Here is a 113521-nt window from a genome sequence, read left to right on the forward strand (position 1 = left end):
ATCGAACCAAGGACACGGGGATTTTCAATCCCCTGCTCTACCGACTGAGCTATCCGGGCAACGGGGCGCATTAAACCGTAAAGGGGCGCGGTCGTCAACGGCTTTACACGAAAAAAGTGATAAAAGCGCGCTGACTGCCTGCTTTTCAGGCAAAATGCATAAAATCAGTACCCGTCAGGTGAGCGCGCCACCCTGACGGCACTGTGCAAAACGCAGAATATCTTCCGCCAACCGCTGAGCGGTATCTACATCAGCCTGACTGCGGTTGACCAGCATTCGGCTGAGACAGCCTTCCAGCACCAGTTCCATCTGCCTTGCAACCATCGCCGGATCGTCAATTTCCAGCGTGGTCAGTAGCTCATGGGTAAAATCATGTGCCGCGCGTTTTTGTTGATTAGCCAGTTGGTGAATAGGATGGGTTGGGTCGGGATAAAACGTACAGGCGGCAATGAACAAGCAACCAGGATAACGGTTATTACTGACACATTCCGAAAGCGCGCTGTAGCGTGCCAGTAGCTTTTGTTCAGCAGAAAGCGTCTCATCAAGAAGAAGCTGGCGTCGCCAGATATCTACCTGCTGACTCAGATAACGTAGCGCGTCATATAAAATGGCTTCTTTATCTGGCCAGAAACGCTGTAATGTGTCGAGTGGGCGATTTACGCGCTCCGCCACCATTTCCAGCGTAGTATCGGCTATCCCTTGCGTCTCCAGTAATTTCAGGGCTTCTCCCAGAATATCTTCACGTTGCACGGTATTCTCCTCCGTCTTTGCTTTTGCAAGTGTCGCTCACGGTTGGCGATCGTGCAAATGCGCGCTAAAGGTGGCGGCGTCCATAAAGCCGGTGACTCGCGATTGCGGCTGTTCCTGGCCTTGGGCATTAAAGAACAGAATGGTGGGCAGCCCGAGGACTTGCAGATGCTTTAACAGCGCGACATCCTGCGCATTATTAGCGGTGACGTTAGCCTGCAAGAGCACCGTGTCGCCGAGCGCCTGCTGGACCCGCGGATCGCTGAAGGTATACTTTTCAAACTCTTTACAGGCCACGCACCAATCGGCGTAGAAATCCAGCATAACGGGTTTGCCTTTGGCCTGCGCCAGCGCCTGATTGAGTTCGTCCACGGTAGAAATAGCCGTGAAATTGAGGTGCGCTGGAGCTTGCGCGGATGGCGATCCGAACGCCCAATCCTGTAGAGGCCGCACGCTAATGAGCGCTGCCGCCAGCAGGATAATCTGTACGATACGCATCCACGCTCGTCTGGCCTGAAGGCTGGTGATAAAGGCCCAACCAAAGAAAGCGACGCCCAGCAGCGACCACAGACGTAAACCCCAAGCCTCGCCAATAATCCGCTCCAGTAAAAAGACCGGTAACGCGAGGATCACGAAACCAAAAGCGGTTTTAACATGCGCCATCCACGGGCCGCTTTTCGGTAGCAGACGGTTGCCAAACACGGTGACCAGCATTAGCGGCAGACCCATACCTAATGCATACAAATACAGCGTACCGCCGCCCAGCCACATGTTGCCGCTCTGAGCGATATAAAGCAGGATCGCGCTTAATGGCGCTGTGGTACAGGGCGAGCAAATTAATCCGGCAATCGCCCCCATAACAAAAACACCGCCGGGCGAGCCGCCTTGCTGACGATTACTCATTAATGTCAGCCGGGTTTGCAGTGAGGAGGGGAGCTGTAGTGTGAACAGGCCAAACATCGACAACGCAAGCAGGGTGAACACGATGGCAAGGCCGATTAACACATAAGGGTGCTGCAGCGCCGCCTGAAACTGTAATCCCGCCGCGGCGACGACCAGACCCAGTGCGGTATAGGTCAGCGCCATCCCTTGTACATAGATAAAGGCCAGCAGCAGTGCGCGCCCCGTCGACAAACGTTGCCTTCCCCCCAGGACAATACCGGAAATCAGCGGATACATGGGTAAAACGCAGGGCGTAAAGGCGATGCCTATGCCGATCAGCAGTGCCCAGAGCGCGGAAAAAGGTAGCTGGGCGGCGGGTTTTGACGTCTCACTCGTCTGGGTGACAGCAGGCGTCGGCGTGGCGTCTATTGCCGCGGCGACTTCACTTAGCGGCACCGTTTTCGTTTCCGGCGGATAACAGAATCCCGCATCGGCGCACCCCTGGTACGTTATCGTTAATGTCGCGCCAGCCGCCGCCTGGTTAACCGTTACCGGAACGTTTAGCCGCTTACGGTAGATTTCGCTTTTTCCGTAGAACTCATCTTCATGCCAGACGCCTGCCGGGAGTTGGACTGCGGCGATATCCGCTTTCGTCGGCGTGATACTGATTTGTTTACGGTAAAGGTAGTAACCCTCTTTTACCTGCCAGGAGAGGGTAAGATCGTGTTGATTTTGCTGAAAATCAAAAACAAACGCCCGGTCGGCAGGGACGAACTGCGAGCGACCCGGCGCGTCGAATAATCCGGCGAAGGCGGATGTGCTGCACAGCAGCAGGATCAGCGTAAAGATGCGTTGAGCCATGAGAGGTAATCAGTATCTCCGTGAGTAACAGGTAAAACCAGAAGTTCAGGCGTTTGATACGGGTGATGAGACTTCAGGCAGTCGATAAGCGCTTGCTGATGTGAAACGGTGGTTTTTAAGATCATTTGAACTTCATACTCCTGCTCCAGTTTGCCTTCCCAGTAGTACAGCGATGTCGCGCCGGGGAGGAGGGTGGCGCAGGCGGCCAGTTTTTCCGCCAGCACTTTGGCGGCCAGATCCTGGGCGGTAGCTTCATCCGGGGCGGTACAAAGCACCACAACGGCCTCGGGGATGGAAATATCCTGACTCTTAACATCAAGCATAAACACCTCGAAAGAACAAAAAGACCCGCAAGTGAACGGTCACTATACAACGGACGAGGGCAGGATGTTAGTCAAAGGGCGGGAGAATGCGGGGCGTGATACGCCCCGCGGGTGAAACACTTACAGCATAAAGCTGCCCAGCAGGAAGCCGAAGCAGACAGCCAGAACGACGCCCAGGGTGCCTGGGATGAAGAACGGGTGGTTAAAGACGAATTTACCGATACGGGTTGTACCGGTGTCATCCATCTGTACCGCCGCAACCAGAGTCGGGTAGGTCGGCAAAATGAACAGGCCGGAAACGGCGGCGAAGGAAGCGACTGCCGTCAGCGGAGAGACGTTCAGCGCCAGCGCCATCGGCATCAGCGCTTTCGCCGTTGCCGCCTGAGAGTAGAGCAGCGCGGAAGCAAAGAAGAAGATGACGGCCAGCAGCCACGGATGCCCCTGGATGACGCTACCCGCAGTGTCTTTGATCCAGTCGATGTTAGCGGATACGAAGGTATCGCCCAGCCACGCCACGCCCAGGATACAGATACAGGCGCTCATCCCTGCTTTAAAGGTACTGGAGTTGAGGATGGCGTCAGTTTCCACTTTACACAGGATGGTGGTCAGCGTTGCGACGCTCAACATGATGATCAAAATAGCGTTGGTGGTGTTCATCAGCGGTTTCTCAACCAGGCCGAGGCTCGGACTGTTGACAATCGCATAAACAACCACGCAGATAACGCCCAGCAGGAACAGCCAGACGGAATTTTTTGCCATCGGTTTGATTTCAATCTGCTTTTCACCACGCAGTTCAATCAGCCCTTCTTCCAGACGCTTGCGGTAAATCGGGTCGTCCGACAATTTGGAGTTGAACAGCATCGTGACCAGGAAGGACATCACCAGCACCGCCAGCAGCGTAGAGGGGATAACCACGGACAGCAGGTGAATGTAGCTAATGCCATGACCTTCCATAACAGAAGACATATACACCACGGCCGCAGAAATCGGCGAGGCGGTAATCGCAATCTGCGCGGATACCACGGCGGTCGAGAGCGGACGGCAAGGTTTGATTCCCTGCTCCTTCGCGACTTCAGCAATAACCGGCAGCGTTGCCAGGGAAATGTTCCCGGTACCAGCAAAAATAGTCAGGAAATAGGTCACAATCGGTGCGAGGATAGTGATGTATTTCGGGTTCTTACGCAGCAGTTTTTCCGTCTGGTTTACCAAATAATCCAGACCGCCCGCGACCTGCATAGCAGAGATCGCGGCGATAACCGCCATGATGATGGAAATGACATCGAATGGAATTGTCCCTGGCTTCACGCCGATGGCGGCAAGTACCAGAACACCCAGCCCACCTGCGAATCCAATACCGATGCCCCCAAGTCTGGCGCCCAAAAAGATTGCCAGCAAAACAATGATAAGTTCGACAACTATCATATTAGCCTTCCTTGTTGTTTAACAAGTTGATATTAAATTGTTGTTATTTGGTAACTTCTTGTAAGAAAAAAGGCACGTCATCGTGACGTGCCTCTTTGGTTCTACCCTGTACGATTACTGTTCGCTTTCATCAGTATAACGTTTAGCTTTATAAGCCGGGTGCATCAAGTTCTGTACGGAGAAAATATCGTCCAGCTCGGCTTCCGTTAACAGGCCGCGCTCCAGCACAACTTCACGTACGCTCTTACCGGTTTCAGCACAGATTTTACCGACGATGTCGCCGTTGTGGTGGCCGATGAACGGGTTGAGGTAAGTGACGATACCGATGGAGTTATAAACGTACCCTTCGCACACTTCTTTATTCGCGGTAATGCCGTTAACGCATTTTTCCAGCAGGTTGTAGCACGCGTTGCTCAGAATGTGGATGGATTCGAACATCGCCTGACCGATAACCGGCTCCATAACGTTCAACTGCAACTGACCGGCTTCCGCCGCCATCGTAACGGTGGTGTCGTTACCGATGACTTTAAAGCATACCTGGTTTACGACTTCCGGTACTACCGGGTTCACTTTGGCTGGCATGATGGAAGAGCCCGCCTGCAGTTCCGGCAGGTTGATCTCGTTCAGGCCGGCACGAGGACCAGAAGAGAGCAAGCGCAGGTCGTTACAGATTTTGGACATCTTCACTGCCAGACGTTTCAGCGCGCTGTGAACCATAACATACGCGCCACAGTCAGATGTCGCCTCAATCAGATCTTCAGCCGGAACACAGGCGAAACCAGTGACTTCAGCCAGTTTTTTCACCGCCAGCGGAGAGTATTCTTTCGGCGTGTTCAGACCGGTGCCGATTGCCGTTGCGCCAAGGTTGACTTCCAGCAGCAGCTCAGCAGTACGCTCGATGCTTTTCACTTCTTCTTTCAGCAGGATGCTGAACGCACGGAATTCTTGACCAAGCGTCATCGGTACGGCGTCCTGCAACTGGGTACGACCCATTTTCAGGATGTCCTGGAATTCAACCGCTTTACGTTCGAAACCTTCACGCAACTGGTTGATGGCATCGATCAGTTTGACGATAGAGGCGTAAACCGCTACACGGAAGCCTGTCGGATAGGCGTCGTTAGTGGATTGACATTTATTCACGTGGTCGTTCGGGTTCAGGTACTGATATTCACCTTTCTGATGACCCATCAGTTCCAGCCCGATGTTGGCCAGCACTTCGTTGGTATTCATGTTGACGGAAGTGCCCGCGCCGCCCTGGTAGACATCTACCGGGAACTGGTCCATGCACTTACCGTTGTTAAGGACTTCATCACATGCGGCAATGATGGCATTCGCCACACTCTTAGGAATGGTTTGCAGCTCTTTGTTGGCCAGCGCCGCCGCTTTTTTTACCATAACCATGCCACGCACAAATTCAGGGATGTCGCTGATTTTGTTATTGCTAATGTAGAAGTTTTCAATCGCTCTCAGAGTGTGAACACCATAGTAGGCTTCAGCTGGAACTTCCCTGGTACCCAACAGATCTTCTTCGATACGAATGTTGTTTGACATGTGAACCTTCTTTTTCAAGCTGCCAATGATTTTTACTTTAAAACACACAGGATATATGTGATTTCGAATGTTTTCTGACCGACGATTATCCCCTCCATCGGCCTGATAAACGAGATCATATGCTGCTTCAGAATTCCTACCGTAATCTGGATCACTTAAAGTGTGGGAATTTACCCCTTATTTATTATTTTGTGAAATAGGTCACCGCTTTAGTATTACTACCTAAAATAGGTGTACAAACCACTTGAAATTTTGCTACGCACCACCATATCGAATCGATGCGAATCGCAACCCCATTCAAATGGTCGTCGCAGACGGCCATGACTTACAGGAGAGTCCTTTGCGCTGGATACCCTTTTTAGCTGTCTTTCTCTATGTTTACATTGAGATTTCTATCTTTATCCAGGTCGCCCATGTGCTTGGTGTCCTGATGACGCTAATCCTGGTGATTTTTACGTCTGTTATCGGTATGTCGCTGGTACGTAACCAGGGTTTTAAAAACTTTTTGCTGATGCAACAAAAAATGGCGGCCGGTGAGAGCCCGGCGGCAGAAATGATTAAGAGTGTATCGCTGATCATCGCTGGCTTACTGCTCCTGTTGCCGGGGTTTTTCACCGATTTTCTCGGCCTTCTCCTTTTGTTACCGCCGGTGCAAAAACATTTGACGCTGAAGTTGCTGCCGCATTTACGTTTTTCCCGGATGCCGGGCGGCGGGTTTAGCGCGGGTACTGGCGGTGGCGAAACATTTGACGGCGAGTATCAGCGTAAAGATGACGATCGCGATCGTATTGAACATAAAGACGATCGTCGGGATTAAAGGTAGAGATGTTGGTCGGATAAGTCGCGTGAGGCGCTATCCGGCCAGCGGATTCGTCTTACGCCATGCGTTTTCGCTTCGGTAAAAACAGCCATAATGCAGCCAGCATGATAATGGCATATAAGCTTTTCCACCCCAGCATTGCCAGCAATAACAGGCACAGTAGACAACCCGTCACCGCCAGTGCATAGCAACGCCCTTTCAACAGTCGACAGCCCGCCAGCATACAAAGCAGATAGAGCATAATAAAAATCCCATTAGCATAGACGATCAGCGCATTGAGGTTAATCTTCAGGGCGTAGACAACCAGGGAACTCACGCAACAACAGACCAGAATAACGTTTAACGCGTGCAAGGGAAGGCGCCCGGGAGAGAGTTGAGCCAGATAGTGATCGGGCTGATATTGCATTTGCGTCCATACCAGACGCGCAAAACTCTGAGCATACACATTCAGGCTGGCAAAGCAGGTGAGATAACCAATAATGCAGGCTACCCACAACGCCTGGATACCGAAGAGATGAACAATAATAAGCGGTAGCGAGGCTGTTGCCGCTATCTTGTCGCTATAGACGCCAAAATGCAGCACCACGGCGGTACAGGTCCAATAAATGGCGCCGGCCAGCATCAGGCCAATGATCAATGCGCGCGGAAAATCACGTTCAGGATTTTTAAATTCAGACGACAAATGCGTAAAAGCCTCAATTCCCACAAATCCCCAGAACATGATCGCCAGGGCGGTACACAGCCGGGAAAAGGTGATTTCGTTTGCGGCTGGGAAGGTGATATCTGCAGGTTTAATCGCGCCTTTCCACAGAATGGCGGCAATAAGCGCGATAATTAATCCAGCGATAATGGCTTGCAGGTTGGCGCTGGAGCTGGCGCCGCGCGATCCCATAAACCATAGTAAACCTAGAGTACCCAGCTCCCCAAATAAGAGCTGTTCGCTTTGCCAGCCAAACAGCGCCTGGCCGAAACCCACCGCAATATGCAAGGCTGCGGGAAAACTAACAGGAATGACTGATAAAAACAGCCAACTGATCACTCGTTGCAGACGCGGGCCAAATGCCATCCCGACAAAATGCGCTACGCCGCCAGCGTGTGGAAAATGACGCCCCAGCACAGCAAAGACAATCGCAATAGGGAAAATCAAAATAATGAGCAGCGGCCATGCCCAAAGGCTGATGTCGCCTGCTGCCAGCGCAGCCAGCTCCGGAAGCGCAAAAACGCCAGTCCCTAATAATGATGTGGTTAACAAGATAACGCCCTGAACCAACCCAAGCTCTTTTTTTAGTTCATTCATCAGCTCATTATCCGGCGGCATTGTAACGTCAGGTGACGACAGGCATTTTTAAGCGTATCACACACGCCTTTTCTTATAGCAGGATGTTCTAAACCTTGGGTAAACGTGAGATAAGTAGCGTTTTTACCGCTTTTTTCGCTCAGAAGAATTTTTTTTCATCTCCCCCCTTGAAGGGGCAAAACCCCATCCCCATCTCTCTGGTCACCAGCCGGGAAACCGTTTACGGGCCGGCGTCACCCATAACTGATAATGACTTTCTCAAAGGAGAGCTATCAATGAGTATTCGTCCGTTACATGATCGTGTGATCGTCAAACGTAAAGAAGTTGAGTCCAAATCTGCTGGCGGCATCGTACTGACCGGTTCCGCAGCGGGTAAATCAACTCGTGGCGAAATCATCGCTGTCGGTAAGGGTCGCATCCTGGACAACGGTACTGTACAGCCGCTGGACGTGAAAGTTGGCGACATCGTTATTTTTAACGATGGCTACGGTGTGAAATCTGAAAAGATCGACAATGAAGAAGTGTTGATCATGTCTGAAAGCGACATTCTGGCAATTGTTGAAGCGTAATCCGCGAACGACACTGAACATACGAATTTAAGGGAAAGAGAAAATGGCAGCTAAAGACGTAAAATTCGGTAACGACGCTCGTGTGAAAATGCTGCGCGGCGTAAACGTACTGGCAGATGCAGTGAAAGTAACCCTCGGTCCGAAAGGCCGTAACGTGGTTCTGGATAAATCTTTCGGTGCGCCGACTATCACTAAAGATGGTGTTTCCGTAGCGCGTGAAATCGAACTGGAAGACAAGTTTGAAAACATGGGCGCGCAGATGGTGAAAGAAGTTGCCTCTAAAGCGAACGATGCTGCAGGCGACGGCACCACCACCGCGACCGTACTGGCGCAGTCCATCATTACCGAAGGCCTGAAAGCCGTTGCTGCGGGCATGAACCCGATGGACCTGAAACGTGGTATCGACAAAGCGGTTGCTGCGGCGGTTGAAGAGCTGAAGGCGCTGTCCGTACCGTGCTCCGACTCTAAAGCGATTGCTCAGGTAGGTACTATCTCCGCTAACTCCGACGAAACCGTGGGTAAACTGATCGCGGAAGCGATGGATAAAGTCGGTAAAGAAGGCGTTATCACCGTTGAAGACGGTACTGGTCTGCAGGACGAACTGGACGTGGTTGAAGGTATGCAGTTTGACCGCGGCTACCTGTCTCCTTACTTCATCAACAAGCCGGAAACTGGCGCAGTAGAACTGGAAAGCCCGTTCATCCTGCTGGCTGATAAGAAAATCTCCAACATCCGCGAAATGCTGCCGGTTCTGGAAGCCGTTGCAAAAGCAGGCAAACCGCTGCTGATCATCGCTGAAGATGTTGAAGGCGAAGCGCTGGCAACTCTGGTTGTTAACACCATGCGTGGCATCGTGAAAGTGGCTGCGGTTAAAGCACCTGGCTTCGGCGATCGTCGTAAGGCGATGCTGCAGGATATCGCTACCCTGACCGGCGGTACCGTAATCTCTGAAGAGATCGGTATGGAGCTGGAAAAAGCAACCCTGGAAGACCTGGGTCAGGCGAAACGTGTTGTGATCAACAAAGACACCACCACCATCATCGATGGCGTGGGTGAAGAAGCTGCCATCCAGGGCCGTGTTGCTCAGATCCGTCAGCAGATTGAAGAAGCGACCTCCGACTACGATCGTGAAAAACTGCAGGAGCGCGTAGCGAAACTGGCAGGCGGCGTTGCGGTTATCAAAGTTGGCGCTGCGACCGAAGTTGAAATGAAAGAGAAGAAAGCCCGCGTTGAAGATGCCCTGCACGCGACCCGTGCTGCGGTAGAAGAAGGCGTGGTTGCTGGTGGTGGCGTTGCGCTGATCCGCGTTGCTTCTAAAATTGCTGACCTGAAAGGCCAGAACGAAGACCAGAACGTGGGTATCAAAGTTGCGCTGCGCGCAATGGAAGCTCCGCTGCGTCAGATCGTGCTGAACTGCGGCGAAGAGCCGTCTGTTGTCGCTAACACCGTTAAAGGTGGCGACGGTAACTACGGTTACAACGCAGCAACTGAAGAATACGGCAACATGATCGATATGGGTATCCTGGACCCAACCAAAGTTACCCGTTCTGCGCTGCAGTACGCGGCTTCTGTGGCTGGTCTGATGATCACTACCGAGTGCATGGTGACCGACCTGCCGAAAAGCGATGCTCCTGATTTAGGCGCTGCTGGCGGCATGGGTGGTATGGGTGGTATGGGCGGCATGATGTAATTGCCCACCCCCTGCATCCTTCAGGCTGCAGATGCGTTGGCTAACCCCAGTCACTTACTTGAGTAAGTGACTGGGGATTAACAAACTGGCCGCCTTCCTGCAACCAGAATGATTTGGGTGCTTATCTCCCAGAATTGAGAAACCCTCGGGCAGAAATGACCGGGGGTTTTTCTTTTGGTCATCTTTTTAGTATAAGATTCAGATACGGACAAAACGTCCAGCTCATTGATTATGGGGAATAACATGCACGTGAAATATTTAGCAGGGATCGTTGGCGCCGCGCTGCTGATGGCGGGTTGTAGCTCCAGCAACGAACTCACCGCTGCCGGCCAAAATGTACGCTTTGTCGAAGATAAGCCAGGCGCGGAGTGCCAGCTTATTGGTACGGCAACTGGTAAACAGAGTAACTGGTTTTCAGGCCAGCACGGCGAAGAGGGTGGCTCAATGCGTGGCGCAGCGAACGATCTGCGTAATCAGGCGGCCGCGATGGGTGGAAACGTGCTGTATGGCGTAAGTAGTCCGTCACAGGGCATGTTGTCCAGTTTTGTCCCGACGGCCAGCGAGATGAACGGCCAGGTTTATAAATGTCCGAACTGATATGTCTGAATCGTAACGCCCTCTGAAAGATTCAGAGGGCGATATGGTTAGCGTTTTTCCTGCGATGATGCCATGCGTAGATTATGCAACGCGCGCATGCATTGATCTTGCGTCAGACGCGCTGCTTTACCGGTTCCAAGCGTTCTGACAAAAACCTTACACGGTTTTCCTTCCAGCTTTTTAAGACGCGGGCTGAAATTCAGCAAGCGGCGTGATATCGCTTCAGCTTCTTTAGAGCCTGACTGACTACGGGTCTTAATGATGGTGCCGCAATCATGCGATTGTCCTGCCTCATCTGTATAACGATAAACGAGCGCTAAATAATGGTTATACAGATTATGTTTCCAGTCAGGCTGGTTATAGGTATCGAATTCGATATTACCGTTTTCCAGGCAGTCAGCATCGTATAATGGTAAAAAGTCCAGCATTGAAGAAATACGCAATGCGAGCTCACGCATTTCGGCATTATTAATGGCGTGAATAATAGCCATCACCAGAACTTCAACCTGCCACTCACCGACCTGTAAATCAAGATGGCTACCATTGTGCAGCTTTAACGTAAAGGTTAATACTTTTTCTGTATTATCGCTCAACGCTAAAGATTCAACACGCTGATTAACATCGGCATTTTCCAGCTCTTCACGGAGTATTGCCGGAATATTCTCATGCATTTTAAGCACATGACTGCTTTTGGCTTTCTGGCGTTTTTCCTGCTCTTGTTCCGGAAGCGAGTGTTGTAAATAAAGCCGGTGTTCAAGGCCGATCAACAAGTCTCGCAGCGCGAGCACAGGAAAGAAAAGCAGTGTTTCTTTATTTCTCAGTGACTTCACCTTAAGCGCCAGCGCGATAAACTTATCATTGTGACGAATAACGCCGGTATTTAGTCCCTTAATCGTTAAGGCCATGTCAATTCTCCACAAATATAAAATAATTAAATGTTTTACTGCAATGTATTTGATATATAAATTGTTTATGCCGTCCTATAAAAAGGAGAACCAGTATAATTCGAAAATGCAGTACACGCTAAGCGAGTCCTGAAACGGACTTTATTGAAAAGAGAGGACCGGAAAGGTGTATTTAACGAAGGTTAGTTTATCCTCGCCAGAGGGTGAGGAGAATCGCGGGGGAATCTCCTCGTAATATTGCGCGCTAATATTTTTCGTCGTCCCTGACGCGCCCGCGAGGATTAGCACTGCCGAAGCTGTAAATCCAGCGGTGTTTTGCTCGGTTCGCCGCCGATTTCACGCGCCAGTCTTGGCACCATATAGCCGGATACCAGCGTGAGCAGTTCGCGCATGATTTGCCGGGCTTCGTCATCGGTGACCATAAAATGCGCGGCGCCCTGCACTTTATCCAGCACATGCAGGTAATAGGGCATCACGCCGGCGTCAAATAGCGCGTTGCTCAGATTCGCCAGCGTTCGCGCGTTATCATTCACGCCACGCAGCAGGACGCTCTGGTTGAGAAGCGTGACGCCCACGTGGCGCAGTTTCTTCATCGCCAGGCAGAACGCCTCGTCCACTTCATTAGCGTGGTTGATATGGTTCACCAACAAAATTTGCAGACGTGACTGGTCAAAGCGGGCGACCAGTTCGTCAGTAATGCGTGCCGGGATGACGATAGGCAACCGACTGTGGATGCGTAGCCGCTTGACGTGCTTAATGGCTTCCAGTTGCGTGAGCAGCCAGTCCAGCTCATGATCTTTCGCCATCAGCGGATCGCCGCCGGAAAAGATGATCTCATCCAGTTCCGGGTGTGCGGCGATATACTCCAGCGCGACTGTCCAGTTGCGCTTATTGCCTTGATTCTCTGCATACGGGAAGTGACGACGGAAACAGTAGCGGCAATTTACCGCACATCCGCCTTTTACCAGCAATAGCGCCCGGTTTTGGTATTTATGCAATAATCCTGGCACCACGCTGTGTTGCTCTTCCAGCGGGTCGGTGGAGAAACCGGGGGCGACAATAAATTCATCCCGGGACGTCAGCACTTGACGTAAAAGAGGATCGTCAGGGTTGCCCTTCTCCATGCGCGCAATAAAAGCGCGCGGCACGCGGAGGGCAAACAAGCGTCTGGCGTCCTGTCCTGCCCGGAGGTTTTCATCAGCTTCAATCTGTAAAAGATGCAGCAGTTCGTCGGGATTGGTCACAACATCGGCAAGTTGCGCTAACCAATCTTCTCGCAATGGGGTATTTAGGGTTACAATATGCGCCATTTTGTGGCTTAGCTACCAGTTAACAATTTCAGAGGGCCTTATGGCGACTTACTATAGCAACGATTTTCGTTCCGGTCTTAAAATCATGTTGGATGGCGAACCTTATGCGGTTGAATCCAGTGAATTCGTGAAACCGGGTAAAGGCCAGGCGTTTGCCCGCGTTAAGCTGCGCCGTCTGCTGACCGGCACGCGCGTTGAGAAAACCTTCAAATCGACCGATTCCGCAGAAGGCGCGGATGTAGTCGATATGAACCTGACTTACCTGTACAACGACGGTGAGTTCTGGCATTTCATGAACAACGAAACCTTCGAACAGCTGTCTGCAGATGCCAAGGCTATCGGCGACAACGCAAAATGGCTGTTGGATCAGGCGGAATGCATCGTAACCCTGTGGAACGGTCAGCCTATCTCTGTCACTCCGCCGAACTTTGTTGAACTGGAAATTGTTGATACCGACCCAGGTCTGAAGGGCGATACCGCAGGTACTGGCGGCAAACCAGCCACGCTGTCTACTGGCGCAGTGGTTAAAGTTCCGCTGTTCGTGCAGATTGGCGAAGTGATCAAAGTCGATACCCGTTCCGGCGAATACGTATCCCGCGTAAAATAATTTACGTTATCGGGAAAAATGGTGCAGCGTATGCTGCGCCATCCTATTTTTCGCGCCTCAATGATGAAACGCTTTATCGGCCTTGTCGCGCTGGTTCTTCTTACCAGCACATTATTAACGGCATGTAATACCGCCCGCGGCTTCGGCGAAGATATTCAGCATCTTGGCCACGCCATCTCCCGCGCAGCCAGCTAATCGCTTCTCGTCTTCCTAAAATTAGTCGATCGCCCGTCATTTTCTGGGATGTTGTCTATTATTAAGTTGCTATACACAAACAACATTGGCTAGAAAAGGAAGACATTATGGTTAAAAAGACAATTGCAGCGATCTTTTCTGTTTTGGTACTTTCCACTGTATTAACTGCTTGTAATACCACGCGCGGCGTGGGCGAGGACATCTCGGACGGTGGTAGTGCGATCTCTGGCGCTGCAACCAGAGCTCAGCAGTAATCATCAACGGTACGGCATGGCGTCGTACCGTTAATCGATTTTCTCCGGAAGCATAAGAAAGGGAGAATACCGGTTATCCATATGAAGTTTCATACGGATATTACGTTTATAGGTGTAAACCGTTTTCCCGTGAATGCCAAGCGCATACGCAATCTCTTTATTGCTGGTGCCTTCCGTCCACATCGCGAGCACTTTTTCCTCCTGCGGAGAGAGCAATGGCGTGGCGCTTTCCGGCGCTTCCTGCAGTGGATGAGTATATAGCGCTCCTTTAATTCGTTGTGCAAGCTCATGTAAAGGCGTGTGTTTAGATAACACCGCATGACTGGCATATTGCGGTCTGTACGGCAAATTCCCCGACTGTAATAATACCAACGGCGTCATCCTGCAGGCGGCAAAAAATGCATTGATAGGCTGCTCGGGTAAGGCATCGTTGAGAAAACCATATAAATCAGCGATAACCAGATGGGGCTTCCATTGCAGAATATGTTCTTTCGCCAGTATAAGGTTATTCATCCCGGATACCAGCAGTGAAGAACTGAGCACATCAGTGTGATTAAGCCAGGCCTCCATGCCCGTACGGGTAAAGTGGCATCGGTCTATCACTAAAATTTTCAACATAGTTTTTTGCACCCGGAAGTAGATAAAGCACTTTCTTTCCCAGAAGGCGTTCCATCATAGAGAACTCCTGTGGGCGCTAAATGCGAAAACTACGCGGCTTAAAAGGGCCAATTCCCGCCTTTAGACGGAAAAAAATAAAAAGGTTGAAATTCATTTTCTCTCAGGCAAGAATGGCTTTTCATCCGTATACGTTACAGGACGACCTGTAAACGCTATTCTCACCGGGGACGGCCCCATTAATTATCTGGAGCCTGCTATGTCCTGGATCATTCTATTAATCGCTGGTTTACTTGAAGTGGTATGGGCTGTCGGCCTGAAGTATACCCACGGTTTTTCTCGTCTGACCCCCAGTATTATCACCATTACGGCCATGGTTATCAGTATGGCGTTACTTTCCTGGGCAATGAAAACGCTGCCCGTTGGAACGGCGTACGCCATCTGGACCGGCATCGGCGCCGTCGGGGCGGCAATCACCGGTATCCTTCTGTTGGGCGAGTCTGCCTCACCGGCGCGTTTGCTCAGTCTTGGCTTGATCGTCGCGGGTATCATTGGGCTAAAACTCAGTGCGCATTAATTCGTTGCTGATATCGCTACGAACCTGATTGTTTTACCCAAATTAATTTATTGACGTCAAACCCCTCCCGGGTCGCGACGGCCAGCATTTGTTGTTTTATTTCCTCAGAAAGCGTTGGCGTGCGAGAGAGTATCCACAGATAGTCGCGATCCGGGCCGCACACCAGCGCATGACGGTATTCCCGGTCAAGCGCAATCACGTTATAGCCGCCGTAGAACGGGCCGAAAAAAGAGACCTTGAGCGCGGCGCGGTTTGGACTACCGGTAAAATACGCTTTGCCTTCTGTTTTTTGCCACATTCCCCGATCCGGGTTATAGCCTTTATTGATGACATTAATCCCGCCATCGTCACGCAGACTATAGGTGGCCGTGACTTGTTCCAGTCCACGTTCAAATCGATGATCGAGGCGTGCGATCTCATACCAGGTGCCGAGGTAACGTTTGGCATCAAAGTTATTTACCACGGTAACGCCTTTAGGCGGGGTAGGTGAACTACAGGCGACAACCAGAAATGCCGCAGTAACCGCAGCAACGACGGGCAGCAAGCGCATAGCGTTTTTCCTTCCAGTGTTTTTTCTAAGTGTAGAACCTGGCGGGAAAATGAGAGGCAGGAAAAGAAAAAACGCCCTCTTATCGGGTAGATAAGAGGGCGTCGTGGCAACTTAGAGAGTGATAACGCCAATCGCCGTCACAACGGTCAGGATTGCCGCCAGACCGTAGAAGACCCATTTGCCCGCGGGCACGTGGATTTTCAGGTCATGCATCGCGTGGTGCATACGGTGTAGGCCACACCATAGCGGCAGCACGATCATCAGGAACAGAAAAACACGACCAATAAAGCTTTGGGCGAACGCCAGTACGCGCTCAAAACTCAGGGCATCGCCCGGAAATAGCCCCAGCGGCAGCATGATGCCAACCAGTAGCACGATCACCGGCGCGATGATCGCGCCCCACATACCGCCTGCGCCAAACAGTCCCCAGAATACGGGTTCATCAGAACGTTTTGGGTTTGGATTAATCATCCGGGACTCCTTACCAGAACAGGGCAACATACAGAATGACTACGGTGACTACCGCAGTGACCACCCAAAGCCCTTTGATGATTGGCTCTGGCCCCATTTTTTCGTCTTTTACAATGATATTGGCCGCCTTCGGCGCCAGTTCAAACCAGGTTTTGGTGTGCAGCAGCGCGGCCGCCAGGGTGATCAGGTTTAAGATCACTACCACCGGGTTTTGTAAAAAGCCGACGAATCCCATCCAGGATTCCGCGCCGTGTTTGAGCGCAAACAGACCGAAAATCAGTTCAATACTGAACCAGACTGCCGGCACCGCTGTGCCTTCGCGCAGCATATAAAAGCGATAAAACGGCAGTTTTTTCCACCAGGTGGACGTCATCGGCCGCACATAGGGTTTGCGTTTAGTCGTCATGTTGCACTCCTTAGCGTGGTTTCAGGGTGGCGATAAGAAAGTCTTTCGAGCTTTCCACTTTACCCTGCTGAATGGCCGCAGCCGGATCGACATGTTTTGGACAGACTTCGGAGCAGTAGCCCACGAAAGTACAGGTCCATACGCCGTTCGGACTGTTCAACTGCGCCATACGCTCCTTCTTACCGTGATCGCGGCTATCTTCGTTATAGCGATGCGCCAGCGTAATCGCAGCCGGTCCGATAAATTCAGGATTCAGACCGAACTGCGGGCACGCGGCGTAGCACAGACCACAGTTGATGCAACCGGAGAACTGGTGATACTTCGCCATTTGCGCCGGGGTCTGGACATTCGGCCCCTGATCTGGCGTGCGAGAGTTGCCAATAATGTACGGTTTGATCGCTTCCAGGCTTTCGATAAAGTGCGTCATATCGACAACCAGATCGCGCTCAATCGGGAAGTTCGCCAGCGCTTCCACCTTCATACCGTTGGTGTAATCGCGCAGGAAGGTTTTACACGCCAGTTTAGGGACGTTGTTGACCATCATGCCGCAGGAGCCGCAGATCGCCATACGGCAGGACCAGCGGTAGCTCAGGTCTGGCGACAGGTTATCTTTGATGTAGCCCAACGCGTCCAGTAGCGATGTTGTTTCATCATAAGGAACTTCATAGAAAGCACTGTGCGGCGCGGTATCGGTTTCCGGGTTATAGCGCACCACCTCAACTTTCAGGTTTTTCATCTCAGCCATTCGCCTTCTCCTTCTTATCGGCTGCTTCCGCTTCACCGCCGTAAACACGTTTGGCTGGCGGCAGGGTGGTGATTTTCACGTCGCTGTATTCCAGACGGGTCGTGCCATCAGCATCGCGGAAGGCGAGGGTGTGCTTGAGGAAGTTCACATCGTCGCGCTCGGTACAGCCTTCATCCAGACGCTGATGCGCGCCGCGGGACTCTTTACGCGCCAGCGCAGAGTGCGCCATACATTCCGCCACGTTCAGACCATGACCCAGTTCGATGGTATACAGCAGGTCAGTGTTGAACACGCTGGAAGTATCGGAGATACGTACGCGCTTGAAACGTTCCTGAAGCTCGGCCAGTTTATCAACGGTTTTCTGCATCAGTTCCGGGGTACGGTAAATACCGCAACCTTCTTCCATAGACAGACCCATCTCATCGCGGATCTTCGACCAGTTTTCGTTGCCTTCCTGGTTCACCAGATTTTTCAGACGCTGTTCAATATCGGCAACCTGGGCGTCGAGCGCGGCGCTATTTGCGGCGCCTGCCGTAGCAGCGCGTTCCATTGCTTGTTCGCCAGCCAGACGACCAAACACCACCAGTTCCGCCAGTGAGTTGGAACCGAGGCGGTTCGCGCCATGCAGGCCAACAGAGGAGCATTCGCCAACGGCAAACAGCCCTTTGACACGGCTTTCACAGTTCTGGTCGGTTTCAATGCCGCCCATGGTGTAGTGCGCGGTCGGACGTACTGGAATCGGTTCTTTAACCGGATCGACGCCGACATAGGCTTTCGCCAGTTCGCAAATGAACGGCAGACGTTCATGCAGTTTCTTCTCGCCGAGATGACGCAGGTCGAGGTGAACCACATCGCCGCGCGGCGTGGAGATGGTGTTGCCTTTACGCCATTCGTGCCAGAAAGCCTGGGATACTTTGTCGCGTGGCCCCAGTTCCATATATTTGTTTTTCGGCTCGCCCAGCGGCGTTTCGGGGCCCATGCCGTAGTCTTGTAGGTAACGGTAGCCATTTTTATTGACCAGAATACCGCCTTCGCCGCGGCAACCTTCGGTCATCAGGATACCGGAACCTGGCAGGCCGGTCGGGTGATACTGAACGAATTCCATATCACGCAGCGGAACGCCGTGGCTCAGCGCCATGCCCATCCCGTCGCCGGTGACGATGCCGCCGTTGGTGTTATAGCGGTATACGCGGCCTGCGCCGCCTGTCGCCATGACCACGGCGTTGGCGCGGATTTGCACCAGCGTGCCTTCCATCATGTTCATTGCCACCAGGCCGCGCGCATGGTTGTCATCAACCAGAATATCCAGCACAAAATGTTCGTCAAAGCGCTGGATTTGTGGGAACTGCAGGGAAGTCTGGAACAGGGTATGCAGCATATGGAAGCCGGTTTTATCCGCGGCGAACCAGGTACGCTCGATTTTCATACCACCGAAGCGACGCACGTTAACGCTACCGTCCGGACGGCGGCTCCACGGGCAGCCCCATTGCTCCAGCTGCGTCATCTCAGTGGGACAATGGTGGACAAAGTAATCCACGACATCCTGCTCACACAGCCAGTCTCCGCCTGCTACCGTATCGTGAAAATGGTAGTCAAAGCTGTCATGATCCTGGGCGACAGCGGCTGAACCCCCTTCGGCAGCGACGGTGTGGCTGCGCATCGGGTACACTTTTGAGATCAGTGCGATTTTAGCATTGGGATTCGCCTGTGCGGCAGCAATTGCAGCACGTAATCCCGCGCCACCGGCGCCTATAATGGCAAGATCGGCTTGAAAGGTTTGCACGACATTCCTCCAGATTATTGTAATTTCACCCTCGCGCAGCCAGATAAAGCCTCTGGGTTCTGCGAAGTATGAATGCGTTTCCACTGCTCCTTTATGGGTACAACAGTATAGTCTCAGGGATGTGAGGGAAATTTGACGTGTTCGATTTTTTTAGCGTATCAGAGGGATGAATTATCATTGATTTTGATTAATTTAATTACTAAACCATCTGAAATCACTTTTTTTACCCTCCAGAAGGCGCCCGATACGCCTGCGCAAAATTTGTTTCGCCCGCGCGTTGCGAGTAGACTTCGTGACCTTGTCTTAAACTGGAGAAAGAATCATGAGCGAAACGGCAACCTGGCAGCCGAGCGCGTCCATCCCCAATTTATTAAAACGTGCGGCGATTATGGCGGAAATCCGTCGTTTCTTTGCCGATCGTGGAGTGCTTGAGGTTGAGACGCCCTGCATGAGTCAGGCGACGGTCACAGACATTCATCTGTTCCCGTTCGAAACGCGTTTCGTCGGACCTGGCCATTCCCAGGGGATCAACCTCTATTTAATGACCAGTCCGGAATACCATATGAAACGCCTGCTGGCGGCAGGGTGCGGTCCGGTTTTCCAGCTATGCCGCAGTTTCCGTAATGAAGAGATGGGACGACATCATAATCCGGAATTCACCATGCTGGAGTGGTATCGCCCGCATTACGATATGTACCGCCTGATGAATGAAGTGGATGATTTGCTTCAGCAAGTGCTGGATTGTCAACCTGCGGAAAGTCTCTCCTATCAACAGGCGTTTCTGCGCCATCTGGAGATTGACCCGTTATCAGCAGATAAAACGCAGCTGCGTGAGGTGGCGGCAAAGCTTGATTTAAGCAATATCGCCGATACGGAAGAAGACCGTGATACGTTGCTGCAACTGCTGTTCACGATGGGGGTTGAGCCGCATATAGGTAAAGAAAAGCCGACCTTTATTTATCACTTTCCGGCAAGTCAGGCATCGCTGGCACAAATCAGTACCGAGGATCATCGCGTCGCCGAGCGCTTTGAGGTGTACTACAAAGGTATTGAGCTGGCGAATGGTTTCCACGAACTGACGGACGCACGTGAGCAACAACAGCGCTTTGAACAGGACAATCGTAAGCGCGCCGCGCGCGGTCTGCCGCAGCAGCCGATTGACCAAAATCTGCTGGATGCGCTGGCCGCCGGTCTACCGGATTGTTCCGGCGTGGCGCTGGGTGTTGATCGTCTGGTGATGCTGGCGCTGGGAGCAGAAAGCCTGGCGGACGTGATTGCTTTTACGGTCGATCGGGCGTAAATCTGAAATTCACTCTTTCGCGAGATAAAATGGCGCAATAAGCGCCATTTTGTAGCATATTTTTTCAATTATCCTCTGTTTGCCACAACATAAGGCTGGAACTTTGATGCCATTTAGGTATCAATCCTGTGTTGATTTTTTTATCGCTGACCTTCGTAAAAAAGAAGGCGGCGTCAATCGGTGAGCGGCGTCTGGCAAACGCGCTCGAGCGTAAGGGATGGTTGAATGACCCACACGATAAAAAAGATGAGCCTTATTGGGCTTATCCTGATGATTTTTACTTCTGTTTTTGGTTTTGCGAATAGCCCGTCGGCGTTTTATTTAATGGGGTATAGCGCAATCCCGTGGTATATATTTTCTGCCTTGCTGTTTTTTATTCCATTCGCCTTAATGATGGCTGAAATGGGTTCCGCTTATCGCAAAGAAGAGGGCGGGATCTATTCGTGGATGAATAATAGCGTGGGGCCACGTTACGCGTTTATCGGCACGTTTATGTGGTTTTCATCGTATGTCATATGGATGGTAAGTACGGCGGCAAAAATTTGGGTACCGTTTTCTACTTTTGTTTTTGGCGCCGATATGACGCAGCACTGGCGTATTGCAGGGCTTGAGCCTACGCAGGTTGTCGGGCTGCTCGCCGTCGGCTGGATGATTCTGGTGACGTGTGTCGCCGCCAGAGGGATCAATAAAATTGCGCGAATTACGGCGGTCGGAGGTATTGCCGTAATGTGTCTTAATTTAGTTTTATTGTTAGTGAGTGTCGCTATTTTGTTATTAAATGGTGGGCATTTTGCACAAGAGATTAATTTTACCTCGTCACCGAATCCGGGTTATCACTCCGGCCTGGCAATGTTGTCATTTGTGGTATTTGCTATTTTTGCTTACGGCGGTATTGAGGCTGTCGGCGGACTGGTGGATAAAACCGAGAAACCGGAAAAGAATTTTGCGAAAGGTATTGTCTTCGCGGCCATTGTGATTTCAATTGGTTATTCTTTGGCGATCTTTTTATGGGGCGTCAGCACTAACTGGCAACAGATATTAAGTAATAGCGCCGTTAACTTAGGGAATATCACCTACATTCTGATGTCGAGTTTAGGCACGACATTAGGTAACGCGTTAAACCTTTCTCCGGAAGCTGCGATGACGGTGGGCGTCTGGTTTGCGCGTATCACCGGCCTTTCTATGTTTCTGGCTTATACCGGCGCGTTTTTTACGTTGAGCTATTCACCGCTGAAAGCCATTATTCAGGGGACGCCAAAAGCGTTGTGGCCCGCGCCGATGACGACACTGAACGCTAACGGTATGCCGGCGACCGCTATGTGGCTACAGTGCGTGCTGGTGAGTCTGTTTATTTTGCTGGTCTCTTTTGGCGGTGACACCGCATCGGCGTTTTATAACAAACTCACGCTGATGGCGAACGTCTCAATGACCTTGCCATACCTGTTCCTTGCGCTGGCATTTCCCTTCTTTAAAGCGCGTCAGGATCTGGAGCGGCCATTTGTTCTCTTTAAAACCAAAGCCTCTACCCTGGTCGCGACGGGTGTTGTGGTGCTGGTGGTGACGTTTGCCAACGTCTTTACCATCATCCAGCCGGTGATTGAAGCTGGGGACTGGGACAGCGCCTTGTGGATGATCGGCGGCCCGATCTTCTTCTCGCTGCTGGCGATGGCGATTTATCAGAATTACAGCAGCCGCATGAGCGCTGATCCGGAGTGGGCGGCGGAGTAAAGGCCGTATGCCGGATAAGACCCCACGGGTCGCATCCGGCGTTTATTGCCCGATGGAGAACGTTATGAATGATAGTTCGAGAGACCCGATTATCACGGAAGATGAGGTTAGGGCACTCAATTTTACTCCGGAAGATATCCTTGAAATAGAAAAGGTTATTCTTTCTTCCGTTCATGTTGCACGTCGAAAGGTTGCGATGGTAGTAGGAATGACTATTGGCACGTTAAGGGATCGCGATGAGGATAAGTGGAAACATGTGTCGGATATTTATTGCGCGTATGTTATAAGATGCCTCGTATTTCGCGGAGAACTGGTGGGTTACGGCGATTTATTCCGAATGCGCTATAGCGAAATTAACCTGCCTGCTGCCGATCTGGACGCATAATAAGTCCGAAAATGTCTGTGAGCTGCGATGAAATGCCCGATGGCGCAAGCTTATCGGGCCTACAGATTAATTGCCGGCCCGTAGGCCGGATAAGACCCGACGGGTCGCATCCGGCATTTCTTGCCTGGATCATGCGCTACAAACTCCCCGCCGGGCGGCTGGTTTTACCCGCTGACGTTAACGTTCTCCCCGTTTGTTTACCTCCGAGACTCTCCAGACGCATCTGGAACGGCGGGAACGGCATATCAATACCGTGCTCGCGGAAGCCCGCCAGAATCAATTGGTGGATTTCATGGCGTAATGGCATACGGTGTCCCATTTCCGCGGCATAGATACGCAGTTCGAAAATTTGAATACCCTGCTGGAGATCCACCAGAAAGATTTCAGGCGGCGGGTTGTCCAGCACCAAAGAACAGCGCTGCGCCGCCGTCAGCAGAATTTGCGTCACCTCTTCGCTATTGGCATCTGCTGGCGCCGGGATGGTTAACACCACGCGCGTAACGGAGTCAGACAGCGACCAGTTGATAAACTGTTCGGTGATAAAGGCTTTATTCGGCACGATAATCTCTTTACGATCCCAGTCGCTGATGGTGGTGGCGCGGGTATTGATTTTGGTCACGCTGCCAGTGAGATCTCGAATGGTCACCGTATCGCCGATACGAATCGGCTTTTCAAACAAAATAATCAGGCCGGAGATAAAGTTAGCGAAAATTTCTTGCAGGCCAAAACCAAGCCCAACGCCGAGCGCGGCCACCAGCCATTGTAGCTTCGACCACTCAATGCCGATCATTGAGAAACCGACCAGCCCGCCAATCAGCATTAACAGATATTTGGTGATGGTCGTGATGGCGTAACCGGTACCAGGCGTTAAATCGAGATGCTGTAATAACGCCAGTTCCAGCAGCGCGGGCAGATTACGCACCAACTGCGTGGTGATGATAAAGACCAGAATCGCAATGAGCACCGCCCCGAGGGTAATCGGCTCCAGGCTTTCCACGCCTTGCACCGTAGAGGTGACATCCCACAGCGAAATATTCTCCAGGAAGCCGAATGCCGAGTGGATTTCCGACCACAGTACAATTACCGATAGCAGGGCGATAAGCATCAGAATTGAGCGGACCAGACGCAGCGACTGAGCGCTAATAGCGTCAAGATCGATTTCACTTTCATCGATGTCGACCGCGCCTTCCAGGCTGGAGGAGTGCGCCGGTTCTTCTTCGCCGCGCGCGCGCTGCGCCAGCATTTCCGCCCGACGATGTTTGGCGCGGTCAAAAGCCAGTCGGCGTCGTTGGATCAGCATCCAGCGGCGAATGACGTGATAGATGACCAGCAATAGGAACCAGATGGCGACCGAGGTTTCCAGTCTCGCCAGTAGCGCCTGCGCCGTGGCCAGATAACCCACCGCCGCCGCCAGAATCGCGATAAGCGGCGCGCCCATCAGCATATTCCACAGCAGGCTGTTGACCATGTTGTCGCCGTTGCCTTCTTTATCAAGATAGAGCGGGATGCCCGCTTTTTTCAGACTCAGCGTGACCAGCGCCAGCGCGCCGCATATCAGGATGAAGCAAAGGCGGCCCAACGAGCCGGAAAACTCCCGATCGTTAAGATTATCAAACATGATCACTGCCATAATGAGCGGCACGATCAGCCCAATGCTCATCAGGTAGTAGCGCATCGCTTTCGCTACCCGGTTTCGCGGCCAGCCGAAATGCGCCACAAACAGGCCATTAGGGCGGGCAAAAGCGGCGCAAATCATGACTACCCACAACAGCGGTACTGTCGCCGTCACGCCATCGCCGATGGCGACGGCCAGCGGATACGGCCAGGCTTCCTGCAGACCATAGCCGAGCGTCGCCCACAAGACCGGCAGCGGCGAGGCGACCAAAATCGACCAGAACACCGTTCGCAGCGTCAGCGAGAAGTGATCCTGGGTGACTTTCCCGACGCGCGAGGCCGAGCGCTCAAGGAACCGGTTGAAGTGTTGGCGCGAATAGAGGCTAAACCCGACCAGCGCCAGCGCGCCGAATAACGGCAGTAGCGTCTCTTTGCTGGTCAGCATCATGATGCTGGCTTTACCTAACTGATTAAACGTATCTAATGAGATAAGCCGGCGTAAATCCTGAACCAAATCAACAGGCCAGGAGAGCGATAGCGGGCTAACGTCAGCGGTCCAGAACAGATAACGGTGGGTCGCTTCATTAACCTCTTTAAGCGCATCCTCCAGTTGGCTGTTGGAGACTTTCAGTTTGGTCAGCTCCAGGATCAGCGTATCGCCGCCCTGTAACAACGAGTTGAGCAGCTCGCGCTGAGTGCGAAGCTGGGCGTCAAGAATCTGGTTTTGCTCGGCGGTCAGCGGCTGTCCATTGGCCTGACGTATTTGCCGTAGCTGCGGCTGCTTATTGAGTAACTCTTCATAGCGCATACGGTGAACGCGTAGCTGCGCCATTTCCGTATCAAGCTGCTGCGGTTTAGGCATCTCTGGCAGACGGGCGACCTGCGCGCGCAGCGCTTCGCCAAGCATGTTGGACACGCCAAGCCATTGCGACTGCTCCCGCAGCGTATTGAGCGCCTGGCGCACCTGTAACGTTTGGCTGGTGGCCTGTCGCTGCTGCGAGGCGACCAGATCCATCCGCTGCGCTTGTTGATTAAGCGCCTGTGACAGCTCGCGGTTGACTTTAAATTGTTCGACGATGCCTTCCGGCAAACCGGCGCTGTTTTCCGCCAGCAGCTCAGTGCTTTCCAGCGCGCGTTCCGCTTCACGTTGGCGCAGGCTATTGAGCTGATTGCGCAGCGCCTGAAGATACGCATCCAATTGCTGACTCTGTTTTTCCGCCAGCTCGGAACGCAGACGAGCCAGTTCCTGCCGGTTATTGGCGGACAGTTGCGCCAACTCCAGTTCGTCGACTAACGCTTTTAGTTTGGCGGACTCCGCCTGCATACTGAGACTTTGCGCCTGGCTAAGCGCGGCACTTCCGCCTGCGGCGCCGAGCCGTCGCTCAATCTCATTAAGCTGGCGGCGGGCGTCGTTTTGCTGTTGGGGAAGCTGGCTGAGCGAGTCGGCGATCTCCCTGACGCGCTCCTGCTCCTGTTGCGCCTCGCGGGTTTTATCCAGTAGCTGGCTGCTAACCTGCAAGATCTCCTGATTTAACGCTTCGGTGGACATCTCTGGCGGTACGCTGCGAGGTTCATCGCGCAGATTATTCAACTGGGCGCGCAAGGTGGCGGATAGCTTAGGGAAATTATCAATAACGTGTTGATATTGTTTCGCGCGCTCAAGCGAGCCTTTTCGCTCTTCAAGCGCGTTTAACGCAGTCTGGAGCGCCTCAACGGCTTCCGGCTGAGCGGGCTTCGCCGCTTTTGCCTGCTCCAGTTCCTGCGTGATTTGTTTGGCGTCGGGGGCCGTTGCGGCGAACGCCCCCGTGCTGAGGCACCAGGCCATCAGAAAAGCGATAATCAGGCGCACGTCAGCATTCTCTCTTGATTAGGTGTCGTCTTTTTTATTGTCAACCAGCGGGCTGGCGTCGTGTTCGGCTTTAATTTCTTCTGCCGGCAGCGGAGCAGGTTCTACCTCCGGCGCGACGAATGTTTCGGTCGACGTCGCCAGCGGTTGGCCAATTTTGGTAACGGACAGGCTTGCCAGCGACTCGATCAGATTCACTTTCCCCGGCGCAAATAAGTTGATGACCGTGGAACCCAGTTTAAAGCGCCCCATCTCCTGGCCTTTCAACAAGGCGACAGACCCTTCATGTTCGCCTTCTGGCCAGGTCCAGCGCTTGATGATGCCTTCGCGCGGCGGGGTAATGGTCCCCGCCCAGACAGTTTCGATACTGCCGACAATAGTTGCGCCGACCAGAATCTGCGCCATAGGGCCGAACTCGGTATCAAACAGACAGATAACGCGCTCGTTGCGGGCAAACAGGTTGGGGACGTTTTGCGCGGTCAGATGGTTAACGGAGAACAGATCGCCCGGTACGTAGATCATTTCACGCAGGATGCCGTTGCATGGCATATGCACGCGATGGTAGTCGCGAGGGGAGAGGTAAGTGGTCACAAACGTGCCGTTGCGGAACTTATCCGCCATCAGGTAGTTACCCGCCAGCAACGCCTCAAGGCTGTAATTATGGCCTTTGGCCTGCAAAATTTTATCTTCTTCGATACGACCCAACTGGCTTATCACGCCGTCGGCAGGCATCACCAGGATGTTAGGATCGGTATTGAGCGGACGCACGTCATCACGCAGCGGACGAACAAAGAAATCATTGAACGTACGATAGCTGGCGGTATCCGGTTTTTGCGCCTCAGTCATATCGACTTTGTAATACTTTACGAAGAGATCGATAACCAGTTTTGTCAGCCATCCTGCTCGTTTGCTTGCGCCCCAGCCCGCCAGGCGAGTGAGCCATAGTTTCGGCAGAATGTATTGTAGCGAAAGTTTAAATGAGTTTAACAAGGTAGCCTCCAGGCCATTGTTGTTCCTGAACCGGCAGTTATACCGGTATCCTGAAAAAAGTGGACGATTCTAACGACGCCTAGCGTATCTGTCAGTCGTCCGTATCAGAAAAGTTTTTACGCGTTTTTACCTGCGCCATACTTTCAAGAATTCGGTGATAATTTTCGAAACGGGTTTCCGCAATAGCGCCGTTCTCTACCGCTTCGCGAATGGCGCAGCCTGGATCGGCGTCATGCTTGCAGTCCCGGTATTTGCAATGTCCCAAATAGTCATGAAATTCGACAAAGCCCTGGGTGATTTGTTCCGGCTCCAGATGCCATAAGCCGAACTCGCGCACGCCGGGAGAATCAATGACATCGCCGCCATGCGGGAAATGATACAGACGAGCAGCGGTAGTGGTATGTTGACCCAGACCGGAGACATTCGACACATCGTTCGTCAGAATCTCGTTCTGTAAGCCGAGCAGAGCATTTAGCAGGCTGGATTTTCCGACGCCGGACTGCCCGGCAAAAATACTGATGCGACCGGTTAACGCCTCTTCCAGCGGTTTCAGACCATCCTGCGTATGGCTGGAGACCATCAGCACGCGATAGCCGATATTGCGGTAGATATCCATCTGCTCATTAACGAAGTCCATACCTTCGTCGTCCAGCAGATCAATTTTATTGAGTACGATAAGCGGCTCAACCTGTAGGGTTTCACAGCCGACCAGGTAGCGATCGATGATATTCAGCGACAGCTCCGGCAAAATCGCGGAGACGATAACGATTTGGTCAATGTTGGCGGCAATAGGCTTCACGCCGTCGTAGAAGTCCGGGCGCGTCAATACCGAGGTGCGCTCATGCACCGCTTCAACGATGCCTTTTACGTTGACGCCCTCTGCGGCGGCTTTGCCCGGACGCCAGACGACGCGATCGCCCGTCACCAGCGAACGGATAGTGCGGCGGATATTGCAACGGTGAACCTCGCCGTCAGCAGACTCCACATCGGCATGCATACCAAAACGGCTAATGACGATACCTTCTGCAGGCTCGCCAAACAGGTTGTCATCGTAGTCGGCTTTCTCCGCGGACGTTTTTAAACGACGCTGGTGATTGGCGTTCACACGGCGCTGCTGGCCTTTGGAGAGTTTATTTTTGCTCAATCGTACTGGCTCCTGGTCGCCCATAGTGGGCAAAACATCTATGATACACGCAATTGTAGATGAATATAGTCACAGTGAATGTGACCTCTGAAGGGTGGAAAATAGCATGAGTGCCGATGAAAACAACCTGATTTGGATCGATCTGGAGATGACAGGTCTGGACCCCGAGCGCGATCGCATTATTGAGATAGCCACACTGGTGACGGATGCCAGCCTGAACATTCTGGCGGAAGGGCCGACGATTGCGGTACATCAATCCGATGCGCAACTGGCGTTAATGGATGACTGGAACGTGCGCACCCATACCGGCAGCGGCCTGGTAGATCGCGTTAAGGCAAGTACGATGGGCGAACGAGACGCTGAACTGGCGACGATTGAATTTCTGAAAACGTGGGTGCCTGCGGGTAAGTCGCCGATTTGCGGTAACAGCATCGGTCAGGATCGTCGTTTTCTGTTTAAATATATGCCGGAACTGGAGGCTTACTTCCACTATCGCTATCTGGATGTCAGTACGCTCAAGGAACTGGCGCGCCGCTGGAAGCCGGAGATTCTGGCCGGCTTTACCAAGCAGGGCACGCACCAGGCGATGGATGATATTCGCGAGTCGGTGGCGGAGCTGGCTTACTACCGCGAGCATTTCATTAAGCTGTGAGGCGTAACATGCCGGATGGCAACGCCAGAGCGTCTCATCCGGCAGCTCTCCCGCCACTGAATTACTGCGTAAACCATTTCTCCTGCATTTGTGCATATTCCGGCGATGCTTTCACCTTGTCGAGCGCGGCATTAATATCTTGCAATAGCGCGTCGTTGCCTTTGCGTACCGCAATGCCTAACCCTTTTCCGTAGTAGTCAGGATCGCTGGCGCGTTCATCCATGATGGCGTAATCCGGATTGTTTTTTAGCCACTTACCAATCGCGGCGACATCGCCAAACACGCCCTCAAGACGGTTGTTTTTCAGATCGGTAAAGGCGTTTAGATAGCTGTCATAGGCGACAGGCGTGATGGCTTGTTGTTTATCCTGCAAATAGCGCTGATGCGTTGTACCGTTTTCCAGACCGACTTTTTTGCCTTTCAGATCGGCAAAAGTGTGATAAGCCCCTTTACGCGTGACGACTACCGCCGATAAACCTTCGTAATAGGGTTGGCTAAAGGAGACCTGCTGTTCACGTTTGGGCGTCATATCCATACCGGCGATCACCGCATCAAACTTTTTGAAGCGTAGGCCGGGGATCAGACTATCAAAGCTCTGGTTAGTGAATGAGCACTCCGCTTGCATCTCTTTGCAGACCGCGTTGGCGACATCAATATCGAAACCAACAATTTTATTATCGGCATCGACAAACTCATAGGGCGCATAGGTGGCGGAGGTGCCAAAATGTAATGTTCTGGCGGAAACGGAAGCGGCGTGAACGGAGAGGCTGGCTAACAGCATGACAATAAGTTTTTTTTTCATCTTGATCCCTGATATCAATTGGATGTTGTGGTCACCGTGCTATTCTTTTTTTGGCGCAGGGTGCTATTCTGATTCTGTGCCTTTAGGCGTGGCGTGAAAAGTTTTTTGTTGCATAGCGCACGCTTTGCTCGTTTTTTGTCTTGTTTGGTGATTTAATCAGCATTCAAACAAAAATCGCGAAAAAATGCGTTCAGGGGCTTGCAGCTAAATGGATTTCTCGTATAATGCGCCTCCCGTAACGACGCAGAAATGCGAATTACGACAGCAACAAATTTGCGGGAATAGCTCAGTTGGTAGAGCACGACCTTGCCAAGGTCGGGGTCGCGAGTTCGAGTCTCGTTTCCCGCTCCAATTCTTATCTACAGTAAAATTATCCACAACGAATATCGCGTTGGGGCACGTTTTGTTCCGCTTTCGTCAGATCCTTGTAAACAGACTTATCCACAGGGCGGCCCATTACTCCTGGAATGCAAAAAATTATACCTGACGCGTAGAATTTCTATAATTTACTGAAAAATATAGAAAAAATAAGATTTCAAAACGTTAGCGTTATTGACTGTTCCTTTTTTCCCTCTTGAATCGCAATGTGTTTTTATTTTTATACACAGCCTGTGAATAATTCAGGCATCGCGCACCAGCCCTTTTTCAATCACCCTGACCAGGCGCTGTTTTTTCGGTAGCTGCACTTCAATGATGCAGGCGTTGCGCTTTTCAATTTGTTGCGCAATCGCCCATTCGATATGCTCATCGAGAAGTGGATGCTCACCCTTGCGGCTTTCCAGCGCCGTAATGACGGCATTACTCCACGGCGCATTCCCCAGCGCGACGGCAACATTTCGCAGCCAGCGTAAATGACCAATGCGCCGAATCGCAGAACCTTCAGTGACTTTCAGAAACTGCGCTTCGCTCCAGCTAAACAACTCAAGCAAATCTGGATTATGCAGCGCCTTGCGTGGGCTAAAATCTGCTTCGTCGGTCAACTGAGAGTAACGATTCCACGGACAGATAAGCTGGCAGTCATCGCAGCCGTAAATACGGTTGCCTATCAGTCGGCGAAATGCTTCCGGAATAGCGCCTTCCAGCTCAATGGTGAGATAAGAAATACAGCGCCGCGCGTCCACCGTATACGGTTCGACAATCGCCCCGGTCGGGCAAATGGTCATACAGGCGACGCATTTGCCGCAACCTTCTTCGACCGGCTGGTCGACCGGCAGCGGTAAATCAATCAGCAGTTCCCCCAGGAAAAAGAATGAGCCTGCCTCCCGATTAAGGATAAGTGAGTGCTTACCCGTCCAGCCAAGTCCGGCTTTTTCCGCTAATGGGCGTTCAAGAATAGGCGCAGAGTCGACAAACGGTCTAAAATTCAGCGAACCGCAGTACTGCTGGATCTGCTCGCCCAGTTTTTTAAGGCGGCTGCGTAACAGCTTGTGATAATCACGCCCCAGCGCATATCGGCTAACGTAGCCCAGCGTGGGATCCTTCAACGTACTGGCAAACGCGGCGTTGGCGGGCAGATAGTTCATGCGCACGCTGATGACACGTAGCGTACCGGGTAAGAGTTCATGAGGCCGGGCGCGCATCATACCGTGGCGCGCCATCCATGCCATCTCGCCGTGGTATTGTTTGTCCAGCCACGCCTGCAGCGCAGGTTCGGATGCGCGCAGGTCGGTATCAGTAATACCGACCTGCTGAAAGCCCAGCTCCAGCCCCCACTGCTTAATATTTTGCGCTAACTGATTGAGATCGAGGGGCTTTGACATGATGGACCATAACATGAAGAAAAACCCTGTAAGTATACCACACTCCATTTGGCCCGCCGATGACATCAAACGGCTGGAACGCGATGCGGCGGATGCCTTCGGACTCACACTCTATGAATTGATGCTGCGCGCTGGCGACGCGGCGTTTCGGGTAGCCCGTGACAGTTACCCTGACGCCCGACACTGGCTGGTGTTGTGTGGTCATGGCAACAACGGCGGCGATGGTTACGTCGTGGCGCGACTAGCGCAAGCGGCGGGCATTAGCGTAACGTTGCTGGCGCAGGAGAGCGATAAACCGTTGCCTGAAGAAGCGGCGCAGGCGCGCGATGCCTGGCTGAATGCTGGCGGCATTATCCATGCTGCCGATATTATCTGGCCGGAAGCGACGGATCTAATTATCGACGCGCTGCTTGGCACCGGTATAGCCCAGGCGCCGCGCGACCCGGTAGCCGGTCTGATTGAACAGGCGAACGCTCATCCTGCGCCGGTTGTCGCCGTCGATATCCCGTCAGGTCTGCTGGCGCAAACGGGCGCCACGCCTGGCGCGGTGATAAGCGCCGCGCATACGGTCACGTTTATCGCCCTGAAACCAGGCCTGCTGACCGGCAAAGCGCGTGACGTTACCGGCATATTGCATTATGACGCGTTGGGACTGGAAGGCTGGCTGGCGAGCCAGACGCCGCCGCTCCGGCGTTTTGACGCGACGCAGTTGGGGCAATGGCTAACGCCGCGTCGACCGACCTCGCATAAGGGCGATCATGGTCGTCTGGCGATTATTGGCGGCGACCAGGGAACAGCGGGCGCAATTCGGATGGCTGGCGAGGCGGCGCTGCGTACGGGGGCTGGGTTGGTCAGAGTTCTGACTCGCGGTGAAAACATCGCGCCGTTGCTGACGGCCCGCCCGGAACTGATGGTACATGAACTCACGCCTCAGTCGCTGGAAGAGAGCCTGACCTGGGCTGACGTTGTAGTGATCGGCCCGGGGCTTGGGCAGCAGGAATGGGGCAAAAAAGCCTTACAGAAAGTAGAAAACGTCCGTAAACCTATGCTGTGGGATGCGGATGCGTTGAACCTACTGGCAATCAATCCTGATAAACGTCACAATCGCGTGATTACGCCGCATCCGGGAGAGGCGGCCCGCCTGTTAGGATGTTCTGTGGCAGAAATTGAAAGTGATCGCTTACTTTCAGCACAGCGTCTGGTAAAACGGTATGGAGGCGTGGTCGTGTTAAAAGGCGCAGGAACGATTATCGCCGCTGAACACCACCCTCTGGCTATCATTGACGCTGGTAATGCGGGGATGGCGAGCGGCGGGATGGGCGATGTCCTGTCCGGCATCATCGGCGCATTGCTCGGACAGAAGTTTACCCCGTATGATGCGGCATGTGTGGGATGTGTGGCTCACGGCGCGGCGGCGGACTTACTGGCAGCGCGTTATGGCGCTCGCGGCATGTTGGCGACCGATCTTTTTACTACGCTGCGGCGTATTGTTAACCCTGATGTGATTGACGTAAACCATGATGAATCGAGTAATTCCGCTACCTGACGAACAGGCGACGCTAGACCTGGGGCAACGGGTAGCCAACGCCTGCGATGGCGCGACCGTTATTTATCTGTATGGCGATTTAGGTGCCGGTAAAACGACGTTTAGCCGGGGATTTTTACAGGCGTTAGGCCATAACGGTAATGTAAAAAGCCCCACCTATACGCTGGTAGAGCCTTATGCGCTTGATAACATGATGGTATATCACTTCGACTTATACCGTCTTGCGGACCCGGAGGAGCTGGAGTTTATGGGCATTCGCGATTATTTCGCCAACGACGCCATTTGTCTGGTGGAGTGGCCGCAACAAGGTAAAGGCGTTCTCCCCGACCCGGACGTCGAAATCCATATTGATTACCAGGCGCAGGGGCGTGAGGCTCGCGTAAGCGCGGTATCCTCATCGGGTCATTCGTTACTGGCGCGTTTAGCCGATTAGCTATAAAGGTGGCGGGATGATTTATCGCATCAAAAATGCCGTAATAGCAGCCTTAATCCTGCTGTGCGCGCAGGCGGGCGCCGCCAGTCTCTCTGATATTCAGGTGTCCAACGGCGAGCAGCAGGCGCGCATTACGCTGAGTTTTATCGGCGAGCCGGAATATGCTTACTCACAGGACGGTAAACGTACCGTGGCGCTGGATATCAGGCAGACCGGCGTGATTCAGGGGCTGCCGCTTCAGTTTAGCGGTAACAATCTGGTGAAAACGATCCGTGCCGGAACGCCGAAAGATGCGCAATCTTTACGGTTGCTTGTCGATCTGACGGAAAATGGTAAAACCGAGGCTGTGAAGCGGCAAAACGGCGGCAACTATACGGTCATTTTCACCATTAATGCCGATGTTCCGCCGCCGCCACCGCCTGTCGTCGCGAAACGGGTTGAAAGCGCGCCCCGCCCGACGGAGCCGGCCCGTAATCCGTTTAAATCTTCTGATGATCGCCTGACCGGCGTAACCAGCAGCAATACCGTTACGCGGCCTGCGGCGCGCGCGTCGGCAGGCGCTGGCGATAAAGTGGTGATTGCTATTGATGCCGGACATGGAGGCCAGGACCCCGGTGCGATAGGCCCGGGCGGTACGCGCGAGAAAAATGTCACCATCGCCATCGCGCGTAAGTTACGCACATTGCTGAATAACGATCCGATGTTTAAAGGCGTGCTGACGCGTGACGGCGACTATTTTATTTCGGTGATGGGGCGGTCTGACGTGGCGCGTAAGCAAAACGCCAACTTCCTTGTCTCTATTCATGCGGATGCCGCGCCAAATCGCGACGCCACCGGCGCCTCCGTCTGGGTATTGTCCAATCGTCGCGCGAACAGCGAAATGGCAAACTGGCTTGAGCAGCATGAGAAGCAATCCGAACTGTTAGGCGGCGCTGGCGATGTGCTGGCGAACAGTCAGTCAGACCCTTACCTGAGCCAGGCGGTACTGGATTTGCAATTCGGTCATTCGCAGCGGGTAGGGTATGATGTGGCGACGAACGTGCTAAGCCAACTCGATGGCGTGGGGTCGCTGCATAAACGTCGCCCGGAACACGCGAGCCTGGGCGTGTTGCGTTCGCCGGATATCCCGTCCATTTTGGTGGAGACGGGCTTTATCAGTAATCACGGCGAAGAGCGATTGCTGGCGAGCGACCGCTATCAGCAGCAGATTGCTGACGCTATATACCGGGGGTTGCGTAAGTACTTTGCAGCGCATCCGATCCAGTCTGCGCCGCAGGGCGGCCCAGGCCAGACGGCCAGTACCAACCAGCCTGGCGCCATAACCGCCGCGAATTAAGGAGATTTCATGCCGATTCAGGTTCTGCCGCCGCAGCTTGCGAACCAAATCGCCGCTGGCGAAGTGGTGGAACGCCCTGCGTCGGTTGTTAAAGAGCTGGTAGAGAATAGTCTGGATGCAGGCGCCACCCGCGTTGATATCGACATCGAGCGTGGCGGCGCGAAGCTTATTCGTATTCGCGACAATGGCTGCGGCATTAAAAAAGAGGAGCTGGCGCTGGCGCTGGCCCGTCATGCCACCAGTAAAATCGCCTCGCTTGACGATCTGGAAGCGATTATCAGTCTGGGATTTCGCGGCGAAGCGCTGGCCAGTATCAGTTCGGTCTCGCGTTTGACGCTAACGTCGCGCACGGCGGAGCAGGCGGAAGCCTGGCAGGCGTACGCGGAAGGGCGCGACATGGACGTGACGGTAAAACCCGCCGCGCACCCGGTCGGCACCACCCTGGAAGTTCTGGATCTCTTTTATAATACGCCCGCCCGGCGCAAATTCATGCGTACCGAAAAAACGGAATTTAATCACATCGATGAGATCATCCGTCGTATTGCATTGGCCCGTTTTGACGTCACGCTTAACCTGTCGCACAACGGCAAATTGGTACGGCAGTATCGCGCTGTCGCAAAGGACGGGCAAAAAGAGCGCCGGTTAGGCGCCATCTGCGGCACGCCGTTTCTCGAACAGGCACTGGCGATCGAGTGGCAGCATGGCGATCTGACCCTGCGCGGCTGGGTCGCCGATCCGAATCACACCACCACGGCGTTAACGGAGATCCAGTACTGCTATGTGAATGGCCGCATGATGCGCGACCGCTTGATCAACCATGCCATTCGCCAGGCCTGTGAAGATAAACTGGGCGCGGACCAACAGCCTGCGTTTGTATTGTATCTGGAGATTGACCCGCATCAGGTGGATGTCAATGTTCATCCCGCCAAGCACGAAGTGCGTTTTCATCAATCCCGGCTGGTGCACGACTTCATCTATCAAGGGGTGCTGAGCGTTCTGCAACAGCAGACGGAAACGACGCTGCCGCTGGAGGAGATTGCGCCAGCGCCGCGGCATGTCCCGGAAAACCGTATCGCCGCCGGGCGCAACCATTTTGCTGTACCCGCCGAGCCAACTGCGGCGCGCGAGCCCGCGACACCGCGTTATTCCGGCGGCGCATCGGGCGGCAACGGCGGGCGTCAGTCCGCAGGTGGTTGGCCGCACGCGCAGCCAGGTTATCAGAAGCAGCAGGGCGAGGTTTATCGCGCGCTTTTACAGACGCCGACGACGAGCCCCGCGCCGGAGCCGGTTGCGCCTGCGCTTGACGGACATAGCCAGAGTTTTGGTCGCGTACTGACAATAGTCGGCGGTGACTGCGCGTTGCTGGAACACGCGGGGACTATCCAGCTCTTGTCGCTGCCGGTTGCGGAGCGTTGGCTGCGTCAGGCGCAGCTTACACCGGGTCAAAGTCCGGTTTGCGCGCAGCCGTTGCTGATTCCGCTGCGTTTAAAAGTGAGCGCCGATGAAAAAGCCGCGCTGCAAAAAGCCCAATCTTTGTTGGGAGAATTGGGTATTGAATTTCAGTCAGATGCGCAGCATGTGACCATTCGGGCGGTGCCTTTACCCTTACGACAACAAAATTTACAAATCTTGATTCCTGAACTGATAGGCTACCTGGCGCAACAGACCACATTTGCAACGGCCAATATTGCACAATGGATAGCGCGTAATGTGCAGAGTGAACATCCGCAGTGGTCGATGGCGCAGGCCATATCGCTGCTGGCGGATGTTGAGCGGCTATGTCCGCAGCTGATAAAAGCGCCGCCGGGTGGCCTGTTACAACCTGTTGATTTACATTCGGCGATGAACGCCCTGAAGCATGAATGATGTAAGCAAGGCGAGCCTGCCTAAGGCGATATTTTTGATGGGGCCGACGGCCTCCGGCAAAACGGCGCTGGCGATAGAACTGCGTAAAGTTTTGCCAGTAGAGTTGATAAGCGTTGATTCCGCCCTCATTTATCGGGGAATGGATATTGGCACGGCTAAGCCGAATGCCGATGAGCTGAAAGCGGCGCCGCATCGACTGTTGGATATACGCGACCCGTCGCAGGCGTATTCGGCGGCGGATTTTCGCCGCGACGCGTTAGCGCAAATGGCGGAGATCACCGCTGCGGGGCGTATCCCGCTGTTAGTGGGCGGTACCATGCTGTATTTTAAGGCATTGCTGGAAGGGTTATCGCCGCTGCCTTCAGCAGATCCGGAAGTCAGATCCCGGATAGAGCAGCAAGCAGCGGAGCTTGGATGGGAGGCGTTGCATCAGCAACTTCAGGAGATAGATCCGGTTGCCGCCGCGCGAATTCATCCAAATGATCCGCAAAGACTTTCCCGGGCACTGGAAGTTTTTTTCATTTCGGGTAAAACTTTAACGGAGCTAACGCAAACGTCAGGAGACGCGCTACCGTACCAGGTGCATCAGTTCGCTATCGCCCCGGCGAGCCGTGAACTGCTCCATCAGCGCATTGAACTGCGTTTTCATCAGATGTTGGCTTCAGGTTTTGAAGCAGAAGTCCGGGCGCTTTTTGCCCGAGGAGATTTGCATACGGACTTGCCTTCCATCCGTTGTGTGGGATACCGCCAGATGTGGTCATACATTGAGGGCGAAATCTCATATGATGAAATGGTTTATAGAGGTGTTTGCGCCACGAGACAGTTGGCGAAGCGCCAGATGACCTGGTTGCGCGGTTGGGAAGGGGTGCGCTGGCTTGACAGTGAGAATCCCGATCGGGCGCGAAAAGAAGTATTACAGGTTGTTGGTGCTATCGCAGACTGAATGTGTACAATTGAGACGTATCGTGCGCAATTTTTCAGAATCGAAAGGTTCAAAGTACAAATAAGCATATAAGGAAAAGAGAATGGCTAAGGGGCAATCTTTACAAGATCCGTTCCTGAACGCATTGCGTCGGGAACGTGTTCCAGTTTCTATTTATTTGGTGAATGGTATTAAGCTGCAAGGTCAAATCGAGTCCTTTGATCAGTTCGTGATCCTGTTGAAGAACACGGTCAGCCAGATGGTTTATAAGCACGCGATTTCTACTGTTGTCCCGTCTCGCCCGGTTTCCCATCACAGCAACAATGCCGGTGGCGGTGCCAGCAATAACTACCATCACGGTAGCAACGCGCAGGGTTCTACTGCGCAACAGGACAGCGAAGAGACTGAATAAGTTCACGCGCTGTTTATCCATGTCGGGGGCGTCGGATAATCGCCCCCGCTGGTTATTAAGAGGGTTTACGCTTGTTTGACCGTTATGATGCCGGTGAGCAGGCGGTACTGGTACACATCTATTTTTCGCAAGACAAAGATATGGAAGACCTCCAGGAGTTTGAATCTCTGGTCTCTTCCGCCGGTGTCGAAGCAATGCAGGTGATTACCGGTAGCCGTAAAGCACCGCACCCGAAGTACTTTGTAGGTGAAGGTAAGGCAGTTGAAATTGCGGAAGCCGTGAAAGCGACTGGCGCAGCGGTCGTATTGTTTGATCATGCATTGAGTCCAGCCCAGGAGCGAAACCTGGAGCGTTTGTGCGAGTGCCGGGTTATCGATCGCACCGGTCTTATCTTAGATATTTTTGCCCAACGTGCGCGTACCCATGAAGGTAAGTTGCAGGTTGAGCTGGCGCAGCTACGCCATCTGGCTACGCGTCTGGTGCGTGGCTGGACCCACCTTGAACGTCAGAAAGGCGGGATTGGTTTGCGCGGTCCGGGTGAAACCCAGCTCGAAACCGACCGTCGTTTACTGCGTAATCGCATTGTGCAGATTCAGTCGCGCCTGGAGAAAGTTGAGAAGCAACGTGAGCAGGGGCGGCAGTCGCGCATCAAGGCCGACGTTCCGACGGTATCGCTGGTGGGCTATACCAACGCCGGAAAATCCACCCTTTTTAATCAGATCACTGAAGCGCGGGTCTATGCGGCAGATCAGCTATTTGCGACGCTGGACCCCACGTTACGTCGTATTGATGTAGCGGATGTCGGTGAAACCGTTCTGGCGGATACGGTAGGCTTTATCCGCCATTTACCGCACGATCTGGTGGCTGCCTTTAAAGCTACCCTGCAGGAGACGCGTCAGGCGACGCTGCTGCTGCATGTGGTTGATGCGGCGGATGTTCGTGTGCAGGAAAACATCGAGGCGGTAAACACCGTTCTTGAAGAGATTGACGCTCACGAAATCCCCACCTTAATGGTGATGAACAAAATCGATATGCTGGACGACTTTGAACCGCGTATCGACAGAGATGAAGAGAATAAACCCATCCGTGTTTGGCTTTCAGCGCAAAGCGGCGTGGGAATACCACAGCTTTTTCAGGCTTTGACGGAGCGTCTTTCCGGCGAGGTGGCGCAGCATACGCTGCGTTTGCCGCCGCAGGAAGGGCGTCTGAGAAGCCGGTTTTATCAGCTTCAGGCAATAGAAAAAGAGTGGATGGAGGAAGACGGTAGCGTCAGTCTGCAGGTACGAATGCCGATTGTCGACTGGCGTCGCCTCTGTAAACAAGAACCGGCGTTGATCGAATACGTGATCTAGACGCGAAGTCATTCAGGTCGTATTGAGGCGGTAGCTGAGAGAATCTCAGGAGCTCACAACTAAGTGACCTGGGGTAAAAAAGCCGCCACTCAAGACGCAGCCTGAAAGATGATGTCTGTAACGGCGGTTCGTCTGAAGCATGGAGTAATTTCGCCTTATCCTCTGAGGTCGAAAGACAACGGGGATCACCGCATAACAAATATGGAGCACAAACATGGCGTGGAATCAGCCCGGTAATAACGGACAGGACCGCGACCCGTGGGGAAGCAGCAAACCTGGCAGCAACTCTGGGGGAAATGGAAACAAAGGTGGCCGCGATCAGGGACCTCCCGATCTGGATGATATCTTCCGTAAGCTGAGTAAAAAACTCGGTGGTTTTGGGGGCGGTAAAGGCACCGGTTCCGGCGGCGGTAGCTCATCGCAAGGCCCGCGTCCGCAACTGGGAGGCCGTATTGTCGCCATCGCCGCGGCGGCAGTAGTCATTATCTGGGCGGCCAGCGGTTTTTATACCATTAAAGAAGCCGAGCGTGGCGTTGTGACGCGTTTTGGTAAATTCAGCCATCTGGTAGAGCCAGGTCTGAACTGGAAGCCGACATTTATTGACGACGTCACGCCGGTGAACGTCGAAGCGGTGCGCGAACTGGCGGCGTCAGGCGTGATGCTGACGTCTGATGAAAACGTCGTGCGCGTTGAAATGAACGTGCAATACCGCGTCACCGATCCGCAGAAATATCTGTTTAGCGTGACCAGCCCGGACGATAGCCTGCGTCAGGCCACCGACAGCGCGCTGCGTGGCGTCATTGGCAAATACACGATGGATCGCATCCTGACCGAAGGCCGTACCGTTATTCGTAGCGATACCCAACGCGAGCTGGAAGAGACTATCAAACCGTACAACATGGGGATTACCCTGCTGGACGTGAACTTCCAGGCTGCGCGTCCGCCGGAAGAGGTGAAAGCCGCCTTTGACGACGCGATTGCCGCACGTGAAAACGAGCAGCAGTACATTCGTGAAGCGGAAGCGTATACCAACGAAGTTCAGCCGCGCGCCAACGGTCAGGCGCAGCGTATTCTGGAAGAGGCACGCGCCTATAAAACCCAGACTATCCTGGAAGCACAGGGTGAAGTCGCCCGGTTTGCGAAGATTTTGCCGGAATATAAAGCCGCGCCGCAGATTACGCGCGAGCGTCTGTATATTGAAACGATGGAAAAAGTGCTGAGCCATACCCGTAAAGTACTGGTTAACGACAAGAGCGGTAATTTAATGGTGCTGCCGTTAGATCAGATGCTGAAAGGCGGGAATGCGCCGGCGGCAAAGAGCGACAATAGCGCCAGCAACCTGCTGCGCCTGCCGCCGTCCACAAAGTCTAACGCCAGCGGAGCAAGCAACACGTCGTCCTCAAATCAGGGCGATATTATGGACCAACGCCGCGCGAATGCGCAGCGTAACGACTACCAGCGTCAGGGGGAATAACGATGCGTAAGTCAGTTATTGCGATTATCATCATCGTGCTGGTAGTGCTCTACATGTCCGTCTTTGTGGTCAAAGAGGGCGAGCGCGGCATTACGCTGCGTTTTGGTAAAGTTCTGCGTGACGATGAGAACAAACCGCTGGTTTACGCGCCGGGTCTGCACTTTAAGATCCCGTTTATTGAATCAGTGAAAATGCTTGATGCGCGTATCCAGACGATGGATAACCAGGCCGATCGCTTTGTGACTAAAGAGAAGAAAGACCTGATTGTCGACTCCTACATCAAATGGCGTATCAGCGACTTTAGCCGTTACTATCTGGCGACCGGCGGCGGCGATATTTCGCAAGCCGAAGTGCTGTTAAAACGTAAATTCTCGGACCGTTTGCGTTCTGAGATTGGTCGCCTGGACGTAAAAGACATCGTGACCGATTCTCGTGGTCGTCTGACTCTGGAAGTGCGCGACGCGCTGAACTCCGGTTCAGCCGGTACCGATGATGAAGTAGCGACCCCGGCGGCGGATGACGCGATTGCCGAAGCGGCGGAACGCGTCACGGCGGAAACCAAAGGTAAAGTACCGGTCATCAACCCGAACAGTATGGCGGCGTTGGGTATCGAAGTGGTCGATGTGCGTATTAAGCAGATCAACCTGCCGACCGAGGTTTCTGAGGCGATTTACAACCGTATGCGCGCCGAGCGTGAAGCGGTCGCGCGTCGTCATCGTTCACAAGGTCAGGAAGAAGCGGAAAAACTGCGTGCGGCTGCTGACTATGAGGTGACGAAAACTCTGGCGGAAGCCGAGCGTCAGGGGCGTATCATGCGTGGTGAAGGTGATGCTGAAGCCGCGAAGCTGTTTGCCGACGCGTTCAGCCAGGACCCTGATTTCTACGCGTTCATTCGTAGTCTGCGCGCTTACGAGAAGAGCTTCGAAGGTAATCAGGACGTGATGGTACTGAGCCCGGACAGCGATTTCTTCCGCTACATGAAGACACCGAGTTCGACGACACGCTAAAATAGCGTCAGCGGTTTTAGACCAGCAAAACCACCGCATCCAAAGGATGCCGGTGGTTTTCTTTTATAAGGGCGATAAATGAATTCAACAATCTGGTTGGCGCTTGCTCTGGTATTAGTCCTCGAAGGGCTGGGACCGATGCTGTATCCCGGCGCATGGAAAAAAATGGTTTCGGCACTGGCGCAACTGCCGGAAAATGTTTTACGTCGTTTTGGCGGCGGACTTGTGGTTGCGGGAGTTGTGGTCTACTACATGTTGAGGAAAACGATTGGCTGAGCAAAAAGTGGTCGGATTTGCCGCAGATTGAGTGCAAAAAGTGCTGTATATCTGAAAAAGCGATGGTAGAATCCATTTTTAAGCAAACGGTGATTTTGAAAAATGGGTAACAACGTCGTCGTACTGGGCACCCAATGGGGTGACGAAGGTAAAGGAAAGATCGTCGATCTTCTGACTGAACGGGCTAAATATGTTGTACGCTACCAGGGCGGTCACAACGCAGGCCATACTCTCGTAATCAACGGTGAAAAAACCGTTCTCCATCTTATTCCATCAGGTATTCTTCGCGAGAATGTAACCAGCATCATCGGTAACGGTGTTGTGCTGTCTCCGAGCGCGCTGATGAAAGAGATGAAAGAACTGGAAGACCGTGGCATCCCCGTTCGTGAGCGTCTGCTGCTGTCTGAAGCCTGTCCGCTGATCCTTGATTATCACGTTGCGCTGGATAACGCGCGTGAGAAAGCGCGTGGCGCGAAAGCGATCGGCACCACCGGTCGTGGAATCGGGCCTGCTTATGAAGATAAAGTGGCACGTCGCGGTCTGCGTGTTGGTGACCTTTTCGACAAAGAAACCTTCGCTGAAAAACTGAAAGAAGTGATGGAATATCACAACTTCCAGTTGGTTAACTACTACAAAGTTGAAGCGGTTGATTACCAGAAAGTTCTGGATGATACGATGGCTGTTGCCGACATCCTGACTTCTATGGTTGTTGACGTTTCGGACCTGCTCGACCAGGCGCGTCAGCGTGGCGATTTCGTCATGTTTGAAGGTGCGCAGGGTACTCTGCTGGATATCGACCACGGTACTTATCCGTACGTAACTTCTTCTAACACCACTGCAGGTGGCGTGGCGACCGGTTCCGGCCTGGGCCCGCGTTATGTTGATTACGTTCTGGGTATCCTCAAAGCTTACTCCACTCGTGTAGGTGCAGGTCCGTTCCCGACTGAGCTGTTTGATGAAACCGGCGAGTTCCTCTGCAAGCAGGGTAACGAATACGGCGCTACTACCGGCCGTCGTCGTCGTACCGGCTGGCTGGACACCGTTGCCGTTCGTCGTGCGGTACAGCTGAACTCCCTGTCTGGCTTCTGCCTGACCAAACTGGACGTGCTGGATGGCCTGAAAGAGGTGAAACTCTGCGTGGCTTACCGTATGCCGGATGGTCGCGAAGTGACTACCACTCCGCTGGCAGCTGACGACTGGAAAGGTGTAGAGCCGATTTACGAAACCATGCCGGGCTGGTCTGAATCCACCTTCGCCGTGAAAGATCGTAGCGGTCTGCCGCAGGCGGCACTGAACTACATCAAGCGTATTGAAGAACTGACCGGCGTGCCGATTGATATTATTTCTACCGGCCCCGATCGTACTGAGACGATGATTCTGCGCGACCCGTTCGACGCGTAATTGATGGATGATGCCCGGTAACGCTACGCTTACCGGGTCTATGATGAGTACGCATTTGTTGGCCGGATAAGATGCTTTGCATCACCCTTCGGTTCAAATGCGTCATTGTTCCCCGCTTTTTTCCTTCCTGAACCGAAATAAATTAGCAGCCTGACAGGTGGCTGGTTTATCATCAATACAGATAAGTTATATCCCGTTTTCCCTTTTCCTGAGGTTGATGTGCAGTTAACGAGTTTCACCGATTACGGCTTACGTGCGCTAATCTATATGGCGTCGTTACCAGATGGACGAATGACCAGCATTTCTGAGGTGACAGAAGTCTACGGCGTGTCCCGTAATCATATGGTCAAAATTATCAATCAGCTTAGCCGGGCGGGCTTTGTCACCGCCGTTCGGGGAAAAAATGGCGGTATCCGCCTGGGTAAACCGGCTAATACTATTTGTATTGGCGATGTGGTGCGTGAGCTGGAACCCTTATCACTGGTCAACTGTAGCAGCGAGTTTTGCCACATCACCCCTGCCTGTCGTCTGAAACAGGCGCTTTCTAAGGCCGTGCAGAGTTTTCTCAAGGAGCTGGATAACTACACGCTTGCCGATTTGGTTGAAGAGAATCAACCGCTTTATAAATTATTACTGGTGGAGTGAAGTAAACTTCATTAGAGATGACAATGGAGGAACCTCAATGTCACAAGATCCTTTCCAGGAACGCGAAGCAGAAAAATACGCGAATCCTATCCCGAGCCGGGAATTTATCCTCGAACATTTAACGAAACGTGAAAAACCGGCCAGTCGCGAAGAACTGGCCGTAGAACTGAATATTGAAGGCGAAGAGCAGCTTGAAGCCTTGCGTCGCCGTCTGCGCGCGATGGAACGCGACGGACAACTGGTCTTTACCCGCCGCCAGTGCTATGCGCTGCCGGAACGCCTCGACCTGCTGAAAGGCACCGTGATCGGTCATCGTGACGGTTACGGTTTCTTACGTGTCGAAGGCCGCAAAGACGATTTGTATCTTTCCAGCGAGCAGATGAAAACCTGTATTCATGGCGATCAGGTGCTGGCGCAGCCGCTGGGCGCCGATCGTAAAGGTCGCCGCGAAGCGCGTATCGTCCGTGTACTGGTACCGAAAACCAGTCAGATAGTCGGGCGTTATTTCACCGATGCGGGCGTCGGCTTTGTAGTGCCGGACGACAGCCGTCTCAGCTTCGACATTCTTATCCCGCCAGAAGACGTCATGGGCGCGCGGATGGGGTTCGTGGTCGTGGTTGAACTGACCCAACGTCCAACTCGCCGTACTAAAGCGGTAGGGAAAATCGTCGAAGTGCTGGGCGACAATATGGGCACCGGTATGGCGGTTGATATGGCGCTGCGTACCCATGAAATACCCTACATCTGGCCGCAGGCGGTAGAGCAGCAGGTCGCCGGGCTGAAAGAAGAGGTGCCGGAAGAGGCGAAAGTCGGTCGTGTCGATCTGCGCGATTTGCCGCTGGTCACGATTGATGGCGAAGATGCCCGTGACTTTGACGACGCGGTTTACTGTGAGAAAAAACGCGGCGGCGGCTGGCGTTTGTGGGTCGCTATTGCTGACGTGAGCTATTATGTACGGCCGCCAACGCCGTTGGATCGCGAGGCGCGCAATCGCGGCACGTCGGTTTACTTCCCGTCACAGGTTGTCCCAATGTTGCCGGAGGTGCTCTCCAACGGCCTGTGTTCGCTAAACCCGCAGGTTGACAGGCTGTGTATGGTCTGTGAAATGACCATCTCGGCGAAAGGTCGGCTGACCGGCTACAAATTCTATGAAGCGGTGATGAGCTCCCATGCGCGTCTGACCTATACCAAAGTCTGGCATATGCTGCAGGGCGATCAGGATCTGCGTGAACAATATGCGCCGCTGGTGAAGCATATTGAAGAGCTGCACAACCTCTACAAAGTGCTGGATAAAGCGCGTGAAGAGCGCGGGGGGATCTCGTTTGAGAGCGAAGAGGCGAAGTTTATCTTTAACGCCGAACGTCGCATTGAGCGTATCGAACAGACCCAGCGTAATGACGCGCATAAGCTTATCGAAGAGTGCATGATCATGGCGAATATCTCGGCGGCGCGCTTTGTCGAAAAAGCTAAAGAGCCGGCGCTATTCCGTATTCATGATAAACCCACCACCGAAGCGATCACCTCATTCCGCTCCGTACTGGCGGAGCTGGGGTTGGAGCTGCCGGGCGGAAATAAACCGGAGCCGCGCGATTATGCCGAACTGCTTGAATCGATTGCCGACCGGCCGGACGCCGAAATGCTGCAAACTATGCTGCTGCGTTCAATGAAGCAGGCGATTTACGATCCGGAAAACCGCGGGCACTTTGGCCTGGCGTTGCAGTCTTATGCACACTTTACCTCGCCGATTCGCCGCTATCCGGATCTTTCTTTGCACCGCGCCATTAAGTACCTGCTGGCGAAAGAGCAAGGGAACAAGGGCAACACCACAGAAACGGGCGGTTATCACTACTCGATGGAAGAGATGTTGCAGCTCGGCCAACACTGTTCGATGGCGGAACGCCGCGCTGATGAAGCGACGCGTGATGTCTCCGACTGGCTGAAATGTGACTTTATGCTGGATCAGGTAGGCAACGTCTTTAAGGGCGTGATTGCCAGTGTCACCGGTTTCGGCTTCTTTGTCCGTCTTGATGAACTGTTTATCGATGGGCTGGTACACGTTTCCTCACTGGATAACGATTACTATCGTTTCGATCAGGTAGGGCAACGCCTGATTGGCGAGTCCGGCGGCCAGACATATCGCCTGGGCGACCGGGTCGAGGTACGCGTCGAAGCGGTGAATATGGACGAACGGAAAATTGACTTTAGCCTGATCTCCAGCGAGCGCGCACCGCGTAACGTCGGCAAAACGGCGCGTGAAAAAGCGAAAAAAGGTGAAAGTAAAAACGCCGGTAAACGTCGTCAGGTAGGTAAAAAAGTTAACTTCGAGCCTGATAGCGCCTTCCGCGGCGAGAAAAAAGCGAAGCCGAAAGCAGCGAAAAAAGACGCGAGAAAAGCAAAAAAGCCATCGGCTAAAACGCAGAAAATAGCCGCAGCGACCAAAGCGAAGCGTGCGGCGAAGAAAAAAGCGGCAGAGTGAGCAATACCCTCTTCAAACAGAAGAGGGTGAATTATCTGTAGGCCGGGCAAGCGTAGCGCCCCCGGCAAAACGTAAACAATGAGTACATTAATGAGCGAAATGATTTACGGCATCCACGCAGTGCAGGCCCTGCTGGAGCGCGCCCCTGAACGTTTTCAGGAAGTCTTTATTTTAAAAGGCCGTGAAGATAAACGTCTGTTGCCGCTGATTCACGCCCTTGAGTCCCAGGGCGTGGTTATCCAGCTGGCAAACCGCCAATATCTCGACGAGAAAAGCGACGGTGCCGTGCATCAGGGCATTATCGCTCGCGTGAAACCAGGCCGGCAGTATCAGGAAAACGATCTGCCGGATCTGATCGCATTACACGATCGCCCCTTTTTGTTGATCCTCGATGGCGTCACCGATCCGCATAATCTTGGCGCCTGTCTGCGCAGCGCCGATGCCGCTGGCGTACATGCGGTAATCGTGCCGAAAGACCGCTCCGCGCAACTTAACGCGACGGCGAAGAAAGTCGCCTGCGGCGCAGCGGAAAGCGTGCCGTTGATCCGCGTCACCAACCTGGCGCGCACGATGCGCATGTTGCAGGAAGAGAATATCTGGATTGTCGGGACGGCGGGCGAGGCTGACCATACGCTGTATCAGAGCAAAATGCCTGGCCGCATGGCGCTGGTCATGGGCGCAGAAGGTGAAGGTATGCGTCGTCTGACCCGTGAGCACTGCGATGAGCTGATCAGCATTCCTATGGCTGGTAGCGTGTCGTCGCTGAATGTCTCTGTGGCGACCGGGATTTGTCTGTTTGAAGCCGTTCGCCAGCGCACCTGACGCTAATAGTATTTTTTAAGAAAAAACCATCCATAATCGGATGGTTTTTTTTTATCTTTGGCTGGTAATATAAAAAGCAAAACCCACCCTGTAATTTCTTTTATTTATAAAAAAGAGATAGAGATAATAATATGGCATGGACTCCACGGACGCTGGCGGATGCGTTAAACAACATCGCCGAATTAGATATTGATATAGAAAATAATGAATCTTCATTAATAATAAAAATGAATGATTATGGCGATTTACCACTGGCGGTTTTATTTACCTCGCAACAAATAGTTATCGAAACTTATATTTGTCCGGTAAATACGATTAGAGATACCGCGGAATTTAATCTTTTCTTACTGAGAAATCAGAAGGTTTTACCGCTGTCTTCGGTCGGTATTACCCAGGTAAAACAGGAGGAATATTATGTCGCTTTTGGCGCGTTGTCGTTAAATTCGTCGCTTGCCGACGTGACGCTGGAAATCACCACGCTTGTAGAAAATGCGTTGGATATCGCTGAAATAACACAAGTCTATTCACAGGAATAATACAGGCGGCTTACATGGGAATTTTAAAAAGTTTGTTCACGTTAGGTAAATCATTCGTTGCTCAGGCAGAAGAAGCCATTGATGAAGCACAGGGTGTACGTATGCTGGAGCAGCATATTCGCGACGCAAAAGCCGAGCTGGATAAAGCGGGTAAATCCAGAGTGGATTTATTGGCGCGGGTGAAGTTAAGCCATGACAAGCTGAATGATTTACGTGAGCGTAAAGCCAGCCTTGAAACACGGGCGTTGGCGGCAATGAGTAAGAATGTCGACGCCGCTTTACTCAACGAAGTGGCGGAAGAAATAGCCCGTCTGGAAAATGCCATTCTTGCCGAAGAACAGGTGCTGACTAATCTGGAAGCCTCTCGCGATGCGGTGGAGAAGGCCGTAACGGCGACAGGCCAGCGGATTGCGCAGTTTGAGCAGCAACTTGAAGTGGTTAAGGCGACAGAAGCCATGCAGCGCGCGCAGCAGGCGGTGACGACGTCGACCGTCGGAGCCGCGTCGAATGTGTCTACGGCGGCGGAGTCGCTTAAACGTTTACAAACGCGTCAGGCTGAACGCCAGGCCCGGCTGGATGCCGCCGCGCAGCTGGAAAAAGTCGCCGATGGACGCGACCTGGACGAAAAACTGGCGCAGGCCGGTATTGGCGCAACCAACAAAAGCTGCGCCCAGGATGTGCTGGCGCGCTTGCAGCGTCAACAAGGCGAGTAATGCTCTTTACATGGATGGTCAAAACCTGCCAGCGGCATTTGTCCAGACTGACCTGGCCTGTTTATCGGGCAGTATCTGCTTTGTTATCGGTAGCGCGAAAGCGCGCTACCGTGCTGAGCTCGTCGCTTTCATACGAGACGGCACATGAATGCGCGATCTCAAATGGCATTATGCCTAACGACAATCGCATTCTGGCTGAAGAGGTCGCATGGCAAGAGATAGAGGTTCCCCTATGATGCAATTTTTTCAGCGTTTGCTCGGTAAAACAAGCGCGCCAGCGCCGATTCGCGGACCATTAGGATTACATCTTAACGCCGGTTTCACGCTGGATACGCTGGCATTTCGGCTACTGGAGTCGTCGTTGCTGGTGGAGCTACCGGGTGAAAAATACACTGTCGCGGCAGTTAGTCGCATAGATTTAGGCGGCGGCAGTCAGATTTTTCGCTACTACACCTCTGGCGATGAGTTTTTGCAAATTAACACCACTGGCGGCACAGATGTTGACGACATTGATGACATCAAACTTTTTGTATATGAGGAAAGTTTCGGTATTAACGAGGAACGTCACTGGCGTTCAGCCATTGCGCCAGCGGCAATAGGGCCGATGACGCTCAACTGGCAAGAACGGCGCTGGCAGCGCTTTTTTAACCATGAAGAGCCGGGCAATATTGAACCTGTCTATATGCTGGAAAAGGTTGAAAATCAGCAGTCAGAGAAATGGGACGTTCACAATTTTACGATGGGCTTCCAGCGCCAGGTGATGGACGACGCCTGGGAGTATCTTCTATTGAACGGGGAAGAATCATTTAACGAGCGCGGTGAGCCTGAATGGGTGTTTTCACGCGCCCTCGGCGTGGATATCCCGCTCACCTCACTGACGGTTATTGGTTAAGCACATACAGGGAAATTATGCATATACTGGACGCATTACTGGCTTTCTGCGCCTATTTTTTTATTGGCGCGGCAATGGTCATCGCATTTCTTTTTATTTACTCAAAGATAACACCGCATAATGAATGGCAGTTGATAAAAAATAACAATACTGCGGCATCGCTGGCCTTTAGCGGTACGTTGCTGGGCTATGTCATCCCCTTATCCAGCGCGGCGATAAACTCGGTCAGCATCCCGGACTATTTTGCCTGGGGCGGCATTGCGCTGGTGATTCAGCTGCTGATTTATGGCTGCGTAAGGTTATACATGCCTACGCTGAGCGAAAAAATTATTCATCACAACGTGGCGGCGGGGCTATTTATGGGAACCGCAGCGCTGGCTGGCGGTATTTTTAACGCTGCCTGTATGACATGGTAACGGAAGATCATGGCAAAAAAACGAAAATCCAGAAGCACATCCGGCGTAGGCCATTCGGCAATAAGACGGATAGCCGAACCGGTTAATCCCTTTGAGCGGCAACGAAATCGCTACACGCCAAAATGCCTGACGCTGGCGATTATGGGCGGAGCGGCCTTTTTTCTCCTGAAAGGGTGCGGTGATGGCGGCAATACTGACAACGACGGCGATGGGACGTTTTACGCCACGGTGAACGACTGTATTGACGATGGCAATAGCGCCAGCGTTTGCGCTGACGGCTGGAATAATGCGAAAACAGAATTTTACGCGAATGTGCCTAAGCAATTGACGCAGGAGAGCTGTCAGTCGCAGTTTGGCGATTGCTACTTTGATAGCACCGATCGGAGTTGGGTTCCGGTATTAAGCGGCTTTTTGCTCAGCCGCGCGATTCGTCAAAACCGTGACGAACAATACATCTATAGCAGCGGTGGTTCATCCTACGCCTCCCGTCCCGTCTGGCGCACCACATCCGGCGATTATGCGTGGCGCAGCGGTACAGGGAAAAGCGATACCGCGACCAGCCCTGGTTATACGACACGGAAAGCGTCCACCGTCTCCCGCGGCGGCTATGGCCGTTCTTCCAGCGCCCGCGGGCACTGGGGAGGCTAACCATGCTACGACATAACGTACCGGTACGCCGGGATCTGGATAAGATCGCCTGCGATCACGGTTTTGACTTTCATGTTATCGATAACGAAATTTACTGGGATGAAAGCCGGGCCTACCGTTTTACATTACGGCAAATTGAAGAACAGATCGAAAAACCGACCGCAGAGCTTCATCAGATGTGTCTGGAGATTGTCGAGCGGGCCGTCCGGGATGAGCAGATCATGCAGCAGCTGGCGATCCCGCCATTGTACTGGGATGTCATCGCCGAAAGTTGGCGCAGCCGCGATCCTTCGCTTTACGGGCGGATGGATTTCGTCTGGTGCGGCAAAGATCCGGTTAAATTGCTGGAATACAATGCGGATACGCCGACGTCGCTCTATGAGTCCTCCTACTTTCAATGGCTATGGCTGGAGGATGCCCGTCGTAGCGGCGCCATTCCGCGTGATGCCGATCAATACAACGCGATACAGGAGCGGCTGATCGCCCGCTTCAGCGAGCTGTACAGTCGGGAACCGCTCTACTTTTGCTGTTGTGAAGATACCGACGAAGATCGCACGACGGTGCTGTACCTTCAGGATTGCGCGCAGCAGGCGGGCCAGGAAACGCGATTTATCTATATTGAAGAACTGGGGCTTGGCGTAGGCGGCGTGCTGACCGATCTGGACGATAACGTGATTCGCCGCGCCTTTAAGCTCTACCCGCTGGAATGGATGATGCGCGACGACAACGGCCCGCTGCTGCGAAAACGGCGAGAGCAATGGATTGAGCCATTGTGGAAAAGTATTCTGAGTAACAAAGGGCTGTTGCCGTTATTGTGGCGCTTTTTCCCAGGCCATCCGAATCTGCTGCCGGCCTGGTTTGAGGGCGAAAAATCGCTCGCAGCGCCAGGTGAAAGCAGCGTGCGGAAGCCGATTTATTCACGTGAAGGCGGCAACGTCACGATTTTCGACGAGCGGCAAAATGTTATCGATCATGCCGACGGCGACTACGCTGACGAGCCGATGATTTACCAGGCGTTTCAGCCTTTGCCGCGCTTTGGCGATAGCTATACGCTGATTGGCAGTTGGATCATTGACGATGAAGCCTCCGGAATGGGGATTCGCGAGGACAATACGCTAATTACCAAAGACACTTCCCGTTTCGTCCCACATTATATTGCCGGTTAATCATACTTTTGTGATCTTGCTCCGGCGTCAATGGCGCAGTCATGACCATACTTGACTTCAGCGCCATTGAAGGAGGGAGACACCATGTCCTGGCAAACACATACCGTCTTTAATCAACCTGCTCCGCTCAATAACAGTAACTTATTCCTGTCTGATGGCGCGCTGTGTGAAGCGGTTTCCCGGGAAGGCGCGGGATGGGATAGCGATCTTCTCGCCAGCATTGGCCAACAACTGGGAACGGCGGAATCACTGGAACTGGGGCGTCTGGCGAACGCGCATCCTCCTGAGTTGCTGCGTTACGATCCCCAGGGACAGCGTTTGGATGACGTTCGCTTTCACCCCGCCTGGCACCTGTTGATGCAGGGGCTTTGCGCTAATCGGGTACATAACCTGGCCTGGGAGGAAGAGGCAAGGGCGGGAAGTTTTGTCGCCCGGGCGGCGCGTTTTGTATTACATGCTCAGGTAGAAGCGGGAACACTCTGTCCTGTCACGATGACCTTTGCCGCGACGCCGTTGCTATTGCAGATGCTTCCCGCCACTTTCCATGACTGGCTGGCGCCGCTGCGCAGCGATCGCTACGATTCTCATTTGCTGCCGGGCGGGCAAAAACGGGGCCTGCTTATCGGCATGGGAATGACGGAAAAGCAGGGCGGATCGGACGTACTCAGTAATACGACCCACGCGGAGCGGCTGGCGGATGATTCATATCGGCTGGTGGGACATAAATGGTTTTTCTCTGTGCCGCAAAGCGATGCGCACCTCGTGCTGGCGCAGGCAAAAGGAGGACTATCCTGTTTCTTTGTGCCGCGTTTCCTGCCAGACGGGCAACGGAACTCTGTTCGTCTTGAACGCCTGAAAGATAAACTCGGTAATCGATCTAATGCCAGCGCCGAAGTCGAGTTTCAGGATACCGTCGGCTGGCGGCTGGGAGAAGAGGGCGAAGGGATTCGGCAAATCTTAAAGATGGGCGGTATGACGCGTCTTGATTGCGCGCTCGGGAGTCATGGCTTAATGCGGCGCGCATTTTCAGTCGCCATTTACCATGCTCATCAGCGTCAGGCTTTTGGTAAGCCGCTGATCGAACAACCGTTGATGCGACAAACCTTAAGTCGTATGGCGCTATGCCTGGAGGGGCAGACGGCGCTTTTGTTTCGGCTGGCGCGCGCCTGGGAGCAACGTCGCGAGGCGAAAGAGGCATTATGGGCGCGATTATTCACGCCAGCGGCGAAATTCGCCATCTGTAAGCAGGGAATCCCTTTTGTGGCTGAGGCGATGGAGGTTCTCGGCGGGATGGGGTATTGCGAAGAGAGCGAACTCCCGCGCCTGTACCGTGAAATGCCGGTGAACAGTATCTGGGAAGGTTCCGGCAATATCATGTGTCTGGATGTACTGCGGGTGCTGACAAAACAACACGGCGTCTATGACGTATTGAGTGAAGCTTTTGCGGAAGTCAAAGGTCAGGATCGCCATTACGACCGCGCGGTACGCCAGCTACAGCAACGTTTACGCAAACCGGACGAAGCAATGGGCAGAGAGATTACGCAGCAGCTTTTCTTGCTGGGATGCGGAGCGGAAATGCTGCGTCATGCCTCGCCGCCGCTGGCGCAAGCGTGGTGTCAGATGATGCTGGATACACGCGGCGAAATGCCGCTGCCTGCCCAGGTGCAAAATGATTTACTGTTAAGGGCGACCGGGGGACTGCGGTAACGTTTGACCTGTAGTACATGCCATCCGGCGCGAGCCACGCGGCATCAGGCATAGAGTATCGCCTGTACGCGCCAGTTATCCGACTGTTGTTCTTCATACATTTGAATAATTCTGTACCAGGACGCACCCTGTTCGTCGGCTTTCAGGGCGATAATCCGCTCCACATCCTGTGGGTTTCCTGCAATATTACTGACCGAGATCAGGCCGATTTCATTCAGACCCGTTACGCAGTCAGCACTGGCGAATTCGGCAGACTGTGCCGTCGTACTCACCAGTCCGGCAGAAAGCAGCAGTGAGGATAAGGCAAGTTCTTGTTTCATCGTCAGCTCCTTATTACATACCCCGCATTTAACAGGACGCTCCATCACGGTAAACCTGTTTGTGTATTGTGCACAGGTAAACGCATAGGGGCGCAAAGCAATGTAAAACTGACTAAAAATCAATCTACTGTTATTGACGATACAAAATGGCTTGTGAATACCACTGGCCGGTTACAACCGTTTCATCAACCATTAAGATAACGTAATAATCGGCTTTCGCAGCGACGGCTTTCGCTCTGATTTCATCTATTGCATCATCCGGGGAGCCCCGAACCAGCGCGCTTACGGTCCCCATCCGCTGTAGTCCTTGCGTTTGATCGCGACGGATTTCCTGCGGGTGATCGGCGACAGGCGGTGCAGGTTGCGGCGTACCCTGCAGCACGCTACACGCGCTTAATAACAGCGCTGCTATCAATGAAGCAAACCGACGCATAACTCTATCTCGTTTCCTGATAATCATAGTGTAATGCCTTATTGATTTCCCTTTAGGGGGAATGTTCCCGAAGTGTTACCTGTCACGCGATTTTCGAATGAAAACGTTGCGAAAGCGTAACCCAGTTCTCAAACATTATGAATTATTGCGCTATCCATAAACTTGCGTTAAGTATTTCTCCGTGGCATACCGGATAAAAAGGAGAGAATAATGATAGCGATTGAAACACGACAATTAGCCGGAGGCGTCGTACTACATGCCTTCCCGGAAGGGAAACGCGCCGTGCCGCTTCCCTGTGTGGTGTTCTATCATGGCTTCACCTCCTCCAGCCTGGTTTATAGTTATTTTGCCGTTGCCCTGGCACAGGCAGGATTCCGGGTAGTCATGCCGGATGCGCCGGAGCATGGCGCTCGCTTCGGCGGCGACTCACAGGGACGGATACACCGATTCTGGCAGATTCTGCACCAAAACATGCAGGAATTTACGACGTTACGTGCGGCGATTCAGGCGGAAAACTGGCTACTTGACGGGCGGTTAGCGGTGGGCGGCGCATCCATGGGCGGTATGACGGCGCTGGGCATTATGACGCGTCACCAAGAGGTAAAATGCGGGGCCAGTTTAATGGGGTCGGGCTATTTTACCGGGCTCGCCCGGACGCTTTTCCCGCCGTTATCCCCGCAGAACCCGGTACAGCAGGCGGAATTCGACAATATCATTGCGCCGCTACGTGAATGGGAAGTCACACACCAGTTAGAGCGACTGGCCGACAGGCCGCTTCTGTTGTGGCATGGTCAGGAGGATGACGTGGTGCCTGCTATCGAAACCTTCCGGCTCCAGCAGGCACTCGCCGGGGCGAAGCTGGATAAGCATGTGACCTGTTTATGGGCCGCAGGCGTGCGGCATCGCATTACGCCAGAAGCGTTGTCGGCGACGGTAGCGTTTTTCCGACAGCATCTTTAAACGCGGAGTATGCTTACACCCTGGGCTTCAAGCTGTTGCAAAACTTGCGGATTGGCATTTTTGCCGGTAATCAGCATAGCGATCTGATCGGCGCGGCTGAACAGCATTCCCGCGCGCTCGCCAATTTTACTGCTATCGACCAGCGCGACCAGTTTCCCGACGACGCTGAGCATTTTTTGTTCCGCCATGGCGGTTAGCATATCGGTCTTGTACAGGCCATCCGCGGTTAAGCCCTTTCCGCTGGTAAACATCCAGTGGCCCGCATAGAGACTGTTTTCACTTCCCTGCGGGCTCAGGGTAATCGACTGGCTTTTATTATACTGACCACCCATGATAATCACGCTTTCATGCTCTTGATCGATCAGATAATTCGCCAGCGGCAGATAGTTGGTAATGATCTGTACCGGCTTCCCGCACATTTCGCGCCCCAGCAGGAAAGCGGTGGAGCCGCAGTTAATCACTACGCTTTCACCCGGGTTTACCAGCTGCGACGCCGCTTTCGCGATGCGTACTTTTTCATCGTGGTTTTGCGCCTGGTGCAGATTCATCGGCGTCCAGCGGGGCCGCTGTTGGGTAATGGCCTCTGCGCCGTTGCGCACTTTTTTAAGTTTCCCGCTTTCGTCGAGCTTGTTGATGTCGCGGCGCGCTGTCGCCGGGGAGATCCCCAGACGCTCAATCACGTTTTCGACGGTAACAAAGCCCAACTGTGCCAGCATATCCAGCAGTATTTGATGTCTTTGTGCTTCAGTCATGAGCTATTCCGATACAAATTGATTTGAAAAGATGATATTTGAAATAGCCTGGAAATACTAAAGTAAATGGAAAAAATGCCGGGTAATCCCGGCATGATATCGACTCACAGGAAGGATTTGAACGGTAGATCGGGTTCAATGGTAAAGCAATCGTCAAACCCACGCGGATAGTGGTATTCGAAATTGTCTTTATCCAGCGGCCAGGTAAACTTGCCGCCAACCTGCCAGATAAACGGTTTAAAACCATACTTCAGGCGATCTTTCTTCATTTCCCATAGCACGCGGATCTCTTGCGGATCGGCCTGGAAGTTCGACCAGATATCGTGATGGAACGGGATCACCACTTTGGTATTCAGCGATTCCGCCATGCGTAAAATATCCGCGCTGGTCATTTTGTCCGTAATACCGCGTGGGTTTTCACCGTAAGAACCGAGCGCGACATCAATTTGATGTTCGTTGCCGTGTTTCGCGTAGTAGTTGGAATAGTGAGAATCGCCGCTGTGATAGAGATTGCCGCCCGGCGTTTTAAACAGATAGTTAACCGCGCGTACATCCATGCCGTCCGGCAGTACGCCAGCGGCTTTCTGATCGGCAGGCAGGGTGATTAATGCGGTACGGTCAAAGGCATCAAGCGCATGAATTTCAATATCTTTCACTTTCACGACATCGCCCGGTTTTACCACGATGCAGCGTTCTTTCGGCACGCCCCAGCCAACCCATAAATCCACGCAGGTCTGCGGGCCGATAAACGGAACATCATCGGCGCAATTCTGCATTACGGCAGCCGCGACATTGACGTCAATATGATCGTTATGGTCGTGGGTCGCCAGTACGGCGTCAATCTGACGGATAGCGAAAGGATCGAGAACAAACGGCGTGGTGCGCAGGTTAGGCTGTAATTTTTTGACGCCAGCCATACGCTGCATCTGATGGCCGGTTTTCATCAACGGGTTACCGTGGCTCTGTTTACCGGTACCGCACCAGAAATCGACGCATACGTTAGTGCCGCCTTCAGATTTTAGCCAGATACCGGTACAGCCCAGCCACCACATAGCGAACGTACCCGGCGCGACCTGCTCTTGCTCAATCTCTTCGTTCAGCCAGCTTCCCCACTCCGGAAACGTGCTCAGAATCCATGATTCACGCGTGATGCTTTGTACTTTACTCATCGCATTTACCTTCATGTTTGTTCAAAATAGTTCAAAACGTGATTTGTTTTGATTAATCCTGACACTATTTTCTCAAGAAGGCAATGGGCTATTTTTTGACTTTTGGGTAGGGGAGAACGCAGCCAGAAGAAAACTTAATCTTTTCTGGCGTCATGGGGATGTATTCATCTTTATGATTTTACTTATTTTAATGAAGAAATGAGTTATTTATAAGTAAACCATGTATTAAGTGTGCTAATTATTTGCGCGCTACGTCACATTTAATCAAATTCAATCTTGTTGTGATTACTTTTGAAAATTACAGTGGAGGGACATTATTCTGAGCGCCTGCGACTCAGCAACCTTGTCTACCGGAGATCGTTATGGAGATCCTCTACAACATCTTTACCATTTTTTTTAATCAGGTAATGACCAATGCCCCGCTATTACTGGGTATTGTGACCTGCCTGGGCTATATCCTGCTGCGTAAAAGCGTCAGCGTGATCATCAAAGGGACGATCAAAACCATCATTGGCTTCATGCTGCTACAGGCCGGGTCCGGCATTCTGACCAGCACCTTTAAACCGGTGGTGGCGAAAATGTCTGAGGTTTACGGCATCAACGGCGCGATTTCCGATACCTATGCTTCGATGATGGCAACGATCGAGCGGATGGGTGATGCGTATAGTTGGGTAGGCTACGCGGTGTTGCTCGCGCTGGCGCTGAATATTTGTTACGTCTTGTTGCGACGCATTACCGGTATTCGCACCATCATGTTGACCGGGCACATCATGTTCCAGCAGGCGGGGCTGATTGCGGTCTCTTTCTATATCTTCGGCTATTCCATGTGGACCACCATTATCTGCACGGCGATACTGGTTTCCCTGTACTGGGGTATTACCTCCAACATGATGTACAAGCCGACTCAGGAAGTGACGGACGGCTGCGGTTTCTCCATCGGTCACCAGCAGCAGTTTGCTTCCTGGATTGCCTATAAAGTCGCGCCGTTCCTGGGCAAAAAAGAGGAGAGCGTTGAAGATCTCAAACTGCCGGGCTGGCTGAACATTTTCCACGACAACATCGTCTCCACGGCGATTGTAATGACCATCTTCTTTGGTGCCATTCTGCTCTCCTTCGGTATCGACACCGTGCAGGCGATGGCGGGCAAAGTGCACTGGACGGTCTACATCCTGCAAACCGGTTTCTCCTTTGCGGTGGCGATTTTCATTATTACTCAGGGCGTGCGTATGTTTGTCGCCGAGCTCTCTGAGGCCTTTAACGGTATCTCCCAGCGTCTGATTCCGGGCGCAGTACTGGCGATTGACTGTGCGGCTATTTATAGCTTCGCGCCTAACGCGGTGGTCTGGGGCTTTATGTGGGGCACCATCGGCCAGCTGATTGCGGTTGGCATCCTGGTTGCCTGCGGCTCCTCGATCCTGATTATTCCTGGCTTTATCCCGATGTTCTTCTCTAACGCCACTATCGGCGTGTTCGCTAACCACTTCGGCGGCTGGCGTGCGGCGCTGAAGATTTGTCTGGTGATGGGGATGATCGAAATCTTTGGTTGCGTCTGGGCGGTGAAACTCACCGGTATGAGTGCCTGGATGGGCATGGCGGACTGGTCGATTCTGGCACCGCCGATGATGCAGGGCTTCTTCTCCCTCGGTATCGCCTTTATGGCCGTCATCATTGTAATTGCACTGGCTTATATGTTCTTCGCTGGCCGCGCACTGCGCGCAGAAGAAGATGCAGAAAAACAACTGGCAGAACAGTCTGCTTAATAAGGAGTTTTGATTATGACCGTACGTATTCTGGCTGTGTGTGGCAACGGACAAGGCAGTTCCATGATCATGAAAATGAAAGTGGACCAGTTTTTAACCCAATCAAACATTGACCACACGGTAAACAGCTGCGCGGTTGGCGAGTACAAAAGCGAGTTGAGCGGCGCGGATATCATCATCGCTTCTACCCATATTGCAGGCGAAATCAGCGTGACCGGCAACAAATATGTGGTTGGCGTGCGCAACATGCTCTCTCCAGCTGACTTCGGCCCGAAACTGCTGGAAGTGATCAAAGAACATTTCCCGCAAGATGTGAAGTAAGGATGCAACATGAAATTACGTGATTCACTGGCGGAGAATAATTCTATCCGCCTGCAGGCTGAAGCGAATACCTGGCAGGAAGCCGTCAAGATCGGCGTCGATTTACTGGTGGCTGCCGACGTGGTGGAGCCGCGCTATTACCAGGCCATTCTCGATGGCGTTGAGCAGTTTGGCCCCTATTTTGTGATTGCCCCCGGCCTGGCGATGCCGCATGGCCGCCCGGAAGAAGGGGTCAAGAAAACCGGTTTTTCTCTGGTGACCCTGAAAAAGCCGCTGGAGTTCAACCACGAAGATAACGATCCGGTGGATATTCTGATCACCATGGCGGCAGTAGACGCCAATACCCATCAGGAAGTAGGCATCATGCAGATCGTTAATCTGTTTGAAGACGAAGCCAATTTTGACCGTTTACGCGCCTGCCGTACCGCGCAGGAAGCCCTGGATCTCATTGACCGCACCAACGCGGTAGCTTAAGAAGGAATTGAACATGTCATTACCGATGTTGCAAGTCGCGCTGGACAACCAGACTATGGATAGCGCCTATGAAACCACTCGCCTGATTGCCGAAGAAGTCGACATTATCGAAGTGGGCACCATTCTGTGCGTTGGCGAAGGCGTGCGTGCGGTTCGCGACCTGAAAGCACTCTATCCGCACAAAATCGTGCTGGCGGACGCCAAAATTGCCGATGCCGGTAAAATCCTCTCCCGTATGTGTTTCGAAGCCAACGCGGACTGGGTGACGGTCATTTGCTGCGCCGACATCAACACCGCAAAAGGCGCGCTGGATGTGGCGAAAGAGTTCAACGGCGACGTGCAGATCGAGCTGACCGGTTACTGGACCTGGGAACAGGCGCAGCAGTGGCGTGATGCGGGCATTCAGCAAGTGGTTTATCACCGCAGCCGTGACGCGCAGGCCGCAGGCGTGGCGTGGGGCGAGGCGGATATTACCGCGATTAAGCGACTCTCCGATATGGGCTTTAAAGTGACCGTGACCGGCGGACTGGCGCTGGAAGACCTGCCGCTGTTCAAAGGCATTCCGATCCATGTCTTTATCGCGGGGCGTAGCATTCGCGATGCCGAATCGCCGGTAGAAGCCGCACGGCAGTTCAAACGCTCCATTGCCCAACTGTGGGGCTAAGGAGCGGCTATGCTGTCGAAACAAATTCCGCTCGGCATCTATGAAAAAGCGCTCCCTGCCGGGGAGTGCTGGCTGGAGCGCCTGCGGCTGGCGAAAACGCTGGGTTTTGACTTCGTTGAAATGTCGGTGGACGAGACCGACGCCCGACTGGCGCGGCTCGACTGGAGTCGCGAGCAGCGCCTGGCGCTGGTGAGCGCGGTTGCTGAAACCGGCGTGCGCGTGCCGTCCATGTGTCTGAGCGCGCATCGTCGTTTTCCGCTCGGTAGCGAAGATGACGCGGTACGGGCGCAGGGGCTGGAGATTATGCGTAAAGCGATTCAGTTTGCGCAAGACGTCGGGATTCGCGTCATTCAACTGGCGGGGTACGACGTTTACTATCAGCAGGCCAACGACGAAACGCGTTGCCGCTTCCGCGATGGGTTAAAAGAGAGCGTTGATATGGCCAGCCGCGCCCAGGTGACGCTGGCGATGGAGATCATGGATTATCCATTGATGAATTCCATCAGTAAAGCGCTGGGCTATGCTCACTACCTCAATAACCCGTGGTTCCAGCTCTATCCGGATATCGGCAATCTGTCTGCCTGGGATAACGACGTACAGATGGAGCTACAGGCGGGAATCGGGCATATCGTCGCGGTACACGTCAAAGATACTAAACCCGGCGTGTTCAAAAATGTGCCGTTTGGCGAAGGCGTTGTCGATTTCGAACGCTGCTTCGAAACGCTCAAACAGAGTGGCTATTGCGGGCCCTATCTGATTGAGATGTGGAGCGAAACAGCAGAGAACCCGGCGGCAGAGGTAGCGAAAGCGCGTGACTGGGTGAAAGCGCGCATGGCCAGCGCCGGTCTGGTGGAGGCAGCCTAATGCAAAAGCTCAAGCAGCAGGTATTTGACGCTAACATGGATTTGCCCCGTTATGGACTGGTGACGTTTACCTGGGGCAACGTCAGCGCTATCGATCGCGAACGCGGATTGGTGGTGATTAAGCCAAGCGGTGTCGCCTATGAAACCATGAAGGTAGATGACATGGTGGTGGTGGATATGGATGGCAAAGTGGTGGAGGGACGTTATCGTCCTTCTTCCGATACCGCTACCCATCTGGCGCTGTATCAACGCTATCCGTCGCTTGGCGGCGTCGTTCATACCCACTCCACCCACGCCACGGCATGGGCGCAGGCGGGGATGGCTATTCCGGCGCTCGGTACCACGCACGCGGACTATTTCTTTGGCGATATTCCTTGTACCAGAGCGTTAAGCGAAGAAGAAGTGCAGGGCGAGTACGAGCTGAACACCGGTAAGGTGATCATCGAAACGCTGGGCGAGGTGGAACCGCTGCATACGCCAGGCATTGTGGTGTATCAACACGGGCCGTTCGCCTGGGGGAAAGATGCGCACGATGCGGTACATAACGCGGTCGTCATGGAGGAAGTGGCAAAAATGGCGTGGATTGCGCGCGGCATTAACCCGGCGCTGAATCCCATCGACGATTATCTGATGAATAAACACTTCATGCGTAAGCATGGTCCGAATGCGTATTACGGGCAGAAGTAAAACAACGCTCCGGGATCCTATCCCTCAGGGATGTAATTGGTCAGATTCCGGAGCTTCTTTCATAACACTCTATAGAATCATACTACTGTGTCTATCAACGGATTGTTTGTTAAAACTGACCCACAGCGGCGTCGGTATGGAGTAGCTGCGTTAATTGGTTTTGCAGCGGGTATTATTTCAGCATTTGTAAAATGGGGCGCGGAAGTTCCTTTACCGCCGCGAACGTTTTCCGGCGGGCGCGATGAGTTTAATCCACCGTATATTTTTTTGCGGGATTATTTAGGCATTGACCCAACACAAACGGTTTATACCTTTTCTGAGCATGTTATTAACCCTGTGATGGTAACTCATATTATCTTTTCGCTGGTATTCGCAATAGGTTACTGCGTCGTCGCGGAAATTTTCCCTAAAGTTAAATTATGGCAGGGGATACTGGCGGGGCTGATTGTTACGGTTGTCGTGCATGGCATATTCTGCCCGGCGCTGAACTTAACGCCTCCGCTTACACAACTTCCTTTTGACGAGTACGCTTCTGAAATTCTGGGACATGTATTTTGGTTTTGGGTGATTGAATTAATGCGCCGCGATCTGCGAAACCGCATAACGCATGAGCCGGATGCCGAAGTGCCATTAACAACCCGATAAGCGAAAAAAAATGCCCCCTGACCAGGGGGCAAAACTATGGCATTTTCCTGATACTAGCGATAAATCTCCGCGCTGGCATGCATGTTGCCGTTACTACCGGGCTCCCGTAACAAAATCGGGTGGTAGTACATTGCGCCTCGCGCATCAGTTTCTTCTTTCAGCGCCTGGCGGGCCTCGCTTTCAGTCGCGAAATTATGGTTTATGTAAATCACGCCTAAGCTCTGTATATCGTCCATATTTCTGGCCTGACGATTATCAATTTCAATGGCTGCCATTGTATTTACGCTGAGCAAAAATCCAGCCAGAAGGGGGAAAATACGGAAGAACATAGTGACCTCCTCGGCGGCGGTTGCTGACCTGGCCCTGCCTCCTTTTTTGTGAACCTCTGATGTTATTTTAATCGCTACCAGCAGGAGCGATAGCGACCATTTCTGATGCAGTTGTTCAAAAAATTACCGCATTTCCCGCTGATGCCTGATAAATCGTCAACTCGCTAGCTGTTATGGTGGTTAACAGGTCGGTATCTCATCCTTAATCTTTTACATTTCAGAACTGATCGGCAGGCACATAAATAATCGAACTATTGCCTTGAGTTTCGCCGGGCGTGTCAGTATTATAACGCGTCATTTTTCAGCCGACCTTTAACACGTTCCTTGCCTCCATGGGCCGCGGCTGACCCAGACAGGAGGCTGAATAATCCGTAAGGAGCAATTCGATGCGTCATTACGAAATCGTTTTTATGGTCCATCCTGACCAGAGCGAACAGGTTCCGGGTATGATCGAGCGTTACTCTGCTGCCATCACTGGCGCAGAAGGCAAGATCCACCGTCTGGAAGACTGGGGCCGCCGTCAGCTGGCTTACCCGATCAACAAACTGCACAAAGCGCACTACGTTCTGATGAACGTTGAAGCGCCGCAGGAAGTGATCGATGAGCTGGAAACTACCTTCCGCTTCAACGATGCCGTTATCCGCAGCATGGTTATGCGTACTAAGCACGCTGTTACCGAAGCCTCTCCGATGGTTAAAGCGAAAGACGAGCGCCGTGAGCGTCGCGATGATTTCGCTAACGAAACCGCAGATGATGCTGAAGCTGGGGATTCTGAAGAGTAATTTCTGATGACCAACCGTCTGGCGTTGTCCGGCACCGTGTGCAGGGCCCCCCTTCGAAAGGTCAGTCCATCAGGAATTCCGCATTGCCAGTTCGTGCTTGAGCATCGTTCTGTGCAAGAGGAAGCCGGCTTTCACCGGCAGGCGTGGTGCCAAATGCCCGTTATTGTTAGCGGACACGAAAACCAGGCCATTACTCACAGTATAACGGTCGGCAGCCGCATAACCGTTCAGGGGTTTATCTCTTGCCACAAGGCAAAGAACGGTCTGAGCAAAATGGTTCTGCATGCCGAGCAGATTGAATTGATAGATTCTGGAGACTAGCCATATGGCACGTTATTTCCGTCGTCGCAAGTTCTGCCGTTTCACCGCGGAAGGCGTTCAAGAGATCGACTATAAAGATATCGCTACGCTGAAAAACTACATCACCGAAAGCGGTAAGATTGTCCCAAGCCGTATCACCGGTACCCGTGCAAAATACCAGCGTCAGCTGGCTCGCGCTATCAAACGCGCTCGCTACCTGTCTCTGCTGCCGTACACTGATCGCCATCAGTAATCGGTCACGGTCCATTAATACGACTTTGAGAGGATAAGGTAATGCAAGTTATTCTGCTTGATAAAGTAGCAAACCTGGGTAGCCTGGGTGATCAGGTTAACGTTAAAGCGGGCTATGCTCGTAACTTCCTGGTACCACAGGGTAAAGCTGTTCCGGCTACCAAGAAAAACGTTGAATACTTCGAAGCACGTCGCGCTGAACTGGAAGCTAAACTGGCTGACGTTCTGGCTGCTGCAAATGCACGCGCAGAGAAAATCAACGCCCTGGAAACCGTTACTATCGCGTCTAAAGCAGGCGACGAAGGTAAACTGTTCGGTTCCATCGGTACTCGCGACATCGCTGACGCTGTGACTGCAGCTGGCGTTGACGTGGCTAAGAGCGAAGTTCGTCTGCCGAACGGCGTTCTGCGTACCACTGGCGAACACGAAGTGAACTTCCAGGTTCACAGCGAAGTATTCGCAAAAGTTATCATCAACGTGGTTGCTGAGTAATCAGTCATTCTCGTTTTTGCTAGCAACGAAACGTCGGCCCAGCGCCGGCGTTTTGCTTTTTTAACTCCATCGCTTTTCGACTGGCTATCTCCCCCTCTTTTCGCGATAATTAAAAATAAAACATTATTTTAATTTCTTGGTGAAAGAATGGATACCCAACGCCAGGCCTCCCCGTTTGCCCGCAAAAACGTCGTTTATGTGTGTGCCGCATTTTGTTGCCTGCTATGGGGCAGCGCTTATCCAGCCATCAAAAGCGGTTATGACCTCTTTCAGATAGCCACCGACGATATCCCTTCTAAAATTGTTTTTGCTGGTTATCGTTTTTTGTTTGCGGGTGGGTTGCTACTACTGTTCGCGCTGCTTCAGCGTAAACCGATTGGTCGGTTTCGTCCGCGCCAGTTTGCTCAGTTAACGTTACTGGGTCTGACCCAGACGTCGCTGCAATATCTCTTTTTCTATATCGGCCTTGCGTTCACCTCCGGCGTGAAAGGCTCAATCATGAACGCGACAGGCACATTCTTCAGCGTATTGCTGGCGCACTTTATTTATCAGAACGACCGATTGAGCTACAACAAAACGCTCGGCTGTATTCTGGGCTTTGCGGGCGTCATGGTGGTGAACGTCAGCAACGGCCTGGATTTCAGCTTTAATCTGCCGGGAGAAGGCTCCGTGGTGCTGGCGGCGTTTATTCTTTCTGCGGCCACATTGTATGGCAAACGTCTCTCGCAGACGGTCGATCCGATGGTCATGACTGGCTATCAATTGGGGATTGGCGGTCTGGTACTGGTCATTGGCGGTTACGTTTTTGGCGGTACGCTGACGATACATGGCTTCTCGTCGGTGGCGATTTTAGTCTACCTGACGTTACTCTCGTCGGTCGCTTTTGCGCTATGGAGCATTTTACTCAAATATAACCGCGTGGGGATGATTGCGCCGTTTAACTTTCTGATCCCGGTTTCCGGCGCGGCTCTTTCGGCTATTTTTCTCGGCGAGAATATATTGGAGTGGAAATACATGATTGCGCTGGTGCTGGTATGTTCGGGGATTTGGTGGGTGAATAAGGTGAAGCGGTAATGCTTCACCTGAACGAATAGGGTATAGACGGGGTAAGGCGCAGCCGGCGTTACTGTGCGCGAATAAAACTGCCGTCAGGCTGACGCGTAAACAGCACCTGTTGACCGTTATCGCCATCTATCGTTAAACCTGTCACCACCCCGCTGGCATTCTGGCGAATTTTAATCATTTGACCATTTTTGAGATTACTCAGCGGCTTGCCAGCGCCTTCTACCTGCGCCATTGCATAAACGTCTGTCGGGGGCAGTCCGTGGTCACGGAACAGTTGCGCCAGAGTTTTACCAGGCTCTACCCGGTACGAGCGCCATTGTTGACCGATGCCGCTATCCTGCTGGAAAGGCTGCGTCTGCGGCTGGTTTTGTTCTTCCGGCTGGCCTTCCTGGATAGGTTCCGGCGCAACGGGCGCCACCTGATCCGGATCGTTTTGCGGCGCGACCAGTTGCGCCTGAAGCTGGGCCTCCGTCGGCGGCTGTGATTGCGATTGCAGATCCAATTGCGCTTCCCGCGTGACGACAGGCGAGTCGCTGGTCTCGCTGGCGGGCAGCAGGAAGCCGATCACCAGCACGATAGCGGCAATGATAATGCCACGACGATGCATAGGCGGCAGCGGCTCCATGATGCGAAAATTATCCGGCGCGTGCCAGATTTTCGCCAGGGTTGGTTTTAATTCAAAGCGCCCGGGCATGGTTTACCTCCTGCTCCGCATCTCGTTCCTTAATCATAGAGTATAGATGGCTAACGCTATGATACTGGTAGTGCTATCCGCTTTCGTGACATCAATACGGATAATCTATTGTTTCTTTTTCCCTGCGATTTGTCATCCTCCCTGAGACAAAGTTTTACCAGAAGAAGCGTGGCTGTTATGCTGCCCGCTACTTTTTTGATATCCGATGAAGGAAAAATAATGGCCACCCCGACTTTTGACACTATTGAAGCGCAAGCGAGCTACGGCATTGGTTTGCAGGTAGGGCAGCAGCTCAGCGAATCCGGTCTTGAAGGGCTGTTGCCTGAAGCGCTGGTTGCAGGCATTGCTGATGCGCTGGAAGGTAAACACCCGGCGGTTCCTGTTGATGTGGTGCATCGTGCGCTGCGTGAAATTCATGAGCGTGCGGACGCGGTGCGTCGTGAGCGTTTCAAAGCGATGGCGGCCGAAGGCGTGAAATACCTGGAAGAAAACCGCGAAAAAGACGGTGTGAACAGTACTGAATCTGGTTTACAGTTCCGCGTTCTGACGCAGGGCGAAGGCGCGATTCCGGCGCGTACCGACCGCGTACGCGTGCATTACACCGGTAAGCTTATTGATGGCACCGTATTTGACAGCTCCGTCGCGCGCGGCGAACCGGCTGAATTCCCGGTAAATGGCGTGATCGCCGGCTGGATTGAAGCGCTGACTCTGATGCCGGTAGGTTCCAAATGGGAACTGACTATCCCACAGGAGCTGGCCTATGGCGAGCGTGGGGCCGGGGCATCTATTCCGCCATTCAGCACCCTGGTGTTTGAGGTGGAACTGCTGGAAATTCTGTAAGCGCCCCGGGTTTGCCGGATGATGGCGTAAACGCCTTATCCGGCAACCCTGACTTCAGCAGATGCCAATATTTTATTTTGCAAATGGCGTCGTTACGTGTATTTTTGTGAGCTAATTCGCATTATCAAAGTGATATAACACTCATTTTAAACATAAAATTAACATTGTATTTGAATCTTAGTATTCATCCCGCCGATTCTTACCTAATATCGATGAGTCCTGATAACAGGATCGTCGTATCATAGACCAAAGGCCGTAGAGCCCGCACAACACAGACAGGTACAGGAAGAAAAACATGGTAGATCAGGTAAAAGTCGCAGCCGACGAACAGGCTCCGGCTGAACAGTCGCTACGGCGCAATCTTACAAACCGTCATATACAGCTTATCGCTATTGGCGGCGCTATTGGTACCGGTCTGTTTATGGGATCGGGTAAAACGATCAGTCTCGCCGGACCGTCGATCATTTTTGTGTATATGATCATCGGTTTTATGCTTTTTTTCGTGATGCGCGCCATGGGGGAATTGCTGCTCTCGAATCTGGAATATAAATCGTTTAGCGATTTTGCTTCCGACCTGCTTGGCCCCTGGGCGGGATATTTCACCGGCTGGACGTACTGGTTTTGCTGGGTAGTGACCGGTATGGCTGACGTGGTGGCGATTACCGCCTACGCGCAGTTCTGGTTTCCCGGCCTTTCCGATTGGGTCGCCTCGCTGGCGGTAGTGATCTTGCTGCTAAGCCTCAACCTCGCCACCGTTAAAATGTTTGGTGAAATGGAATTTTGGTTTGCTATGGTCAAAATCGTCGCCATCGTGGCGTTGATTGTGGTCGGGCTGGTGATGATTGCGATGCACTTTAAATCGCCGACCGGCGTTGAAGCGTCTTTCGCGCATCTGTGGAATGACGGCGGCTGGTTCCCGAAAGGTATTAGCGGGTTCTTTGCTGGTTTCCAGATTGCGGTGTTCGCCTTCGTGGGCATTGAGCTGGTCGGTACTACCGCCGCAGAAACTAAAGATCCGGAAAAATCGCTGCCGCGCGCGATTAACTCAATACCGATCCGTATCATCATGTTCTACGTCTTTGCGCTGATTGTCATTATGTCGGTGACGCCGTGGAGTTCCGTGGTGCCGGATAAGAGCCCGTTCGTTGAGCTGTTTGTACTGGTGGGTCTGCCTGCCGCCGCGAGCGTGATCAACTTTGTTGTGCTGACCTCGGCGGCGTCTTCCGCCAACAGCGGCGTCTTCTCGACCAGCCGTATGCTGTTTGGCCTGGCGCAAGAAGGCGTGGCGCCAAAAGCGTTCGCTAAGCTATCGAAACGCGCGGTACCGGCGAAAGGCCTGACCTTCTCCTGTATCTGCCTGCTGGGCGGCGTGGTTATGCTGATGGTCAACCCGAGCGTGATTGGCGCATTCACCATGATCACTACGGTTTCGGCTATCCTGTTTATGTTTGTCTGGACCATCATTCTGTGTTCATACCTGGTGTACCGCAAAAAGCGTCCCCACTTGCATGAAAAATCCATCTATAAGATGCCGCTCGGCAAGCTGATGTGCTGGGTCTGCATGGCGTTCTTTGCGTTCGTGCTGGTATTACTGACGCTGGAAGACGATACGCGCCAGGCGCTGATCGTGACGCCGCTGTGGTTTATCGCGTTGGGTCTGGGCTGGCTGTTGATAGGTAAGAAACGGATGGCGGGAATGCGTTAATTGTTTTGCCCGGTGGCGCTGGCGCTTACCGGGCTTACAGCGTAGCGTTGATTTGTAGGCCGGATAAGGCGCAGTTTACAGCCGCCATCCGGCAAAATGCCCGGCTGGCGATTATTCCCCGGCCAGCGCGCGTGGGAACAGCACGTTATTCTCCAGGCTGATGTGCTCCATCAGATCATCAATCATCTCATTAATGCCGTTATACATCGCTTTCCAGGTGGTGCAGGCTTCTGGCGGCGGCGTTACATTTTGGGTGACGTGTTTGATGACGTCTACCAGCTCTCCCGCCTCGTCATGCTCGCTTTCCATTACGCTTATCGGGCCCGTTGCCTGGCGACCCATACCCTGTTTGATCATGGGGAACAGGATCTGTTCTTCTTTCATCATATGGCTGGAAAGCTCTTCATGCAGCGCGGTGAGATATTTTGTCAGGCCGCGTGGGACGTTTGGCTTATCCGCGTGAACGCGTTCCACTTTGGTTGCCTGCAGGATAAGCTCCGGCAGTTGTTCGCGGTGTCGATCATGATAGCGCACCACGATATGGTCAATAATGTCCGCCAGCGGAACGGCGCGCCAGTCTTTTTCGATGGGCTGTTCAGCCAATTGCGCCAGTTGCGCTTCTATGATGTCAATATCGACGTCGTGACGCGCGGCGGCGCGCGCCAGCGTCTGTTTTCCACCGCAGCAGTAATCCATATCGTACTGGCGAAACAGCGCCGATGCGCGGGGAATAGAGAGCGCCAGTTCGCCTAAAGGTTGATCGCGATAAGCCATAGCCGTTACCTCATTTGCAATAATATAAGTTGTATTTTAAATGCATCTTTAAGGCGAGGCTATAACTCTTTCGGGGTGCGTATAATTTAAGCCAGGATGAAATTAACGTTCCGTGACCGGAACGACGGTCGCTTTTTCCGGTTTCGCTCTCACGGCAATGACCACGCCCGCCACCAGGAGCGCAATGCCGCTTAACGTCAGGAATGGCGGGATTTCCTGGCGCAGAATGAAGGTATAGAGCAGTCCCGCCAGCGTCTCAAAAACAATCAGCGGCCCTAAAATAACGGTTGGCAATTTTTGGCTGGCGATATTCCAGCACAGCGCGCCCACCCAGGAACACAGCACCGCGATGGCGATCATCAGACCGATAAACAGCGCGGGACGCGGGCCAAAAGGCAGGGTAAACAGCGGTTTCTGGATACTCAGCCACAGACAGACCGCCGCATAGCCGATTAACGAGACCGGCAGCGTAACCAGCGCCTGCGCCGTTGCCCACATCATGGGATGTTTGTCGGGATTTTCCCGCAGCCAGCGGGCGTTGCGCAGCGCATACCATGCCCAGCACGCTACGGAAATCAGCGCCAGCACAATGCCTGAACCATAGCGCCAGCCGCTAACATCGGATAATCCCTGACTAAGTTCAGCAATATTGACGCACAGCAGGCCAAAACCGATAAGCGCCAGCGCGGGCGCTAAACGCCGCCAGGATAATCTGCCGTCTCGTTGGCTATAGAGAACGTTAGCGAAAAGCGGAATGACGACCGGCAATGTCCCGATGATCATCGTCGACACCGGCGCGCCGGTTCGCTGAATAGCGCTGGCGAGGCAGGCGTAATAGATTACATTGCCCATCAGGGTCAGCGACAGGGCGGTGGACCAGTCTTTGCGCGTCAACTGGCGTAACCGCGTGCGGCCTAACCAGGCAATCGGCAGGGCAATCAGCCCCAGCGCCAGATAGCGTCCCATTGACTGTAAGAGGGCCGGGTAATCCGGCACGATTAACGGGCCGACGAAAATCAATCCCCACATTAGCCCTGCCAGCAGGGCGTATAGCACGCCGCTAATCATCAGATTCTCCTCATAAACCGTTCCGTCATTATCAGAGAAGGTCTATGAGGATGCTACATAAATTAACTAAATTTTAACACTTACAGTACGGAGCGAAGGCTTTCTGTGAGCGTCGTCGTCGGGCGACCGATGAGTTTACGCAGCGTATGGCTGTCATCAAACAGGCCGCCTTTCGCCGCGCCAGCGTCAGAATTGGCCAACATATCCGCCAGTCCGTCAGGCAGGCCTGCGCCTTTCAGCGCGGCGGCAAAATCGACTTCGCTCAGGTTCTGGTAGACGATTTTTTTTCCGCTCTGATGAGTAAGTTCATCCGCCAACTGGCTTAATGTCCAGGCGTCATCACCCGCCAGTTCGTAGACATTCCCGGCGTGACCCTCTTCACGGATGACGCGCGCGGCGGCGGCATAGTCAGCGCGCATTGCGGAGGCGATTTTCCCTTCTCCCGCCGCGCCAATAAAGACGCCATGTTTCAGCGCGGCAGGGACGCTCGCCAGGTAGTTTTCCGTATACCAGCCGTTACGTAATAGCGTGTGAGGAATACCTGACTCAGCCAGCATTTTTTCCGTTTCAATATGTTCATCGGCGAGCGCCAGCGGCGATTTATCTGCATGTAGCAGGCTGGTATAGGCGATGAATTTCACCTTCGCGGCAATGGCGGCCTGAATGACGTTGCGGTGCTGCGCGGTGCGTTGTCCCACTTCGCTGGATGAAATGAGCAGCAGTTTATCAACGCCCTGTAAGGCGGTGGTCAGCGCGGCTTCGTTAGCGTAATCCGCCTGGCGAACGGTAATCCCGCGCTGACTGAGCGGGGCGGCTTTTTTCGGGTTACGGACGATCGCGATGAGGTGACTGGCGGGCGCCGTTTTTAGCAGGTTTTCAATAACGTGTTGGCCCAGTTGGCCCGTTGCGCCGGTGATAGCAATCATGGTGAACTCCTCAGTGTTGGTCTTGTGTTTTATTACGCTACCACCTAAACTTACTTTTAGTAAGTACGTACAAAAAGGTAAGTATCAATGCGCTCTCATACTCTTTCCCGGCAGTTGCGTGAAGGCAATCTCTTTGCTGAACGGTGCCCGTCCCGTGAGGTGTTAAAACATGTCACCAGTCGCTGGGGCGTACTGATTCTGGTCGCGTTACGCGACGGTACACACCGTTTTAGCGACCTGCGGCGCAAGATGGGAGGCGTGAGTGAAAAGATGCTGGCGCAGTCGTTACAGGCGCTTGAACAGGACGGATTTCTCAACCGGGTGTCATATCCAGTTGTTCCGCCGCATGTAGAATACAGCCTGACGCCGCTTGGCGAGCAGGTGAGCGATAAAGTCGCCGCGCTGGCGGACTGGATAGAACTGAATTTGCCGCAGGTATTGGCGCAGCGGGACCGTTTATCAGATGGCGGCTAGCGCTTTATTCGGCCTGACTGGCAGGCCGAATAAACGCAGCGCCATACGGGACACACGTTACTTGCTTAAATCCACCTGATAAATGGCAAAACCGATATCATCGACGGCAACCTTCTTCATCGGATACTGCCCTTTCGCTTTAATGAAGGCAGCGGCTTTATCGCCTGGCGATGTTTCAAAGCGGATATCCAGCGCCGTATCGCTGTGGATTGGCGCCAGACGCCAGTTATTATCCGCCGCCGGATGGATTTCGCCCGCGCGTTTTGACTCTGCGCCAATCCATGCCGCCAGCACGGCGCGATTTTCATCGGGAGACGCAAAGGCGATATGGCTGTCGCCCGTGCCGGCAAACTTGCCGCCGTAAGCGCGATAGTTATTCGTGGCGACCAGGAACGTAGCGTTCGGGTCGACAGGCTTACCGTTAAAGGTCAGGTTTTTAATACGTTCCGCCTGCGGATTCACCATCTGACATTCGCCATCATAGCGGGCGGGCTGTGACACATCGATTTGATAATTCACGCCGTCAATGACATCGAAATTATAGGTGCGAAAGCCATCCCAATTGATCAACGATTGCGGTTTGTTGCTGTGAATATCAATCTGATTAAATTGTCCGGCAGAACATTCCAGCCACTCTTTTACCTCCTTGCCGCTGGCTTTCACCACCACCAGCGTATTCGGATAGAGATAAAGATCGGCGGCGTTACGGAAGGTCAACTGGCCTTTTTCCACTTCGACAAAGCTGGCAGGATCGTTCTTACGCCCGCCAACTTTAAACGGCGCGGCGGCGGACAGCACCGGCAGTTTCGCCAGATCCGGATCGCCCTGAATAAAGTGTTCCACATACGCTTTTTGCGCGTTATTTACCACCTGTACGGTAGGATCGTCCTGCACCAGAGCAAGATAACTGTACATATTATCGGCAGACTTGCCGATGGGCTTGCTGACAAACTCTCGGGTGGCATCGTGATCGGCTTTCAGAATATCGACCAGCTTACTGTCTTCCGCCGCCAGCGACTTTTTAGCGGCGGCGTCATAGATAGGCCGCGCTTCCGCTTTCGCCTGCGTAACCTGCCATTTGCCGCTGTCGTTATTGAGCACCAGATCGACCACTCCCAGATGGTCGCCCCACATGCCAGGCATTACCGCAGGAATGCCGTTAAGCGTACCTTTGGCGATATCCGCGCCTTTGATGTCGGCAAAATCTTTACCGGGGAAGACGGCATGGGCGTGGCCAAACATAATCGCGTCGACGCCGGGAACTTCGCTGAGGTAATAAACCGAGTTTTCCGCCATGCTGTGGTACGGATCGGCAGAAAGGCCTGAGTGAGCAATGACTACCACGATATCAGCGCCTTTCTCGCGCATTTCGGGCACATATTTCCGGGCGGTTTCCGTAATGTCATTGACGGTAACTTTGCCGCTCAGATTCGCTTTATCCCAAATCATGATTTGCGGCGGAACAAAGCCGATATAGCCGATTTTCAGAGTTTGCGGGTTGCCGTCTTTATCAATAACGCTCGTCTCTTTAATCAGATAAGGCGTAAAGAGCGGCTTTTGGGTTTTAACGTCGATAATATTGGCGTTAACATAAGGGAATTTCGCGCCGGCCAGCGCGTTATGCAGATAGTCCAGACCATAATTAAACTCATGGTTGCCGAGGTTTCCAACCGCGTAATCCAGAGTGTTGAGCGCTTTATAGACCGGGTGAATATCACCGTCTTTGAGCCCTTTTGCCGCCATATAATCGCCCAGAGGGCTCCCCTGAATCAGGTCGCCGTTATCCACCAGCACGCTGTTTTTGACTTCATTTCGGGCGGCATGAATCAAACTTGCGGTACGTACCAATCCGAATTTTTCGGTTGCGGTATCCTTGTAATAATCGAAATCCATCATGTTGCTATGTAAATCAGTAGTTTCCATGATACGGAGATCGACGGTGGCCGCATTCACGCTGGCGGCGATCAGCGTAGCCAGAAGCGTTGCACTAAACTTAATCATCAGAGGCACCTTTTAAGAACGCAATAGAAAAGCCGGATAGTGAAAAATAGCGATGATAAACAGTGAAACCCGATATCGTTCCGACCGTCGCCAGAAGAAGGCGAAACCGCCCCATCCGGCCGATTTTTTGCGAGTGTTCACAGAAGGGTGAATCATGCCATGAAAGGTATTATCAAAACCGCAGACGGTATCACAGTTGGCGGAACCCTTAACGATCGGGTATAAGTAAAACAACGAGTTAACGCCCCTGTCATAAAGAGGTGGAGAATGTTAGAACAAGTATGCCAGCTTGCACGGAACGCGGGCGATGCCATTATGCAGGTTTATGATGGAGCCAAACCGATGGAGTACGCCCGCAAGCAGGACGATTCTCCAGTCACTGCGGCGGATATCGCCGCACATACCGTGATTCTCGAAGGGTTACGCACGCTCACGCCGGATATTCCGGTGCTTTCAGAAGAAGATCCGCCCGCCTGGGAAGTGCGCCAGCACTGGCAGCGTTACTGGCTGGTCGATCCGCTCGACGGCACCAAGGAGTTTATCAAGCGCAATGGCGAATTCACGGTCAATATCGCGCTGATTGAGCAGGGCAAGCCGGTGTTGGGCGTGGTCTATGCGCCGGTGCTGAAAGTGATGTACTACGCGGCGGAAGGTAAGGCCTGGAAAGAGGAGTGCGGGGTGCGTAAGCAGATTCAGGTCCGGGATGCCCGCCCGCCGCTGGTGGTGATTAGCCGTTCGCATACGGATGATGAACTCACCGAATATCTCCAACAGCTTGGCGAACATCAGACAACCTCTATTGGTTCCTCGCTGAAATTCTGTCTTGTGGCGGAAGGCCAGGCGCAGCTTTACCCCAGATTTGGGCCGACCAGCGTCTGGGACACTGCCGCAGGTCATGCCATTGCCGTTGCAGCCGGGGCGCACGTTCACGACTGGCAGGGAAAAACGCTGGACTATACCCCTCGTGAGTCGTTCCTTAACCCCGGCTTCCGGGTGACTATTTACTGAGGAGCTTATGCAGCAGGTCGACCACCTGCTGTACCTCTTGCTGGGTTAACGCGCCATCTTTCACCCATTGAACCCGACCGTCTTTGTCAAGCACGATGACGGCGGACCCCTCTTCTTTTAATTGCCAGGCGTTACGCGCCACGCCATTGCTGTCGACAATAAATTGCGACCACGGGTAGAGCTTTTTATTACTTTCTATACTGCTACGCACGAACATACCGGAGCCTGGGATCGCATCATCGGTGTTCACAATTGTGGTCGTCTGGTATCTGTCATGCGGGAGCTTGGCTGATTTAATCGCTTCAATCAGCGTGGCGTTTTTTTCCTTCGCTGACGTTCGACCCGCAATATGCAGCAGGACGCGCACTTTTCCCGCCAGCTGCGCGCTATTCCAGTTTTTATAACTAAACTCATCTTTATTCAACGTCAGTTCGCCACGATCGGCAATGCCTACCGGCGGCACCCGTTGGTTATCTTCAAGGTTATGCGCACAAGCCATTATGGGGAGTAGCAGACACGACATCGCCAGAATTTTACGTAGGGTCATGGTCATTCCTTCTTTATTTTTTGCAGGTGATCCGACCACTTTGGGCCGATAGTTAATCATATGTGCGATTGATGCTTTTTCCCGCAAAGGGGATGCCAGTTTGCGGGCGGGCGCACACTTCCTGTGAAAAATGAAGGCATATACTGAGAAAAATGAGCTGATGTTTAGATAATTCTGAATAACTGTAATCAAAAGGTAAATATACTTATGCACACTGGAAACGACGTAGATATGGTCTATAGTCATATGGCATTAAAATTTGCGCCTTAAAACTGTTGGGCCGATTGTGGCACCGCAAGGGCGTAATACTCTGCAGGAGACAACAATGAAAATTTTCCAACGCTACAACCCGCTACAGGTGGCGAAGTACGTGAAGATCCTGTTCCGTGGACGGTTATATATCAAGGATGTTGGCGCTTTTGAGTTCGATAAGGGTAAGATTCTTATCCCAAAAGTGAGAGACAAGCAGCACTTGTCTGTGATGTCTGAAGTTAACCGTCAGGTTATGCGCCTGCAAACTGAGATGGCGTAACCAAAAGTGCTATGCAGTAGGTTAAAAAAGTAAAAAAAAACGGCTCCTGAATCAGGAGCCGTTGATGTTTCTGGCAAACGGATTTCAGGCCGCGCTGTCTTCTTTACCTTTTGCATCGGGCAGTTTCGGCGCCGGTACGTTGCTTTTATTGTCGAGACGCGTCACCAGCAACTGATCGATACGGTAGTTGTCGATATCCACCACTTCAAATTTGTAGCCGGAAAACTTCACCGAATCAGTACGTTTTGGAATCTTGCGCAGCATAAACATCATAAAGCCGCCAATGGTTTCATAGTTGCCGGATTGCGGAAACTCATCGATATCCAGCACGCGCATGACGTCGTCAATCGGCGTGCCGCCGTCAACCAGCCAGGAATTTTCATCGCGTGCCACAATTTGCTCTTCCAGTCCCTGGCCGACCAGGTCACCCATTAGCGTGGTCATCACATCGTTCAGCGTAATGATACCGACGACCAGTGCGTATTCATTCATAATGACCGCGAAATCCTCGCCCGCCGTTTTGAAACTTTCCAGCGCCTCAGAAAGGGTCAGCGTATCCGGCACAATCAAGGTATTGCGAATTTGCACGCCGCCATTCAGCGCCATACTTTGGTTCGCCAGCACGCGGTTCAGCAGATCTTTGGAGTCTACATAGCCGATGATGTGGTCGATATCTTCATTACACACCAAAAATTTTGAGTGCGGATGTTCGGCGACCTTTTTCTTCAGGCTTTGTTCGTCTTCGTGCAGATCAAACCAGATGATACTTTCGCGCGGCGTCATGGAAGACGGTACGGTGCGGGATTCAAGTTCAAACACATTTTCAATCAGTTCGTGCTCTTGCTTGCGCAAGACGCCCGCCAGCGCGCCGGCTTCCACCACTGCGTAAATATCATCAGAAGTAATGTCGTCTTTCCGCACCATTGGAATTTTGAACAGGCGGAAGATGTTGTTTGCCATGCCGTTAAACAGCCACACCAGCGGGCGAAAAACGAACAGGCAGAAGCGCATCGGGTTGATGATACGCAAAGCCACAGCTTCTGGCGCAATCATACCGATGCGTTTCGGGGTTAAATCCGCGAACAGGATAAACAGCCCCGTCACCAGCGAGAAGGAGAGAATAAAGCTCAACTGCTCGGAGAGTTCTGGCGACATATAGTGCGAGAAAAGGGCGGAAAAGGCGGGCGAAAATGCCGCATCGCCGACGATACCGCCAAGAATAGCGACGGCGTTCAGGCCAATTTGCACAACGGTGAAAAACATGCCGGGATTTTCCTGCATTTTCAATACGCGTTGTGCGTTGATACTGCCTTCATCAGCTAATAACTTAAGTTTAATCTTACGTGATGCGGCAAGCGAGATCTCGGAGATGGAGAAGAACGCACTTACAGCGATCAGGCAGAATATAATGAATATACTGTTTAACATATCTTATCCGGCGAAACGCCAGATCCTCGGAAGGGAAGTTTATAAATCCGTGTGGTAACGTTTAATGAAAACCGGCTCGTAGCAGTGAGCCGATAAGTTCAGGGCTAGTATAGCGTAAGCTACTGTAAAGTCGCCAGAGGGTTCATTTTCAACTCCGACAAGTTCCCCCTACGCCAGCGTCGTCACGCGTCAGGCGGCAGGCAAACGCCGATCCCGCCAATCCCGCAGTAACCGTATGGATTTTTGTGCAGATACTGTTGGTGTTCATCTTCGGCGTAGTAAAACGGCGTCGCATGGGCGATTTCCGTGGTAATAGGGCGATGGTTTCCGGCGGCGGCCATTGCCGACTGAAAGCGCTCGCGACTGGCGTGAGCGGCGGCACTCTGTTCCGGCGTTAAGGGATAAATCGCAGAACGGTATTGCGTACCGTGATCGTTACCCTGTTGCATCCCCTGCGTTGGATCGTGATTTTCCCAGAAAATCTGTAAAAGCTGCTCATAACGGATAACGGCAGGATCGTACACTATCCGTACCGCTTCGGCATGACCGGTCTGCCCGGAGCAGACTTCCCGGTAGGTTGGATTAGGCGTGTAACCGCCCGCATACCCTGCCGCGGTGCTATATACGCCGGGCAATTGCCAGAATAAACGTTCTACGCCCCAGAAACAGCCCATAGCGAAGTAGGCGATCTCCATCCCGGCAGGGACATTGGTCATAGAGTGTTCATTTACCGCATGCAGAGTGGCGATCGGCATCGGGGTGTTGCGTCCTGGTAACGCATCTGCTTGAGTAACCAGATGTTTTTTATCAAATAAACTCATGAGCTATTCTCCCGAAAGCGTTAATTGGCGTTAAGGTTGTAACGAGACGCATCTTTGCACACAATAACAACATTAATGTATCTGGATTTAACCATAAGAAATATTTGGGCAGTCGTCTGCTTTTCAATCGAAATTGTTGATTTTATGTTAAGCCGCGGAGCGGTAGTGTGATTTTTTCCAGGGGTGGGAATAGGGGATATTCAGGAGAAAATGTGCCACATATCCGTCAGTTATGTTGGGTTAGCTTACTGTGCCTGAGCAGTTCTGCGGTAGCCGCAAATGTTCGTCTGAAAGTCGAAGGGCTATCCGGAGAGCTGGAAAAAAACGTTCGCGCACAGCTCTCTACGATTCAGAGCGATGAGGTGACGCCGGATCGGCGCTTTCGCGCCCGAGTTGATGATGCGATTCGCGAAGGGCTTAAAGCGTTAGGCTATTACGAACCCACTATCAAATTCGACTTGCTTCCACCGCCTGCGAAAGGACGGCAGGTATTAATCGCCAGGGTTACGCCCGGCCAGCCGGTGTTGATTGGCGGTACAGAAGTCATTTTACGCGGCGGCGCGCGCACGGACAAAGATTATCTGGCCTTACTGAAAACGCGTCCGGCAATCGGCACGGTGCTGAACCAGGGAGACTATGACAATTTTAAGAAGTCGTTAACCAGCGTGTCGCTACGTAAAGGCTATTTCGACAGCGAATTCGTTAAAAGTCAGTTGGGAATTGCTCTGGGCCGTCATCAGGCGTTTTGGGATATTGATTATGATAGCGGTGAGCGCTATCGCTTCGGGCCTGTCACCTTCGAAGGTTCGCAGATTCGTGATGAATATTTACAAAATCTGTTACCGTTTAAAGAGGGCGATGAGTACGAGTCGAAAGATTTGGCGGAACTAAACCGCCGACTTTCCGCTACCGGATGGTTTAATTCTGTCGTGGTGGCGCCGGAATTTGAGAAATCGCGTAAAACAAAAATTCTGCCGTTAAAAGGCGTGGTATCGCCGCGAACCGAAAACACGATTGAAACCGGGGTGGGGTACTCCACCGACGTCGGGCCGCGCGTGAAAGCGTCGTGGAAAAAACCGTGGATGAACTCCTACGGTCATAGCCTGACCACCAGCACCAGTATTTCTGCGCCGGAACAGGTGCTGGATTTTAGTTATAAAATGCCGCTGCTGAAAAACCCGCTGGAGCAATACTATCTGGTACAGGGCGGTTTTAAACGTACCGATTTGAATGATACGGAGCAGGACTCGACCACGCTTGCCGTGTCGCGTTACTGGGACCTTTCCAGCGGTTGGCAGCGGGCGATTAACCTGCGCTGGAGTTTCGACCACTTTACCCAGGGGAACGTCACCAATACCACCATGCTGTTCTACCCGGGCGTGATGATCAGCCGAACCCGCTCGCGAGGGGGACTGATGCCAACCTGGGGCGATTCGCAGCGCTACTCGGTAGACTATTCGAATACGGCCTGGGGCTCCGACGTGGATTTCTCCGTGCTGCAGGCGCAAAACGTCTGGATTCGGACTTTGTACGATCGCCACCGTTTTGTGATGCGCGCCAATTTGGGCTGGATAGAAACCGGTGATTTCGACAAAGTTCCGCCGGATTTACGTTTCTTCGCCGGGGGCGACCGCAGTATTCGCGGCTATAAATACAAATCTATTTCGCCTAAAGATAGCGACGGCAATCTTAAAGGCGCCTCAAAACTGGCAACCGGATCGCTGGAGTACCAGTATAACGTCACCGGCAAATGGTGGGGGGCAGTGTTTGTCGATAGCGGCGAGGCGGTGAGTGATATTCGCCGTAGCGATTTCAAAACCGGGACCGGGGTCGGCGTGCGCTGGGCGTCGCCGGTTGGGCCTATCAAACTCGATTTTGCCGTACCGGTCGGCGACAAAGACGAACACGGTTTACAGTTTTATATCGGTCTGGGGCCTGAATTATGAGTTTATGGAAGAAAATAAGCCTCGGCGTGTTGATTTTCATTGTGGTGTTACTGGCGAGCGTTGCGTTTCTGGTCGGGACGACGACGGGGCTGCATCTGGTATTCACTGCGGCGAACCGCTGGGTGCCGGGGCTGGAGATTGGGCAGGTCACCGGCGGCTGGCGGGACTTATCGTTAAAAAATATCCGCTATGAGCAGCCGGGCATTGCGGTGAATGCGGGCGAAATTCATCTGGCCGTCGGGCTTGATTGCCTGTGGCGCAGTAGCCTGTGCGTCAATGATCTGGCGCTAAAAGACATTAATGTCGCTATCGACAGCAAAAAAATGCCACCCTCCGAACCGGCGCAAGAAGAGGAAGAAAGCGGGCCGCTGAACCTCTCCACGCCCTGGCCCATCACGCTGTCGCGCGTGGCGTTGAATAACATCAATATCAAGATTGATGACACTACCGTTTCGGTGTTGGATTTTACCTCCGGACTGGCATGGCAGGAGAAAAACCTGACCCTGAAACCGACGCGGCTTCAGGGATTGCTGATTGCGCTGCCGAAGGTCGCTGACGTGGCGCAGGAAGAGGTGGTTGAACCCAAAATCGAGAAACCTCAACCGGATGAAAAGCCGCTTGGCGAAACGCTAAAAGATCTGTTTGCAAAACCAGTAATGCCGGAGATGACCGATGTTCACCTGCCGCTCAATCTGAATATCGAGTCATTTCGCGGCGAGCAGCTACGCATCACCGGCGATACCGATCTGACGGTGCGCACGATGCTGCTTAAAGTCAGCAGTATCGACGGTAATATGAAGCTGGATACTCTGGATATCGACGCCAACCAGGGCACGGTGAAAGCCTCCGGTACGGCGCAGCTCGCCAATAACTGGCCGGTTGATATTACGCTCAACAGTACGCTGAATATCGATCCGCTAAAGGGTGAAAAGATAAAACTCAAGGTCGGCGGCGCGTTACGCGAACAACTGGAGGTCGGGGTGAACCTTTCCGGGCCGATGGATGTCGCGCTTCGCGCCCAGACGCGGCTGGCGGAGGCCGGTTTACCGCTCAATCTTGAGGTCGTCAGCCAACGCATTGCCTGGCCATTGACGGGTGATACCCAGTTTCAGGCTGACGATCTGAAGCTCAAACTGAGCGGTAAGATGACCGACTATACGTTGTCGATGCGAACCGCCGTGAAAGGACAAGATATTCCGCCGGCGACCATTACGCTGGATGCTAAAGGGAATGAGCGGCAGATTAATCTCGATAAACTCACCGTCGCCGCTCTGGAGGGAAAAACCGAACTGAAAGCGCTGGTGGACTGGCAGCAGGCGATTAGCTGGCGTGGCGAACTGACGCTGAATGGCATCAATACCGCTAAAGAGATCCCGGATTGGCCCGCGAAGCTTAACGGCGTCATGAAAACCAAAGGCAGCCTCTACGGCGGCACCTGGCAGATGGATGTTCCGGAGCTCAAGCTGACCGGCAATGTGAAGCAGAACAGCGTTAACGTCAACGGGACGCTAAAGGGCAACAGCTACATGCAGTGGACGATCCCGGGGCTGCACCTTGCGCTGGGCCCAAACAGCGCCGATATAAAAGGCGAGCTTGGCGTTAAGGAGCTGAATCTTGACGCCGCCATCGATGCGCCGGGGCTGGATAATGCGCTGCCAGGACTGGGCGGCATGGCAAAAGGAATCGTTAAAGTCCGCGGTACGGTAGAAGCGCCGCAGCTGTTGGCGGATATTACCGCCCGCGGCTTGCGCTGGCAGGAGCTGTCTGTCGCCCAGGCGCGCATTGAGGGCGATATTAAATCCACCGATCAAATAGCGGGCCATCTCAACGTTCGCGTAGAGCGGATTTCGCAGCCCGACGTTAACATCAATCTGGTGACGCTTGACGCCAAAGGCAGCGAGAAGCAGCATCAGCTACAGCTCCGTGTTCAGGGAGAACCGGTATCCGGTCAACTCTCCCTGACAGGCAGTTTTGATCGCGAGGCGGCGCGCTGGAAAGGGACGTTAAGCGACACCCGTTTCCAGACGCCAGTGGGGCCATGGTCGTTGACCCGCGCGATTGCGCTGGACTACCGTAATAAAGAACAGAAAATCAGTATCGGGCCACATTGTTGGCTGAACCCGAACGCCGAGCTGTGCATCCCGCAAACCATTGATGCGGGCGCCGCAGGACGGGCGGTGGTCAATCTCAACCGCTTTGATCTGGCGATGCTGAAGCCATTTATGCCTGATACCACTCAGGCCAGCGGGATCTTTAGCGGGAAAGCGGACGTGTCGTGGGACACCACCCAGGAGGGATTGCCGCAGGGGAAGGTCACGCTTTCCGGTCGTAATGTGAAGGTCACGCAGACCGTCAATGACGCGCCGTTACCTGTCGCGTTTGAGACGCTGAACCTCAGCGCCGATCTGCACAATAATCGCGCCGAGCTGGGATGGCTGATTCGCCTGACGAACAATGGTCAATTCGATGGCCAGGTGCAGGTAACCGATCCTCAGGGGCGGCGCAATCTCGGCGGTAACGTCAACATGCGCAATCTCAATCTGGCGATGGTCAACCCTGTCTTTTCGCGCGGCGAAAAAGCGGCGGGAATGTTAAACGCCAGGCTACGTCTGGGCGGCGATGTACAAAGCCCGCAGTTGTTTGGTCAGTTGCAGCTTAGCGCGCTGGATATTGACGGTAATTTTATGCCGTTTGAGATGCAGCCGAGCCAGCTCACCATGAACTTTAGCGGGACGCGTTCGACGCTCGCCGGTATCGTGCGAACACAACAAGGGCAAATTAACCTGAACGGCAACGCCGACTGGAGTCAGATTGACAACTGGCGCGCGCGGGTGACGGCGAAAGGCAGCCGGGTGCGGATTACCGTTCCGCCGATGGTGCGCCTGGATGTCTCGCCGGATGTGGTCTTTGACGCGACGCCTTCGCTGTTCACGTTGGATGGGCGTGTGGACGTTCCGTGGGCGCGAATTGTGGTGCACGACCTGCCGGAGAGCGCGGTCGGCGTCTCCAGCGATGTGGTTATGCTCAACAATGACCTGCAACCAGAAACGCCGCAGACAGCGTCTATTCCCATCAACAGTAATCTGACGGTCCACGTCGGCAACAACGTGCGCATCGACGCCTTCGGGCTTAAAGCGCGTTTGACCGGCGATTTGAAAGTCGCGCAGGATAAGCAGGGGCTGGGGCTGAATGGTCAAATCAATATTCCTGACGGCCGATTCCGCGCCTACGGCCAGGACCTGCTTGTCCGTAAAGGCGAGCTGCTGTTCTCCGGCCCGCCGGATCAGCCGCTGCTCAATATCGAAGCGATCCGTAACCCTGACGCCACCGAAGACGATGTCATTGCGGGCGTGCGCGTCACAGGCACTGCTGATGAACCCAAAGCGGAAATCTTCTCCGATCCGGCGATGCCGCAGGCTGAAGCGCTTTCTTATCTGCTGCGTGGGCAGGGGTTGGACAGCAATCAGAGTGATAGCGCAGCAATGACTTCCATGCTTATTGGCCTGGGGGTTGCGCAAAGTGGTCAGGTTGTGGGTAAAATCGGAGAGACATTCGGTGTAAGTAATCTGGCGCTGGACACGCAAGGGGTGGGCGATTCGTCCCAGGTTGTGGTCAGCGGCTATGTACTGCCGGGTCTACAGGTGAAGTATGGTGTAGGGATATTTGACTCTCTGGCGACGCTCACGTTACGTTATCGCCTGATGCCTAAGCTATATCTGGAAGCAGTGTCTGGCGTAGATCAGGCACTTGATTTGCTCTATCAGTTTGAGTTTTAGCAATGCGAATATTTGTCTATGGCAGTTTACGACAGAAACAAGGCAACAGTCACTGGATGACCAATGCCCAATTGCTTGGCGATTACCGTATCGATAACTACCAGTTGTATAGTCTGGGCCACTATCCAGGCGCAGTTCCGGGAAACGGAGCGGTATACGGTGAAGTTTATCGAATTGATAACGCCACGCTGGCCGAACTTGATGCTTTGCGCACCAGGGGCGGTGAATACGCACGCCAGTTAATCCAGACGCCTTACGGCAGCGCATGGATGTATGTATATCAACGTCCTGTTGATGGGTTAACTCTGATTGAAAGCGGTGACTGGTTAGACAGAAACCAGCCCTGAACTGAACACGCCACCCTCGGGTGGCGTTGTTTTTTACATTCTGGCTGATGGCGCTAGCGCCGGGCATGGTGAGCTCTTATTCTGCCGTAGATCAATAATGACGCGCCGCCCAGGATAACAATGCATCCGAGAACCATAAATCCCTGCATATAGCTGCCGGTTGTCCGGTAAAAATAGCCGACCATTAGGCCTGCCAGCGTACCGCCGCCGCCGGCGCCGATGCCATTAATAATACCGGAGGCTGGGCCAATCGCATGGGGTTTAACGTTCGACTGGATAATCGACCAGATATTGGGGGTAAAGCTGGCGGCATAATAACCCATCGCCAGGGTAATGAGCGTGATTTTAAAGCCCGGCGCATCGACAAATGGCAGGAGAAATAACATCACGCCGGGGATTAGTAGGCCCAGTGAAGCAATAAGTACACGTTTTTGTGTCTTATCACTGATCCATGAGATAGGGATTGCCAGTATAACCGCAGTCAGATAAGGCAGAGAACTGACCAATGCTTTACTGAATCCGGTATAGCCGAGAGAATTGACAACCATGGGGATCCATAACGTAATTCCCCAGAACAACATCCCTTGAGTGATGTAGGTAAAAATAAGAAGTAGGAAGGGGGTTCCGCCCAGCGATTCCAGGGTAAGCTTAGTTTTCTCTGTTGGCGCCGGCGCACGATAATAAGGCGCTTCTTCCTGTTTTTTCAGCATTGTTATATAAAGTGGAACTACAACAACAATGCCGATCACACCAGTGATAATAAAAACATTTCGCCAACCGAAGGCAGCATCCAGCGGGGACAAAATCATAAATCCCAGGCCTAATGCCAGGAACTGTCCATAATACTGGATAATACTGTTCGCCTGCGTCCGTTCTTTGTCTGAAAACCAGTCGCTGGCGAAGCGGGACTGCTGCGGCCAATAAATGCCTTCGGTAATGCCAAGCACCAGCCGACAAATCAAAATAACGTACACTGACGAGGTAAATCCGACAAAAACGGTCGCAATCGACCAGATTAGCACCATCAGAATGACTATTTTTTTCGGATCGTATCGCTGGGTAAATACGCCGCCAAAAATATTTGAAAAGGCATAGCCAATAAGAAATATGGTTAATACAATGCTGGCCGTTGCGCCATCAATATTCAGGTCGTGTGTAATCGTAGGTAACGTAACGGAAAGATTAGAACGGTCAAGATAAGCAACAAAAAGGCCGAACATTAATGTCGCGCCGATCCGTAGCCATTTTTGCATTGAGGTCATTTTTCAACTCCGTTTGGCCGCGCGCCAAAATCAATTTGACGAAATAATATCTCACCGGATTTTATGGTCATTTGTGGTACCAGCACATGCGTCCCCGTGAGCGTTTCACCATGAATATCGGCAAATTCAACATGCCTGTTTTTTAATTTAAAGATGGCGATATCGGCAAATGCCCCAGGGGCCAGCGTACCAATTTCTGCTGCCATGCCCAATAAAACTGCTGGGGTATGGGTACAGGCGTTAATGACATCGGTAAGCGCGACGCCGAGTGCTAAGTATTTCGATAAAATCCATGGTAAGGCGTAAACAGGCCAGGCGAGTTTAGTGATGGTTGAGAGATCGCTACTGATGATATCCGGAAGAAAGCCATTGGCGATGGCCCGGCGTGCCGTGTTCATTGAAAAATGGCTGCGACCATTGGCGGCATCAAATATAACGCCTCTTTCCCTTGCCTGACGGACTTCGGCTAAGACAGCGCCTTCATCAGTAAGAATGGTGCTACCTTTGCCGTGAAACGCATGAGCGATAATATCGCCGCGGCGTAGCAAGGAGACAAGTTCTTTCATGGGAACGATGGGATGAGTCGAGTGTATTGCCACGGGACACTTTAAATCGTTGGCAATACGAAGGGATTCAGTCAGCGGTTTTAAGCCATATTCAGCAATGTCCTCAGTCTGAACCTTGAGTTTTAATCCCTGAAGAACGTTGCGATACTGGCGAAACAGCGCGTGGATCTTATTTTCATCAATATTGTCAGGATCATAATTTTCTTGTGACCAGGTTTGGCCCGGCGGCGACACGGTCAGAAACGCTTTGATTCGAACTTTGCTGGCGCAAATCACCGTTCGGTAGAAGGCATCAAAGTTTGCCGTACCGGCAGAACCTGCATCCACGACGGTGGTGACGCCATTCGGCGGCATGTACATATCAGGCCTGACGCCGCCTTCCGTCGCGTCATAAAAAACATGCGCGTGATAATCGATAAGACCGGGAGTGACGATCATGCCGTCGGCATGGATAATCCGGGTCTCCGAAGTTACAGGATATTTATCGGCATCAACGATAATATCGTTAATGATGCGTAAATTGTTAATCTCATTAATATTACGAGCGGGATCGATGATATGTCCACCGGTAATTAATATATCATTTTTCATCATAATCTCTTAAAATAGTAAATAATTATGGCAGCCCTTAAAAATATATTAAAAAGTGTGTTTTGAGCGGATGTTATGTTGGATTAAAAATACGGTTATTGGTAGGAAGAGCTTAGGATACCTTATTAAAAAGGTAATCGGGCCTATGCACTAAATAAGAATTTAGCGCTTGCTAATATTTAGGGCGTAAGTCCAGAGGAGTCTGCGGGCATTCACAAAACAATTATTATCTTAAGCTTTTTAGAGAAACCGTGAGCGTATTCAACCCTTTTTAATAAAAAATCAGGTAAAGTCTTATTCATTCCGTGAATGTTAAACTAATAATGATAAAAATTGTGTTCTATTCATTAGCCAATAAAAAGGCCCTCATTACTATGAGAGCCTTTATCTTGACGCTTATGTAAAAGCGAACTTATTTCTTCGCTGCGCGCTCGAAGGAGGCAACGATTTCCGCTTTAGCCGCTTCGGCGTTGTCCCAACCGTCAACTTTCACCCATTTGCCTTTTTCGAGATCTTTATAATGCTCGAAGAAATGAGTGATCTGCGCTTTCAGCAGTTCCGGCAGATCGTTCACATCTTTAATGTGATCATACTCTTTGCTCAGTTTGGTGTGCGGTACGGCAACCAGTTTCGCATCTTCACCGGATTCGTCGGTCATTTTCAGTACGCCAACCGGACGGCAACGGATGACGGCGCCTGGCTGCAGCGGGTACGGCGTCGGGACCAGAACGTCTACCGGGTCGCCGTCCAGAGACAGGGTATGGTTGATGTAACCGTAGTTGCACGGATAGAACATCGCGGTGGACATGAAGCGGTCAACGAACAGCGCGCCGCTCTCTTTGTCAACTTCGTATTTGATCGGATCTGCGTTAGCCGGGATCTCGATAACGACGTAGATATCTTCCGGCAGTTCTTTACCCGCCGGGACGTTGAGTAAGCTCATGTCTGTTTCCTTTGAATTTATGACAAACAAGTGGCGAGTATTATAGCCAACTCACGCCGAAAGTCTTCGCTTGTTTTCGTTTCCGCCTCATCTGGCGCGTCGTTGCGGAGCATAAACGACAAAGGTTAAGAACCGAAAAAATCACGGGCCTGATAAGGCAACGCCGCCATCGGACATCTTATTGCCCAATGGCGGCTTCATGCGTTATTCCGCATGGTGGTAAAGATTACGCGTCCGGGTATTCGCGGATAAAGCGTTCCACATCGTCAACCATATGGCGGTTGCCAACGAAGAACGAGCGGCGCTGGTGCAGGCTTTCCGGAATGATATCCAGAATACGTTCTTTACCATCGCTTGCTTTGCCGCCGGCCTGTTCCGCGAGAAACGCCATCGGGTTGCACTCATACAGCAGACGCAGTTTTCCCTGCGGATGGCTGGCGGTGCTGGGGTAGAGATAGATGCCGCCTTTCAGCAGGTTGCGATGGAAATCGGCCACCAGAGAGCCAATGTAACGTGAGGTATAAGGGCGACTTGTTGAACTATCCTCTTCCTGGCAGAATTTGATGTACTTCTTCACGCCATTCGGGAATTTAATGTAGTTGCCTTCGTTAATGGAGTAGGTTTTACCCTTTTCCGGGAAACGCATACGTTCCTGGCACAGACAGAACACGCCCAACGACGGATCGTAGGTGAAAGCGTGTACGCCGCAGCCGGTGGTGTAAACCAGCATGGTGGACGAGCCATACACGACATATCCCGCAGCGACCTGTTTGTTGCCGGGTTGCAGGAAATCTTCTTCGGTGACCGGCGTGCCGACGGGCGTCACGCGGCGATAAATCGAGAAAATCGTACCGACAGAGACGTTAACGTCGATGTTAGAAGAGCCATCCAGAGGGTCCATCAGCACCACATATTTCGCGTGTTCGCAGCCTTCAAAGACGACAATTTCGTCCTCTTCTTCCGATGCGATGCCCGCTACAATATCGCGCGCTTTTAGTGCAGCTTTCAGTTTCTCGTTCGCGAACAGATCGAGTTTCTGCTGAACCTCGCCCTGTACGTTCTCAGCACCGCTGGCACCCAGGATATCGACCAGACCGGCCTTGTTGATATCGCGGTGGATGATCTTGGCGCCCAATTTTATTGCCGACAGCAAAGCAGTGAGCTCACCGGTAGCCTGAGAGAACTCGTGCTGCTTTTCGACAATAAATTCACCTAACGTTTTCATAACACTTTCCCTGCAATTGATTGGAGTAAAGCGACCGTAACAATCTTAACAAACATTTCAGATGATGCGCTCAGGTGAATCGCGCCAGCAAAGTACAGATTTACCTGAAATGCGTTTCTCACTTGCCAGACATGTGCGTAAAATGGCTCGCAGATAAAAAAAGGATAGTGACGTATGCGCATTCATATTTTGGGAATTTGTGGCACTTTCATGGGGGGGCTGGCGATGCTGGCTCGCTCGCTTGGTCATGAAGTAACGGGTTCGGACGCCAATGTGTATCCGCCGATGAGTACCTTACTTGAGAAGCAAGGCATTGATCTGATCCAGGGTTATGACGCCAGCCAGCTCGATCCGCAGCCGGATCTGGTGATTATCGGCAATGCGATGACGCGCGGGAATCCGTGCGTGGAAGCGGTGCTGGAAAAAAACATTCCCTTTATGTCTGGTCCACAGTGGCTGCACGACTTTGTGTTGCGCGATCGCTGGGTACTGGCGGTCGCCGGTACCCACGGCAAAACCACGACCGCAGGCATGGCGACCTGGATACTGGAAGCGTGCGGGTACAAACCGGGCTTTGTGATTGGCGGCGTACCGGGTAACTTTGAGGTTTCCGCGCGCCTGGGCGAGAGCCCGTTCTTTGTTATCGAAGCGGATGAGTACGACTGCGCGTTCTTTGATAAACGTTCTAAATTTGTGCATTACTGCCCGCGTACGCTGATCCTCAACAACCTTGAGTTTGATCATGCCGACATCTTCGACGATCTGAAAGCGATCCAGAAGCAGTTCCACCATCTGGTGCGCATCGTGCCGGGGCAGGGGCGCATCATCTGGCCGGAAAACGACATCAACCTGAAACAGACCATGGCGCTGGGCTGCTGGAGCGAGCAGGAGCTGGTGGGCGAGCAGGGACACTGGCAGGCGAAGAAGCTGACTACGGATGCTTCCGAGTGGGAAGTGTGGCTGGACGGCGAAAAAGTCGGCGATGTGAAATGGGGCCTGGTCGGCGAACATAACATGCACAATGGGCTGATGGCGATTGCCGCCGCGCGCCACGTGGGCGTCGCGCCCGCAGAAGCGGCCAGTGCGCTGGGGTCATTTATTAACGCCCGCCGCCGTCTGGAGCTACGCGGTGAAGCGAACGGCGTGACGGTGTATGACGATTTTGCTCACCATCCGACGGCAATTCTGGCCACGCTGGCGGCGTTGCGCGGTAAAGTGGGCGGCACCGCGCGCATTATCGCAGTGCTGGAGCCGCGCTCTAACACGATGAAGATGGGGTTATGCAAGGATGACCTGGCACCGTCGTTAGGGCGTGCGGATGAAGTGTTCCTGCTGCAGCCGCCGCATATTCCGTGGCAAGTGGCGGAGGTCGCCGAAGCCTGCGTACAGCCTGCTCACTGGAGTGGCGATGTCGATACGCTGGCGGAAATGGTGGTGAAAACCGCACAGCCTGGCGATCACATCCTGGTGATGAGCAACGGCGGTTTCGGCGGCATCCATCAGAAATTGCTGGATGGGCTGGCGAAAAAAGCACTGGTTGTGGAGTAAAAAATGCCCGGTGGCGCTGCGCTTACCGGGCCTACAATACGTACATTCCTGTAGGCCGGATAAGGCGCCAGCGCCGCCATCCGGCAGACGCTACCAACGTGTAAAATTACCCTTCGTTTTCCGCCAGCTCGCGCAGATACTGGAAAATCTGACGCGCTGATTTCGGCGGTTTGTTGCCTTCTTTCTCTTTCTTCGCATTGCGGATCAATGAACGAAGCTGTTGACGATCGGCGTGCGGCCACAGGGTCAGTACTTCGGCTACCGCGTCATCGCCTTCGACGATCAGACGATCGCGCAGATGCTCAAGCTTGTGAAACAGCACCACCTGCTGATTATGGCGGTTCTTCAGCTTGTCCAGCGCCTGGCGAATAGGTTCAACGTCGCGTTGGCGCAGCATTTTTCCGATAAGCTGCAACTGGCGGCGGCGTCCTTCCATTTTGATTCGCTGGGCCAGTTCAATGGCGTCGCGCAGATCGGCGTCCAGCGGGATCTTATCCAGCGCGTTTTTCCCCAGATCCACCAGTTCCGCGCCCAGGCGTTTTAATTCCTCGGCATCGCGTTTAATTTCACTTTTACTGACCCAGATAATTTCATCGTCTTCGTCTTCGATGTCATCACCGGGAACGTCGTCGAGCCAGTCTTCGGGCTGCTTTGTCATGTCAGGCTCCTTAAAAAAAGAGGCTAATGTTACCAGTTAAGATGCGCACTGAAAAACGGTTCTCTGTTAGACTTCAGAGAAACTCTCTCTACATTATGGCATTTGCAATGAAAGTAATCTCACAAGTTGAAGCGCAGCGTAAGATTCTGGAAGAAGCAGTTTCGACAGCGCTGGAGTTAGCCTCAGGCAAATCGGATGGGGCGGAAGTCGCCGTCAGCAAGACCACCGGCATTAGCGTCAGCACCCGTTATGGTGAAGTAGAGAATGTCGAATTTAATAGCGACGGCGCGCTGGGCATTACGGTGTATCACCAGAACCGCAAAGGCAGCGCCTCTTCGACGGATTTAAGCCCGCAGGCGATTGCCCGTACCGTGCAGGCCGCGCTGGATATCGCGCGTTACACGTCGCCGGACCCGTGCGCAGGCGTGGCGGACAAAGAACTGCTGGCGTTTGACGCGCCGGATCTGGACTTGTTCCACCCGGCAGAGGTTACGCCAGACGAAGCCATTGAACTGGCCGCGCGTGCGGAACAGGCTTCTCTAAAGGCGGATAAACGCATCACCAATACCGAAGGCGGGAGCTTTAACAGCCATTACGGCATTAAAGTGTTCGGCAACAGTCACGGCATGTTGCAGGGATATTGCTCCACGCGCCATTCGCTCTCAAGCTGCGTCATCGCCGAAGAGAATGGCGATATGGAGCGCGATTACGCTTACACCATCGGTCGGGCAATGGCGGATCTGCAAGCGCCGGAATGGGTCGGGGCCGAGTGCGCGCGCCGCACCTTATCCCGCCTGTCGCCGCGCAAGCTCTCCACCATGAAAGCTCCGGTCATTTTCGCCAATGAAGTGGCGACAGGGCTATTCGGTCATCTGGTCGGGGCGATTGCCGGCGGCGCGGTCTACCGTAAATCCACTTTTCTGCTCGACTCGCTGGGCAAACAAATTCTGCCGGAATGGTTAACCATCGAAGAACACCCGCATCTGCTAAAAGGGCTGGCGTCTTCACCGTTCGACAGCGAAGGCGTGCGTACGGAGCGCCGGGACATTGTGAAGGATGGCGTACTGACGCAATGGTTGCTGACCAACTATTCTGCCCGCAAACTGGGGCTGAAAAGTACCGGTCATGCCGGCGGCATTCATAACTGGCGTATCGCCGGGCAGGGGCTGAACTTTGAGCAGTTGCTAAAAGAGATGGGCACCGGCCTGGTGGTGACGGAACTGATGGGCCAGGGCGTCAGCGGTATTACCGGCGACTACTCCCGCGGCGCTGCGGGATTCTGGGTTGAAAATGGTGAAATCCAGTACCCGGTAAGTGAAATTACCATTGCCGGTAATTTAAAAGAGATGTGGCGTAATATTGTCACCGTAGGTGATGATATTGAAACGCGCAGTAATATACAGTGCGGTTCGGTATTGTTACCGGAGATGAAAATCGCCGGACAATAATACCCGTCATACTTCAGGCTGCAGGCGCGTTGGCTGCCTGCAGCTCGAATTATTCAGGGTATTACACTTATCGTTAATAATAAAAAAGGAAGTGAGCAATGCGTAAAAGCCTGTTAGCTATTCTTGCTGTGTCATCGCTGGTATTCGGTTCGGCTGTTTTTGCTGCCGATCTTGAAGATAATATGGATATTCTCAATGATAACCTGAAAGTTGTTGAGAAAACGGATAGTGCCCCTGAACTGAAAGCGGCATTAACCAAAATGCGCGCGGCCGCGCTGGATGCTCAAAAAGCTACGCCGCCAAAGCTGGAAGATAAAGCGCCGGATAGCCCGGAAATGAAGGATTTTCGTCACGGTTTTGACATTCTGGTCGGCCAAATTGATGGCGCGCTGAAGCTGGCGAACGAAGGTAACGTTAAAGAAGCGAAAGCGGCGGCGGAAGCGCTAAAAACCACCCGCAATACGTATCATAAGAAGTATCGTTAATTTTTGTGGGATGGCGGCTTCGCTTTATCCGCAGGTCGCCATCCGGCAAAATGTAATACCCATCACACTTTCTCACTTTATACGACAACGTCATTGTTTCGCCATTTCCTCTTTATGCCGCGATAGATCTCACACTTTCCCGGCGATAATTCATTAATGCCGCCTTTTCTGTGGCGCAGATCACCTATCCCACTCGCGTTTCCACTTCGAGGTGGAAAATAACTCGCTACAAACTTTTAACCCTTGCCGCTAGTTTTATCTCATTGCCATTAACGGGGTGAGACGCGTGGATAACGGAGCAGTAAAACACGATGCCGGTGAGCGAATTAACGAACTGGCTGAACAGGTGTTAACGCAGGTGGATAGCCTGCTGGGGCGGCATCACATTGTCCCCAATGCGGTACAGACGCAAATGCTGACCTCGCACGTTCGCGCGATGGCGCACCGGTCAATTACCGGCGAGCCTTTACCGGAAGTCGATGCCAGCTTGTTTGATGAAATCTCAGCCGAATCAATGGCGCTCGCCCGCGAAATCGTGGCGGCGTTTGGCAACCTTCCTGACGAAGAAGCCTGGCTATTATCGGTACATTTTGAAGTCGCGAAAGACAACCTCTAAGGAGCAAAAAATGGAACAGATTACCGTCGTGATTGGCGATCGCCTGGGTAAAGGCCAGAAAGTGGCGGCAGGCGTGGAAAAAGCGGGCGGTCGCGCGGTCGTCGTACCGGGCGTCGCGGCAGACATGAAGCTGGGCGATGTGATGAAAGCGGAAAACGCCACCTTCGGCATTTCATTTTGCGGCAGCGGCGGCGCGGGCGCTATCACCGCGCAAAACAAGCATGGCTACAAAGCCAAATATGGCATGCGGTCAGTGGATGAAGGCGTCACCGCTATCAATGAAGGCTGCAACGTGTTGGGTTTCGGCTTTATGGATAAAGAAGAGCTCGGCGAGCGCCTGGTGCAGGCGTGGCAAAAGAAATACGGCGCCTGATGATGAAAGAGCAATTCACCACCACGGTGAGAGTAAAAGGCAAGGGCGACGCCAAAGCACGCGCCTTTGCCGATGCGCTGAACCATGTTCAGTCGGCGGTGATGAGAGAGTCGCCGTATATCTTACTGCGTATTGAGCCACAGGATGTGCGGATTGTTCAGGCGCATGAGTCGGTGCGTAAAGAGGCCTTTCTGTTTTTCTTTTTGCGCCGGGAACGACGCACTTACAGCGTGGAGCTGGATGTGACCGTCAACGTGACCGCCATCAATCTCGACAGGGTGGATTTCGTCGCGAAACGCTGATTTTTATTAAAAAGGCATAGTTATGTTCCTGATAATACTAATTAAATCGCTCATTATCGGCGCGCTGGTCGGCGTAGGGGTGGGCGCTGGGGCTGCACGCATGTTTCACGCGCCAACCACGCAGGGGATGGGCGCGTTCCGTACGTTGGGCGAACTCAACTCTTGTGAAGGCGACCCGGCATCTCACTTCTCCTTTGGGCTGGGTTTCTTCTTTAACGCCTGGGCGTCGTCTGTGGCGGCCGGATCGTTCACCCAGGATGTCGATCACCGCATCATCCCTAACTGGGGCGCGGCGGCGCTAATGATCAAAAACCGTAACGTCGGCGAGACGCTGCACGACCCGAAAAAAATGGCGATCGCCTGCGCCGTCATCGGCATGATTGTCGTAACGTTCCTTAACCTGACCGCCTCATCCGTGCCAGAGGCGCTACAGGTGACGGCGGTTAAGGTGCTGGTACCGGCGGCAAACCTGCTGGTCAACATCGTCATGCCTGTGATCTTCTGGTTAGCGGCGATCGACGCTGGTAAAAAATCGGGCTTCTGGGCCACCGTTTTCGGCGGCGCGGCGCAGCTCATCATGGGGAACGCCGTACCGGGGCTGGTACTGGGTATTTTGATCGGCAAAGGCGTAGAAGAGAGCGGCTGGAACCATGTCACCAAAGTGATGATGGTCGCCATCGTTTTGCTGTTTGTGTTGAGCGGCTTCTTCCGCGGCTTCGACATGAAAATGATCGAGTCTTTCAACATGACGGTACCGAACTGGCTTGAACTGATCCACAACTCGCTCAGCGGCAAATAACGGAGGCCACAATGGAAGAGAATAAAGGTTTTTGGTATGCCGACTGGTCGTTCCCGATCTTTGTTGGCCTGCTCTCCTCCGGCGTTTTCGCCGGGACGCATATGTACTATCTGTACGGTATCGGCGCATTTAACGAAGTCGCTTTTGTGGCGATGTTGAAAGCGGGGATGGATACCGGCGTCTACGGCGCGGTCGCCGCTTTCGGCGCCAGCTTTTTATTTGCCCGCATTATCGAAGGTTCGCTGGTCGGAATTCTGGATATCGGCGGGGCAATTCAGACTGGCGTGGGCTTAGGGGTTCCGGCGTTACTGCTGGGGGCTGGCTTTGTCTTCCCGGTGGCGAACTTTATCGCTTCGCTGATAACCGGTCTGGTGATTGGCCTGGCGATTGGCTACATCATTATTCTGGCGCGTAAGTTCACCATTAATCAGAGCGACTCCACGTACGGGGCGGACGTCATGATGGGGGCCGGTAACACTTCAGGCCGTTTTCTGGGGCCGTTGATTATCCTCAGCGCCATGACGGCATCGATTCCCATTGGTCTGGGCTCTCTGGTGGGCGCGCTGCTGTTTTATATCTGGCAGAAGCCGATTACCGGCGGCGCGATTTTAGGCGCGATGATCCTCGGTTCCATCTTCCCGATTGCGATTAGCTAACTGTTGATTTGTAGGCCGGATAAGGCGGTTGCGCCGCCATCCGGCAAAGGAGAGAACGATGTTTGATTTACTCCTGCGCCATGCGCGTCTGGTCGATGACACGCTGACTAATATTGCCCTGCAAGATGGCAAAATCGCGGCGTTGGGTGACGTTGATGGCCCGGCGGTGAAAACCATTGACCTGCGCGGCGAGTGTTACGTTAGTGCGGGTTGGATTGATTCGCACGTTCACTGCTACCCGACATCGCCGATTTACCACGACGAACCAGACAGCGTGGGTATTGCCACTGGCGTTACCACAGTGGTGGATGCCGGCAGCACTGGCGCAGATGATATTGATGATTTCTATGCTCTGACGCGTCAGGCGACCACCGACGTTTATGCGCTGCTGAATGTTTCACGCGTTGGGCTTATTGCCCAAAACGAGCTGGCTAACATGGCCAATATTGACGCCGATGCGGTCCGGCAGGCGGTAAAACGCCATCCGGATTTTATCGTCGGCCTCAAGGCGCGGATGAGCAGCAGCGTGGTAGGCGTTAACGGCATCACGCCGCTGGAACGCGCTAAAGCCATGCAGCAAGAAAACGGCAACCTGCCGCTGATGGTACATATTGGAAATAACCCGCCGGATCTGGACGAAATCGCGGAGCGTCTGACGGCGGGCGATATCATTACCCACTGTTACAACGGTAAGCCGAACCGTATTCTGACGCCCGAAGGCGAGCTGCGCGCCTCGGTGACACGAGCGCTGGCGCGCGGCGTGCGTCTGGACGTTGGACATGGTACCGCCAGTCTGAGCTTTGCGGTGGCGAAACGCGCCATTAGCCTGGGGATTTTACCGCATACCATCAGTTCCGATATCTACTGCCGTAACCGCATCAATGGCCCGGTGCATTCGCTGGCTAATGTGATGTCGAAATTCCTCGCCATCGGCATGTCGCTGCCGCAGGTCATTGCTTGCGTGACGGCCAATGCCGCCGATAGCCTGAATCTGAAAACCAAAGGTCGTCTTCAGCCTGGTCTGGATGCCGACCTGACCCTCTTTACGCTTAAACGCCAGCCTGCCGTGTTGGTAGACGCGGAAAACGACAGCTTACAGGCTGAAGAATTGCTGACGCCGCTTGCCGCGATACGCGCAGGCAAGGGCTATATGACCGAACAAGGGAGCGCGGAACATGCCTTCGATTTTTGAGAAGTATCAATTAAAACAGGTGATTAATGCCTCCGGACGTATGACGGCGCTCGGCGTCTCTACGCCGCGCCCGGAAGTGATAGACGCGGCGATGGCCGGAATGAATCAGTATTTCGAGATGAAAGATCTGATGAATAAAACTGGCGAGTACATTGCGAAATTGCTGGAGGTGGAAGGGGCGACGGTAGTCTCCTGCGCCAGTGCGGGCCTTGCCCAGTCGGTTGCCGCGGTACTGGTGCAGGACAGCGACTGGCTGCTGGAAAACCTGCACGTTACACCGATTGAAAATAACGAAATCGTCCTGCCAAAGGGCCACAACGTCAACTTTGGCGCGCCGGTGGGAACGATGGTGGCGCTGGGCGGCGGCAAACTGGTGGAAGCCGGTTACGCCAACGAATGTTCCGCCGCGCAGTTGGCGGCGGCCATTACGCCGCGCACGGCGGCTATTCTCTATATCAAATCTCACCACTGCGTACAGAAAAGTATGCTTAGTGTGGAGCAGGCTGCGGTAGTGGCACGCACGCATAATCTCCCGCTGATTGTGGACGCGGCGGCGGAAGAAGATTTGCAGTGCTACTACCGCGTGGGCGCAGATCTCGTTATCTATAGCGGCGCGAAAGCGATTGAAGGGCCGACCAGCGGGCTGGTGATTGGTAAAACGCAGTATGTTGAGTGGGTAAAACGTCAGTCAGCGGGCATAGGCCGGGCGATGAAGGTCGGCAAAGAGGGAATTGTTGGCCTGACCTGCGCCATTGAATTGTACCTGCGGGCGCAAAAAGAGAGCGGCGCGGAGATGGTAGAAAAAATGGCGCCCTTTATCGACACGTTGAACACGTTTAACGGCGTCAGCGCCCGTGTGGTGTGGGACAGCGCCGGACGCGACATCGCGCGCACGGAAATTAAGTTTGATGAAGCCGTTACCGGCATCGCCACAGGCGAACTGGTCGACGCGCTGAAGCAAGGGGAATACGCGATTTACTTTCGCGGATACAAAGCCAACGAAGGGATTATTGAAGCGGATGTCCGCAGCGTCGATCGCGCGCAGTTAGCGATTGTGGCGCGTCGTATTGGTGAGGTGATTAATCAGGAGAAACAAGCATGAAACTGACCCCTAACTTTTACCGCGATCGCGTTTGCCTGAACGTACTGGCCGGTTCGAAAGATAACGCCCGGGAAATCTACGCGGCGGCGGAAGGTCATGTGCTGGTTGGCGTGCTCTCCAAAAACTATCCGGATGTGGCAAGCGCAGTCGCAGATATGCGTGAATATGCGGCGCTTATCGATAATGCGCTCTCCGTCGGACTGGGGGCAGGCGATCCTAACCAGTCGTCGATGGTGAGCGAAATCTCGCGTCAGGTACAGCCGCAGCATGTCAACCAGGTGTTTACCGGCGTAGGGACCAGCCGGGCGCTGCTGGGGCAAAATGAGACGGTGGTGAACGGTCTTGTCTCGCCGACCGGCACGCCGGGGCTGGTGAAAATTTCCACCGGCCCGCTAAGCAGCCGCGCGCCGGACGGCATCGTACCCATAGAAACGGCGATTGCGCTACTCAAAGACATGGGCGGCAGCTCTGTTAAATACTTTCCGATGGGAGGACTCACCTGTCGCGACGAGTATAAAGCGGTAGCTGAGGCCTGCGCCCGCCATGATTTCTGGCTGGAACCGACGGGCGGTATCGATCTGGAAAACTTCGCCGAGATTCTGCACATCGCCCTTGATGCAGGTGTAAGCAAAATCATTCCTCACATTTATAGTTCGATTATTGATAAGGTGAGCGGCAACACCCGTGCGGACGATGTGCGTCAGTTACTCGCTATCGTCCGGTCGCGTGTCGGCTAATCATGAGGAGAGAGACGTGCGATTCCCCAACCAACGTTTAGCGCAGCTATTTTCGATGCTGCAAAACGAGACGCTGCCGCAGGATGAGCTGGCGCAGCGGTTGTCGGTCTCCACGCGTACCGTTCGGGCGGATATCGCCGCGCTGAACATGTTGCTGACGCCGCATGGTGCGCAATTTACTCTCAGCCGCGGCAACGGGTATCAGCTCAAAATTGATGATCCGGCACGTTATCAATCCCTGCAAACGCAGCAATCTCCCACGCTGGCGCGCGGTCCGCGCACCAGCCAGGAGCGGATACACTACTTGCTGGCGCGTTTTTTAACCTCCGCCTTCTCGCTGAAGCTGGAGGATTTGGCAGATGAATGGTTTGTCAGCCGTGCGACGCTGCAGAACGACATGGCGGACGTACGCGAGCATTTGCTGCGTTATCATCTGACGCTGGAAACGCGTCCGCGTCATGGCATGAAATTGTTTGGCGGAGAGATGGCGATTCGCGCCTGTCTGACCGACCTTTTATGGACGCTGGCGCAGCAGGAGCCCTCCCATCCGTTAATTGTTAGTACCACGCTGAACACCGAGGTGTCTCAACGGCTGCAGTCTCTTTTGCCGGATATTTTCTCTCATTGTCAAATCCGCCTGACCGATGAGGGCGAGCTGTTTCTGCGTTTGTACTGCGCGGTGGCGGTACGGCGTATTCGCGAGGGGTATCCGTTATCGGAATGCGTGGCAGAGGAGGTCGATGAAAAAGTGCGCCATGCGGCGCATGAGATTGCGGAGCTACTACAACAGCTGGCCGACAAGCCGCTGTCGGAGCCGGAAGTAAGCTGGCTGAAGGTGCATATTGCCGCCCGCCAGGTACAGGAGATTGCCCCCAGCGCCATTAATGCCGATGATGAAGAGGCGCTGGTGCGCTATATCCTCGATTTTATTAATACCCAGTACAACTATAACCTGTTGAATGATAAACAGCTTCACGCGGACTTGCTGACCCACATCAAAACGATGATCACCCGCGTGCGCTACCAGATCATGATCCCCAACCCACTACTGGAAAATATTAAGCAGCACTATCCGATGGCATGGGATATGACGTTGGCGGCGATATCGAGTTGGGGAAAATACACGCCGTATACCATTAGCGAAAACGAAATCGGTTTTCTGGTGCTGCATATTGGCGTTGGGCTGGAACGTAGTTACAACATTGGCTACCAGCGGCAGCCGCAGGTACTGCTGGTGTGTGATGCTGGTAATGCGATGGTGCGGATGATTGAAGCGGTACTGGCGCGGAAATACCCGCAGATTGAGATAGCCCGCACTTTGACGCTACGCGACTATGAGGCGCGGGACAGTATTGTGGAGGATTTTGTGATTTCCACGGCGCGGATCGGTGAAAAAGATAAACCGGTCATCATGATCGCGCCCTTTCCTACCGACTATCAATTGGAGCAGATCGGTAAGCTGGTGCTGGTAGACAGAACCCGCCCGTGGATGCTGGATAAATATTTCGATGCCTCGCATTTTCGCATCGTGGAAGGGGAAATAGATCAACATACGCTGTTTAAAACGCTGTGCGATCAGTTGCATGAGGAAGGCTTTGTTGATGCGGCGTTTCTCGATTCGGTTATTGAACGTGAAGCTATCGTCAGTACGTTATTAGGCGACGGGATTGCCTTGCCACACGCGCTGGGGCTGCTGGCGAAGAAAACGGTGGTTTATACGGTGCTCGCGCCGCAGGGGATTGCCTGGGGTGATGAAACGGCGCACGTTATTTTTTTACTCGCCATCAGCAAAAGTGAATATGAAGAGGCGATGGCCATCTACGATATTTTCGTCACTTTCCTGCGCGAACGCGCCATGACGCGCCTCTGCGCATGTCAGAATTTTACGCAATTTAAAACGGTCGCGATGGAGTGCGTGAGTCGTTTTTGAGAGGCGTTATCCAGAATTCGATGTAATGCGAATGTAATGCTAAACTGCATTACACATTCGATTTTACTGGAGGCATAATGGCCACGCTGAACGTCCGTCTGGATGACAAACTCAAAAATGAGGCTTATGCCGTGCTGGAAAAACTGAACATTACTCCAACGGAAGCCGTGCGATTACTGTTCCAGTACGTCGCGGAAACGGGGCGCATGCCAGTGAAAACCGTCACTCTTAGCGACAGTGAAGATGCATTGATTCAGACAGTTCGGGAGAGGCTGTCTAGTCCGCAAAAGGGAATCAAGGTTAGTCTGGATGACTTATGAACTGGAATTCGACCCGAGGGCCTTAAAAGAGTGGCATAAGCTGGGCGATACGGTGAAGGCTCAGCTTAAGAAAAAGTTGGCTGATGTGCTATTGAACCCCAGAATCGACTCTGCCCGTTTAAACGGTCTTCCTGACTGCTATAAAATTAAGCTTAAATCGTCCGGTTATCGTCTGGTGTACCAGGTTCGGGATGAAGTTGTGATTGTGTTTGTTGTCGCGGTCGGTAAGCGAGAACATTCAGCCGTCTATCACGATGCAAACAAACGGCTTTAGCGATCAACGCAAATGATGCACTACCTGGTTGCTGCTACCGCGCCAGATAAGCGCCGGGTCTTTCAGATCCTGCACAAATTTGCCATCGACCAGCACGTTGATGAGATCGACCACCTGCATCTGTGCGGCGTTGAGTTCATCGAGCTTGTAGCCGGTCCACACCCAGATATCTTTCCCCGGGCACTCCGCGTGGATACGTTGTACCAGTGTCAGAATATCCGGTACGTTTTGCGGATGCAGCGGATCGCCGCCCGACAGCGAGATCCCCTGACGGTGAATGCGCGTGTCGTTCAGATCGGCAATGATCTTATCTTCCATCTCTTTGGTAAACGGCTGGCCGGAGTTCAGCCGCCAGGTGCTTTTGTTATAGCAGCCAGGGCATTCATGCACGCACCCTGACACAAACAGGGTGCAGCGGGTGCCGGGGCCGTTAACGATGTCTACGGGGTAGTATTGGTGAAAGTTCATGTTTCCTCGTTGCATTTGGCGCTGTAGCGGCGTTGGCCGCTCTCACTTACCCAGGTCACTTACTTATGTAAGCTCCCTGGGATTCGTTCGTTTGCCGCCTTGCTACAACACCAACTGCTTAGAGGAAACTCATGAAATTGGAACTATAGCCAGCGGTTGTAGGCCGGATAAGGTGTTTACACCGCCATCCGGCATTTACGCATTGCAAACGGAGAATTAACCTATCTGCCCATTGCCTAAATGCTTCACGCGGCGCTTCACTTCTTCCTGCTTGCCGGCGTTAAACGGACGCGCGTCCGGGCTGCCTAAATAACCGCACACGCGGCGGGTGACCGAGACGCGCGCGGCGTCGTGGTTGCCGCATTTCGGGCAGGTGAAACCTTTACTGGTACATTCGAACTCGCCGGTAAAGCCGCACTCGTAGCATTCATCGATCGGCGTGTTGGTGCCGTAATACGGTACATGCTGATAGCTGTAATCCCAGACATCTTCCAGCGCCTTCAGGTTGTGCTGAATGTTCGGGTATTCGCCGTAGCAAATGAAACCCCCGTTCGCCAGCGGCGGATACGGTGCTTCGAAATCGATTTTGTCGTACGGGTTGACCTTCTTCTCCACGTCGAGGTGGAAGCTGTTGGTGTAGTAACCTTTATCGGTTACGCCCGGCACCACGCCGAACTCGGCGGTATCCAGACGGCAGAAGCGGTCACAGAGGTTTTCACTTGGCGTGCTGTACAGACTAAAGCCGTAGCCGGTCTCTTCTTTCCACTGATCCACGGCCTGGCGCAGACGCTCCACAATCGCGATGCCTTTAGCGCGAAGTTGCTCGCTGTCGTACAGGTGCTCGCCGCCGAACAGCGCATTAATGGTTTCATGGATACCAATGTAGCCCAGAGAGATGGACGCACGACCATTTTTAAAGATTTCAGACACGTCGTCGTCCGCTTTCAGCCGCACGCCGCAGGCGCCTTCCATATACAGGATAGGCGCGACACGGGCTTTCACGCCTTCAAGGCGGGCGATACGGGTCATCAGCGCCTTCCGCGCCAGCGCCAGACGTTCATCCAGCAGTTTCCAGAATGCGGTTTCGTCGCCTTTTGCTTCCAGCGCGATGCGCGGCAGGTTAAGGCTAATCACGCCCAGGTTGTTACGCCCGTCGTGGATCTGCTCGCCGTTTTCGTTCTCCCACACGCCGAGGAAGCTGCGGCAGCCCATTGGCGTTTTGAACGAACCGGTGACTTTGACTACCTGATCGTAGTTGAGGATGTCCGGATACATGCGCTTGCTCGCGCACTCCAGCGCCAGTTGTTTAATGTCGTAGTTCGGATCGCCAAACTTGTGGTTCAAACCGTCGCGGATAGCGAAGACCAGTTTCGGGAACACGGCGGTTTTGCGATTTTTACCCAGACCGGCGATACGGTTACGCAAAATAGACGCCTGGATCAGACGCGACTCCCAACTGGTGCCGAGGCCAAAACCAAAGGTCACGAAAGGCGTCTGGCCGTTAGCGGTGTGCAGCGTGTTAACTTCGTACTCCAGCGACTGGAAGGCGTCGTAGCACTCTTTTTCGGTGCGAGAACGCGCATACCCTTCGGCATCCGGGATCTGCCACTCATCGGCGGTTTTGCGGTGCTTGTTGTAGCTTTCGGTGACAAACGGCGCCAGCACTTCGTCGATACGGTTAATGGTGGTGCCGCCATAAATATGGCTGGCGACCTGCGCGATAATCTGCGCGGTAACGGCAGTGGCGGTAGAGATAGATTTTGGCGGTTCGATCTCGGCGTTACCCATCTTAAAGCCCTGGGTCAACATGCCTTTCAGGTCGATCAGCATACAGTTGAACATCGGGAAGAACGGCGAATAGTCGAGATCGTGATAGTGGATATCGCCGCGCTCATGCGCTTGTACTACGTCACGCGGCAACAGGTGCTGGCGGGCATAGTGTTTGGCGACAATCCCGGCCAGCAAATCGCGCTGGGTGGGAATGACTTTACTGTCTTTGTTGGCGTTTTCATTGAGCAACGCGGAGTTAGTTTGCTCTACCAGGCCGCGAATTTCCTGGTTCAGACGACCACGCTTTTCACGCTGAATGTCGCGATCGTGACGGTATTCGATGTAGGCGCGGGCAAGCTGTTTGTACGGGCCGGACATCAGTTGGTTTTCAACCGCAGTTTGGATCTCGTTAATATCCACCTGACTGCGTGCGTTCATTTGGCTGCTAACGACTTCTGCGACGGTGGCACAGTAATCTGCGTCATCGACTCCCGCTGCTTTAGCTGCACGTAGAATGGCTTCCTTAATGCGCTCTGATTTGAATGGCACTTTACAGCCATCTCGTTTCATCACATGCGGTGTCATGATCACTCCATATTTGTAAGAACAGGTTATCCACAGAGGCCGGGGAAGCCATAACAGGTTTATTCATCTCTTTTCCAACGACTTCCCGCAATCCTGACCCAGGTTATCCACAATTCACCTTGTGTCGAGTGAACAGGTGTTGTAGCAATTGTAGTCAATTAATACAACATATTGGGTCGGCGTGCATTTTAAAGTCTATATGTAGTGATTTGCATCAAGGATGTTTGCAATTTTATTGATGTAGAACAAGGTAAAAATCAGAGCGTACAGATGGCGGGCGCTGTAGCGTTTGTAAAAGATAGCAAGAAAAATCTGATTAATTATTCAACAAAAACAGTCAGTAACCTGGAGCAACGCCACAGCCCGTGTCAATAGGTTTGTGGCGTTTATCCGTATAAGGACGTCGCGTTAGCGTTGTAACCACCAGATGGCTTCAAATGGGCGGAGCGTCATCGCGGCTGGCTGGCTGGCGACCTCGCCATAATTATGCAGTAGCGCCTGCCACTGTCCTTTGATATGCGGCGGATGCCACTCCTGGCACTGGTCGCTCAGATTGGCGACAACCAGCAGGGCTTGCCCCTGCCACTGGCGGCGATAACACCATACTGATGGGCTATCCGGGAGGAGATCCTGATAATCGCCCCAGATCAGTACAGGCTGGGTTTTACGTAGCGCAATCAGCTTTTGATAGGTGTAAAACACTGAGTTTTCATCGCGTAATGCCGCCGCGACGTTAACCTCCGTATAGTTATCGCACAGGCTTATCCACGGCTCGCCCTGGGTGAAACCGGCGTTTTTACCGTTGTCCCACTGCATCGGCGTGCGGCTGTTGTCGCGGGATTTACTGGCCAGGATAGCCAGTAGTTCGTCGGGGTCGCGTCCGGCGGCGCGTAGCGCGGCAAACATGTTATGGCTTTCCACGTCGCGATAATCGGTGATGCGGGTAAAGTGTGGGTTGGTCATGCCGATTTCTTCGCCCTGATAGATATAAGGCGTCCCTTGCATACCGTGCAGCGCCATCGCCAGCATTTTCGCGGCTGGAACCCGGTATTCACCCTCGTCGCCAAAGCGGGAAACGATGCGCGGCTGATCGTGATTACACCAGAATAACGCGTTCCAGGCGACGTTATGCATCCCCTGTTGCCAGTGGCGGAACAACGCTTTCAGCGCCACATAATCAGGTTTTGCCAGCGTCCACTTTTCGCCATTGGGGTAATCCACCTTCAGATGATGAAAATTGAAGGTCATCGAGAGTTCGTCGCCGCTAAGCGCGGCATATTGCTGGCAGTTTTCCAGCGTGGTAGAGGACATTTCGCCTACCGTCATCAGATTACGCGGCGTAAAAACGTCACGGTTCATTTCGCGTAAAAACGTATGCGCGCGCGGTCCGTCGGTATAAAAGCGGCGTCCGTCGCCCGTCGGATCGTCAGGAAAATCCTGATCTTTGGCGATCAGGTTCACCACGTCCAGACGCAGGCCATCCACGCCGCGATCGACCCAGAATTCGCAGACCTTTTTCAGCTCGGCGCGCACGGCGGGGTTTTCCCAGTTCAGGTCGGCCTGTTCAGGCGCGAAAAGGTGTAAATAATATTGTTCGCTCTGGCTATGCCAGCGCCAGGCGCTGCCGCCAAATTTGGATTGCCAGTTATTCGGGCAGACATCCGGCGTGCCATCGCGCCAGATATAAAACTGACGGTATGGACTCTCTTTGTTCAGCGCTTCGCGAAACCAGGCGTGCTGGGTAGAAGTATGGTTAAACACCATATCCAGGATGATACGAATACCGCGTGCTTTCGCCTGCGCGACCAGCTCGTCAAAATCATCCAGCGTGCCGTAGGTCGGGTCGATGGCCGTATAATTTGCGACGTCATAACCGTTATCCACCTGCGGCGAGATATAAAACGGCGTGAGCCAGATGGCATCTACGCCGAGTCGCTGTAGATAGTCAAGGTGCTGCGTGACGCCGCGTAAATCGCCGGTGCCGCTGCCGGTCGTGTCCTGAAAACTTTTCGGGTAGATCTGATAAATAACGCCGTTTTGCCACCAGAGGGGAATAGTCATTGTTGTTTCCTGCAAGTGCGTTGGGACGCAACTGCGCCCCGAAGAAGAATTAGACAATTTGTAATGTGCCCTGACGATGCTTACGCTGATAGATAAAGGTGGTCAGAATCACCGGGATAACGATCGCGATAACCATCGCCATGCCGTACACCTGCCAGTAGCGCGGCGGTATAGACAGGATACCCGGCAGGCCGCCCACGCCGATACCGTTGGCGATGACGCCGTTCAGACCGCAGAGCAGTCCCGCCAGACCAGAGCCGATCATCGCGCATAGCATCGGAAAACGATACTTCAGGTTGATACCGTACATCGCCGGTTCGGTTACCCCAAGGTAAGCGGAAATGGCGGCAGGAACGGAGATCTCGCGTTCATTGTGTTTACGGCTGGAGATGATGATGCCCACCACGGCGGAGGCCTGCGCGATATTCGACAGCGCAATCAGCGGCCAGACTGGCGTACCGCCCATGCTCTGGATCATCTGCATATCGATAGCGAGCGTTGTCTGGTGGACGCCGGTAATGACCAGCGGGGCATACAGGAAGCCGAACAGCGCCGCGCCTATCGGGGCGAAACTGCCGGTCATCAGATAACGTACCGCAAAGGCCACGCCGTCGCCGATCATACGACCAAAGGGGCCGATAAAGGTGTGGGCGAGAAAGACGGCCAGTATCAACGAACAAACCGGGACGACGACCAGGTAGAGATAATCCGGCACGATGCGTTTCAACCGCGTTTCAATAAACCCAAGCGCCAGCCCTGCCAGTAGCGCCGGGATAACCTGCGCCTGGTAGCCCACTTTCTCAATGCTAAATAAGCCGAAGTTCCAGACGTCCGGCGTTTGCTGGCCCAGCAGATACGCATTCATCAACTGCGGCGACACCAGCGTCACGCCGAGCACGATACCAAGAATCGGCGTGCCGCCCATTTTTTTCACCGCCGACCAGCAGATCCCCACCGGCAAATAGAAAAAGATCGCTTCGCCGATCAACCATAAAAAATCATAAAGCGTTTTTAGCGCCGGATGCATCTGCGCCAGCGTTTGGCCGTTGCTCATCGGCACATCGCCGATCACGTTACGAAAGCCTAAGATCAAACCGCCGCTGATCAACGCCGGTAGTAGCGGAAAGAAGATCTCCGCAAAGTGGGAAATTAACTGCTCATGCCACTTCATGTTCTGGCGAGCGGCTTTTTTGGCCTGCTCTTTATCGGCATACGCTTTGCCGGTGGTCTCCAGCAGCGCGTTATAGTAATCGCCGACTTCGGTGCCGATCACCACCTGAAACTGCCCGGCGTTGGTGAAACAGCCTTTAACCATCGGTAATTGTTCGATCTCTTTTGGCCTGGCGTTCGCGGGCTGGTGGAGCACAAAGCGCAGGCGAGTAATGCAGTGGCTCACCGTGGCGATGTTGTCGCGCCCGCCGACCAGGTCAACCAGCCGGTCGATATCGGCTTGTTTTACTTTGCTCATCGTAAAGCCTCATGGCAGAGGAGGTATGTTATGGGTTGGCGCAAGAGTATCTCTTCAACGTTGATTTAAAAATGGGAACGTTCCCGAAACGCAGCGACGATCACAAATTACTCGTGGTATTCCGTTTAATCAGTCACTCAGGCGAGGGTAGAAGGAATGACGATCCGGCGCGGATCGCAGCGGCCATTGATCTGTTCGATCAGTTGCGAAGCCGCCTGTCGTCCGGCTTCAGCATAGCCAGGATCGACAGTGACGATCTCCGGGTGCAGGAATTTTATCAGCGGCGTGTTCCCGACGCTTGCCAGTTGTAGCGTCTCAATACGTTGCTCCTGTAAATACTTGCTGGCGCCCAACGCCAGCGTATCGGTGGCGCAGACTAACGCGGTGGTATCCGGCATGATGACACTTGCCGTATGCTCATAGCCCTGCTTCATGGCAAGACCGGGCAGGGCGGCGACGGGATGAAGTTTATGTTTTTTGCAAAACGCCAGGTATGCGTCATGCCGACGTTTGCCGGTGGTAATATCGCTATGGGGAACGCCCAGAAAACTAATGTTGCGGTGTCCCTGCTCATACAGCCGCTGCATAAGGATATGAATCGCGCCCTCGTCGTCGTAACAGACGGAGGCAAAACCTTGCGCATCTCTTGCCAGCAGCACCAGCGAGGCTTTCCAGGGGGCGATCAGCTCTTCTGTGATGCCGGTAAAGCCAAACAGCACCACGCCATCAATGTTACGTCGTCTGAGCATGCCCAGATGTTCCATTACCAGCGTCGGCGAGAACTGACTTTCCATCATAATAGGGTCGTAGCCCTGTTCATAAAACGCAGGCAGCATGGTCTGAACCGCGAGGTTTTCAGACAACGAATCAAGGCGAGTGACGATAATAGCGACCACTTTATCGCTTTGTCCCCGCATCGCGCGGGCAGAGCGGGACGGAGAGAAACCGTGTTGATTCATCACCGCTTCGACACGCTCGCGGGTACGTTCGCTTACGCCGCTTTCATTGTTAAGCACGCGGGAAACGGTTGATTTCCCTACGCCGCTCAGGCGGGCGATGTCTTTGATAGTGAGCCGGTTTTGCATCCTGTTTTCCCGTGGCGTGACGCTGATGGTGATAAAAAGAGTAACTTTACTCAAGCGAAGGGCAATGGGCAAAGTCTGGTTTATCGTTGGTTTAATTACGTAACGGTATGATACCGCCATAATTGCCACAAAACTTATGGATTTATGCGTATAATCCGCGGCGCAAATTATTTACTTACCGGAGGCGACATGGACCCTGAACCCACCCCTCTCCCGCGATGGAGAATTTTCCTTTTCCGGTAAGCCTGCCTCTGCTGTCTTACCGGTGTGTAAGACAGTGACACAATAACGTCCCTGTTTTTATTTAAACATTGCTCATCGGGCAAGGCTTTGCCGCGCCTGAAGAATTTTCTGCGCCTGACTTCGGCGCGGAGGGATTACCTATGCTAAAAACCATTACCCGCCAGCTTTTTGCCCGGCTTAATCGCCATTTGCCTTATCGTCTGGTTCACCGCGATCCGCTGCCCGGCGCGCAGACCGCGGTAAATGCGACTATCCCGCCTTCGCTGAGCGAGCGCTGTCTGAAAGTCGCGGCAATGGAGCAGGAGACGCTCTGGCGCGTTTTTGATACGCACCCGGAGGGATTAAACGCCGCCGAGGTGACGCGCGCGCGTGAAAAGCATGGAGAAAACCGCCTTCCGGCACAGAAACCCTCGCCGTGGTGGGGGCATCTGTGGGTATGTTATCGCAATCCTTTCAACATCTTACTCACGATTCTTGGCGGCATTTCTTATGCCACGGAGGATCTGTTTGCCGCAGGCGTTATCGCCCTGATGGTCGGTATCTCAACGCTGCTGAATTTTGTGCAGGAAGCGCGCTCGACAAAAGCGGCGGACGCGCTAAAAGCGATGGTGAGCAATACCGCTACCGTACTGCGGGTTATTAATGAAAATGGCGAAAACGCCTGGCTGGAGTTACCCATCGATCAACTGGTGCCCGGCGATATTATTAAGCTGGCGGCGGGGGATATGATCCCGGCGGATTTACGGATTATCCAGGCGCGCGATCTGTTTGTCGCCCAGGCGTCGCTGACCGGCGAATCTCTGCCGGTCGAGAAAGTCGCCGCGACGCGTGAGCCCCGGCAAAATAACCCGCTTGAGTGCGACACGCTGTGCTTTATGGGGACGAACGTCGTGAGCGGAACGGCGCAGGCCGTGGTGATGGCGACCGGCGCCGGCACCTGGTTTGGTCAATTGGCGGGGCGCGTGTCGGAACAAGATAACGAGCAGAACGCTTTCCAGAAAGGAATTAGCCGCGTCAGTATGTTGCTGATCCGCTTTATGCTGGTCATGGCGCCGGTAGTACTGATTATTAATGGTTACACGAAAGGTGACTGGTGGGAAGCGGCGTTATTTGCGCTTTCGGTCGCGGTAGGACTCACCCCAGAAATGTTGCCGATGATCGTCACCTCCACCCTCGCGCGCGGGGCGGTGAAGCTTTCGAAACAGAAAGTTATCGTGAAGCACCTTGATGCGATTCAGAACTTCGGCGCGATGGATATTCTGTGCACTGATAAAACCGGCACTCTGACGCAGGATAAAATTGTGCTGGAGAATCACACGGATATTTCTGGTAAGCCCAGCGAGCATGTACTGCATTGCGCCTGGCTGAACAGCCATTATCAGACCGGTCTAAAAAATTTACTGGATACGGCGGTCCTGGAGGGAGTAGACGAAACCGCCGCGCGTCAGCTCTCCGGACGCTGGCAGAAAATCGATGAGATCCCGTTTGATTTTGAGCGTCGCCGGATGTCGGTGGTGGTGGCCGAAGATTCGAGCGTGCATCAACTGGTCTGCAAAGGCGCGTTACAGGAGATCCTGAACGTGTGTACTCAGGTGCGCCACAACGGCGATATTGTGCCGCTGGACGACAATATGCTGCGCCGGGTGAAACGCGTTACCGACACGCTGAACCGTCAGGGGCTACGCGTGGTCGCCGTCGCGACCAAATACCTGCCTGCGCGTGAGGGCGATTACCAGCGTATCGATGAATCTGACCTGATCCTGGAAGGGTATATCGCTTTTCTCGATCCGCCGAAAGAGACCACCGCGCCGGCGCTGAAAGCGCTGAAGGCGAGCGGAATTACGGTGAAAATTCTCACCGGCGACAGCGAGCTGGTAGCGGCGAAAGTTTGCCATGAAGTTGGGCTGGATGCGGGCGATGTCGTTATTGGCAGTGATATTGAAGGGTTAAGCGACGACGCGCTGGCGGCGCTGGCCGCTCGTACGACGTTGTTTGCGCGTCTGACGCCGATGCATAAAGAGCGCATCGTCACTTTACTCAAACGCGAGGGGCATGTGGTCGGTTTTATGGGCGACGGGATTAACGATGCCCCGGCGCTGCGGGCGGCGGATATTGGTATCTCGGTAGATGGCGCGGTGGACATCGCCCGTGAAGCGGCCGATATTATCCTGCTGGAAAAGAGCCTGATGGTGCTGGAAGAAGGCGTCATTGAAGGTCGTCGTACTTTTTCTAATATGTTGAAATATATCAAGATGACGGCCAGCTCAAATTTCGGTAACGTGTTTAGCGTGCTGGTAGCGAGCGCCTTTTTGCCGTTCCTGCCAATGCTGCCGCTGCACTTGCTGATTCAAAACCTGCTGTACGATGTATCCCAGGTGGCGATTCCGTTTGATAATGTCGATGAAGAACAAATTCAAAAGCCGCAGCGCTGGAATCCGGCGGATTTGGGGCGCTTTATGGTCTTTTTCGGTCCGATCAGCTCGATTTTCGACATTTTGACCTTTTGCCTGATGTGGTGGGTATTTCATGCGAATACGCCAGAAACGCAAACTTTGTTCCAGTCCGGCTGGTTTGTGGTGGGATTATTGTCGCAAACGCTGATTGTGCATATGATCCGTACCCGCCGTCTGCCGTTTATTCAAAGTCGCGCCGCCTGGCCGCTGATGGCGATGACATTGTTGGTGATGGTCGTGGGAGTTTCGTTGCCGTTTTCGCCGCTGGCGTCTTACCTGCAATTGCAGGCGCTGCCGTTAAGCTATTTCCCGTGGCTGATTGCCATTCTGGCGGGCTATATGACGTTAACCCAGTTGGTGAAAGGGTTTTACAGCCGACGTTATGGCTGGCAGTAAGCGTCGAAGTATTGTGCATTATCGGCCTGGATGGCATACCAGGCCGAATAAGCGATAGCGCCATCCGGCCACTATCTATAAACGAGCGTTAGCGACGAACAGCGATCGCTTCAATCTCAATTTTCACGTCTTTCGGCAGACGGGCAACTTCCACGCAGGAACGCGTCGGGAAGGTGGCGTTGTGCTCGGTGAAGAAGGCTTCGTAGGTGGCGTTGACGGTCGCGAAATCGTTCAGGTCTTTCACGAAGACGGTCGTTTTCACAATGTCGCCTACTTTCAGGCCAGCGGCTTCCACAATAGCTTTAACGTTTTCCAGCGACTGACGTGCCTGAGCGGATACATCTTCCGCTACGGCACCGGTTTTCGGATCGACCGGAATCTGACCGGAAGTGATTACCATGCTACCCAGGTCAACGCCCTGTACGTATGGGCCGATTGCTGCTGGTGCATTTTCCGTCGCAATAGTTTTGCTCATGATTTCTCCTGAATTACAGCGGTAATAGAATGTCCCCGCTCATTATAGGGAGCCGGGATCTCATAACCAACCCCCATTAGTTGGCCAGCACCACATTATGCGAAAACTCTTTTTCACAGTATTTGCATTTGAGGGCGATATCATTGGCGCGTTTTTTCACTGCAAAGCTGGAGGATACCGGTTCCGCGTGGCTGATGCAGTTGCTGTTCGGGCAAACCAGCACATTATTAATACGCTCCGGCAGGCTGGGACGTGATTTCCCGACTACGTCGTAGTTGTCGATGCGGTTAACGGTGGCCTGCGGCGCGTACAGAGCAAGTTGGTTAACCTGCTCATCGGTGAGGAAGGTGTTTTCTATTTTGATTAAGTCTTTACGCCCCATCTCGCCAGACGGGAGATTCAGACCGATAGTGATTCGCTGATCGGTCTCGGTCAATTTAAACAGACTCAGCAGTTTAAAGCCTACCTGCGCAGGGATATGGTCAATCACGGTGCCGCATTTAATGGCTTCAACCTGCAGTTTGTTATCGTGTGTCATCGCTTTTCTCCCTTACAGACTCAGTTCGCTATTCAGTACCAACGCCAGTAACGCCTGGCGAGCGAAAATACCGTTGCCCGCCTGTTGGAAGTACCAGGCGTGTGGCGTTTTATCCACATCCGTGGTGATTTCATCAATCCGCGGCAGCGGGTGCAGCACTTTCATATTTTCACGCGCGCCGTTCAGGTCGCTGGCGCGCAGAACAAACTGCGCCTTCACATTGGCGTACTCCGACGGGTCGAGACGCTCTTTCTGTACGCGAGTCATATAGAGGATGTCGACGTCGGCCATGACCTCTTCAATAGAACCATGCAGGCTCCAGGCCATCCCTTTTTCATCCAGCATATCCAGAA

General features: G+C 53.2%; 115 protein-coding genes, 1 tRNA gene and 1 pseudogene (1 of these 117 cut by a window edge). 72 read left to right on the forward strand and 45 right to left on the reverse strand.

What is annotated here, in order from left to right:
- Window positions 1-174 precede the first annotated feature (174 nt).
- From ACLD4F_RS15750 to aspA, 5 genes are all read right to left on the reverse strand, one after another.
- A complete protein-coding gene (locus ACLD4F_RS15750; RefSeq protein WP_001188509.1) occupies window positions 175-750 on the reverse strand; it encodes a transcriptional regulator in 576 nt (191 codons plus the stop codon).
- A 36-nt stretch (window positions 751-786) separates the two neighbouring features.
- Window positions 787-2490: a protein-disulfide reductase DsbD gene (locus tag ACLD4F_RS15755; RefSeq protein WP_000068885.1), complete on the reverse strand. Its 1704-nt coding sequence runs from the start codon at window positions 2488-2490 to the stop codon at window positions 787-789.
- Complete coding sequence (gene cutA / locus ACLD4F_RS15760; RefSeq protein ID WP_000887832.1) at window positions 2466-2813, reverse strand: divalent cation tolerance protein CutA; 348 nt, start codon at window positions 2811-2813, stop codon at window positions 2466-2468. The genes ACLD4F_RS15755 and cutA overlap by 25 nt, the downstream gene beginning before the upstream one ends.
- 120 nt (window positions 2814-2933) lie before the next feature.
- Entirely contained in the window at window positions 2934-4235 is a 1302-nt protein-coding gene (gene dcuA, locus ACLD4F_RS15765; protein WP_000637595.1) for an anaerobic C4-dicarboxylate transporter DcuA, read from the reverse strand.
- A 114-nt stretch (window positions 4236-4349) separates the two neighbouring features.
- Complete coding sequence (gene aspA, locus ACLD4F_RS15770) at window positions 4350-5786, reverse strand: aspartate ammonia-lyase (protein WP_000069440.1); 1437 nt, start codon at window positions 5784-5786, stop codon at window positions 4350-4352.
- Window positions 5787-6126: 340 nt separating this feature from the next.
- Between aspA and ACLD4F_RS15775 the strand changes: the two genes are divergently transcribed.
- Window positions 6127-6603 (forward strand): FxsA family protein, encoded by a 477-nt coding sequence (locus ACLD4F_RS15775; RefSeq protein WP_001267291.1) that lies wholly within the window; start codon window positions 6127-6129, stop codon window positions 6601-6603.
- Between the two features lie 58 nt (window positions 6604-6661).
- On the opposite strand, the gene yjeH is transcribed toward ACLD4F_RS15775, so the two are convergent.
- Window positions 6662-7903, reverse strand: coding sequence for an L-methionine/branched-chain amino acid transporter (gene yjeH, locus ACLD4F_RS15780; RefSeq protein WP_058331446.1), 1242 nt, complete (start codon window positions 7901-7903; stop codon window positions 6662-6664).
- A 275-nt stretch (window positions 7904-8178) separates the two neighbouring features.
- On the opposite strand from yjeH, the gene ACLD4F_RS15785 reads away from it, so the two are divergent.
- The 3 genes from ACLD4F_RS15785 (at window position 8179) to ACLD4F_RS15795 (ending at window position 10759) form a co-directional block, all read left to right on the forward strand.
- Window positions 8179-8472: a co-chaperone GroES gene (locus ACLD4F_RS15785; protein WP_000027827.1), complete on the forward strand. Its 294-nt coding sequence runs from the start codon at window positions 8179-8181 to the stop codon at window positions 8470-8472.
- Between the two features lie 43 nt (window positions 8473-8515).
- Window positions 8516-10162 carry a chaperonin GroEL gene (gene groL, locus ACLD4F_RS15790; protein WP_000729126.1) on the forward strand — a complete coding sequence of 549 codons (1647 nt, stop codon included), beginning with the start codon at window positions 8516-8518 and terminating at the stop codon, window positions 10160-10162.
- Window positions 10163-10405: 243 nt separating this feature from the next.
- Window positions 10406-10759, forward strand: coding sequence for a DUF4156 domain-containing protein (locus tag ACLD4F_RS15795; protein ID WP_000558210.1), 354 nt, complete (start codon window positions 10406-10408; stop codon window positions 10757-10759).
- Window positions 10760-10806: 47 nt separating this feature from the next.
- Here the strand turns inward: ACLD4F_RS15795 and ACLD4F_RS15800 are convergent, their stop codons facing one another.
- Together ACLD4F_RS15800 and epmB are read right to left on the reverse strand one after the other, a co-directional pair.
- On the reverse strand, window positions 10807-11664 hold the full coding sequence (locus tag ACLD4F_RS15800; protein ID WP_001229227.1) for a YjeJ family protein: 858 nt from the start codon (window positions 11662-11664) through the stop codon (window positions 10807-10809).
- Window positions 11665-11945: 281 nt separating this feature from the next.
- Window positions 11946-12974, reverse strand: a complete 1029-nt coding sequence (gene epmB / locus ACLD4F_RS15805; RefSeq protein ID WP_000940482.1) for an EF-P beta-lysylation protein EpmB — start codon at window positions 12972-12974, stop codon at window positions 11946-11948.
- Between the two features lie 40 nt (window positions 12975-13014).
- Between epmB and efp the strand changes: the two genes are divergently transcribed.
- The 3 genes from efp (at window position 13015) to ecnB (ending at window position 14030) form a co-directional block, all read left to right on the forward strand.
- Window positions 13015-13581 (forward strand): elongation factor P, encoded by a 567-nt coding sequence (gene efp, locus ACLD4F_RS15810; protein ID WP_000257282.1) that lies wholly within the window; start codon window positions 13015-13017, stop codon window positions 13579-13581.
- Between the two features lie 60 nt (window positions 13582-13641).
- Window positions 13642-13776: an entericidin A/B family lipoprotein gene (locus ACLD4F_RS15815; protein WP_000977687.1), complete on the forward strand. Its 135-nt coding sequence runs from the start codon at window positions 13642-13644 to the stop codon at window positions 13774-13776.
- Between the two features lie 107 nt (window positions 13777-13883).
- Window positions 13884-14030 (forward strand): lipoprotein toxin entericidin B, encoded by a 147-nt coding sequence (gene ecnB, locus ACLD4F_RS15820; protein ID WP_000239598.1) that lies wholly within the window; start codon window positions 13884-13886, stop codon window positions 14028-14030.
- A 30-nt stretch (window positions 14031-14060) separates the two neighbouring features.
- Here the strand turns inward: ecnB and ACLD4F_RS15825 are convergent, their stop codons facing one another.
- On the reverse strand, window positions 14061-14648 hold the full coding sequence (locus tag ACLD4F_RS15825) for a helix-turn-helix transcriptional regulator (RefSeq protein ID WP_023212829.1): 588 nt from the start codon (window positions 14646-14648) through the stop codon (window positions 14061-14063).
- 256 nt (window positions 14649-14904) lie between these two features.
- Here ACLD4F_RS15825 and sugE point away from each other — a divergent pair, with 256 nt between their 5' ends.
- Complete coding sequence (gene sugE, locus ACLD4F_RS15830; protein ID WP_000118469.1) at window positions 14905-15222, forward strand: quaternary ammonium compound efflux SMR transporter SugE; 318 nt, start codon at window positions 14905-14907, stop codon at window positions 15220-15222.
- 16 nt (window positions 15223-15238) lie between these two features.
- Here the strand turns inward: sugE and ACLD4F_RS15835 are convergent, their stop codons facing one another.
- From ACLD4F_RS15835 to frdA, 5 genes are all read right to left on the reverse strand, one after another.
- Window positions 15239-15772: a lipocalin family protein gene (locus tag ACLD4F_RS15835; protein WP_001238398.1), complete on the reverse strand. Its 534-nt coding sequence runs from the start codon at window positions 15770-15772 to the stop codon at window positions 15239-15241.
- A gap of 111 nt (window positions 15773-15883) precedes the next feature.
- Window positions 15884-16243, reverse strand: a complete 360-nt coding sequence (frdD, locus tag ACLD4F_RS15840; RefSeq protein WP_000609648.1) for a fumarate reductase subunit FrdD — start codon at window positions 16241-16243, stop codon at window positions 15884-15886.
- A 10-nt stretch (window positions 16244-16253) separates the two neighbouring features.
- On the reverse strand, window positions 16254-16649 hold the full coding sequence (gene frdC, locus ACLD4F_RS15845) for a fumarate reductase subunit FrdC (protein ID WP_000208749.1): 396 nt from the start codon (window positions 16647-16649) through the stop codon (window positions 16254-16256).
- 10 nt (window positions 16650-16659) lie between these two features.
- Window positions 16660-17394, reverse strand: coding sequence for a fumarate reductase iron-sulfur protein (gene frdB / locus ACLD4F_RS15850; protein ID WP_000829509.1), 735 nt, complete (start codon window positions 17392-17394; stop codon window positions 16660-16662).
- Window positions 17387-19177, reverse strand: coding sequence for a fumarate reductase (quinol) flavoprotein subunit (gene frdA / locus ACLD4F_RS15855; protein WP_001192954.1), 1791 nt, complete (start codon window positions 19175-19177; stop codon window positions 17387-17389). The genes frdB and frdA overlap by 8 nt, the downstream gene beginning before the upstream one ends.
- 322 nt (window positions 19178-19499) lie before the next feature.
- Between frdA and epmA the strand changes: the two genes are divergently transcribed.
- The 3 genes from epmA to ACLD4F_RS15870 all read left to right on the forward strand — a co-directional run bounded on the left by epmA (window position 19500) and on the right by ACLD4F_RS15870 (window position 22590).
- Complete coding sequence (epmA, locus tag ACLD4F_RS15860; RefSeq protein WP_053445425.1) at window positions 19500-20477, forward strand: elongation factor P--(R)-beta-lysine ligase; 978 nt, start codon at window positions 19500-19502, stop codon at window positions 20475-20477.
- 225 nt (window positions 20478-20702) lie between these two features.
- Complete coding sequence (gene yjeM, locus ACLD4F_RS15865; RefSeq protein ID WP_000149876.1) at window positions 20703-22205, forward strand: glutamate/gamma-aminobutyrate family transporter YjeM; 1503 nt, start codon at window positions 20703-20705, stop codon at window positions 22203-22205.
- A gap of 64 nt (window positions 22206-22269) precedes the next feature.
- Window positions 22270-22590 (forward strand): hypothetical protein, encoded by a 321-nt coding sequence (locus tag ACLD4F_RS15870; RefSeq protein ID WP_001737341.1) that lies wholly within the window; start codon window positions 22270-22272, stop codon window positions 22588-22590.
- Window positions 22591-22726: 136 nt separating this feature from the next.
- On the opposite strand, the gene mscM is transcribed toward ACLD4F_RS15870, so the two are convergent.
- The 3 genes from mscM to rsgA form a co-directional block, all read right to left on the reverse strand.
- On the reverse strand, window positions 22727-26053 hold the full coding sequence (gene mscM, locus ACLD4F_RS15875) for a miniconductance mechanosensitive channel MscM (protein ID WP_001236755.1): 3327 nt from the start codon (window positions 26051-26053) through the stop codon (window positions 22727-22729).
- 18 nt (window positions 26054-26071) lie between these two features.
- Window positions 26072-27040 (reverse strand): archaetidylserine decarboxylase, encoded by a 969-nt coding sequence (asd, locus tag ACLD4F_RS15880; protein WP_000934951.1) that lies wholly within the window; start codon window positions 27038-27040, stop codon window positions 26072-26074.
- Between the two features lie 91 nt (window positions 27041-27131).
- Complete coding sequence (gene rsgA, locus ACLD4F_RS15885; RefSeq protein WP_000041945.1) at window positions 27132-28184, reverse strand: small ribosomal subunit biogenesis GTPase RsgA; 1053 nt, start codon at window positions 28182-28184, stop codon at window positions 27132-27134.
- A 106-nt stretch (window positions 28185-28290) separates the two neighbouring features.
- Here rsgA and orn point away from each other — a divergent pair, with 106 nt between their 5' ends.
- Entirely contained in the window at window positions 28291-28836 is a 546-nt protein-coding gene (gene orn, locus ACLD4F_RS15890; RefSeq protein ID WP_001271546.1) for an oligoribonuclease, read from the forward strand.
- Between the two features lie 61 nt (window positions 28837-28897).
- On the opposite strand, the gene ACLD4F_RS15895 is transcribed toward orn, so the two are convergent.
- Window positions 28898-29638, reverse strand: coding sequence for an arginine ABC transporter substrate-binding protein (locus tag ACLD4F_RS15895; RefSeq protein ID WP_411010924.1), 741 nt, complete (start codon window positions 29636-29638; stop codon window positions 28898-28900).
- Window positions 29639-29913: 275 nt separating this feature from the next.
- Here ACLD4F_RS15895 and ACLD4F_RS15900 point away from each other — a divergent pair.
- Window positions 29914-29989: transfer RNA gene (locus ACLD4F_RS15900), tRNA-Gly, on the forward strand.
- 269 nt (window positions 29990-30258) lie between these two features.
- Here the strand turns inward: ACLD4F_RS15900 and queG are convergent.
- Window positions 30259-31398, reverse strand: a complete 1140-nt coding sequence (queG, locus tag ACLD4F_RS15905) for a tRNA epoxyqueuosine(34) reductase QueG (protein ID WP_411010925.1) — start codon at window positions 31396-31398, stop codon at window positions 30259-30261.
- Here queG and nnr point away from each other — a divergent pair.
- From nnr to ACLD4F_RS16015, 22 genes and pseudogenes are all read left to right on the forward strand, one after another.
- Complete coding sequence (gene nnr / locus ACLD4F_RS15910) at window positions 31397-32944, forward strand: bifunctional ADP-dependent NAD(P)H-hydrate dehydratase/NAD(P)H-hydrate epimerase (RefSeq protein WP_000968670.1); 1548 nt, start codon at window positions 31397-31399, stop codon at window positions 32942-32944. The two genes, queG and nnr, sit on opposite strands and share 2 nt — an antisense overlap.
- Window positions 32916-33377, forward strand: a complete 462-nt coding sequence (tsaE, locus tag ACLD4F_RS15915; protein WP_000981984.1) for a tRNA (adenosine(37)-N6)-threonylcarbamoyltransferase complex ATPase subunit type 1 TsaE — start codon at window positions 32916-32918, stop codon at window positions 33375-33377. The genes nnr and tsaE overlap by 29 nt, the downstream gene beginning before the upstream one ends.
- Window positions 33378-33393: 16 nt before the next feature.
- The gene (amiB, locus tag ACLD4F_RS15920; protein ID WP_000640362.1) at window positions 33394-34713 is read left to right on the forward strand and encodes an N-acetylmuramoyl-L-alanine amidase AmiB; all 1320 of its coding nucleotides are present in this window, start codon (window positions 33394-33396) and stop codon (window positions 34711-34713) included.
- A gap of 9 nt (window positions 34714-34722) precedes the next feature.
- Complete coding sequence (gene mutL, locus ACLD4F_RS15925) at window positions 34723-36579, forward strand: DNA mismatch repair endonuclease MutL (RefSeq protein WP_411010926.1); 1857 nt, start codon at window positions 34723-34725, stop codon at window positions 36577-36579.
- Window positions 36572-37522: a tRNA (adenosine(37)-N6)-dimethylallyltransferase MiaA gene (gene miaA / locus ACLD4F_RS15930; RefSeq protein WP_001000734.1), complete on the forward strand. Its 951-nt coding sequence runs from the start codon at window positions 36572-36574 to the stop codon at window positions 37520-37522. The genes mutL and miaA overlap by 8 nt, the downstream gene beginning before the upstream one ends.
- A gap of 82 nt (window positions 37523-37604) precedes the next feature.
- Window positions 37605-37913, forward strand: coding sequence for an RNA chaperone Hfq (gene hfq, locus ACLD4F_RS15935; RefSeq protein ID WP_001051875.1), 309 nt, complete (start codon window positions 37605-37607; stop codon window positions 37911-37913).
- 71 nt (window positions 37914-37984) lie between these two features.
- Window positions 37985-39265 carry a ribosome rescue GTPase HflX gene (hflX, locus tag ACLD4F_RS15940; protein WP_000460338.1) on the forward strand — a complete coding sequence of 427 codons (1281 nt, stop codon included), beginning with the start codon at window positions 37985-37987 and terminating at the stop codon, window positions 39263-39265.
- Between the two features lie 214 nt (window positions 39266-39479).
- Window positions 39480-40739, forward strand: a complete 1260-nt coding sequence (gene hflK, locus ACLD4F_RS15945) for an FtsH protease activity modulator HflK (RefSeq protein WP_000312505.1) — start codon at window positions 39480-39482, stop codon at window positions 40737-40739.
- Between the two features lie 2 nt (window positions 40740-40741).
- Window positions 40742-41746: a protease modulator HflC gene (hflC, locus tag ACLD4F_RS15950; RefSeq protein ID WP_001232417.1), complete on the forward strand. Its 1005-nt coding sequence runs from the start codon at window positions 40742-40744 to the stop codon at window positions 41744-41746.
- A 78-nt stretch (window positions 41747-41824) separates the two neighbouring features.
- On the forward strand, window positions 41825-42022 hold the full coding sequence (locus tag ACLD4F_RS15955) for a DUF2065 domain-containing protein (RefSeq protein ID WP_001089290.1): 198 nt from the start codon (window positions 41825-41827) through the stop codon (window positions 42020-42022).
- A gap of 102 nt (window positions 42023-42124) precedes the next feature.
- Window positions 42125-43423, forward strand: coding sequence for an adenylosuccinate synthase (gene purA / locus ACLD4F_RS15960; protein WP_411010927.1), 1299 nt, complete (start codon window positions 42125-42127; stop codon window positions 43421-43423).
- A 219-nt stretch (window positions 43424-43642) separates the two neighbouring features.
- Entirely contained in the window at window positions 43643-44068 is a 426-nt protein-coding gene (gene nsrR, locus ACLD4F_RS15965; protein ID WP_001177632.1) for a nitric oxide-sensing transcriptional repressor NsrR, read from the forward strand.
- A 37-nt stretch (window positions 44069-44105) separates the two neighbouring features.
- The gene (gene rnr, locus ACLD4F_RS15970) at window positions 44106-46544 is read left to right on the forward strand and encodes a ribonuclease R (protein WP_000076357.1); all 2439 of its coding nucleotides are present in this window, start codon (window positions 44106-44108) and stop codon (window positions 46542-46544) included.
- A gap of 90 nt (window positions 46545-46634) precedes the next feature.
- Complete coding sequence (gene rlmB, locus ACLD4F_RS15975) at window positions 46635-47366, forward strand: 23S rRNA (guanosine(2251)-2'-O)-methyltransferase RlmB (RefSeq protein WP_001293274.1); 732 nt, start codon at window positions 46635-46637, stop codon at window positions 47364-47366.
- Between the two features lie 131 nt (window positions 47367-47497).
- Window positions 47498-47902, forward strand: coding sequence for a YjfI family protein (locus tag ACLD4F_RS15980; RefSeq protein ID WP_000312605.1), 405 nt, complete (start codon window positions 47498-47500; stop codon window positions 47900-47902).
- A gap of 14 nt (window positions 47903-47916) precedes the next feature.
- A complete protein-coding gene (locus ACLD4F_RS15985) occupies window positions 47917-48615 on the forward strand; it encodes a PspA/IM30 family protein (RefSeq protein ID WP_023195857.1) in 699 nt (232 codons plus the stop codon).
- Window positions 48615-48702: pseudogene (locus ACLD4F_RS15990) on the forward strand (hypothetical protein); the annotation flags it as partial. The gene ACLD4F_RS15985 and the pseudogene ACLD4F_RS15990, both read left to right, overlap by 1 nt.
- Window positions 48703-48823: 121 nt before the next feature.
- Window positions 48824-49507 carry a YjfK family protein gene (locus ACLD4F_RS15995; RefSeq protein ID WP_076727908.1) on the forward strand — a complete coding sequence of 228 codons (684 nt, stop codon included), beginning with the start codon at window positions 48824-48826 and terminating at the stop codon, window positions 49505-49507.
- 17 nt (window positions 49508-49524) lie between these two features.
- The gene (locus ACLD4F_RS16000; protein ID WP_000547736.1) at window positions 49525-49923 is read left to right on the forward strand and encodes a DUF350 domain-containing protein; all 399 of its coding nucleotides are present in this window, start codon (window positions 49525-49527) and stop codon (window positions 49921-49923) included.
- A gap of 9 nt (window positions 49924-49932) precedes the next feature.
- The gene (locus ACLD4F_RS16005) at window positions 49933-50571 is read left to right on the forward strand and encodes a DUF1190 domain-containing protein (protein ID WP_024797780.1); all 639 of its coding nucleotides are present in this window, start codon (window positions 49933-49935) and stop codon (window positions 50569-50571) included.
- 2 nt (window positions 50572-50573) lie between these two features.
- A complete protein-coding gene (locus tag ACLD4F_RS16010; RefSeq protein WP_000943942.1) occupies window positions 50574-51737 on the forward strand; it encodes a glutathionylspermidine synthase family protein in 1164 nt (387 codons plus the stop codon).
- 84 nt (window positions 51738-51821) lie between these two features.
- On the forward strand, window positions 51822-53444 hold the full coding sequence (locus ACLD4F_RS16015; protein WP_079981355.1) for an isovaleryl-CoA dehydrogenase: 1623 nt from the start codon (window positions 51822-51824) through the stop codon (window positions 53442-53444).
- Window positions 53445-53488: 44 nt separating this feature from the next.
- On the opposite strand, the gene yjfN is transcribed toward ACLD4F_RS16015, so the two are convergent.
- The gene (gene yjfN, locus ACLD4F_RS16020; protein WP_001542902.1) at window positions 53489-53764 is read right to left on the reverse strand and encodes a DUF1471 family protease activator YjfN; all 276 of its coding nucleotides are present in this window, start codon (window positions 53762-53764) and stop codon (window positions 53489-53491) included.
- Window positions 53765-53894: 130 nt separating this feature from the next.
- Window positions 53895-54224, reverse strand: a complete 330-nt coding sequence (bsmA, locus tag ACLD4F_RS16025; protein ID WP_000586836.1) for a biofilm peroxide resistance protein BsmA — start codon at window positions 54222-54224, stop codon at window positions 53895-53897.
- A gap of 183 nt (window positions 54225-54407) precedes the next feature.
- Here bsmA and yjfP point away from each other — a divergent pair, with 183 nt between their 5' ends.
- Entirely contained in the window at window positions 54408-55157 is a 750-nt protein-coding gene (yjfP, locus tag ACLD4F_RS16030; RefSeq protein WP_076727921.1) for an esterase, read from the forward strand.
- Here yjfP and ulaR read toward each other — a convergent pair.
- Together ulaR and ulaG are read right to left on the reverse strand one after the other, a co-directional pair.
- Window positions 55154-55909, reverse strand: coding sequence for an HTH-type transcriptional regulator UlaR (gene ulaR, locus ACLD4F_RS16035; RefSeq protein WP_000133620.1), 756 nt, complete (start codon window positions 55907-55909; stop codon window positions 55154-55156). The two genes, yjfP and ulaR, sit on opposite strands and share 4 nt — an antisense overlap.
- A gap of 104 nt (window positions 55910-56013) precedes the next feature.
- Entirely contained in the window at window positions 56014-57078 is a 1065-nt protein-coding gene (gene ulaG, locus ACLD4F_RS16040) for an L-ascorbate 6-phosphate lactonase (RefSeq protein ID WP_000049161.1), read from the reverse strand.
- A gap of 362 nt (window positions 57079-57440) precedes the next feature.
- On the opposite strand from ulaG, the gene ulaA reads away from it, so the two are divergent.
- From ulaA to ACLD4F_RS16075, 7 genes are all read left to right on the forward strand, one after another.
- Window positions 57441-58838 carry a PTS ascorbate transporter subunit IIC gene (gene ulaA, locus ACLD4F_RS16045; RefSeq protein ID WP_000404876.1) on the forward strand — a complete coding sequence of 466 codons (1398 nt, stop codon included), beginning with the start codon at window positions 57441-57443 and terminating at the stop codon, window positions 58836-58838.
- Between the two features lie 15 nt (window positions 58839-58853).
- Window positions 58854-59159 carry a PTS ascorbate transporter subunit IIB gene (gene ulaB / locus ACLD4F_RS16050; protein ID WP_000218358.1) on the forward strand — a complete coding sequence of 102 codons (306 nt, stop codon included), beginning with the start codon at window positions 58854-58856 and terminating at the stop codon, window positions 59157-59159.
- A gap of 9 nt (window positions 59160-59168) precedes the next feature.
- Window positions 59169-59633: a PTS ascorbate transporter subunit IIA gene (gene ulaC, locus ACLD4F_RS16055; RefSeq protein ID WP_411010928.1), complete on the forward strand. Its 465-nt coding sequence runs from the start codon at window positions 59169-59171 to the stop codon at window positions 59631-59633.
- A 13-nt stretch (window positions 59634-59646) separates the two neighbouring features.
- Complete coding sequence (gene ulaD, locus ACLD4F_RS16060; RefSeq protein ID WP_000056761.1) at window positions 59647-60297, forward strand: 3-keto-L-gulonate-6-phosphate decarboxylase UlaD; 651 nt, start codon at window positions 59647-59649, stop codon at window positions 60295-60297.
- Between the two features lie 9 nt (window positions 60298-60306).
- On the forward strand, window positions 60307-61161 hold the full coding sequence (gene ulaE, locus ACLD4F_RS16065) for an L-ribulose-5-phosphate 3-epimerase UlaE (RefSeq protein WP_000949530.1): 855 nt from the start codon (window positions 60307-60309) through the stop codon (window positions 61159-61161).
- Window positions 61161-61847 carry an L-ribulose-5-phosphate 4-epimerase gene (locus tag ACLD4F_RS16070; RefSeq protein WP_001170770.1) on the forward strand — a complete coding sequence of 229 codons (687 nt, stop codon included), beginning with the start codon at window positions 61161-61163 and terminating at the stop codon, window positions 61845-61847. Before ulaE ends, ACLD4F_RS16070 begins: the two co-directional genes overlap by 1 nt.
- 87 nt (window positions 61848-61934) lie before the next feature.
- The gene (locus tag ACLD4F_RS16075; protein WP_000026294.1) at window positions 61935-62492 is read left to right on the forward strand and encodes a YagU family protein; all 558 of its coding nucleotides are present in this window, start codon (window positions 61935-61937) and stop codon (window positions 62490-62492) included.
- A gap of 53 nt (window positions 62493-62545) precedes the next feature.
- On the opposite strand, the gene yjfY is transcribed toward ACLD4F_RS16075, so the two are convergent.
- On the reverse strand, window positions 62546-62821 hold the full coding sequence (gene yjfY, locus ACLD4F_RS16080) for a DUF1471 family protein YjfY (protein ID WP_000466074.1): 276 nt from the start codon (window positions 62819-62821) through the stop codon (window positions 62546-62548).
- 386 nt (window positions 62822-63207) lie between these two features.
- Here yjfY and rpsF point away from each other — a divergent pair, with 386 nt between their 5' ends.
- The 5 genes from rpsF to ACLD4F_RS16105 all read left to right on the forward strand — a co-directional run bounded on the left by rpsF (window position 63208) and on the right by ACLD4F_RS16105 (window position 65721).
- Window positions 63208-63603 (forward strand): 30S ribosomal protein S6, encoded by a 396-nt coding sequence (gene rpsF / locus ACLD4F_RS16085; RefSeq protein WP_001216673.1) that lies wholly within the window; start codon window positions 63208-63210, stop codon window positions 63601-63603.
- Between the two features lie 6 nt (window positions 63604-63609).
- Window positions 63610-63924 carry a primosomal replication protein N gene (priB, locus tag ACLD4F_RS16090; RefSeq protein ID WP_001519453.1) on the forward strand — a complete coding sequence of 105 codons (315 nt, stop codon included), beginning with the start codon at window positions 63610-63612 and terminating at the stop codon, window positions 63922-63924.
- Between the two features lie 4 nt (window positions 63925-63928).
- A complete protein-coding gene (rpsR, locus tag ACLD4F_RS16095; RefSeq protein ID WP_000135199.1) occupies window positions 63929-64156 on the forward strand; it encodes a 30S ribosomal protein S18 in 228 nt (75 codons plus the stop codon).
- Window positions 64157-64197: 41 nt separating this feature from the next.
- On the forward strand, window positions 64198-64647 hold the full coding sequence (gene rplI / locus ACLD4F_RS16100) for a 50S ribosomal protein L9 (protein WP_001196065.1): 450 nt from the start codon (window positions 64198-64200) through the stop codon (window positions 64645-64647).
- Between the two features lie 147 nt (window positions 64648-64794).
- On the forward strand, window positions 64795-65721 hold the full coding sequence (locus tag ACLD4F_RS16105; RefSeq protein WP_000381075.1) for a DMT family transporter: 927 nt from the start codon (window positions 64795-64797) through the stop codon (window positions 65719-65721).
- Window positions 65722-65770: 49 nt separating this feature from the next.
- On the opposite strand, the gene ACLD4F_RS16110 is transcribed toward ACLD4F_RS16105, so the two are convergent.
- Window positions 65771-66406 (reverse strand): OapA family protein, encoded by a 636-nt coding sequence (locus ACLD4F_RS16110; RefSeq protein WP_001119446.1) that lies wholly within the window; start codon window positions 66404-66406, stop codon window positions 65771-65773.
- Between the two features lie 219 nt (window positions 66407-66625).
- On the opposite strand from ACLD4F_RS16110, the gene fklB reads away from it, so the two are divergent.
- Window positions 66626-67246, forward strand: coding sequence for an FKBP-type peptidyl-prolyl cis-trans isomerase (gene fklB, locus ACLD4F_RS16115; protein ID WP_000235161.1), 621 nt, complete (start codon window positions 66626-66628; stop codon window positions 67244-67246).
- Between the two features lie 295 nt (window positions 67247-67541).
- Window positions 67542-68951: a D-serine/D-alanine/glycine transporter gene (cycA, locus tag ACLD4F_RS16120; protein ID WP_000228322.1), complete on the forward strand. Its 1410-nt coding sequence runs from the start codon at window positions 67542-67544 to the stop codon at window positions 68949-68951.
- A 111-nt stretch (window positions 68952-69062) separates the two neighbouring features.
- Here the strand turns inward: cycA and ytfE are convergent, their stop codons facing one another.
- The 3 genes from ytfE to ACLD4F_RS16135 form a co-directional block, all read right to left on the reverse strand.
- Window positions 69063-69725 carry an iron-sulfur cluster repair protein YtfE gene (ytfE, locus tag ACLD4F_RS16125; protein ID WP_000331471.1) on the reverse strand — a complete coding sequence of 221 codons (663 nt, stop codon included), beginning with the start codon at window positions 69723-69725 and terminating at the stop codon, window positions 69063-69065.
- 102 nt (window positions 69726-69827) lie between these two features.
- The gene (locus tag ACLD4F_RS16130; RefSeq protein WP_411010929.1) at window positions 69828-70793 is read right to left on the reverse strand and encodes a DMT family transporter; all 966 of its coding nucleotides are present in this window, start codon (window positions 70791-70793) and stop codon (window positions 69828-69830) included.
- An 80-nt stretch (window positions 70794-70873) separates the two neighbouring features.
- The gene (locus ACLD4F_RS16135) at window positions 70874-71719 is read right to left on the reverse strand and encodes an SDR family oxidoreductase (protein WP_411010930.1); all 846 of its coding nucleotides are present in this window, start codon (window positions 71717-71719) and stop codon (window positions 70874-70876) included.
- An 87-nt stretch (window positions 71720-71806) separates the two neighbouring features.
- Between ACLD4F_RS16135 and ACLD4F_RS16140 the strand changes: the two genes are divergently transcribed.
- A complete protein-coding gene (locus tag ACLD4F_RS16140; protein WP_076727937.1) occupies window positions 71807-72193 on the forward strand; it encodes a winged helix-turn-helix transcriptional regulator in 387 nt (128 codons plus the stop codon).
- 57 nt (window positions 72194-72250) lie between these two features.
- Here the strand turns inward: ACLD4F_RS16140 and ACLD4F_RS16145 are convergent, their stop codons facing one another.
- Window positions 72251-74194, reverse strand: a complete 1944-nt coding sequence (locus ACLD4F_RS16145) for a bifunctional 2',3'-cyclic-nucleotide 2'-phosphodiesterase/3'-nucleotidase (RefSeq protein WP_000589376.1) — start codon at window positions 74192-74194, stop codon at window positions 72251-72253.
- Window positions 74195-74461: 267 nt separating this feature from the next.
- Here ACLD4F_RS16145 and cysQ point away from each other — a divergent pair, with 267 nt between their 5' ends.
- Complete coding sequence (gene cysQ, locus ACLD4F_RS16150) at window positions 74462-75202, forward strand: 3'(2'),5'-bisphosphate nucleotidase CysQ (RefSeq protein WP_000893398.1); 741 nt, start codon at window positions 74462-74464, stop codon at window positions 75200-75202.
- Here cysQ and ACLD4F_RS16155 read toward each other — a convergent pair.
- Window positions 75192-75749: a YtfJ family protein gene (locus ACLD4F_RS16155; protein ID WP_000175301.1), complete on the reverse strand. Its 558-nt coding sequence runs from the start codon at window positions 75747-75749 to the stop codon at window positions 75192-75194. The two genes, cysQ and ACLD4F_RS16155, sit on opposite strands and share 11 nt — an antisense overlap.
- Before the next feature lie 325 nt (window positions 75750-76074).
- Between ACLD4F_RS16155 and ACLD4F_RS16160 the strand changes: the two genes are divergently transcribed.
- Complete coding sequence (locus tag ACLD4F_RS16160; RefSeq protein WP_000689229.1) at window positions 76075-76281, forward strand: DUF1107 domain-containing protein; 207 nt, start codon at window positions 76075-76077, stop codon at window positions 76279-76281.
- Window positions 76282-76365: 84 nt separating this feature from the next.
- On the opposite strand, the gene ACLD4F_RS16165 is transcribed toward ACLD4F_RS16160, so the two are convergent.
- Both ACLD4F_RS16165 and msrA read right to left on the reverse strand, forming a co-directional pair.
- The gene (locus ACLD4F_RS16165) at window positions 76366-77709 is read right to left on the reverse strand and encodes a hemolysin family protein (protein WP_057393838.1); all 1344 of its coding nucleotides are present in this window, start codon (window positions 77707-77709) and stop codon (window positions 76366-76368) included.
- A 182-nt stretch (window positions 77710-77891) separates the two neighbouring features.
- Window positions 77892-78530 (reverse strand): peptide-methionine (S)-S-oxide reductase MsrA, encoded by a 639-nt coding sequence (msrA, locus tag ACLD4F_RS16170; protein WP_000051464.1) that lies wholly within the window; start codon window positions 78528-78530, stop codon window positions 77892-77894.
- Window positions 78531-78742: 212 nt separating this feature from the next.
- Between msrA and tamA the strand changes: the two genes are divergently transcribed.
- The 3 genes from tamA to ACLD4F_RS16185 are packed head-to-tail and all read left to right on the forward strand — an operon-like array spanning window position 78743 to window position 84599.
- Window positions 78743-80476 (forward strand): autotransporter assembly complex protein TamA, encoded by a 1734-nt coding sequence (gene tamA, locus ACLD4F_RS16175; protein WP_001120235.1) that lies wholly within the window; start codon window positions 78743-78745, stop codon window positions 80474-80476.
- The gene (gene tamB / locus ACLD4F_RS16180; protein ID WP_411010931.1) at window positions 80473-84252 is read left to right on the forward strand and encodes an autotransporter assembly complex protein TamB; all 3780 of its coding nucleotides are present in this window, start codon (window positions 80473-80475) and stop codon (window positions 84250-84252) included. The genes tamA and tamB overlap by 4 nt, the downstream gene beginning before the upstream one ends.
- Window positions 84253-84254: 2 nt before the next feature.
- The gene (locus ACLD4F_RS16185; protein WP_001219167.1) at window positions 84255-84599 is read left to right on the forward strand and encodes a gamma-glutamylcyclotransferase; all 345 of its coding nucleotides are present in this window, start codon (window positions 84255-84257) and stop codon (window positions 84597-84599) included.
- Window positions 84600-84652: 53 nt separating this feature from the next.
- Here the strand turns inward: ACLD4F_RS16185 and ACLD4F_RS16190 are convergent, their stop codons facing one another.
- The 4 genes from ACLD4F_RS16190 to fbp form a co-directional block, all read right to left on the reverse strand.
- The gene (locus ACLD4F_RS16190; RefSeq protein WP_000203131.1) at window positions 84653-85861 is read right to left on the reverse strand and encodes an MFS transporter; all 1209 of its coding nucleotides are present in this window, start codon (window positions 85859-85861) and stop codon (window positions 84653-84655) included.
- The gene (locus tag ACLD4F_RS16195; protein ID WP_023138836.1) at window positions 85858-87021 is read right to left on the reverse strand and encodes a metallo-dependent hydrolase; all 1164 of its coding nucleotides are present in this window, start codon (window positions 87019-87021) and stop codon (window positions 85858-85860) included. Before ACLD4F_RS16195 ends, ACLD4F_RS16190 begins: the two co-directional genes overlap by 4 nt.
- Before the next feature lie 409 nt (window positions 87022-87430).
- On the reverse strand, window positions 87431-87961 hold the full coding sequence (gene ppa / locus ACLD4F_RS16200; protein WP_000055079.1) for an inorganic diphosphatase: 531 nt from the start codon (window positions 87959-87961) through the stop codon (window positions 87431-87433).
- 226 nt (window positions 87962-88187) lie between these two features.
- Complete coding sequence (gene fbp, locus ACLD4F_RS16205; protein WP_000853764.1) at window positions 88188-89186, reverse strand: class 1 fructose-bisphosphatase; 999 nt, start codon at window positions 89184-89186, stop codon at window positions 88188-88190.
- Window positions 89187-89360: 174 nt separating this feature from the next.
- Here fbp and mpl point away from each other — a divergent pair, with 174 nt between their 5' ends.
- Complete coding sequence (mpl, locus tag ACLD4F_RS16210) at window positions 89361-90734, forward strand: UDP-N-acetylmuramate:L-alanyl-gamma-D-glutamyl-meso-diaminopimelate ligase (protein ID WP_001219832.1); 1374 nt, start codon at window positions 89361-89363, stop codon at window positions 90732-90734.
- A 106-nt stretch (window positions 90735-90840) separates the two neighbouring features.
- Here mpl and yjgA read toward each other — a convergent pair whose 3' ends face one another.
- Window positions 90841-91392 (reverse strand): ribosome biogenesis factor YjgA, encoded by a 552-nt coding sequence (yjgA, locus tag ACLD4F_RS16215; protein ID WP_000166287.1) that lies wholly within the window; start codon window positions 91390-91392, stop codon window positions 90841-90843.
- 95 nt (window positions 91393-91487) lie between these two features.
- On the opposite strand from yjgA, the gene pmbA reads away from it, so the two are divergent.
- The 13 genes from pmbA to ACLD4F_RS16280 all read left to right on the forward strand — a co-directional run bounded on the left by pmbA (window position 91488) and on the right by ACLD4F_RS16280 (window position 101626).
- Window positions 91488-92840 carry a metalloprotease PmbA gene (gene pmbA, locus ACLD4F_RS16220; RefSeq protein ID WP_000852994.1) on the forward strand — a complete coding sequence of 451 codons (1353 nt, stop codon included), beginning with the start codon at window positions 91488-91490 and terminating at the stop codon, window positions 92838-92840.
- 98 nt (window positions 92841-92938) lie between these two features.
- Window positions 92939-93325 (forward strand): cytochrome b562, encoded by a 387-nt coding sequence (gene cybC, locus ACLD4F_RS16225; RefSeq protein WP_001232231.1) that lies wholly within the window; start codon window positions 92939-92941, stop codon window positions 93323-93325.
- Between the two features lie 277 nt (window positions 93326-93602).
- Window positions 93603-93941 (forward strand): glycine dehydrogenase, encoded by a 339-nt coding sequence (locus tag ACLD4F_RS16230; RefSeq protein ID WP_001255104.1) that lies wholly within the window; start codon window positions 93603-93605, stop codon window positions 93939-93941.
- A gap of 10 nt (window positions 93942-93951) precedes the next feature.
- Complete coding sequence (locus tag ACLD4F_RS16235) at window positions 93952-94314, forward strand: SFCGS family glycine-rich protein (RefSeq protein ID WP_000435389.1); 363 nt, start codon at window positions 93952-93954, stop codon at window positions 94312-94314.
- Window positions 94314-94616, forward strand: coding sequence for a DUF4312 family protein (locus ACLD4F_RS16240; RefSeq protein ID WP_000975187.1), 303 nt, complete (start codon window positions 94314-94316; stop codon window positions 94614-94616). The genes ACLD4F_RS16235 and ACLD4F_RS16240 overlap by 1 nt, the downstream gene beginning before the upstream one ends.
- 22 nt (window positions 94617-94638) lie before the next feature.
- Entirely contained in the window at window positions 94639-95415 is a 777-nt protein-coding gene (locus ACLD4F_RS16245) for a DUF4311 domain-containing protein (RefSeq protein ID WP_000478578.1), read from the forward strand.
- Between the two features lie 11 nt (window positions 95416-95426).
- Entirely contained in the window at window positions 95427-96071 is a 645-nt protein-coding gene (locus ACLD4F_RS16250) for a DUF4310 family protein (RefSeq protein WP_000392127.1), read from the forward strand.
- Between the two features lie 58 nt (window positions 96072-96129).
- Window positions 96130-97263: an amidohydrolase/deacetylase family metallohydrolase gene (locus tag ACLD4F_RS16255; protein ID WP_080108444.1), complete on the forward strand. Its 1134-nt coding sequence runs from the start codon at window positions 96130-96132 to the stop codon at window positions 97261-97263.
- Complete coding sequence (locus ACLD4F_RS16260) at window positions 97247-98365, forward strand: DgaE family pyridoxal phosphate-dependent ammonia lyase (RefSeq protein ID WP_094965147.1); 1119 nt, start codon at window positions 97247-97249, stop codon at window positions 98363-98365. Before ACLD4F_RS16255 ends, ACLD4F_RS16260 begins: the two co-directional genes overlap by 17 nt.
- On the forward strand, window positions 98362-99102 hold the full coding sequence (gene dagF / locus ACLD4F_RS16265) for a 2-dehydro-3-deoxy-phosphogluconate aldolase (RefSeq protein ID WP_411010932.1): 741 nt from the start codon (window positions 98362-98364) through the stop codon (window positions 99100-99102). The genes ACLD4F_RS16260 and dagF overlap by 4 nt, the downstream gene beginning before the upstream one ends.
- A gap of 16 nt (window positions 99103-99118) precedes the next feature.
- A complete protein-coding gene (locus ACLD4F_RS16270; RefSeq protein ID WP_411010933.1) occupies window positions 99119-101032 on the forward strand; it encodes a BglG family transcription antiterminator in 1914 nt (637 codons plus the stop codon).
- A 77-nt stretch (window positions 101033-101109) separates the two neighbouring features.
- Window positions 101110-101352 carry a type II toxin-antitoxin system RelB/DinJ family antitoxin gene (locus ACLD4F_RS16275; RefSeq protein WP_000212724.1) on the forward strand — a complete coding sequence of 81 codons (243 nt, stop codon included), beginning with the start codon at window positions 101110-101112 and terminating at the stop codon, window positions 101350-101352.
- A complete protein-coding gene (locus ACLD4F_RS16280) occupies window positions 101342-101626 on the forward strand; it encodes a type II toxin-antitoxin system RelE family toxin (RefSeq protein ID WP_000220581.1) in 285 nt (94 codons plus the stop codon). The genes ACLD4F_RS16275 and ACLD4F_RS16280 overlap by 11 nt, the downstream gene beginning before the upstream one ends.
- 3 nt (window positions 101627-101629) lie before the next feature.
- Here ACLD4F_RS16280 and nrdG read toward each other — a convergent pair whose 3' ends face one another.
- From nrdG to treR, 5 genes are all read right to left on the reverse strand, one after another.
- Window positions 101630-102094 (reverse strand): anaerobic ribonucleoside-triphosphate reductase-activating protein, encoded by a 465-nt coding sequence (gene nrdG / locus ACLD4F_RS16285; RefSeq protein ID WP_001009178.1) that lies wholly within the window; start codon window positions 102092-102094, stop codon window positions 101630-101632.
- 216 nt (window positions 102095-102310) lie between these two features.
- Complete coding sequence (nrdD, locus tag ACLD4F_RS16290; protein ID WP_000187821.1) at window positions 102311-104449, reverse strand: anaerobic ribonucleoside-triphosphate reductase; 2139 nt, start codon at window positions 104447-104449, stop codon at window positions 102311-102313.
- A 408-nt stretch (window positions 104450-104857) separates the two neighbouring features.
- Window positions 104858-106510: an alpha,alpha-phosphotrehalase gene (gene treC / locus ACLD4F_RS16295; protein ID WP_411010934.1), complete on the reverse strand. Its 1653-nt coding sequence runs from the start codon at window positions 106508-106510 to the stop codon at window positions 104858-104860.
- 49 nt (window positions 106511-106559) lie between these two features.
- Complete coding sequence (gene treB, locus ACLD4F_RS16300) at window positions 106560-107978, reverse strand: PTS trehalose transporter subunit IIBC (RefSeq protein ID WP_000048846.1); 1419 nt, start codon at window positions 107976-107978, stop codon at window positions 106560-106562.
- A 137-nt stretch (window positions 107979-108115) separates the two neighbouring features.
- The gene (treR, locus tag ACLD4F_RS16305; RefSeq protein WP_001181297.1) at window positions 108116-109063 is read right to left on the reverse strand and encodes a trehalose operon repressor TreR; all 948 of its coding nucleotides are present in this window, start codon (window positions 109061-109063) and stop codon (window positions 108116-108118) included.
- 189 nt (window positions 109064-109252) lie between these two features.
- On the opposite strand from treR, the gene mgtL reads away from it, so the two are divergent.
- The gene (mgtL, locus tag ACLD4F_RS16310) at window positions 109253-109306 is read left to right on the forward strand and encodes a mgtA regulatory leader peptide MgtL (RefSeq protein WP_099374030.1); all 54 of its coding nucleotides are present in this window, start codon (window positions 109253-109255) and stop codon (window positions 109304-109306) included.
- A 140-nt stretch (window positions 109307-109446) separates the two neighbouring features.
- Window positions 109447-112155 carry a magnesium-translocating P-type ATPase gene (mgtA, locus tag ACLD4F_RS16315; RefSeq protein ID WP_411010935.1) on the forward strand — a complete coding sequence of 903 codons (2709 nt, stop codon included), beginning with the start codon at window positions 109447-109449 and terminating at the stop codon, window positions 112153-112155.
- 88 nt (window positions 112156-112243) lie between these two features.
- Here mgtA and ridA read toward each other — a convergent pair whose 3' ends face one another.
- From ridA to pyrB, 3 genes are all read right to left on the reverse strand, one after another.
- Window positions 112244-112630 carry a 2-iminobutanoate/2-iminopropanoate deaminase gene (ridA, locus tag ACLD4F_RS16320; RefSeq protein WP_411010936.1) on the reverse strand — a complete coding sequence of 129 codons (387 nt, stop codon included), beginning with the start codon at window positions 112628-112630 and terminating at the stop codon, window positions 112244-112246.
- A gap of 76 nt (window positions 112631-112706) precedes the next feature.
- Window positions 112707-113168 (reverse strand): aspartate carbamoyltransferase regulatory subunit, encoded by a 462-nt coding sequence (pyrI, locus tag ACLD4F_RS16325; RefSeq protein ID WP_000148566.1) that lies wholly within the window; start codon window positions 113166-113168, stop codon window positions 112707-112709.
- A gap of 12 nt (window positions 113169-113180) precedes the next feature.
- Window positions 113181-113521, reverse strand: the 3' portion of a protein-coding gene (gene pyrB / locus ACLD4F_RS16330; protein WP_000013055.1) for an aspartate carbamoyltransferase. 595 nt of this gene lie beyond the right edge of the window; 341 of the gene's 936 nt are visible here — the last part of the coding sequence; its start codon lies off the right edge, out of view; its stop codon occupies window positions 113181-113183.

Origin of the sequence: Salmonella sp. 741265050_HSA, assembly GCF_046569445.1 — a bacterium.
Taxonomy (GTDB): domain Bacteria; phylum Pseudomonadota; class Gammaproteobacteria; order Enterobacterales; family Enterobacteriaceae; genus Salmonella; species Salmonella enterica.

Bases quoted from the DNA above. Each gene is read 5' to 3' on its own strand.
- ACLD4F_RS15755 (WP_000068885.1), bottom strand. From the start codon at position 2,490: ATGGCTCAACGCATCTTTACGCTGATCCTGCTGCTGTGCAGCACATCC.
- cutA (WP_000887832.1), bottom strand. From the start codon at position 2,813: ATGCTTGATGTTAAGAGTCAGGATATTTCCATCCCCGAGGCCGTTGTG.
- dcuA (WP_000637595.1), bottom strand. From the start codon at position 4,235: ATGATAGTTGTCGAACTTATCATTGTTTTGCTGGCAATCTTTTTGGGC.
- aspA (WP_000069440.1), bottom strand. From the start codon at position 5,786: ATGTCAAACAACATTCGTATCGAAGAAGATCTGTTGGGTACCAGGGAA.
- yjeH (WP_058331446.1), bottom strand. From the start codon at position 7,903: ATGAATGAACTAAAAAAAGAGCTTGGGTTGGTTCAGGGCGTTATCTTG.
- ACLD4F_RS15785 (WP_000027827.1), top strand. From the start codon at position 8,179: ATGAGTATTCGTCCGTTACATGATCGTGTGATCGTCAAACGTAAAGAA.
- groL (WP_000729126.1), top strand. From the start codon at position 8,516: ATGGCAGCTAAAGACGTAAAATTCGGTAACGACGCTCGTGTGAAAATG.
- ACLD4F_RS15795 (WP_000558210.1), top strand. From the start codon at position 10,406: ATGCACGTGAAATATTTAGCAGGGATCGTTGGCGCCGCGCTGCTGATG.
- ACLD4F_RS15800 (WP_001229227.1), bottom strand. From the start codon at position 11,664: ATGGCCTTAACGATTAAGGGACTAAATACCGGCGTTATTCGTCACAAT.
- epmB (WP_000940482.1), bottom strand. From the start codon at position 12,974: ATGGCGCATATTGTAACCCTAAATACCCCATTGCGAGAAGATTGGTTA.
- efp (WP_000257282.1), top strand. From the start codon at position 13,015: ATGGCGACTTACTATAGCAACGATTTTCGTTCCGGTCTTAAAATCATG.
- ACLD4F_RS15815 (WP_000977687.1), top strand. From the start codon at position 13,642: ATGATGAAACGCTTTATCGGCCTTGTCGCGCTGGTTCTTCTTACCAGC.
- ecnB (WP_000239598.1), top strand. From the start codon at position 13,884: ATGGTTAAAAAGACAATTGCAGCGATCTTTTCTGTTTTGGTACTTTCC.
- ACLD4F_RS15825 (WP_023212829.1), bottom strand. From the start codon at position 14,648: ATGTTGAAAATTTTAGTGATAGACCGATGCCACTTTACCCGTACGGGC.
- sugE (WP_000118469.1), top strand. From the start codon at position 14,905: ATGTCCTGGATCATTCTATTAATCGCTGGTTTACTTGAAGTGGTATGG.
- ACLD4F_RS15835 (WP_001238398.1), bottom strand. From the start codon at position 15,772: ATGCGCTTGCTGCCCGTCGTTGCTGCGGTTACTGCGGCATTTCTGGTT.
- frdD (WP_000609648.1), bottom strand. From the start codon at position 16,243: ATGATTAATCCAAACCCAAAACGTTCTGATGAACCCGTATTCTGGGGA.
- frdC (WP_000208749.1), bottom strand. From the start codon at position 16,649: ATGACGACTAAACGCAAACCCTATGTGCGGCCGATGACGTCCACCTGG.
- frdB (WP_000829509.1), bottom strand. From the start codon at position 17,394: ATGGCTGAGATGAAAAACCTGAAAGTTGAGGTGGTGCGCTATAACCCG.
- epmA (WP_053445425.1), top strand. From the start codon at position 19,500: ATGAGCGAAACGGCAACCTGGCAGCCGAGCGCGTCCATCCCCAATTTA.
- yjeM (WP_000149876.1), top strand. From the start codon at position 20,703: ATGACCCACACGATAAAAAAGATGAGCCTTATTGGGCTTATCCTGATG.
- ACLD4F_RS15870 (WP_001737341.1), top strand. From the start codon at position 22,270: ATGAATGATAGTTCGAGAGACCCGATTATCACGGAAGATGAGGTTAGG.
- orn (WP_001271546.1), top strand. From the start codon at position 28,291: ATGAGTGCCGATGAAAACAACCTGATTTGGATCGATCTGGAGATGACA.
- ACLD4F_RS15895 (WP_411010924.1), bottom strand. From the start codon at position 29,638: ATGAAAAAAAAACTTATTGTCATGCTGTTAGCCAGCCTCTCCGTTCAC.
- nnr (WP_000968670.1), top strand. From the start codon at position 31,397: ATGATGGACCATAACATGAAGAAAAACCCTGTAAGTATACCACACTCC.
- queG (WP_411010925.1), bottom strand. From the start codon at position 31,398: ATGTCAAAGCCCCTCGATCTCAATCAGTTAGCGCAAAATATTAAGCAG.
- tsaE (WP_000981984.1), top strand. From the start codon at position 32,916: ATGATGAATCGAGTAATTCCGCTACCTGACGAACAGGCGACGCTAGAC.
- amiB (WP_000640362.1), top strand. From the start codon at position 33,394: ATGATTTATCGCATCAAAAATGCCGTAATAGCAGCCTTAATCCTGCTG.
- mutL (WP_411010926.1), top strand. From the start codon at position 34,723: ATGCCGATTCAGGTTCTGCCGCCGCAGCTTGCGAACCAAATCGCCGCT.
- miaA (WP_001000734.1), top strand. From the start codon at position 36,572: ATGAATGATGTAAGCAAGGCGAGCCTGCCTAAGGCGATATTTTTGATG.
- hfq (WP_001051875.1), top strand. From the start codon at position 37,605: ATGGCTAAGGGGCAATCTTTACAAGATCCGTTCCTGAACGCATTGCGT.
- hflK (WP_000312505.1), top strand. From the start codon at position 39,480: ATGGCGTGGAATCAGCCCGGTAATAACGGACAGGACCGCGACCCGTGG.
- hflC (WP_001232417.1), top strand. From the start codon at position 40,742: ATGCGTAAGTCAGTTATTGCGATTATCATCATCGTGCTGGTAGTGCTC.
- ACLD4F_RS15955 (WP_001089290.1), top strand. From the start codon at position 41,825: ATGAATTCAACAATCTGGTTGGCGCTTGCTCTGGTATTAGTCCTCGAA.
- purA (WP_411010927.1), top strand. From the start codon at position 42,125: ATGGGTAACAACGTCGTCGTACTGGGCACCCAATGGGGTGACGAAGGT.
- rnr (WP_000076357.1), top strand. From the start codon at position 44,106: ATGTCACAAGATCCTTTCCAGGAACGCGAAGCAGAAAAATACGCGAAT.
- rlmB (WP_001293274.1), top strand. From the start codon at position 46,635: ATGAGCGAAATGATTTACGGCATCCACGCAGTGCAGGCCCTGCTGGAG.
- ACLD4F_RS15980 (WP_000312605.1), top strand. From the start codon at position 47,498: ATGGCATGGACTCCACGGACGCTGGCGGATGCGTTAAACAACATCGCC.
- ACLD4F_RS15985 (WP_023195857.1), top strand. From the start codon at position 47,917: ATGGGAATTTTAAAAAGTTTGTTCACGTTAGGTAAATCATTCGTTGCT.
- ACLD4F_RS15995 (WP_076727908.1), top strand. From the start codon at position 48,824: ATGGCAAGAGATAGAGGTTCCCCTATGATGCAATTTTTTCAGCGTTTG.
- ACLD4F_RS16000 (WP_000547736.1), top strand. From the start codon at position 49,525: ATGCATATACTGGACGCATTACTGGCTTTCTGCGCCTATTTTTTTATT.
- ACLD4F_RS16005 (WP_024797780.1), top strand. From the start codon at position 49,933: ATGGCAAAAAAACGAAAATCCAGAAGCACATCCGGCGTAGGCCATTCG.
- ACLD4F_RS16010 (WP_000943942.1), top strand. From the start codon at position 50,574: ATGCTACGACATAACGTACCGGTACGCCGGGATCTGGATAAGATCGCC.
- ACLD4F_RS16015 (WP_079981355.1), top strand. From the start codon at position 51,822: ATGTCCTGGCAAACACATACCGTCTTTAATCAACCTGCTCCGCTCAAT.
- yjfN (WP_001542902.1), bottom strand. From the start codon at position 53,764: ATGAAACAAGAACTTGCCTTATCCTCACTGCTGCTTTCTGCCGGACTG.
- bsmA (WP_000586836.1), bottom strand. From the start codon at position 54,224: ATGATTATCAGGAAACGAGATAGAGTTATGCGTCGGTTTGCTTCATTG.
- yjfP (WP_076727921.1), top strand. From the start codon at position 54,408: ATGATAGCGATTGAAACACGACAATTAGCCGGAGGCGTCGTACTACAT.
- ulaR (WP_000133620.1), bottom strand. From the start codon at position 55,909: ATGACTGAAGCACAAAGACATCAAATACTGCTGGATATGCTGGCACAG.
- ulaG (WP_000049161.1), bottom strand. From the start codon at position 57,078: ATGAGTAAAGTACAAAGCATCACGCGTGAATCATGGATTCTGAGCACG.
- ulaA (WP_000404876.1), top strand. From the start codon at position 57,441: ATGGAGATCCTCTACAACATCTTTACCATTTTTTTTAATCAGGTAATG.
- ulaB (WP_000218358.1), top strand. From the start codon at position 58,854: ATGACCGTACGTATTCTGGCTGTGTGTGGCAACGGACAAGGCAGTTCC.
- ulaC (WP_411010928.1), top strand. From the start codon at position 59,169: ATGAAATTACGTGATTCACTGGCGGAGAATAATTCTATCCGCCTGCAG.
- ulaD (WP_000056761.1), top strand. From the start codon at position 59,647: ATGTCATTACCGATGTTGCAAGTCGCGCTGGACAACCAGACTATGGAT.
- ulaE (WP_000949530.1), top strand. From the start codon at position 60,307: ATGCTGTCGAAACAAATTCCGCTCGGCATCTATGAAAAAGCGCTCCCT.
- ACLD4F_RS16070 (WP_001170770.1), top strand. From the start codon at position 61,161: ATGCAAAAGCTCAAGCAGCAGGTATTTGACGCTAACATGGATTTGCCC.
- yjfY (WP_000466074.1), bottom strand. From the start codon at position 62,821: ATGTTCTTCCGTATTTTCCCCCTTCTGGCTGGATTTTTGCTCAGCGTA.
- rpsF (WP_001216673.1), top strand. From the start codon at position 63,208: ATGCGTCATTACGAAATCGTTTTTATGGTCCATCCTGACCAGAGCGAA.
- priB (WP_001519453.1), top strand. From the start codon at position 63,610: ATGACCAACCGTCTGGCGTTGTCCGGCACCGTGTGCAGGGCCCCCCTT.
- rpsR (WP_000135199.1), top strand. From the start codon at position 63,929: ATGGCACGTTATTTCCGTCGTCGCAAGTTCTGCCGTTTCACCGCGGAA.
- rplI (WP_001196065.1), top strand. From the start codon at position 64,198: ATGCAAGTTATTCTGCTTGATAAAGTAGCAAACCTGGGTAGCCTGGGT.
- ACLD4F_RS16105 (WP_000381075.1), top strand. From the start codon at position 64,795: ATGGATACCCAACGCCAGGCCTCCCCGTTTGCCCGCAAAAACGTCGTT.
- ACLD4F_RS16110 (WP_001119446.1), bottom strand. From the start codon at position 66,406: ATGCCCGGGCGCTTTGAATTAAAACCAACCCTGGCGAAAATCTGGCAC.
- fklB (WP_000235161.1), top strand. From the start codon at position 66,626: ATGGCCACCCCGACTTTTGACACTATTGAAGCGCAAGCGAGCTACGGC.
- cycA (WP_000228322.1), top strand. From the start codon at position 67,542: ATGGTAGATCAGGTAAAAGTCGCAGCCGACGAACAGGCTCCGGCTGAA.
- ytfE (WP_000331471.1), bottom strand. From the start codon at position 69,725: ATGGCTTATCGCGATCAACCTTTAGGCGAACTGGCGCTCTCTATTCCC.
- ACLD4F_RS16130 (WP_411010929.1), bottom strand. From the start codon at position 70,793: ATGATTAGCGGCGTGCTATACGCCCTGCTGGCAGGGCTAATGTGGGGA.
- ACLD4F_RS16135 (WP_411010930.1), bottom strand. From the start codon at position 71,719: ATGATTGCTATCACCGGCGCAACGGGCCAACTGGGCCAACACGTTATT.
- ACLD4F_RS16140 (WP_076727937.1), top strand. From the start codon at position 71,807: ATGCGCTCTCATACTCTTTCCCGGCAGTTGCGTGAAGGCAATCTCTTT.
- ACLD4F_RS16145 (WP_000589376.1), bottom strand. From the start codon at position 74,194: ATGATTAAGTTTAGTGCAACGCTTCTGGCTACGCTGATCGCCGCCAGC.
- cysQ (WP_000893398.1), top strand. From the start codon at position 74,462: ATGTTAGAACAAGTATGCCAGCTTGCACGGAACGCGGGCGATGCCATT.
- ACLD4F_RS16155 (WP_000175301.1), bottom strand. From the start codon at position 75,749: ATGACCCTACGTAAAATTCTGGCGATGTCGTGTCTGCTACTCCCCATA.
- ACLD4F_RS16160 (WP_000689229.1), top strand. From the start codon at position 76,075: ATGAAAATTTTCCAACGCTACAACCCGCTACAGGTGGCGAAGTACGTG.
- ACLD4F_RS16165 (WP_057393838.1), bottom strand. From the start codon at position 77,709: ATGTTAAACAGTATATTCATTATATTCTGCCTGATCGCTGTAAGTGCG.
- msrA (WP_000051464.1), bottom strand. From the start codon at position 78,530: ATGAGTTTATTTGATAAAAAACATCTGGTTACTCAAGCAGATGCGTTA.
- tamB (WP_411010931.1), top strand. From the start codon at position 80,473: ATGAGTTTATGGAAGAAAATAAGCCTCGGCGTGTTGATTTTCATTGTG.
- ACLD4F_RS16185 (WP_001219167.1), top strand. From the start codon at position 84,255: ATGCGAATATTTGTCTATGGCAGTTTACGACAGAAACAAGGCAACAGT.
- ACLD4F_RS16190 (WP_000203131.1), bottom strand. From the start codon at position 85,861: ATGACCTCAATGCAAAAATGGCTACGGATCGGCGCGACATTAATGTTC.
- ACLD4F_RS16195 (WP_023138836.1), bottom strand. From the start codon at position 87,021: ATGATGAAAAATGATATATTAATTACCGGTGGACATATCATCGATCCC.
- ppa (WP_000055079.1), bottom strand. From the start codon at position 87,961: ATGAGCTTACTCAACGTCCCGGCGGGTAAAGAACTGCCGGAAGATATC.
- fbp (WP_000853764.1), bottom strand. From the start codon at position 89,186: ATGAAAACGTTAGGTGAATTTATTGTCGAAAAGCAGCACGAGTTCTCT.
- mpl (WP_001219832.1), top strand. From the start codon at position 89,361: ATGCGCATTCATATTTTGGGAATTTGTGGCACTTTCATGGGGGGGCTG.
- yjgA (WP_000166287.1), bottom strand. From the start codon at position 91,392: ATGACAAAGCAGCCCGAAGACTGGCTCGACGACGTTCCCGGTGATGAC.
- pmbA (WP_000852994.1), top strand. From the start codon at position 91,488: ATGGCATTTGCAATGAAAGTAATCTCACAAGTTGAAGCGCAGCGTAAG.
- cybC (WP_001232231.1), top strand. From the start codon at position 92,939: ATGCGTAAAAGCCTGTTAGCTATTCTTGCTGTGTCATCGCTGGTATTC.
- ACLD4F_RS16235 (WP_000435389.1), top strand. From the start codon at position 93,952: ATGGAACAGATTACCGTCGTGATTGGCGATCGCCTGGGTAAAGGCCAG.
- ACLD4F_RS16240 (WP_000975187.1), top strand. From the start codon at position 94,314: ATGATGAAAGAGCAATTCACCACCACGGTGAGAGTAAAAGGCAAGGGC.
- ACLD4F_RS16245 (WP_000478578.1), top strand. From the start codon at position 94,639: ATGTTCCTGATAATACTAATTAAATCGCTCATTATCGGCGCGCTGGTC.
- ACLD4F_RS16250 (WP_000392127.1), top strand. From the start codon at position 95,427: ATGGAAGAGAATAAAGGTTTTTGGTATGCCGACTGGTCGTTCCCGATC.
- ACLD4F_RS16255 (WP_080108444.1), top strand. From the start codon at position 96,130: ATGTTTGATTTACTCCTGCGCCATGCGCGTCTGGTCGATGACACGCTG.
- ACLD4F_RS16260 (WP_094965147.1), top strand. From the start codon at position 97,247: ATGCCTTCGATTTTTGAGAAGTATCAATTAAAACAGGTGATTAATGCC.
- dagF (WP_411010932.1), top strand. From the start codon at position 98,362: ATGAAACTGACCCCTAACTTTTACCGCGATCGCGTTTGCCTGAACGTA.
- ACLD4F_RS16275 (WP_000212724.1), top strand. From the start codon at position 101,110: ATGGCCACGCTGAACGTCCGTCTGGATGACAAACTCAAAAATGAGGCT.
- ACLD4F_RS16280 (WP_000220581.1), top strand. From the start codon at position 101,342: ATGACTTATGAACTGGAATTCGACCCGAGGGCCTTAAAAGAGTGGCAT.
- nrdG (WP_001009178.1), bottom strand. From the start codon at position 102,094: ATGAACTTTCACCAATACTACCCCGTAGACATCGTTAACGGCCCCGGC.
- nrdD (WP_000187821.1), bottom strand. From the start codon at position 104,449: ATGACACCGCATGTGATGAAACGAGATGGCTGTAAAGTGCCATTCAAA.
- treC (WP_411010934.1), bottom strand. From the start codon at position 106,510: ATGACTATTCCCCTCTGGTGGCAAAACGGCGTTATTTATCAGATCTAC.
- treB (WP_000048846.1), bottom strand. From the start codon at position 107,978: ATGAGCAAAGTAAAACAAGCCGATATCGACCGGCTGGTTGACCTGGTC.
- treR (WP_001181297.1), bottom strand. From the start codon at position 109,063: ATGCAAAACCGGCTCACTATCAAAGACATCGCCCGCCTGAGCGGCGTA.
- mgtA (WP_411010935.1), top strand. From the start codon at position 109,447: ATGCTAAAAACCATTACCCGCCAGCTTTTTGCCCGGCTTAATCGCCAT.
- ridA (WP_411010936.1), bottom strand. From the start codon at position 112,630: ATGAGCAAAACTATTGCGACGGAAAATGCACCAGCAGCAATCGGCCCA.
- pyrI (WP_000148566.1), bottom strand. From the start codon at position 113,168: ATGACACACGATAACAAACTGCAGGTTGAAGCCATTAAATGCGGCACC.